Genomic DNA, 110,854 nt, shown 5'->3' on the forward strand with positions numbered 1-110,854 from the left:
TCGCCGAGTCGCCGCGCCCGATGCCGCACACGGTGCGGTTGCCGTACATCTCGTTGAGGGTGGCGAAGGTGGAGGCGGTGACCTCCCAGGCGCGGGTGCCGGGGTTGGTCACCATCGTGCCGACGGTCATCTGGGTGGTGTGGGCGAGGATGCGGCTGTGGAGGACGTACGGCTCCTGCCACAGCACGGGCGAGTCGAAGGTCCAGCCGTAGCGGAAGCCGTTGCGTTCGGCGCGGCGCATGAGGCCGACGGTGGCGGAGCCGGGCGGGTCGGTCTGGAGAACGAGTCCGAAGTCCATGACTAGGCCCTTCAGTTCAGGCTGCGTTAGTTCAAGCCGCGTCAATTCAAAAGCTGGCAGATGCCGCGCGGGACGTACTGACCGTGACCGGCGTGGCCGGTGTATTCGCGCCGGTCGATGACGGTCTCGCCGCGCGAGAAGACGGTCTCGACGCGGCCGGTGAGCCGTTTGCCCTCGTAGGCGGAGTAGTCGACGTTCATGTGGTGGGTGGCGGCGGAGAGGGTCTGTTCGGCGTGGGGGTCGTAGATGACGACGTCGGCGTCGGCCCCGGGCGCCAGCGTGCCCTTCTTCGGGTAGAGGCCGAACATCCGCGCGGGGGTGGCGCAGGCCAGCTCGATCCAGCGGCGGCGGGTGAGGTGGCCGTCGACGACGGCCTGGTGGAGCAGGTCCATACGGTGTTCGACGCCGGGCATCCCGTTGGGGATCTTGGAGAAGTCGCCGACGCCGAGGTCCTTCTGGCCGGTGAAGCAGAAGGGGCAGTGGTCGGTGGAGACGACCTGGAGGTCGTCGGTGCGCAGCGCCCGCCACAGCGCGGCCTGGTGCTCGGCGGGCCGCAGCGGGGTGCTGCACACGTACTTGGCGCCGCCGAAGTCGGGCTCGGCCAGGTTGTCGGTGCTCAGGTACAGGTACTGCGGACAGGTCTCACCGAAGACGGGCAGGTCCATCCCGCGTGCCGTGGCGAGCTGTTCGACCGCTTCGCGCGCGGAGACGTGGACGACGTACAGCGGCGATCCCGCGACGCGGGCGAGCTGGATGGCGCGGTGGGTGGCCTCGGCCTCCAGCAGCGCCTTGCGGACCTCGCCGTGGTGGCGGGGGTCGGTGCGCCCGGCGGCGAGGGCCTGTTCGACCAGGACGTCGATGGCGATGCCGTTCTCGGCGTGCATCATCGTCAGTCCGCCGTTGGCGGCGGTGCGCTGCATGGCGCGCAGGATCTGGCCGTCGTCGCTGTAGAAGACGCCGGGGTAGGCCATGAACATCTTGAAGGAGGTCACGCCCTCCTCGACCAGGCCGTCCATCTCCTTGAGCGTGCTCTCGTTCACGTCGGAGAGGATCATGTGGAAGCCGTAGTCGACACAGCAGCGTCCGTCGGCCTTGGCGTGCCAGGTGTCGAGGCCCTCGCGCAGGGCGTGGCCCTTGGTCTGGACGGCGAAGTCGACGATGGTCGTGGTGCCGCCCCAGGCGGCGGCGCGGGTGCCGGTCTCGAAGTCGTCGCTGGAGAAGGTCCCGCCGAACGGGAAGTCCATGTGGGTGTGTCCGTCGACGCCGCCCGGGATGACGTACTTGCCGGTGGCGTCCAGGGTGCGGTCCGCGCTGAGCGCCTCGGCGGCCGAGGTGTGCTGGGCGGCTACGGCGGCGACGCGTCCGCCCTCGATGAGCAGGTCGGCGTGGACTTCGTCGGCGGCGGTGACGACCAGGCCGCCTTTGATGAGGGTCGATGTCATGGTGTGGCCTTCCCTGACAGCTCGTTCTCGGCGGTGTGCAGGGCCTCTTCGAGGACCGCGGCGCCCGCTTCCGCCTCGGCGGCGGTGAGGCTGAGCGGGGGCGCGATGCGCAGGACGCTGTTGGTGGAGTGCCCGCCGCCCTTTCCGATGAGCAGGCCGCCCTCGCGGGCCGTCTCCTGGACGATGGACGCCGCCTCCGGGGAGGGGGCGCCGGTGCCGGGGAGCACCAGCTCGACGCCGATCATCAGGCCGCGCCCGCGTACCTCGCGGACGACGCCGAGCCCGTCGCTCGCGGCGCGCAGCCGCTCGGTCAGCAGTGCTCCGACCCGGCGGGCGTTGCCCTGGAGGTCGTGCTCCAGCAGGTGGGAGAGGTTGGCGTTGGCGGCTGCCATGGTGACGGGGCTGCCGCCGAAGGTGGAGATGGAGTTGGCGTCAAGGCAGTTCATGACCTCGGCGCGGGCGACGACGCCGCCGATGGACATGCCGTTGCCGATGCCCTTGGCGAAGGTGAGGATGTCGGGCGGGCCTGCCGCGTCGTGGGCCTGCCAGCCCCAGAAGTGGTCGCCGGTCCTGCCCCAGCCGGTCTGCACCTCGTCGCTGATCCACAGGATGCCGTGCTGCTGGAGGACTTCGCGGAAGGCGGCGTAGAGCCCGTCGGGCGGCGCCGTGAAGCCGCCGACGCCCTGGACGGGTTCGGCGATCAGCGCGGCCACGTCGCCCCGGGTCTGGCCGAGCATGTCCTCCAGGTCGGCGACGCAGGCGGTGATGAACTCCGCGTCGTCCAGGTGTGCGTAGGGGCCCCGGGTGCGGACGCCGCCGTGGACGTAGAGGGTCTGGAGGGGGGACAGCGAGGTCGGGGACCAGGAGCGGTTGCCGGTGATGCCGACGGCGGAGAAGGAGCGGCCGTGGTAGCTGTTGCGCATCGCCAGGATCTGGTGGGAGCGGCGGTAGGCGGTGGCCAGCAGCAGGGCCGTGTCGTTGGCTTCGGTGCCGGAGGTGGTGAAGAAGACCCGCGCGTCGGGGATGCCGGACAGGGCCGCGACGCGCTCGGCCAGCTCCACCATGGGGCGGTTGAGGTAGAGGGTGGAGGTGTGCAGGATGCGTTCGGCCTGCTCGGAGACGGCCTTGGTGACCTCGGGCAGCGCGTGCGCGGTCATGGTGGTGAGGATGCCGCCGAAGAAGTCGAGGTAGCGGCGGCCCTCGGCGTCCCAGACGTGCCGTCCCTCGCCGTGGGTGATCTCCAAGGGCTGCTGGTAGTAGAGCGCGAGCCAGTCGGGGAGCACGGCCCGGTGGCGGGTGTGCAGTTCGCGCTGGACGTCGGAGCGGGGATCGGTGTGCGGGCCTTGCGGGAGACTCACGGCTGTACCAGCCCTCCGTAGGCGTCCGGCCGTCGGTCCCGGTAGAAGGCCCACTGCTGCCGGACTTCGTCGATCATGCCCAGGTCGAGGTCCCGGACGACCAGCTCCTCCTCCTTGTCGCTCGCGACCTCCCCTACGAACTGCCCACGCGGGTCGGCGAAATAGCTCGTTCCGTAGAAGTCGTTGTCCCCGTACTCCTCGGTGCCGACGCGGTTGATGGCGGCGACGAAATACGCGTTGGCGACGGCGGCGGCCGGCTGTTCGAGCTGCCACAGGTGGGCGGACAGGCCGCGCGAGGTAGCCGACGGGTTGTAGACGAGCTGGGCGCCGGCCAGGCCGAGGGCGCGCCAGCCCTCGGGGAAGTGCCGGTCGTAGCAGATGTAGACCCCGACCTTGCCGACGGCGGTGTCGAAGACGGGCCAGCCGAGGTTGCCCGGGCGGAAGTAGAACTTCTCCCAGAAGCCCTTGACCTGCGGGATGTGGTGCTTGCGGTAGGTGCCGAGCACGGTGCCGTCGGCGTCGATGACGGCGGCGGTGTTGTAGTAGAAGCCCGAGCCGTCGGTCTCGAAGACCGGGGAGACGATGACCATGCCGGTCTCCCGCGCCAGCTCGCGCATCCGCTGGGTGGTGGGCCCGTCGGGGACGGGTTCGGCCCAGCGGTAGTGCTCGGGGTCCTGTACCTGGCAGAAGTAGGGGGCGTTGAAGACCTCCTGGAAACCGATGATCTTCGCGCCCCGGCGGGCGGCCTCGCGGGCGTGCGCCTCGTGCTTGGCGATCATCGACTCGGTGTCGCCCGTCCAGGTCGCCTGCACCAGCGCGGCACGTACAACGTCGGGCATGAGCGGCTCCTTTGTGAGGGGTGAAGCCTTGTCCTGCGCGGGATAGAACGTCGTTCGACACGCGTAGATATACGCGAGGATGCGACCGTAGGTCGCCTTTGAACCCCCTGACAAGAACCCCGACGCGATGCCGTACCCGGCGGATGAGCCGAACGCCCTGGTACGGGCGGGCGGGCGAGCGCCCGGCCGCTCCCGATTCCCCACCGAAAGAGCTCGCGCACCGAACGAGCCGACGGGGCCGTCCGACGCCGGCGGCTTCCCCGGCACCCCCAACACCTTCCCGGCCCCTCGCACCTTTACCCGTCCGTAACCTACCGACGGGTTACCGCCGGTAGCCCAAGCTGCTTACTCTCCAGTCACTTTGAGTGGTCTTCCGGTCCCGGGCCCTGCCGAACACGGTGGTCCGGACGTCAGCGATGCCGACGGCGCCCGCCGGGCCGCGCGAAGCGACGTCCGGCCCGCGCACGGCCGGGCGCGGCCATGGCCCCGACTTATGGAGCAGCAGATGCGCCACTCCCCCGCCTCCACCGCCGCCGCGCTCCTCGCGGGCGCGCTCACCGCGACCGCTTTGACCTGCGCGCCGGCGGCGAGCGCGCGACCCGTTCCGGCTGACGCCAACGCGGGCGCCACCGGCAACGCCACCGCCACCACGTCCGCCGCCGCGTCCGCGTCCGGGATCGACTTCGTCGACATCGAGGGCGACGGCGGCACCGTCCTCAAGGCGAACGTCGTACTGCCCGAGGGGGCCTCGCGGGACTCGGCGCGCGACTACCCCCTCATCGTGCTGCCCACCAGCTGGGCCACCCCGCAGATCGAGTACCTCGCGCAGGCGAAGAAGCTCGCCGACTCCGGCTATGTCGTGGTCGGTTACAACTCGCGCGGCTTCTGGCAGTCCGGCGGCGAGATCGAGACCGGCGGCCCCGAGGACATCGCCGACGCCTCCCGCGTCATCGACTGGGCGCTCGCGCACACCCCCGCCGACAAGGACCGGATCGGCATGGGCGGCGTCTCCTACGGCGCCGGCATCAGCCTGCTGGCGGCGGCGCACGACAAGCGGATCAAGGCCGTCACGGCGCTCAGCGGCTGGGCGGACCTGATCGCCTCCATCTACAGCGGGCGCACCCAGCACCTCCAGTCCGCGGGCCTGCTCGGCGGCGCGGGCGAGCTGACCGGGCGGCCGAGCCGCGAACTGCGCCAGATCCTCGAGGACTTCCTCGGCTCCAACCTGGACAAGGAGGACGAGATGATCGCGTGGGGCAAGAAGCGCTCCCCCGCGACCTACCTCGACAAGCTCAACGCCAACGGCGCGGCCATCATGCTCGGCAACGCCTGGGGCGACTCGATCTTCCCGCCCAACCAGTACGCCGACTTCTACGAGAAGCTGCGCGGCCCCAAGCGCCTGGAGTTCCGCCCCGGCGACCACGCCACGGCCGAGGGCCTGGGCCTGCTCGGGCTGCCCAACGACACCTGGTCGCACGCCCACCGCTGGTTCGACCGCTACCTCAAGGGCGAGCACAACGGCATCGACACCGAGCAGCCGGTGCGGCTCAAGTCCCGTTCCACCGGGGAGTACGAGGGCTACGCGAGCTGGGACAAGGTCTCCTCCGGGAAGCGCACGCTCCCGCTGTCCGACGAGGAGTCGCTGACCACGGGCCGCGACTCGGGTGCCAACGGCGGCACGGTCCTCCTCTCGGGCATCCTCGACCAGTTCCTCAAGCTGCCGCCCACCGTCTCCGTCCCGCTGCTGCCGCGCTCACGCGCCGCGGTGTGGGAGTCGGGGCGCGACGACGCGACGACGCGGGTGCGCGGCACTACGCGGCTGCACACCACCGTGACCAGCACGAAGGAGAGCGGCACCTTCTACGCGTACCTCTACGACGTGGGGCCGCTGGGCACGGGCAAGCTGGTGTCGCACGCGCCGTACACCTTTCACGACCGCACCCCGGGAAAGCCGTTCGCCGTGGACCTCGACCTGTTCTCCACGGCGTACGACGTCCCCGAGGGCCACCGGCTCGCCCTCGTCATCGACACCGTCGACCCCCTCTACGCCGAACACAACCCGGACGACGCCCGACTGACCTTCTCCTCCCCGGCCGACGACCCCTCGGCGGTGACAGTGCCCACCCGCTGAACGCTCCCCGGGGCTTCGCGGGTTGCTGTTCGAATCACCTGATGGTTGATCGACGCGCGTGGTTGACTGGCACACGCCGGGCGTGCCTCGTGCGGGCTCAGCCTTCAGCGACGCAAGCCAGGGACCTGGGGCGGCGGGAGTGGCCCCGCCCGACGGAGGACCGGAGCCGGGAGCGGACATGGACACGGCCGTGGAGTGGGTGGATGTACGCGAGAGGGTGCCGAGGGACGGCATACCCGTGGCGGCGGCGACCGCGGGCCGCTACCCGCCCGACAGCGAGGCCGAGCCCCCTCATGCAGAGGGAGAGGCCTTCTGGCTGGTGATGCCGATGTACTTCACCACCCATCACATCGATGAGGACGGGGCCCACCACCACAACGTCTTCGTCGACTCCGACCGTGTCATCCGCCCGCCCTACGGCGGCCCGGACGACGAATCCGTCACCCACTGGGCAGAGCTCCCCACCCTGCCGGGCCAGAGCGTGCACCACATGCTGGGGGAGGAAGCGGAGACCGCCGCCAGGGACGCCCTGGGGCTGGACCAACGGCGTTGAGGTGACGGCAGGGAACCCTCGCCGCCGGATCGGCGGTGTCCCTAGGGCCGGACGAAGGTGAGGGCTGTGTCGGAGGTGTCCTGGGGGCTGTTCAGACGGAGCTTGTCACCGGCCAGGAGGGTGACGGCGAGAGTCTTGCCCGCGGGCTCGCACGGACCCGCCGCCTCCCCGCCGGACCCGGCCGGGCCGTAGACGAGCGCTTCACCGTCCGCGGCGCCCAACTGCATCGTCGCCTCGCACCCGGGGTCGTCCTTGCCCGTCATCTTCAAGGTGGCCGTGCCGACCCGGCCCTGGCCGAAGTCGAGAGTGAGGCCGCCGCCCTCCCCGGATTCGGCCTCCCACTTGCCCAGCAAACGGCGGGGGACGGGCCGTGCGGTGTCCGTGACGCGGCGCAGCGTGGCGGACAGGGAGCTGGCGGGGTAGGTCCAGCCGAGGGTGCCGTCGGGCTTCAGCGTGAGCGTCTGCTCGCCGTACGGGGTACAGGGCTTGGACGCGGGGTGGCTCTCGGTGATCTCGCTGGTGATCCTCATCCCCGACCCGAACGAGACGAGGGTGGCCTCGCCCTCGCACATCGCGTCGTCGCGCAGGTTGAAGGTCTTGGCGACGACCTCGCCCTTCTCCCCCTGACGGATCTCGAAGCGGCGGGTGATCGTCGAGCCGTCGGCGTCCTGGACGCTGCCCTGCCAGGCACCCACATAGCCCTGGGGCAGGGCACCGCCCGGCGGCGGGCTGGTGCGGTCGGCGCCGGAGGGCTTGCTGGGCACGGGGCCGCCCGCGTCGGGCGTCTTGTGCGCCTGTGGGCTGCTCCTGTTGCCGCTGTCCTCACCGGAGGAGTCGTACACGCGCAGCGCGACGAAGGTGCCGGCGCCCGAGACCAGCGCCAGCACCACGCCGAGCGCCCCCAGCAGGACCCCGCGCCGGTGCGAACGCTCGGTCTGCGCCTGGGTGTAGGCGGGGTACGGGGTCTGCTCGGGCCAGCCGGGCGGGACGGCGGGGACGGGGGCAGCGGCGGGGGCGTTCGTGGGGGTGGGTACGTACGTGGGCGTGGGTGCGGGCTGTGCGGAGCCGGTGACGGTGGCCAAGCCGTGCAGCCCCGGATCCTCGGCCGATCCCCCGCCCTGGGCGTCGGGGTCGTCGGCGGCGGCGCCGTCTTCGCCTCCGGCGTCCGGTTCGGCTTTCGGCTGCCCCGCCTCTCCGTCACCGGCAGGGGCCTGCGCGGCCGGGCCCGGCGCTTCCGGGGCCGGGGACCCGGGGGTGTGCGCCCCGGGTGGGGCGTCCGGCTGCGGCGGGATCGCGGGGGCCTCGGCGGCGCGGTCGGCCGCCGCCTGCGCGCCGGGGACCTCGGCGTCCAGGAGGCGGGCAGCGTGGCGGCCGAGGTGGGCGACGAGGCTCGCGGGGAGCCAGGGCTCGACGGAGTCGGCCGCCGTGGCCGAGGGGCCGGGGGCGTCCTCGGGGTCGGCCGTACGCTCCACGAGCGCCGCCACCGTGGGACGCTCGTCGGCACCCTTGGCGAGACAGTCGGCGACCAGGGACCGCAGCCCCTCCGGCACCCCCTCCAGGTCGGGCTCCACGTGGGTGATGCGGTACATCAGCGCGTGCCCCGCGCTGCCCGCGCTCCCGAAGGGCGTACGGCCGGTCGCGGCGAAGGCCAGCACCGAGCCGAGGGAGAAGATGTCGCTGGCCGCGCTCAGGTGGTCGCCGCGCACCTGCTCGGGCGACATGAAGCCGGGGGAGCCGATGACGTCGCCGGTGCGCGTCAGATTGCCGTCGGCGACCGTCTCCAGCGCCCGTGCGATACCGAAGTCGATGACGCGGGGTCCGTCGATGGTGACCAGGATGTTCGAGGGCTTCACATCGCGGTGGATCAGCCCGGCCTCGTGGATGGCGCGCAGGGCGAGGCCGAGACGGTTGGCGAGGATGCGCAAGGTGCGCTCCGGGAGCGTGGCGCGGCGTCCGGCGACGGCCTCGTGCAGCGAGATGCCCGCGATGTAGCCGGTGGCCACCCAGGGCTGGGCGGCGTCCGGGTCCGCGTCCAGGACGGGCGCCGTCCACTCGCCGCCGACGCGGCGTGCCGCGCTGATCTCCTGCTCGAAGCGGCGGCGGAACTCCACGTGTTCGGCCAGCTCACGCCGTACGAGCTTGACCGCGACGGTGCGTCCGCGCGGCGACTGGGCGAGGTACACACAGCCCATCCCGCCCTCGCCCAGCCGTCCCAACAAGCGGTACTCACCGATGCGTTCAGGGTCTTCCGCGCGCAGCGACCTCATGCCCACTCCCCCGACTCCTGGGCTTCGACTGAAACAAGGATCGTACGGCCTGTGATCGGGCGGCCACCACGCGCCGAGCGGTCCGTTCTCCCCGAGGTCTCACCGGGGTCGTATATCGACAGGAAGACTTGCAAGTTTCCCTGTCGACGTCCTACGGTGGAGGCATGCCACCTCTGGAGCAGGAGCCGGGGCAGGGCTACGAGCGCATGGCCGCCGAGGTCTCCACCGCCGTCGCCGCGCTGAGCCGACGGCTGCGCGCGGCGTCACCGGCGGGCGCGTTCACGCCCACGCAGCGGTCGGTCCTTGGCCGGATCGACCGCTCGGGCCCGACGACCATCGCGGCGCTCGCCCGCGCCGAGCTGGTGCGCCCGCAGTCGATGCGGGTCACCGTGGGCGCGCTGGAGGAGCAGGGCATCCTGGCCCGCAGCCCGCACCCCACCGACGGCCGGCAGGTGGTCTTCTCGCTGACCGAGCGGGGCGCGCACACCCTGGAGGCCGTCCGCCGCGCCAAGCACGACTGGCTGGCCGACGCCATCGCCACCCGCCTCGACCCCGGCGAACAGCACACGCTCACCGAGGCCGCGGCGCTGCTGAGGCGACTGGTCGCCGAGGACGACGCCCCGCCCGGAGAGCCCGCTCCGGACGAGACCGGGGGGAACGAAGCAGCGCCCGGCGGGGCCGCGCCGGGAGAAGCCGCACTCGGGGAGGCCCCGCCGGGAGACGCCGCCCGATGACCCGCGCGCTCGGGCAGGCCACCGGATCCTCCTCCCCCACCACTCAACTCCCGGCCGATGGGCGGGCGTTCGGCGTCCGACTCATGGCACCGCTGCTGCTCGGCTCGCTGCTCAACCCGGTCAACTCGACGATGATCGCGACCGCGTTGGTGGCGATCGGGCACGGCTTCGGCGTCGGGGCCGCCGACACCGCCTGGCTGATCGCCTCGCTCTATCTCGCCAGCGCCGTGGCCCAGCCCACCATGGGCAAGCTGGCCGATCTGCTCGGGCCCCGCAGGGTGTTCCTGGCGGGGCTCGTGATCGCGCTCGCGGCCGGGGTGGTGGGCGCGGCGGCGCCCGCCTTCGGCTGGCTGATCGCCTCACGGGTACTGCTCGGCATCGGCACGTCCGCCGCGTATCCGTGCGCGATGGCGCTGCTGCGCGCCGAGGCGTCCCGGCTGGGGCGGCCCGTGCCGCGTCCGGTGCTGGCCCGGCTGTCCCTGGCGGCGCTGGGCAGTGCCGCCACCGGCCCGGTACTGGGCGGGCTGCTGGCCGCGACGGTGGGCTGGCGTGCGATCTTCGCCGTCAACGTGCCCATCGCGCTTGCCGGGTTGGCCCTCGCGCTGCTGTGGCTCCCCAAGGACGCGCGCGCCGAGGACGCACGCGGCGAGGACGCACGCGGTGAGTCCACCGTCGGCCCCGCCGATCCGGCCGCGGATGTCACCCACGCCCCCGACCGCCCCCGCCGGACCGGCCGGGGCGCCTCCATCGACGCGCTCGGCATCCTCCTGTTCGCCGCCGCGCTCACCACCGCGATGCTCTTCCTGATGGAGCTCGCCCACCCGCGCTGGGTGCTGCTGGTGCCGTTCGCGGTGCTGGCCGCCGCCTTCGTGTGGTGGCAGCTGCGGCGTCCGGCGCCCTTCCTGGACCTGCGGATGCTTGCCCGGCACCGGCCGCTGGTGCTCACCTACCTGCGGCACGGGCTGACGTACCTGGTCATCTACTGCGTGATGTACGGCTTCGCGCAGTGGCTGGAGGAGTCGCACGGCTTCTCCTCGTTCCAGTCGGGTCTGATCATGCTGCCCATGTCGCTGGCGGCGGCGCTCTGTTCGCTGCTGGGCGCCCGTACGAAGGGCATACGCGGACCCCTCATGCTGACGGCCGTACTGCTGCTCGCGGGTGCCGGGATGCTGGCCATCGCGCACGGCAGCACCCCGCTGGCCGTGCTGCTTGCGGCCTCCGTGCTGTTCGGCCTGCCCCAGGGGCTGGCCGGGACGAGCAACCAGGCGGCCGTCGCCGCGCAGGCGCCCGCCGACGGCGTGGGCGCCGCCGCCGGGCTCCAGCGCACCTCGCAATACCTCGGCGCCATCACCGCGTCCAGCCTCATCGCCCTCTTCTACGGCCACCAGGCCGACGACGCGGGCCTGCACCTCATAGCCGTGACGACGGCCGTGCTCAGCCTCGCGCTGTGCGTCCTGACCGTCACCGACCGCGCCCTGCACGGCCGTTCATGACGCCCTTTTCCCATCCCCTTCCATCCCCTTCCCCCTTCGCAAGGAGCACCCCATGGCCCTCAGCGCCATCGACCCCAAGAGCGCGCTCGTGCTCGTCGACCTCCAGAAGGGCATCACGCGCATCCCCGGCGCGCCCTACACCCCGGCCGAGGTGATCGAGCGCGGAGCCCGGCTGGCCACGGCGTTCCGCCTGCGCGGGCTGCCCGTGGTCCTCGTCAATGTGACGGGCACGCCGCCCGGCCGTATCGAGACCCCGCTGAGCGGCAGGGGCGGCGAGGCCCCGGCCCCCGACTGGGCCGACCTCGTCCCCGAACTCGACATCCAGGACACCGACATCCACGTCACCAAGCAGAGCTGGGGCGCCTTCTACGGCACCTCGCTCGACCTGGAGCTGCGGCGCCGGGGCGTCACGCAGGTCGTGCTCGGCGGGATCGCCACCCGCTTCGGCGTCGAGTCGACGGCCCGCGCCGCGCACGAGCACGGCTACAACGTGACCGTCGCCGTGGACGCCTGCACGGACATGTCGGCCGACGGCCACCGGGCCTCGGTGGAGGGCGTCTTCCCCCGCCTGGGCGAAACCGCCACGACGGCCGAGATCCTGGCCACCCTCACCTGAGAGCCGAGGGCCTGGCCGCCCTCACCTGACCCACGGCCCCCTCCCGGCTCCAGGGGCTTGTGGGTCCGGGCGATGCCGGCCAGGAGGCGGACCGACTCGACGACGGGGCGGACCGCCCCGTCGTCGCCCGGGCCGCGACAGATGGCAACAGGTCGCAACAGGACTGCGCTCCCGACGCGCTGGCACACTGGCAGCCTGCGAAGGGAGTCCTCATGGGCCGGCTCGTCTATACCGCCTTGACCTCGCTCGACGGCTTCATCGCCGACGAGAGCGGCAACTTCGACTGGGCCGTGCCCGACGAGGAGGTGCACGCCTTCATCAACGATCTGGAACGGAACTGCGGGACGCATCTGTACGGGCGCAGGACGTACGAGATGATGACCGGCTGGGAGACGGACCACCCCAAGGACGACGACTCGGACGCGAGCCGCGACTTCGCGGAGATCTGGCAGGCGGCCGACAAGATCGTGTACTCCCGCTCCCTGGAGCGGGTCACCACTGCCCGCACCACGCTTGAGCGGGAATTCGACCCGGAGGCGGTCCAGCGCCTCAAGGAGACCACCGACCACGATCTGCTCATCGGCGGCCCCGGCCTGGCGGCCCACGCCGTGCGCGCGGGCCTGGTGGACGTGTGGCAGCTCTTCGTCGTCCCCGTCCTGGTCGGCGGCGGCAAGCGGCACTTCCCCGAGGGCTTCGCCACGCCCCTCGTCCTCCGCCAGGAGCGCCGCTTCGACAACGGCATGGTCTTCCTCCGCCACCACACGGCTCCCCCCATCGAGCCCGCCGAGCAGTAGTCCCGCCTCGAAGTCGCATATGGGGCAAATGGGTGTAAGCATGGAGCCGGGGCCCGGGTCGCGCACACCGTAAGGGAGCGATCATGAAGGCAGCGGTATACGAAGGCCCGCGGAAGGTCACGGTCAAGGACGTGCCGGACGCGAAGATCGAGCACCCCTGCGACATCGTCGTAGAGGTCACCAGCACCAACATCTGCGGTTCCGACCTGCACATGTACGAAGGACGCACCTCCTTCGAGACCGGCCGGGCGCTGGGGCACGAGAACCTGGGGCGGGTCGTCGAGGTGGGTTCGGGCGTCTCGAAGGTCAGGATCGGGGAGTACGTGGTGCTGCCGTTCAACATCGCGTGCGGTTTCTGCAAGCAGTGCGAGCGCGGGCTGACGAACTACTGCCTGACCATGCAGCCCGAACCGGCGATGGCCGGCGCCGCCTACGGGTTCCCGGACATGGGCCCGTACCAGGGCGGTCAGGCGGAGCTGCTGCGCGTGCCGTACGGCGACTTCAACGCGCTGCGACTGGGCGAGGACGCGGCGGAGCGCCAGGTCGACTACGTGATGCTGGCCGACATCTTCCCCACCGGCTATCACGCCACGGAGATGGCCGGCGTCAAGCCGGGCGACCAGACCCTCGTCTACGGCGCGGGCCCCGTCGGACTGATGGCGGCCTACTCCGCGCTCCTGAAGGGCGCCGGCCGCGTCTGGGTGGCCGACCACCAGCCCGACCGGCTGCGCGTAGCCGAGGAGATGGGGGCGATCCCCGTCAACACCGCCGAGCACAACCCCGCGCAGGTCGTCAAGGAGGCCACCCTCGGCCTGGGCGCCGACAACGGCTGCGAGTGCGTCGGCTACCAGGCCCACGACCCGCAGGGCCGCGAGGACGCGGCGCTGGCCCTCAACGGCCTGATCGACGCCGTCCGCTTCACCGGTGGCATCGGCGTCGTCGGCGTCTTCCTCCCCGAGGACCCGGGCGGCGAGGAGATCCAGGGCACGCTCGAAGCACAGGGCCGCGTGTCCTTCGACTTCGGCCTGATGTGGTTCAAGGGCCAGAAGATGGGCACCGGACAGGCACCCGTCAAGCGGTACAACCGCGCCCTGCGCGACCTGATCGCCGGGGGCAAGGCCGAACCGAGCCGCATCGTCTCCCACGAACTCGACCTCTCAGAGGCGCCCAGCGCCTACGAGCACTTCGACGCCCGCGACGACGGCTGGACGAAGATCGTCCTCCACCCGAACAGCCCCTGAGTACAGCTGCGCGAGAAGTGCCGCGACTGAGCGGCTGAGCGCCGACGTGCCCATGGCGCCCTGCATGGTGATCCCGTTCATCTGCATCAACTGGGCGTGGAAGGACAGCCGCACGTCGAGCGGTACGGCGTTGAAGGTGGGAACGAGGTTGGCCGCTCCGTAGCCGAATGCGCCGGCGAGGGCGCCGGTGGACATCAGGGCGAGGCCCTGAACGAGCCGGACGCGTAGGCGGATCACTCCCCCGTCTCCGGTTCCGCGGTGGGCGTACGGCCGAGTTGGTGAATGCGCCGCACCCGTCCGTCCTCGGCGACCTCGCCGATCAGGAGCCACTCGCTCACTACGCGGCCGAGCTTGCGGTGTTGCGCGGTGAGGCAGCAGCGTGCGGCGAATCGGCGGCCGTCGACGAGGAGATCGTCGATCCTCATGTGGCCGGCGGTGACGTTCTTGCGGGCCGGGGCCGCATGCGCGATCAGCTGGCCGCGGGTGAGCTCCGTGCCGTCGGTGACCCAGACGGCATCGTCGGTCAGGGTGCGATCCACGATGTGTGCCGGGTCCTCGTCGGAGAGGGCCATGTCGCGGGTGTGGTCGATCAGGAGGCGGCGCGCCGCCGGCTCAGTTATGTCTGACATGCCTGTCAGTCTTGAGACGTGCCATATAGTTGTCAATCGTGTCAGAGATAAGGCGTCGCCGTCAGCGGGTAGAGGTCCAACGCAACCGTGCCGCGCTGGTCTCGGCAGCGGTCCGGGTGCTTGCCGAGCGCCCCGAGGCGAGCATGGCGGAGATCGCTTCCATGGCCGGTGTGACACGGCAGACCGCCTACGTGCACTTCGGCACCCGTGAGGCACTCCTCGCTTCGGTGCACGACGAGCTGAGCCGCCGGGCGTTCGCCGTTCTGGAAGCTGCTGATCTTGAGGCCGGCACGGCCCCTGAAGCTCTTGGCCGATTCCTCACCGCGACCGGAACACTGCTGGCCGAGCAGGCGGCGTTCGGTCATTCAGACAGCGCCCCGGAAGCAGACGCGTCGCGTCACGTGCCGATCGAGCAGCGTCTGGAGGACCTGATCCGCCGTGGGCGCGACAGCGGCGAGTTCACGACCGCCCTGGAGACGAGTTGGCTGGTCGCCGCGGTGATCGCACTCGGCCACGCCGCCGACCATCAGATCCGCGTCGGTCGCATGGACGCACAGGGCGCGGCGAAGCAATTCCGCTCGACAGTGATGCACTTGTGCGGCGCCGAGGACCCTGACCGTTTGCTGTGACAGGCGGTCCGCCGTCCAGGTGCCGACGCTGCCGGGTGGGACATGCTCAGCAACGAGCGGCGGCCCGCCCTGCCACGACGGAGGGCCGTTCGGCGCCTTCCTCCGTAGCTCACGATCGAGGACTCCGTCGGATCATCGGGCGGACCAGAAGGCACCCGATGATCCACCACCGCGGTCGCCTCGCCGCAGGCGGTGGCCGTGTTGACCGGCCGGGACGGGGATGACCGCTCGGATGCCGCGCTTGCGCGGCTGCTCTCGGATGGCGCGTCAGGGGTAGGCCTTGTCCGTAAGGACAACGTCCTCCTGGCGAGTGAGCACAGCCGCTCTCTCCCGGGCCAGACCAAGGAGACCGCACCATGTCACTGTTCGTGCCGGACTTCGACGACGCTGTCGTCGTCCGTTCCGTCGAGGCCGAGACCGTCGGCCGGGCCCCGACCACCGTCCGTCTGCTGGCCGACAGCAGCCAGACCGGCGGCGCGCTGTCCACCCAGCGCGTCACCCTCGACACCGGCGCGAACGGCGCGGCCCCGCACCGGCACGACAACTCGGCCGAGATGTTCTATGTGCTGGACGGGGCCGCCCAGTTGCTGTCCGGCGACCAGGTCCTCACCGCCGAGCGCGGCGACCTGGTCGTCGTCCCGCCCAAGCTCGCCCACGCGTTCGCCGCGGCACCCGGTGAGAGGGCGGACCTGCTCATCGTCATCACGCCCGGCGTGGAGCGGTTCGAGTACTTCCGCCACCTGGAGCGCATCGCGTACGGAAAGGTGCCGCCGGAGAGCCTGCGCGACGTGCAGGAGGTCTACGACACGTACTTCCTGAAGAGCGAGGCGTGGGAGGCGGCCCGGCACTGAAGGGCTGCCGCCGTACCGAAGCCGGACCGTCAACCGCCAGTCCCGCGACAGCGGCCCGAAGCCGGCACCCGCGATGCCGTGACGGTGGGGTCAGGGGGCGAGGCGGGGGAAGAGGGCCTCGGCGCTCTCGCGGTTGACGGCCTCGGCCTGGCCGGGGGTGAAGTTCGGGTAGGTCTCAAGGAAGTCGTTGTAGTAGCTGCCGGCCTCCTGCGGGGCGAAGGGCCAGTCGCTGCCGTAGAGGACGTGGCCGGGCTCGGCGAAGGCGAGCAGGGCGGGCAGGGCGCTGGGGCTGGCGGACAGCGCGGTGTCGAAGTAGAACCGCTTCAGGTCGCGCAGGATGTCCTCGGCCTTGCGCTCGCGGTCGACGACGGTGGAGGTCAGGCCGGAGAAGCGGTACGCGGCTCCTGCGGCGTGAACTGCGACAGGGCCGCGTACTGGCGTGCGCGCAGCACCGCCTCGCCGGAATCACCGGCGAGACGGTCCCCGGGGCAGCGGAGTCGGAGGCCAACGAGGGCTGAGGCGGTCCCGCGTATGCAACGAGCCGCGCATACGACAAGACCACCGCCATCCACCCGGCCGCGCATCGCAGGCATCATCAGCCGGTCCGGCCGGTGATCCGGCCGGTGACCTGGAAGAAACGACCCAGCTCCCGCAGGCGCTTGCCGCGACCCCTCATCGGCCCGCAGCCCTCATCCGCTCCGGTCCGGGCGACGTCCAGGCACAACCCCTATGCCGGCTCGGACAGTTGGTCGAGGCGATCGCGGTGGGCCTGGGACAGGTGGAGGTCTTCGGCGGCGACGTTCTCCTCCAGGTGGTCGATCCGGGCGGTACCCGGGATCGGGAGGATGACCGGTGAGCGGCCCAGGAGCCACGCGAGCGCGACCTGCGTGGGGGTGGCGTCAAGTTCGGCCGCCACGGCGGCTACCTCGGCCCTCGCCCCCGACTCTCCCCAGGCGACAGGGCGCCACGGCAGGAAAGCGATCCCTTCCGCTTCGCAGGCCGCGAGCACCGGCTCGTGCTCGCGGTCGAGCAGGTTGTAGCGGTTCTGCACGCTCGCGACATCGACGATCTCCCGTGCCTCCTTGAGCTCGCCGACGCTGACCTCGGACAGTCCGATCCGGCCGATCTTGCCCTCGGCCCGCAGATCCCGCAGCGCGCCGAGCTGGTCGGCCGGCGGCGTATCCGGGTCGATACGGTGCAGCTGAAGCAGCTCGATCCGCTCGACGCGCAGCCGCCGCAGCGCCTGCTCGACCTGATCGCGCAGCACCTCCGGCCGCCCGTCGAGCTTCCACTCGCCCGAAGGGCCCGACCGGGTAAGGCCGATCTTGGTGGTGACGAGCAGCCCATCCGGGTAAGGGTGCAGGGCTTCGGCCAGGAGTTCCTCGTTGGCTCCCCCGCCGTACATGTACGCGGTGTCGATCAGGGTGACGCCCAGCTCGACAGCCCGCCGGGCGACCGCGACGGAGGCCTCACGGCCCGGCCCCGGCTCCGTCGGCAACCGCATGGCACCGAACCCGAGCCGTCCCACTTCCAGATCCCCGCCGATACGGAACCCAGACGATGCCATGTGCCGTCCTCTCCCCTTCGCTCAAGAGGGTGACGTTAACAGCGCAGTTGGGCCGCCGCACCGGTCCCCGCGCCCACCTGCCACGAGGAAACGGGCGAACTGACGTCCAGAGCATGCTTGCCAGCCCTAAAGTGACCGCCATGCACTTGGATCTGAATCTGCTGACCGCGCTGGACGCCCTCCTGGAGGAGGGCAGCGTGGCCGGGGCCGCGCACCGGCTGCACCTCACTCCCCCGGCCATGAGCCGCGCGCTGGCCCGTCTCCGGCGCGTCACCGGGGACCAGGTCCTGGTCCGCACGGGTCACAGCATGACGCCCACTCCGTACGCGCTCGCCGTACGCCAGCAGGTCCACACGCTCGTCCAGCAGGCGCACGCCGTGCTGACGCCCGAGCACGACCTCGAACTGGAGACTCTCGACCGGACCTTCACCCTGCGGCTGAACGACACGGTCACCCACGCGATCGGCCCCGGCCTGCTCGCCGCCGTCCGGCGACGGGCCCCCGGCGTACGGCTGCGGCTGCTGGCCGAGACCGACGCGGAGGCCATGGACCTGCGCTACGGCCGGGTCGACCTGGCGGTCAGCGCGACCTCGTCGACGCCGCCGGACATCCGCCACGAGACCGTGGCCCACGACCCGCTGGTGGTCGTGCTCCGCGCCGCCCATCCCCTGGCCGGGGGCGCGCTCACCCTGGACGCCTACACGGCGGCCGACCACCTCACCATCTCGCGCCGGGGCCGCCTCCGCGATCCCGTCGACGACCTCTTGGAGGAGCGGGGATCGGCCCGGCGCGTCATCGCCGCCGCGCCCACGGGGGCCGCCGCGCTGCGCATCGCCCAGCACAGCGATGTGCTCGTCGTCGTGCCCGAGCTGACGTCCCGTCCCGTCGTGGCCGAACTCGGCCTGCTGACGCTGCCCCTCCCCTTCGACACGGCACCGGCCCCACTCGTACTGGCGTGGCACCAGCGCTACGACGACGACCGGGCCCACACCTGGCTACGGGACCAGGTGCGCACGGCACTCCGGAGCGTCGCGGACGAGCACGGAGACGGGGACGAGCACGGGGACGGGCAGGCGGTCGGGCGCGCGGAACCGGCGGTCGCGCCCTGACCGGCCCTTCGCGTCAAACTGCGCCTCGTCGCGGGCCCCGGACGAGCAGGCCGTCGATCGCCGTCGGGCCGCCCAGCTCGACGGCCGCGTCGACCTGACCGCCTCGAAAGCGATCGCCATTGCCTGGCCACGCCGGGCGTCCGTCCCCTGTGAGCGATCCTGCCGGCCGCCCCTTAATGAACCACCAGTTGAACGATGGCCACGGTGCCGACCGTCACGATGAGGGCGCGCAGGACTGTGGGGCTGAGGCGTCCGCCCACTTTGGCTCCGATCTGGCCGCCCAGGGCGGAGCCAACCGCGATGAGGGCGACGGCCGTCCAGTCGAAGTCCGCGACGAAGAGGAAGAAGAGCGCGGCGACGGCGTTGACCACAGCGACGAGGACGTTCTTGAGGGCGTTGAGACGTTGCAGTGTCTCGTCGAGGAGTATGCCCATCCAGGACACGTAGAGGATTCCCTGGGCGGCTGAGAAGTAGCCGCCGTAGACACTGGCGAGCGTCAGTCCGGCGAACAGCAGCGGGCCGCCGTCAGGGCGCACAGGGCTGTCGGCCGACGCGCGGCGACGCCGCACCTTCTCTTTGATGGCGGGCTGGAGGACGACCAGGACAAGGGCCAGGCCCACCAGAACCGGCACGATGCGCTCGAACGCCGTGGCGGGGAGGACCAGCAGGAGCGTGGCGCCGGTGAGGCCGCCGAGCAGGGCGCCGACGCTCAGTTTCAGGATGCGCCGGGCTTGGCCCTCGAGCTCCTTTCGGTAGCCGATGGCGCCACTGATGGAACCCGGGATCAGGCCGAGCGCGTTGGAGACCGTCGCGGTGACGGGCGGCAGGCCGGTCGCGAGCAGAACGGGAAAGGTGACCAGTGTCCCGGAGCCGACAACGGTGTTGATCGTGCCCGCGCCGATGCCCGCCACGAAGACGGCGAGCATCTCCCACGCCGTCATGCCTGGCCCTCATTCCGAGGACCGGAGACCACGCCCGGCCGGACGGCGCTCCGCGACGGCCTCGGCTCCCCGCGCACCACGGCTGACGCGGCACTGGGTGCCGCCTCGGAAACGGCGGGCAGCCAGAGGGGCCATCCCCCGCGGAAACCCGTGCCCGGGTGACGGTCGTTGCGCGGCGATATCCACATCCAGCAGACACTAGACCAGCAACACTTCGGCACTCGGCGCAATATCCCGGGACCTCGGCCGGGCAACCTCGGCGGCCTTCGGGGTAACCCGTGGCGCTTGGTCGTGACTCCGGCGTGTACGGCGGCCAAGAGCCGCCGCACCGCCGCGAGTTCGGGCTCCGAGAGGTCCTCGACGGCGCCGACGACGTCTTCGATGAGCGGGCCGAAGAACGACCGGCCCAGGGCGACGGCCCGCTCGTCCACGCTGGTGGTCCTCGCGGGGGCGAGCCGCGTCCACGACGCGGAGCGGGTCGCGGCGGCGGCGCGGCGGCGGCTGCCGGACGTGGAGACGGCGGTGCTCCCCGGCGTGACGCACCACGGGATGCCGTACGCCGGCGCCGAGGAGTTGAACAAACTGGTCACCGCCTTCTGCGACCCGCGTTGGCCGGGGCGGCCTTCCACCCGCCCGTGGCCCGGGTCAGACGTCGATGGTCGCCAAGCGGCGGCCGTCGAGAGTGCGGACCTCCAAGCGGGCGAGATCGGAGCGGGAGAACGCCGCGCCGCCGTGGGTGTAGAGCGGCTCGTCCCACTTGGTGCCCTTGATGCCGTAGCCGTGCCGCGGTACGGCCCAGGTGGTGACGGTCTGCTTCTTGCCGTTCTCACCGACAGCGATCAGCTCGCACTCCAGCGGACCTCGTAAATCCCCGAGCTTGAGCGCGACATGGGTGCCCCAGGGCTTCTTCTCCAGCGAGACGGTGGCCCGGATCTTCGTACTCGCGTCGACCGTGCCGATCTTCTCGCCGTGCTCGTACATCTGCCGGGCGGGGCTCGCGAAGTGCTGGGACCGGCTGTCGCCGTCGTCGCCGCTCACCGCGAGGACGGCCAACGGCCCTCCGACGATCAGCGCGAACACGGCCGCGACCAGCCACAGGCGGCGCGTACCGCGTCTGCGTCGCTCGGCGTCGGCTTCGGCCGCCGTACTGGCCAGCAGCCGGTCCAGCAGCTCGGGCGGCGGGCCATCCGGTGTCGGAGGAGGTCCGCCGTGCCACGCGTGCTCGGCGAGGAACGGGGTGAGCGCCGTCACGGATTCCAGTTCGACGGCGCACCGGTCGCATCCGGCGAGATGCTCCTCGAACAGCTCGGCATCGGCCGCGTCGAGGACGCCGAGCGCGTAGGCGGCCACGTCGGTGTGCTGAACGGGCTCGGCCGCGGAACCGGGCGAGTTCTGCGTGGTCATGGTGTCACCCCCCTTTCCTCCAGCGAGAGCTTCAGCGCTCGCAGCGCGTAGTACACACGTGATCGGACCGTCCCTGGAGGTATACGTAAAACCCCCGCCGCCTCGTTCACCGTTCGGCCTTTGAAATACGTCTCGATCAGTGCCTCCCGGTGCGAACTGCTCAAGTCGGTCATGGCGTCGGAGATCGTCATCATGCGTAACGTACGGTCGATCTCGTCGGGCGCGGGCAACTCCTCCAGCGGCGCCGGGTCCACCTCGCGGGGTCTGGACTGCTGCACCCGGTGCCCGTCGATGACGATGCGCCGCGCGACCGTGACCAGCCAGGGGCGCACCGATCCCGTCGCCCGGCCGAGCTGCTCGGAATTGCGCCAGGCACGCAGCAGCGTCTCCTGGACGACGTCCTCGGCCCGGTGTCTGTCGCCTGCCACGAGCCGGAGCACGAAGGCGAGCAGCGGTCCTGCGTGTTCGTCATAGAGCGCCCTCATGAGGGCGTCGTTCGGCGAGGTGCTGTCGGCGGCCACGACGGCATCGTCGCGCAACGGAATACCTCCGGTCGAGGGCTGCTTCGGTCGTTGTTTCCTCGGTCTCCTCGGGACGTTGTCCCAATGTCTTCTCAGGCGCGATACGGACGCGAAGGCCTGTCCGTTCAACAGAACCCGTGTGAGACAGCGCTCATTTCCCGATTGAGTGCTCCGCCGCGGCTGCCCGTAAGACCCGACGAGAGCCGGTGCGGGGGCACCGGCCCATTCGATCAGGGGGAACAGCCATGAAGAACCGCAGCGGCACCACGGCCCTCGCTCTGTCCGTCACCGCTGTCGCCGCGGCTGCCGGGGTGGGCCTGGCCGTTCTGCCGGGCGACGGCGACGACGGCGCGAGCAGCGTCCGCGAGAGCGCCGGCCACGGCAGCGCGCACGGGCACGCGGCACACGGCGCGGATGACGCCGCACCGGCGGGCGGGCTCGGTACGCTCAGCGGCTCGGACGTGAGCAGCGCCGGGGCCACGTTCTTCGCGGGCAGCCTCAACGGCGCCAACGAGGTGCCCGTGGCGGGCGGTCCCGCCGTGGGCGACAAGGACGGCAAGGCGCTCGCGCTGATGCGGATCAAGGGCACCAAGGTGTCCTTCGCCTTCAGCTTCCGGGGCATCGCGACACCCACGGCCGCGCATATCCACCAGGGCGTCAGGGGGAAGAACGGCGACATCAAGATCCCGTTCTTCGCGAAGAAGGCCGAGGGCGGCCGTACGACCGTGACCGGAAAGGTGACGGTCAAGGACAAGCAGCTGCTCAACACGCTGCGTACCGACCCGAACGGCTTCTACTTCAACCTGCACACCGGCGAGTTCCCCGGCGGCGCCGTGCGCGGACAGGTCCACAAGCTGGCCACGAAGGCCAACATGCACCGGATGCTGAGCAGTTCGCGGTACGGCGTGATCAAGGGTTCGCAGGTCTACGCCTGCACCAAGCAGGACGACGGCAAGTTCGCGCTCACACAGAACAACGTGCGGGCACGGCTGGAGGGGCGTATCGCCCACCGCTTCGCCAAGCCCGGCCCGGCGGGCCCGCCCGCGTGGGTGGCCTCCGACGGCTCGGACGTCACCGGCAAGCTCCTCTCCAAGATCCCGAACGGCACGAAGAACATCCCGGAACTGGACCTGGCGGCCAAGCAGGCCGGCAAGCACAGCGGCAAGTTCTCGCGGACGACGGAGATCCTGCGCCTCAACACCGAGCGCGGGGTGGCGCCTTCGGGCACCTGCGACCCGAAGAAGCAGCGGAAGGTGGCCGTGCCGTACCGGGCCGACTACGTCTTCATCAACCGCTGACCCGTTGACGAAGGGCCTGCGGCCCCGGCCCCGGGCACCCCGGCCGGGGCTCAAGTCCCCGCTGCCCGGGTGCACATAGCGACACCCCCGTCCGGGGCGTGACGCCAGTGTGGCGCGCGGGCACCCTCCGTAGCGTCATTGGCATGACGACGCCCACGAGGTACCCCACCGCGACCGACGCCCGATTCGACGCCCGCTCCGCCGGCGGCCCGCACTCGCCCGAGGCCCTGCGCCTGGTCAAGGTCAGCAAGGTATACGGCAGCGCGGATGCCGACGGCGGCAACGCCGTCACCGCGCTGAACGAGGTGACGCTGAGCCTGCCCTCCGGCAGCTTCACCGCCGTGATGGGCCCCTCCGGCTCCGGCAAGTCCACGCTGCTCCAGTGCGCGGCCGGGCTGGAGCGGCCCGACCACGGGCTGGTGATGGTGGACGGCGCCGAGATGACGGGCGGCAGCGAGGCGGAGCTGACGAAGTTCCGGCGCAAGCGGATCGGCTTCATCTTCCAGGAGTACAACCTCCTGCCGACGCTCACCGTCGAGGAGAACACCACACTCCCGCTGAAGCTGGCCGGCCGACGCGTCAACCGAAGGCATGCCCGCGAGGTCCTCGGACAGGTCGGCCTCGGGGACCGCCTCGGCCACCTGCCCGAGCAGCTCTCCGGCGGCCAGCAGCAGCGCGTCGCCATCGCCCGCGCGCTGGTGGCCGAGCCGAACGTGATCTTCGCGGACGAGCCCACCGGCGCGCTGGACATGCGCAGCGCCCGCGAGGTGCTGGGCCTGCTCCAGCAGACGGTGCGCGCGTTCGGGCGGACGGTCGTGATGGTGACCCACGACCCGGTCGCCGCCTCGTACGCGGACGCCGTGCAGTTCCTGGCCGACGGGCGGCTGGCGGGGGTGCTGACCTCGCCGACCGTCGATGCCGTCGCCGAGCGGCTCGCGCACCTGGGCGACGCCCTGGAAGCACCGGCAGCGCAGCGCCCCGCCGACCCCCGTTCGACGTCCACGGCCATCCCGGCCTCCGCGACCTCTCCCACCGCCCCTGCCCAGCCCTTCGGAGCCTGACATGTTCTCCCTGGCCCTGCGCTCCGTGCGCAAGCGTCCGGGCCGGTTCGTCGCCACGCTGCTGGCGGCCTTCCTGGGCGCGACGATCACCATGGCGTTCAACTCGCTGCACGACACGGCCGGCACGGCCGGGATCGACGCCGCCGGCGAGGAGACGCTGACGCTCTCCGCGAGCGTCGTCGGCGGCTACGGCACCCTGCTCGTCTTCTCCGCGCTCGCCTCCACGCTCACCGTCAACGTGCGGCAGCGCGCCTCGGAGATCAGCCTGCTGCGGCGCACCGGCGCCACCCCGGCGCAGATCAAGCGCATGGTGGTCGGCGAGGCCGCGGTCGTCGCACTCGTGGGCTGGGCGCTGGCACTGGTGCCCGCGATGTTCGGCGGGCGGGCGCTGCTGTGGATGTTCCAGGACAGCGGTCAGGTCGCGGACAGCGTCGACCCGGTGTTCGGGCCGGTCGGGGTCTCCGCGGGTCTGTCCATCACCCTGCTGGCCGCCGTGGGTGCCTCCTTCCTCGCCGTACGCCGCGCCACCCGCGCCCTGGCCGGTGCGAAGGCTCCCCGGGGACGGCTGCGCGCCGCCGCGGGAGCCGGGGCCCTGCTCCTGGGCGCCGGCGGCCTCGCGGCGACCTTCGCGATCGACTCGGACGAGCCCGCGCTGATGGCGGCGCCCGGCTATGGCGCGATCATGCTGTCGGTCGGCTTCGCGACGCTGGCACCGGCGCTGATGCGTGGGCTGCTGGCCGTGCTGGGGCGCCCGGTGGCCGCGCTCACCGGCGCCGGTGGCTATCTGGCGGTGCTCAACACCCGCCGCAGGGCTGCCCAGTTGAGCGGGGTGCTGATGCCGCTCATCCTGTTCACCGGGATCGCCACCGCGACGGTGTCCATGCAGCTGATCAACAACGCGGTGATCGACGCGTCCGGGCTCACCCGCACGGTCGAGGACAAGAACCTGGAGACGGTCAACCTCGTCGTCGTCGGGATCATCGGCGTCTTCTGCTGCGTCATGCTGATCAACACCCTGTACGCGTCGACGACGTACCGCGGCGGCGAGTTCGGCCGCCAGCGGCTGGCCGGGGCCACCCCGCGCCAGGTCCTGCGTACGGTCGGAGTCGAAGGCGCCCTGCTCACGGCGGTCGGTGTCTTCTTCGGCACGGTGGCCGGGCTGAGCGGCACGCTGGTCTTCCACGCGGCCCGCACCGACAGCGTGTCCCTGCCCGGCAGCATCCCCGGCGTCTTCGCCGGCACGGCGGCCGTCGCGGCGGCGGCCACCTTGGTCACCGTCGTCGCGACAGCCCGCCGCACCCTGCGCACCCCGGCGGTGAACGCCGTGACGGTGGCCGCGTGAGACCTGCGGCCACCGCCCCGGCGGCAACTCGGGTCAAAGCCCCGGCGGGCGTCTCAGCCGCCCGTCGGGTGGACGACCATCGCCGAGCCGCCGCCACGCCGGTCGGTCTCGGCCGCCGCCCGCCAGCGCCCACCGGGCAGCCGCTGGATGCCGGTGGCCGCGCCGATCTCCGGGTTGCTCTTGAACGAGTGCCCCAGCGCCTCCAGTTGACCGCGCACCTTGCTGTCCATCAGCTTCGGCTCCATCTCGGTCTGCGCGGCGTTGCGCTGACTGGCACGCGGCGCCGCGATGGCGTCGACCAGCGGCATGCCACGGTCCAGATGGTTGAGAAGCGTCTGGAGCACGGTCGTGATGATCGTCGCGCCGCCCGGGGAGCCCAGCGCCAGCACCGGCTTGCCGCCCTTGAGCACCACCGTCGGGGACATCGAGGAGCGGGGCCGCTTGCCGGGGCCCGGCAGGTTCGGGTCGTGCGCGCCGGGCGTGGCGGGCACGGCGGAGAAATCCGTCAGCTCGTTGTTCAGCAGGAAGCCGCGGCCCGGCACGGTGATGCCGCTGCCGCCGGTCTGCTCGATGGTGAGGGTGTAGGCGACGACGTTGCCCCACTTGTCGGACGCCGTCAGATGCGTGGTGTTCTCCCCCTCGTAGGTGGTGGCGGCCCGCTCGTCCTTGTCGCCCTCGTCGCACTGCTGCGGATCGCGCGGATCGCCGGGCGCCAGCGGGCTCTTGAGGGCCTTGCCGTCGTCGATCAGGCAGGCGCGGGAGTCCGCGAAGCGCTGCGAGACCAGTTCCTTGGTGGGCACGTCCTCCTGGGAGGGGTCGCCCACCCAGCGGCCACGGTCGGCGAAGGCGATACGGCTCGCCTCCAGATACCGGTGCAGGTACTGCTTCTCGCTCATGCCGCGCAGATCGCCGCGCTCCAGGATGTTCAGCGCCTCGGCCACGCTGGTGCCGCCCGAGGACGAGGGCGCCATCCCGTACACGTCCAGGCCCCGGTAGTCGGTACGCGTCGGCTTCTGCGAGCGCGTCGCGTACGCCTTGAGGTCCTTCGCCGTCATGTCCCCGGGCCGCACGGTGCGGCTCGCGCCGTCGGCGACCGGGGGCTTGCGTACGGTCCGCACGAGGTCGCGGCCCAGCTCGCCCTTGTAGAGCGCGTCGGTGCCCTTGCGGGACAGCTCCTCGTAGGTGCGGGCCAGATCGGGGTTCTTGAGGGTCGAGCCCGCCTCGGGGAGCTTGCCGCCCGGCAGGAAGAGGTCGGCGGTCGCCGGGAAGTCCCGGAACCGCGCCTCGTTGTCGGCCGTCTGCTTGCGGAAGGTCTCATCCACGGTGAACCCTTGGCGCGCCAGCCGCGTGGCCGGCTTCAGCGCCTGCTCCAGCGACTTGTTGCCGTACTCGCGCAGGGCCGTGTCCCACGTCGCCGGGGTGCCCGGCGTCCCGACGCCGAGGCCGCTGGTGACCGCCTCCTCGAAGGGAATCGCCTTCCCGTCCTCGGTGAGCAGATCCTTGTCCGCGCTGAGCGGGGCCTTCTCGCGGCCGTCGATGGTGTGCACCTTGCGGGTGGCCGCGTCGTAATACACGAAGTACCCGCCCCCGCCGACCCCCGCGGAGTACGGCTCCGTCACCCCGAGCGCAGCCGCCGTCGCCACGGCGGCGTCGGCGGCGGTCCCGCCACGCTTGAGCACCTCGATGCCGGCCGCGGAGGCGTCGGCGTCAACACTTGACACGGCGCCCCCGTAACCGGTGGCGACGGGGGCCTTGACGGGTCCGTCTCCTTGGTTCCCCCCGCTTGCGGCGGGAGCGGCGGGCGCGGCCCCGAGAAGCCCGCCCATGAGAGCGGTAACCCCCAGCCCGGCGGCCCACCGCGCACGTACCCGCCTCGCACCGGTGCCCGACCGCCGGTCACCGCCGCCGGGCGTCCCGCCGTCGCGGCGGGAAGAGGAGGACGTTCCGGCGCGATGGCGCGAAGAGGGGGACGACCCAGCGTCGCGGCGGGAGAAAGGGGCGCCGTCGCCGTCGCGGCGTTGGGCGTCAGGGGGTGTCATCCGGGACCTCCTTGGCGATGATCCGCGTCAGCGTAGCCCGCTTGATGCGGATGCGTCAGTACCACCACGGTCGGGGCGACAGCCATCGGCTCCCACCGGCCCGGAAGGGCCGAGACGTACCGCCACGGACGGCGGCGGCAACCCCGTCGGCCTCCACCGGCCCACCAGGGCCGTGAGGCACAAATGGGGCGGCCACCAATCCCAGCGAGGTCACCCTGCCCGGCAGGGCTTACGCTGCCGCGTCATGGATGACTACCTCCGGGAGATCGTGCTGGGCGTCATAGCCGCGGCGGTCACCGCGACAGCGGGCTGGTTCGCGCGTACGTACCTGTGGCGGCGCAGGCTGCGCCGTAAGCAGCGGTTCTTCGGGATGCCGGAGCACTCCGAGTGTCTGCTCGTGGTCAACAGGGACGCGGGGACCAGCGAATGGGCGGTCGCCCGCAACGACGTGTTCGCGCTCCTGGAGCTGTCCGCGCTCATCAAGGACTGCGGCGCCAACGCCGACGTCGTCGCGCACGACGCGGCGCAGCAGGGCTTCGGCGAGCGTACGGAGTTCTGCCTCGGGGGGCCTGTCTCGAACCGGCGTATGGCCGCGCACCTTCAGTCGCTCCTGCCCGGGGTGCAGGTGAACACCGAGGCGGAGCCGGGCCCGGACCGGGGAGCCTTCGCCATCGGGAGCGAGCGCTACCGGCTGGAGAACGGCACCGCCGAGCACGTGCTGCTCGCCCGGCTGACGGCGGGCCAGAGCGAGAACGTGCGGCCCGTCTTCCTGATCTGCGGGCAGCGCTCGATCACCAATCAGGCGGCGGCCCGCTATCTGGCCCGCAACCATGTGCGGCTCGCCCGTAAGCACGGACAGAACGGCAACTTCTGTCTGCTGCTGAAGGTCGTCAACTCCCAGGCGTACGGCCCCGACGTGGTGGAGCTGCTCGCCGATGTGACCCGCGCGGCCACGACCCCCCGCAGGGGCGGCCACCGCGCGCTGTGAGGCATCCGCCGGGGGGCCGGGCCGGTGGGAGTCAGGCCGGTCCCCGGCCGCCGGGCATCGTGGGGCCCGCCGCGGCGGGGGCGACGGCGACGGCCTCGTTCTTGACGTTGCCCCGCTCGCGCCGGGCCACCCAGGTCGCGAACCAGCTCAGGAGCATGCACAGGCCGATGTAGATCGCCGAGATCACGATGACGACGGGGATGAACGGCATCGTGTAGTCCATGTTGATCGCGATCAGCCGCCCGGCGTGCAGGAACTCCTCGTAGGTGATCAGGTATCCCAGCGAGGTGTCCTTCAGCGCGACGACGAGCTGGCTGATGATCGTCGGCAGCATGGCCCGTACCGCCTGCGGCACCAGGACGAGGGTCATCACCTGGGTCTTGCGCATGCCCAGCGCGTAGGCCGCCTCGCGCTGGCCCCGGTCCACGGAGCGCACCCCGGAGCGGAAGACCTCGGCGAGGACGGAGCCGTTGTAGAGGGTCAGCCCGGCCACGAGCGCGGGCAGCGGCTGGATCTGGAGGGCGACGAAGATGAAGAAGATCATCACCAGCACGGGCATGGCCCGGAAGAACTCCACCAGCAGCGTGCTCACCCACCGCACGGGCGCGTGCTCCGACAGCCGCCCGGCGGCCAGCACCCCGCCGAGCGCCAGCGCGAGCACGGCGGCCATGGCGAATGCCTTGAGCGTGTTTCCCAGGCCCCGCAGCAGCAGTTCCTGGATGCCCTCGTAGCCGAAGGGCCGCCATTTGACGTACGAGAACTGACCCGTATCGACAAGGAGATAGATCACCCACGCCGCCAGCACCGCGAGCGCGAGCGTGGCGAGCAGCCCGTAGCCCAGGTGCCGGGCGCGGGCGCGCGGCCCGGGGATGTCGTAGAGCGCGGAGGAACTGTTCCGCGGCGCCCGCTTCGGGGAGCGTACGGAGGCCGCCGGGGCGCCGGAAGCGCCTGACGGGCCGGGGGATCCGGGGGAGCCCGGTGAGCCGGGCGACGGCGAGGAGGCGGGCGTGGTCATCGGGCGGCTCCCCAGCGCCGTTCCATCGCATGGAAGAGCGCGCTGATGGCGAGGGTCAGGATCAGATAGCCGAGCGCGATCCAGACGAAGCTCCAGATGACGCTGTAGCCGTTCTCGTTGAGCGTCTTGTAGGTGCTCAGCAGCTCGACGACGCTGAAGGAACCCGCGATCGCGGAGTTCTTGGCGAGCGCGATGAGCGTGGAGCCCACCGGGGCGATGACGGTGCGGAGCGCCTGCGGCAGCACCACCGTGCTCAGCGTCTGACCGAAGGTCATGCCCAGGCAGCGGGCCGCCTCGCCCTGGCCGAGCGGCACGGTGTTGATGCCCGAGCGCACCGCCTCGCAGATGAAGGAGGAGGTGTAGCAGCCCAGCGCCAGCACCGCGAACAGCTCGAACGGCAGCTCGACGCCGAAGCGCGGCAGCCCCAGCAGCATCGCGAAGAACAGCAGCGTGAGCGGAGTGTTGCGCAACACCGTCACCCAGACGGTGCCCACCCAGCGCAGCGCCGCCACGGGGGCCACCCGGAAGCCCGCCATGATCACCCCCACGGCGAGGGCCAGCAGCGAGGAGTAGAAGGTGAGTCTCAGGGTGCCGAGAAAGCCCTCGCCGTAGAGGGAGAAATTCTGTGTCAGTACGTCCATGGAGGCGCTCGCTTCCTCTCAGCTCGTCAGCGCGCGATCGATGCGGGGAGGCTTGGGCGCGGGCACACCGGAGAGGCCGAGCGTGACGTCGTAGGCCCGCTTCCAGTCGCCATCGCGCTCCCGCGCGGTGATCGCCTTGTCGAGCGCCCGGGCGAGCGCGCGGTCGGTGCGCGGGACGCCGACGCCGTAGGGCTCCTCGGAGAACGCCTTGCCGACGACCTTGAGGTGCCGGGGGTCCTTGGCCGCGTAGCCGAGCAGGATCGTGTCGTCGGTGGTGACGGCGTCGACCTGGTTGTTGAGCAGGTTGTCGACGCAGATCGCATAGCTGTCGTAAGCGACGGGCACGGCGCGCGGGTAGTCGTCCTGGATGCGCTGGAGCGGGGTGGAGCCCACGGCCGAGCAGATCTTCTTCCCGGACATGTCCCGCGGTCCCCGCAGCCGCTTCTCACCGGCCCGCACCAGCAGCTTCTGGCCGGCGATGTAGTAGGGCCCGGCGAAGCCGACGAGCTTCTTGCGGCCGGGGTTGATGGTGTAGGTGCCCACGTAGTAGTCGATCTGGCCGTTCTGGAGGGCGGTTTCCCGGTTGGCGGAGGCGATGGCCTTGAACTGGATGCCGCTCTTGGGGTCGAAGCCCAGGGAGGCCGCGAGCATCTCGGCGATCTCCACGTCGAAGCCCGAGTAGACGCCGGTGGCCGGGTTCATCTCGCCCATGCCGGGCTGGTCCTCCTTGACGCCGATGGTCAGCTGCCCGCGCTGCTTCGCGCTCTTCCAGGTGGGCGAGGAGGGCAGCGAGAAGCCGGTGTCGACGGCGTAGTGCGGCAGCCTGCCGGCCTGGGGGCCGCGCGCCGGAGGGCTGCCGACGGCGCCGCAGGCGGTGACCGCGAGGACGAGGGAGACGGTCGCGGCGAGGCGGCCGGCCGCGGTGAGGCGGCCGGTCACAGCGACGTGGGCGGTCGCGGCGAGGCGGACTCTCATGGCGAGGCGGCCTGGAGTGTGGATACGCATGACGGCCCCCTCTCAGTGCTTGAGGATCTTGGAGAGGAAGTCCTTGGCGCGGGCGCTCTCGGGCGCCGTGAAGAAGGCCTCGGGGCTGCGGTCCTCGACGATCTGACCGTCCGCCATGAACACCACGCGGTTGGCCGCCGAGCGGGCGAAGCCCATCTCGTGGGTGACCACGACCATCGTCATGCCGTCCCTGGCCAGCTGCTGCATGACCTCCAGGACCTCGCTGATCATCTCCGGGTCCAGCGCCGAGGTCGGCTCGTCGAACAGCAGCGCCTTCGGGTCCATGGCCAGTGCCCGCGCGATGGCGACCCGCTGCTGCTGGCCGCCGGACAGCTGCGCGGGGTACTTCGCGGCGTGCTCGGCCAGGCCGACCCTGCCGAGGAGTTCGCGGGCCCGCGTCGTCGCCTCGTCCTTCTTCTTGCCGCGCACCTTGACCGGCGCGAGCATCACGTTCGCCAGCACCGTCTTGTGCGCGAAGAGGTTGAAGGCCTGGAAGACCATGCCCACTTCGGTGCGCAGCCTGGCCAGTTCCCTTCCCTCGGCGGGGAGTGGTTGCCCTGCCAGGGTGATGGTGCCGGACTCCACCGTCTCCAGACGGTTGATGGTCCGGCACAGTGTTGACTTGCCCGAGCCCGAGGGGCCGATGACGACCACGACCTCCCCCTGGCCCACGGTCAGATTGATGTCCCTGAGCACATGCAGCTCGCCGTAGTGCTTGTTGACGCCGCGCAGCTCGATCAGCGGTTTCATAGAAACCGGAAACTATCGGCCCGAATGGGGTACTTCCGGGATGACACGCAGTAGGGGGATACAACAGGAAATGGGTGCTATCCAGGCCTAGGTACGAAGGAAGACCCTGGGTACCTAGCCTGCTCCCACATCAGAGGCCATGGCCTCAGTCAGGGAAAGTCCGGAGACTTCCGGAGAGAGGGGAGCCCGGAATGGGCAACAAGGACGAGACCAGGCCGGTGTATCAGCGGATCGCCGACGATCTGCGCCGCCAGATCGACGAAGGGACGCTGCCGGTCGGGGCCCGTATCCCCTCCCGCGCCGAGCTGAAGCGCTCCTACGAGGCCAGCGACCAGACCGTGGATCGCGCGGTACGGGTGCTCAAGTCGGCCGGGTACGCGGAAGGCCAGTTCGGGCGCGGGGTGTTCGTCACGGACCGCGCGCCGGTCGGCACCCTGCTGCGCTCCACCGGCGCCGTCGACTCGCCCTTCGCGGCCCGTATCGCCGCCCGCGCGGCGGACCCCGCGGCTGGGCCGGACCCGGCGGGCGCGGCGAACCGTGCGGGTGAACCCCCCGACGAGCGCGTCGGCCCCCACCCGGTACCCGAGCCGGGCACCGAGGCCTCGGCCGTCGTGTGGGAGGCCACCTCCAGCACGGCACGGGCACCCGAACGCATCGCCGAGCGGCTCGGCATCGAGCCCGGTGACCCGGTGATGTGCACACAGTATGAATATCTTGCCGACCGCCGCCCCGTGCAGCTCGCCACCAGCTGGGAGCCGCTCGCCATCACCGAGGGAACCGACGTCATGTGCCCTGAGCGAGGCCCCTACGCCCGCCGCGGCGTCCGCGGCCGGCTGGCCGCCATCGGGATCCGGGTGGTGCGCGCCGTCGAACTCGTCGGCGCACGCCCCGCCACCAGCCCCGAGGCCGAGACCCTGGGCTGCTCCCCCGGGCAGTGCGTCACCGCGGTCGAGCGCACCCACTACGACGAGGACGGGCGCGCCGTGGAAACCTCCGACATCGTCGTACGCGCCGACCGCTGGCGGCTCGAGTACGGCATCACCTTCACGGGCTGAGCCCTGAGACCGGCCGCCGCAGCCCCCGTCGCCACCCCTGGCGGGGCCTCAGCCCTCGCTGGCCTCCGCGTACGCCTGGGACAGCTCCGGCGAGCCCGTCTCCGCCCACGCCGCACCCTCCTCCAGCACGTCCACTTCCCGCCCGGACGGCAGCAGCACCACCGGCTGCCCGTCGGGCCACTGCACCCAGCGGGCGCCGGGCACCGTCCGGACGATCACCGAACCCAGGTACAGCCCCGCGTCGCTGCCCAGCCACGGGGAGACCTCGGGGTCCTCGCGCCAGTGCGGCGGCAGCTGGTCGAGCGCCGCCAAGGACTCGGCGGAGTCGTCGAGTTCGAGGCCGGCCGCTCTCGCCTGCTCGCGCAGCAGCTCGCACTCGGACAGCAGTTGCGCGGCGCTCTCCGGGTCGCTGGACAGGGCGTCGGTCAGCGCGACTCCTTCTGCGTCCCCGCGTCTCTTGCGCCAGTTGTCCAGAAAGGGGAAGTGCATACGGCTCAGCGTGTCACCCGCGCGGGCCCCGGCACCATAGGCGCGCTGTGCGGGGGAGCCGCCCGGTTGCGCGGCCGGACACCTTGACGCCGCTTTCCCGTCTCCCTACTTTCACCCAGCCCCGGTCGAATCCGGGGTGGATACAAGGGTGTTGGAGTCCTACGAGAGGGCAATCACGTGCACAGACGTCTCTGGATCAGCTCCGTCACGCTGCTGGTGGCCGCCGCCACGGCCACCGGACCAGCGCTGACGGCAGCAGCACAGGACCATACGACCAGACCCGTGGCCGCCCCGGCCGCCTCCACGGCGCACCGCCCGCTCCCCCTGGAACGCCTCTACGACAACCGCGCCGTCAGCGACGACGCACGCCCCGGCGCAGCCGACTTCGACGGCGCCGGCCGCTCCCTCTCGGCGCAGGACCTCACGGCGGCAGGGTGGCGGCCCGGCGCCCGCCTCGACCTCGACGGGGCCGCGCTGCGCATGCCCGACCGCTCCCCCGGCGACCCCGACAACGTGCGCGCCGACGGGCAGCACGTGCGGCTGAGCGGGCGCGGGGACGCCATCTCCTTCCTGGTGGCCGCCACTTCGCCCGACGGCGCGGGCGAGTCCGTCACCGGGACCGGCTCCCTGCGCTACAGCGACGGCTCACGCGGCTCCTACACCCTCGGCGCGGCCGACTGGCGGGGCGGGCCGCTCAGTACCAAGGCCGTCGCCCTGCCCCATCTCAACGCCCGCGAGGGCGGACAGCTCGGCGAGAAGGCGCGGCTGTACGCGGTCACCGTGCCGCTGGAGCGGGGCCGCACCCTCAGCTCGGTCCAGCTGCCCAAGGACCCGGGCCCCGGGGCGGATCTGCACGTCTTCGACGCCGCCGTCCGCGATGAGGCCACCGGCTGGAGCGGCACCTGGTCCGCCAGCACCGGCGGTTACACCGGCTCCGGGCTGTGGCAGGACCAGACACTGCGGCTGGTCGTCCACACCTCGGCGGGCGGGCCGCGGGCCCGCATCCGGCTGGAGAACACCTTCGCCGCCGAACCCGTGCGCATCGGGCACGCCTCCATCGCCGTCCAGCGCGACGGCGCCGCCACCAAGGGCAAGCCCGTGCGCCTCACCTTCGACGGCGGACAGGCGGGCACCCGGATTCCGGCGGGGGCCCGAGCGGTCAGCGACCCGGTCGGCTTCGACGTACCGCCCGACACGAACCTGCTGGTCAGCATCCATCTGCCGGACCCGGTCAGCGCCGCGCCCGTGCACAGCGAGGCCATCCAGCGCTCGTACCTGAGCGAGGGGGGCAGCGGGGACCGCACGGGCGAGAGCGGCGGCGAGGCCTACACCCGGTCGCTGAGCATGTGGCCCTTCCTCACCGGCATCGACGTCCAGGGCGGGCCCGGGTCCGTCGTCACCCTCGGCGACTCCATCACGGACGGCGTCCGCTCCACCCAGGGCGCCAACGCGCGCTGGCCCAATGTGCTGGCCCGGCGGCTGCAAGGCCAGGACGAGGTCCCGAAGTACGGCGTCCTGAACCATGGCATCTCCGCCAACCGCATCGTCACCGACCGCTACCCCGGCGACGGCGTCAGCACCGACACGGCGGGCGTCAGCGCCCAGCACCGCCTGGAGCGGGACGTCCTCGCGCAGACCCGCGCCAAGACGGTGATCCTCTTCGAGGGCATCAACGACGTGCGGTGGGGCACCTCGGCGGACGAGGTCATAGACGGCATGAAGGCGATCGCCACGCGGGCCCGGGAGCGCGGCATGCGCGTCCTGGTGGCCACCGTCGCGCCCTGTGAGGGCTACAAGGACTGCACGCCCACCGTGGACGCGCGCCGGGTCGCCGTCAACGCCTTCGTGCGGGCGAACTCGGGGCACTTCGACGGTGTCCTCGACTTCGACGCGGCCGTACGGGACCCCGCGCGGCCCGCGCGGATGCTCCCCGAATATGACTCGGGGGATCATCTGCATCCGGGGGACGCCGGGTTGCGGGCGCTGGCCGAGTCGATCGACCTGCGGGAGCTGAAGGGCTGAGGTCGCTGGGCGCGGACGTCACACGTCGAGGTCGACGACGACCGGGGCGTGGTCGGAGGCGCCCTTGCCCTTTCTGGCCTCTCGGTCGACGTAGGCGTCCCGCACGGCCGAGCCGAACGCCTCGTTGCCGTAGACCAGATCGATGCGCATGCCCCTGTTCTTGGGGAAGCACAGCTGGCGGTAGTCCCAGTACGTGAACGGGACGTCGTACTTCAGGGGGCGCGGGTGGATGTCCTTGACGCCCGCGCCCTCCAGCGCGGCCAGCGCGTCCCGCTCGCGGTCGGTGACGTGGGTGGCGCCCTCGAACTGGGCGAGGTCCCACACGTCCGCGTCGGTCGGCGCGATGTTGAAGTCTCCGAGAACCGCGAAGGGCCGCGGGCCCGCGGCGGACTTCTCCACCGTGGCCCGCAGCGCCGCCAGCCACTCCAGCTTGTACTCGTAGTGCGGGTGCCCCACCTCGCGCCCGTTGGGCACATAGACGGACCACACCCGCACCCCGCCGCAGGTGGCCCCCGCCGCGCGGGCCTCCACCACGCCCTCGTACTCCGGGACCTCCGGGAGGCCGGCGACGGGGTCCTCCACGCCCACGCGGGAGAGGACCGCGGCGCCGTTCCACCGGCCGCCGGCGTTCACCACCGGCTCATAGCCCAGCGCCCGCAGCTCGTCGTCGGGGAACGCCTCCTCGGAGACCTTCAGCTCCTGGAGGCAGAGCACGTCGGGCTGCGCCGTCTCCAGCCACTGCGTCAGACGCGGCAGGCGGGCGGTGATCGAGTTGATGTTCCAGGTGGCGATACGCATACAGGCTCCGTCGGGGGTTACGGGGGTCGTCCCCCGGGAGAGTGAGGCTATCGCGCGAGTCCGACACTCTCGCCCGGCGTCAGATGACCGTGCGCGGCACCGCCCGTGCCGGGGCCGCCCTCGCCCAGCATGCGGCCCAGGACGGCCAGCCCGTTGTCGTTGAGCAGCCCGTCGTGGATGTCGTAGACGTGGGCCGGGCCGACGGCGCGCACATAGTCGAGGACCTCGGAGAACTTGTTCCACGGCGCGTGCATCGGCAGCAGCAGGGTCTTCACGGGACGCTCGGGGACGGTGAGCGCGTCACCGGGGTGGAAGACCAGGCCGTCCACGACGTAGCCGACGTTGGTGATGCGCGGGATGTCCGGGTGGATGACCGCGTGCAGCTCGCCGTGCACCTCGACCTGGAATCCGGCGGCCTCGAAGGTGTCGCCGTGTCCGACCGTGTGCACGCGGCCGGGAAACGCACCGGAGATCTGGTCGGCGACGCTGCGCAGCGTCCAGATCTCGGCAGCGGGGTTGGCCTCCATGGCGGCGCGCAGCCGCAGCTCGTCGAAGTGGTCGGGGTGCTCGTGGGTGACCAGCAGCACGTCGGCACCCAGTGCCGCGTCCCGCTCGCTGAAGCCGCCCGGGTCGATGACCAGCGTCCGGCCGCCCTTTTCCAGGCGCACACAGGAGTGGCCCTTCTTGGTGAGGGCCGGCGAAGTGTCGTTCGCGTCAGTTCCCATGGGGCCCATTGTCCTCTTCGGCCGCCCGCCGGTCCTCCGGAGTGGTCTCCGCGCGGATGACGCGCTGGGCGACGGCGAAGGCGGAGTGCGCCGCGGGCACCCCGCAGTAGACCGCGGTCTGCAACAGCACCTCCTTGATCTCCTCGGGCGTGAGGCCGTTGCGCAGCGCCGCGCGGGTGTGGAAGGCCAGTTCCTCGTAGTGGCCCCGGGCGGTGAGCGCGGTCAGCGTGATCACCGAGCGGGTGCGACGGTCGACGCCGCCGCGGGTCCAGACCTCGCCCCAGGCGTAGCGCGTGACGAAGTTGTCGAAGTCGCCGGTGAAGTCGTCGGCCTCCTCGGTCGCCCGGTCCACATGGGCGTCCCCGAGGACCTCGCGGCGGACCTTCATGCCCGCGTCGAAGGCGTCGGTGCGCTGCGCGGCACGCGCGCCGGACTCCAGCTCCGCCACGGCGGAGGCCTGCTGCGGGACGGGCGCGATGACCGGCGCGGGCGCGGGCGGACCGGCCGCCGACTCCTGCCAGGTGGTGGTGAAGTGCCGGATGAGCAGATCGGTGACCGCGCCCGGCTGCTCGACGGGCGTCAGGTGCGAGGCGCCCGGCACGATCGCCAGCCGCGCGTCCGGGATCCCGGCGACCAGTGCGCGGGCCTCGGCCGGCGGGGTGGCCTCGTCCTCGGCTCCGGCCACCACCAGGGTCGGCACGCCTATGCCGCCCAGCGAGCCCTTGGCGTCGAAGGAGGCCAGGGCCTCGCACGCGGCGATGTAGCAGCCCGGGTCGGTCGTCCGCACCATCTGTACGGCCCACTCGACGATGGCGGGCTGCGCCTGGGCGAAGCCGGTGGTGAACCAGCGCTCCGGGGTGGTGCGGGCGATGGGGTCCAGGCCGTTGGTGCGGATGACGACGCCGCGCTGGCGCCAGCTGTCGGGCGTGCCGTAGCGCGGCGAGGAGGAGACCAGCGCCAGGGAGGTCACCCGCTGCGGCGCGGCCAGCGCGAGCTGGATACCGAGGGCGCCGCCGATGGAGCAGCCCGCGTAGCCGAAGCGCTCGATGCCGAGGCCGTCGAGGGTGGCCAGCAGCCGCTCGGCGAGCGCGGTGGCCGAGTCGGCGGAGTAGGCGGGCGAGCCGCCGTGACCGGGCAGATCGAACCGGAGCACCCGCCAGTGGCGGGTCAGCTCCGGGATCTGCCGGTCCCACATGTGCCAGGTCGTACCGAGGGCCGGGCCCAGGACGAGTACCGGCGCGTCGTCGGATCCGTCGGTCCGGTGTTGCAGCGTTTGGGCGGGGGTCACCGTGCTTCACCTCGGGCAGGCGGTCGAGAACTGGCAGGAAGGGCTGGAAGAAGAGCGGAAAGAGAGCGGAAGGGTAGCTTTCGCTCACGCGTGCACGCTACCGAGCGCCGCGCGGGCCGGGCCGCGCGGGGCCGTACATCCGGGCCGTGTGGGGCCGTACATGGGAAAAGCCCGGAAAATCCGGCCGTGCGGATGCGGCCGGAGACGGAGATCCCGTGACCCGGAGGAAGGCGGCGACCCGGAGGAAGGCCGCTCAGAACTTGGCCGTGGACACGGCGTAGACGTGGGGGCGCTTCTTGTACGTCTTGTCCACGACGATGGCGGTGTCGGGCTTGTTCCCGGACTCGTGGTGGATCAGGCCCCAGTAGCGGTGCCCCGGCTCCTCGAAGCGCCAGCCGACCTCTCTGGCCTGCTTGCCGCTGATGGCGATCTTCCCCTTGTGCAGGGATTTCCCGCTGCTGCCGAGGTCCTTCATGAACTCGGCGAGCCGCTTCTTGGTCGTACGGAACTCCAGCCACATCGTGCTCTTGCTCCACGAGTTCTCCTCGTAGAACGCCACCCGGGTCGCGGCCAGGGGGACTTGCAGGTTGTAGATGCGCTGGCTGGCCTTGGGCGGACGGGCGTAGGTGAGGCTGCTGGCCGCGGCGGCGCGTTCCTTGTCCTTGCCGCTGTCCCGGCTCTGGAAGGCCGACTGCACCAGGTAGCCGCCCGGCAGGGCGATCAGCAACACCACGATCAGCAGCACGGTCCCCCGGTGCCGGGGCCGGTGCGGGGGGCGCTCGTGGGGGTCGGTGGTCTCATCCGTGTGAGGCATGGCGTTGGAGGTCTCGGTGGTGGGGGGCGAGGCCGCTGCGGTCACTGACCCACCGCCCGGCGCAGGTTGTCGGCCGCGCGCTCGTACCGCTCGTAGCGCTCCAGGCGGCGCCGGTTGGCCCGGCGGAAGCGACGGGCCACCAGCCGCGCCAGGTCGGCAGCCCCGACCATACCCGCCTCGGGGCCGAGCTGGGCCTTGACGATGCGGGCCTCGGGGCGGTATCCGCGGCCGGTCAGCTGGCGGCGGAAGGCATCCCTGGCCGGGTCGATCAGCAGTTCGTCGGCCGCGCTGACGCCGCCGCCGATCACGAAGCAGGACGGGTCCAGGGCCGCCGCGAGGTTGGCGATGCCGACGCCCAGCCAGGCGCCGATCTCCTGGAGCAGCTCCGTGCACATCGCGTCACCGGCGCGGGCCAGCTCGGTGATGAGCGGTCCGGTGATGTCGCCCACCTGGCCGCCGACCCGGTCGATGATCCCGTACGCCACCGGAGACTCGGCCGCCGCCAGCTCCCGGGCCTCACGCACCAGCGCGTTGCCCGAGCTGTACTGCTCCCAGCAGCCTCTGTTGCCGCACGGGCAGCGGTGGCCGCCCGGCACGACCTGCATGTGGCCGAATTCCCCCGCGACCCCGTACTTGCCCCGCTTGACGCGCCCGTCCTCCAGGATGGCGCCGCCGATCCCGGTCCCCAGCGTGATCATCACGAGGTGGTCCTCACCCCGGCCGGCGCCGAAGCGCCACTCGCCCCAGGCGGCGGCGTTCGCGTCGTTGTCGACCATCACCGGGACGGCGAGGCGGGCGGTGAGGGCATCCTTGAGGGGCTCGTCGCGCCAGGCGAGGTGGGGGGCGAACAGCACGCGGGATCTGTTCGCGTCGATCCAGCCCGCCGCGCCGATGCCCACGGCGTGCACGTCGTGCCGGTCGGAGAGGTCGAGCACCAGCTCGGCGATGGTGTCCTCGACGACCTTCGGGCTCTTGGACTTCTCGGGCGTCTCCGCCCTGACCTTCTCCAGGATCGTCCCGTCCGCGTCCACGACACCGGCCATGACCTTGGTGCCGCCGATGTCGATGCCGACGGTGGGAACGCGGGGGGCCGACAGGTGCGAGCGGCGCTCGCGCGTGCTGACCGTCCGCAGGACGCTGGCGCTGGGCCTGGTCCTGCGCGGATAGACCCTTTCACCTCGCTGGAAGCTGTCCATGCTCAACTGTGGTCGTCCCTTTTGGTGTGGTCACCGGCCCCGCCGATTCTGCCAGGGAACAACCGTACGTCGTCGCCTGCGGCGTCGCCTGCGGCTGTGGCCCTCCCACCGGAGAATCGCGCTGGGGGCACCTCCCGGCCGGAGGCTGGGGGAGGAGCCCCCAAAAAAACAGGAAGGGGAGGGGCAGGGGCAAGGTCAGCGTTCCAGCTCATGGCTCAGCTCTTCCAATTCGCTGCCGCCCGCCATCTGCCGCACCAGCTCATCCAGCTCCAGGTCGTCCTTCTCGTACGCGCCGGCCATCGCCCCCCGCTTCAGGAGGACGAAGCGGTCTCCGACCAGGTACGCGTGGTGCGGGTTGTGCGTGATGAGGACCACGCCGAGCCCGGCGTCCCGCGCGGCGGCGACGTACTTCAGGACGACGCCGCTCTGCTTGACGCCGAGCGCCGCCGTCGGCTCGTCCAGGACGAGCACCTTCGCTCCGAAGTGCACGGCGCGGGCGATGGCGACGGACTGCCGCTCGCCGCCGGAGAGCGTCCCGATCGGCTGGTCGACGTCGCGCAGGTCGATGCCCATGCGCAGCAGCTCGCTGTGGGTGGTGCGGCGCATGTACGGCACGTCGAGGCGGCGGAAGGGGCCCCGCCCCGTGCTGGGCTCGGAGCCGAGGAAGAAGTTGCGCCACACAGGCATGAGGGGGACCACGGCGAGGTCCTGGTAGACCGTGGCGATGCCCCGGTCCAGTGCCTCGCGGGGGGAGCCGAGGCCGGCGGGGGCGCCCTGGATGCGGAAGGTGCCGCCGTCGTGCCGGTGCAGCCCGGAGATGATCTTGATGAGGGTGGACTTGCCCGCGCCGTTGTCGCCGAGGACGCAGGTGATCTCCCCGGCGTGCACCCGCAAGGAGACGTCCTCCAGCGCGCGGATGTTGCCGTAGAACTTGCTGACCTCGCTCAGCTCCACCAGCGGCTCGGCGCCGGCGTCCGCCGGGGCGGTCTCGGGGGTCGTGTCGGTCATCGGGTCGCCTCCGCCCGCTTACGGATCCACGCGTTCAGGAGCGTCGCGAGCAGCAGCATCGCGCCCAGGAAGAACTTGAACCAGTCCGGGTTCCACTGCGCGTAGATGATGCCCTTGTTGCTCATGCCGAAGATGAGGGCGCCGACGGCGGCCCCCACGGCCGAGCCGTAGCCGCCGGTCAGCAGGCAGCCGCCGATGACGGCCGCTGCGATGTAGATCAGCTCGTTGCCGACGCCCTCGCCGGACTGGACCGTGTCGTAGTTGAACAGCAGATGCTGGCCCGAGATCCAGGCGGCGAACGCGACACCCAGGTAGAGCCCGATCTTGGTGCGGGCCACGGGGACGCCGACCGCGCGGGCCGCGTCCACTCCCCCGCCGACGGCGAAGATCCAGTTGCCCGCTCTGGTGCGCAGGAGGATCCACGTCGCCACGGCCACCAGCACCACCCACCACAGCACGGTGATCTGGAGGTCGACGCTGCCCAGCGTCACCTGCGAGGCGAAGACCTGCCGCGCGGAGTCGAAGCCCTCCATGTCGCCGATGGTCTTGGTGGTGACGGTGCGGCTGATCAGCTTGGTGAGGCCGAGGTTGAGGCCCGTCAGCATCAGGAAGGTGGCGAGCGTGATGATGAAGCTCGGCAGCTTGGTGCGGGTCAGCATGAAGCCGTTGAAGAAGCCGATGGCCAAGGTGACCAGCAGCGAGACCCCCACGCCGACCCACACGTTCGCCGTCATCTGGTAGCTGAACATCGAGGAGACCAGCGCCGAGGAGGTCACCATGACGCCGGTCGACAGGTCGAACTCGCCGCCGATCATCAGCAGCGCCACGGGGACGGCCATGATCCCGATCGTGGAGGAGAAGTAGAGCACCGTGGAGAGGCTGGAGGGCCGCAGGAAGCTGTCGGCGACCAGCCCGAAGAAGACGAACAGCGCGATGGCGCCCACCACCGCGCCCAGCTCGGGCCTGCGCATCAGCCGGGCGGGCAGCGAGCGCTGCACCAGCCGCTCGTCGACCTTCTCCGGCTGGGGCGCCGGCTTGCCCGGCTCCCCCGGCTCTCCCGGTGTGCCTGTTTTCTCCGTGACCGTCATCGGGTCCCCCGCTTCGTCAGCTCTTCCAGCTTGCCCGCGTCCTTCTTGGTGAGGATCTGCGGGCCGGTGAGCACGGGCTTGCCGCCGCCGAGCATGTCGGCGTTGAAGCGGTGGAGCCAGAGCAGGTCCACGGCCTCGTAGCCCTGGAGGTAGGGCTGCTGGTCGACGGCGAAGCCGATGGAGCCGTCCTTGAGGCCGGCGGCGACCTTGTCGTTGAGGTCGAAGGTGTCGATCTCCGCCTTGCTGCCCGCGTCGTCCTTGGCAGCGGCGGCGGTGGCCGCGAAGGGCGCGCCGAGGGTGACGACGGTGTCGATCTTCTTGTCGGACTGGAGCTTGGCCTCCACGGACGACTGGACGCCGGGCATGTTGGTGCCGTCCACGTACAGGTCCTTGACCTTGCCGTCGAAGGTCTTCTCGATGCCGTCGCAGCGCTGCTCGTGACCGACGTTGCCCTGCTCGTGCATGAGGCAGATCGCCTTCTTGCGGCCCCGGTCGTTCAGCTCGCGGCCCACGGCCTCGCCGGCCAGCACCTCGTCCTGGCCGATGTGGGTCAGGGCACCGAAGGAGCGCGACTCCTCCTGGCCCGAGTTGACCGTGATGACCGGAATGCCTGCCTTGATCGCCTTCTTGACGACACCCTTCATCGCGTCCGGCTTGGCCAGCGTGACGATCAGCCCGTCGACCCTCTTGTCGATCGCGGTCTGGACGAGCTGCGCCTGGCGGCCCGCCTCCTTGTCGTGCGAGTAGAGGAACTCGATGTTGTCCTTGGCCGCCGCCTGCTTGGCGCCGCTCTGGACGATGTCCCAGTAGGTGTCGCCGTCGCCCGAGTGCGTCACCATGGCGACCTTCCAGCGCGGGGTGGTGACGTTGGCCTTGCCGGAGGCGGCCTGGTTACGGGCGTCCTCCGCCCTCTTGCCGCCGGTGCTGCTGCACCCGGCGAGCCCGGCCACCGCCGCGACGACCGCGGCCATCACGGCCCCCGTCGCACGCACGGACGCACGGGACCTCTGCACGCTGGCCACGGTGTTCTGCCCTCTCGATACGGATACGGCTGCGGTCGTACAACCGGAAGATCGCCCAGGATCTTCGCACAAGTATCCGCCACCGTGACCGGAAAGGACGCAACGGGTCCCATCCGCCGTCCCCTACCGCGTTCCGCGCGCGGTGTACTTCTCCAGCCTCGGCACCTGGTCCCGCGTGACGATCTCGGGCCCGGTCAGCACCGGTTTTCCGCCGCCCAGGGCGTTGGCGTTGTAGCGGTGGAGCCAGAGCAGGTCCACCGCCTCGTAACCCTGGAGGTAGGGCTGCTGGTCGACGGCGAAGCCGATGCGCTTGGCCTTCAGCTCCTTGACGACCTGCGCGTTCAGGTCGAACGTGTCGACCTCGGCGTCGCTGCCCGCCTTCTCCTTGGCCTTGGCCGAGGTGGCGGCGAAGGGGGCACCCAGCGTGATGACGGAGTCGATGTCCTTGTCCGACTGGAGCTTGGCCTCCACGGACGACTGGACGCCGGGCATGCTGGTGCCGTCCACGTTCACCGTGTCCAGGTCGCCGTCGAAGGTCTTCTTCGCCCCCTCGCAGCGCTCCTCCAGCGAGACATTGCCCTGCTCATGGATGACGCACAGCGCCTTCTTCTTCTTGCGCTTGTTGAGCTGCTCGCCCACCGCCTCGCCCGCGACGGCCTCGTCCTGGCCGATGTGGGTGAGAGCGCCGACCTCGGTGGAGTACTGCGCACCGGAGTTGATCGTGATGACCGGAATGCCGGCCTTGACCGCCTTGCGGATCACGGACTTGAGGGCGTCCGGCTTCGCGAGAGTGACGATGAGCCCGTCCACCTTCTTGTCAATGGCCGACTGCACCAGCTGGGCCTGCTGGCCCGCCTCCTTGTTGTTGGAGTAGTCGAAGCGGACGTTGTCCTTGCGGGCCGCCTGCTTGGCCCCGCTTTGGACGATGTCCCAGAAGGTGTCGCCCTCGCCCGAGTGCGTCACCATGGCGATCGTCAGCCGCGGGGTGTCCACGCCCTTGCCGCCGCGTCCGCCTCCGCCGTCGTCGTCCTCGCTCTTCTTGCCGCCCGAGCCGCTGCACGCGCTCGCGCTCGCCATGACGACCACCGCTGCTGTGAGGGCTGCCGCCCTGAGTGCCGTACGTCTGTGCGTCATGGGCGAGTTGTAGCGGGGCGCCTGGTGGCCGTCAATGCACTTGACCCCGGCCTTGCCCTTTCACCGATTCTTTCGGGGGGCTCCTCCCCCAGCCTCCGGCCGGGGGGACCCCCACCCAAGCCCCCCCCCGGGTCCTCAAGCGCCGGACGGGCTGGACTCTCAGGGCCGCACCAAAAGCTGGAATTCGAAGGAGTAGCGGGAGGCGCGGTACAGGTGTGAGCCGTATTCCACCGGGCGGCCCGTGTCGTCGTACGTCGTGCGCTGCATCGTCAGCACCGGAGCGCCCTCCGGCTCGCCCAGCAGCTCGCCCTCCCGGGCGTCGGCGACCCGCGCGCCGACGGTCTGCCGCGCCGAGTGCAGCGTCACCCCCGCGCCCCGCATCAGCCGGTAGAGCCCCGTGGTCTCCAGCTCGTCCTGTTCCAGGGACAGCAGGTCCACCGGCAGGTGGTTGCACAGGTATGCCATCGGCTCGCCGTGCGTCAGCCGCAGCCGCTCCACCCTTCGTACTTCTGTGCCCTCCGGGACGGCCAGCGCGACGGCGACCTCCGCCGTGGCCTCCTCCGTACCCTGCCGCAGCACCCGGGTGGCGGGGCGCTGTCCGGCCGCCTCCAGGTCGTCATAAAGGCTGCTCAGCTCCATGGGGCGCTTGACCTGGCTGTGCACGACCTGCGTGCCGATGCCCCGGCGCCGCACCAGCAGCCCCTTGTCGACCAGCGACTGGATGGCCTGACGGACCGTGGGGCGGGAGAGGCCGAGGCGTCCGGCCAGCTCGATCTCGTTGCCCAGGAGGCTGCCAGGGGCGAGCTGTCCGCGCTCGACGGCGGACTCCAGCTGCTGGGAGAGCTGGAAGTAGAGCGGGACGGGGCTCGCACGGTCCACACTGAGCTGGAGGTCCACCGGATCATTCTTGGCCACGTGGGGAGCGTAGTGGTCTTCCGTGCCGCCGGAAACCGTACGTTCGATTGTCAGGACGAAACGACAACACGTTGACAGGGCCGCACAGCCACGCCAGCGTATTGCCATGCGCATCGGACTCATCGGAACCGGCCGGATCGGCACCTTGCACGCCCGCACGCTCAGCGCGCACCCGGAAGTGACCGAGCTGGTGGTCGCCGACGCGGATCCCATGCGGGCCGTCGAGGTCGCCGCAGCGCTGGACGCGACGCCGGTGCCGACCGTCGCCGAGCTGTTCTCGCTGGACATCCACGCCGTGGTGATCGCCTCCGCCACCGCCTCGCACGCCGAGCTGATCCGCACCGCGGCCGAGCGTGGCCTGCCGGTCTTCTGCGAGAAGCCCGTCGCCCTCGACCTGGCCGGCACCCGCGAGGCCCTGCACGCCGTGGAAGAGGCGGGCACCCTGTTGCAGATCGGCTTCATGCGGCGCTTCGACGCGGGCTACACGGCCGCGCGCGAGGCCGTACGCGCCGGGCGCCTGGGCAGGCTGCACACGGTGCGCGCCCTCACCTCCGACCCGGCGCCGCCGCCCGCCGCCTACCTCCCGCTCTCCGGAGGGCTCTACCGCGACTGCCTGGTGCACGACTTCGACGCGATCCGGTGGGTGACCGGCCGCGAGATCGTCTCGGTGTACGCGGCCGGCTCGCAGGCGGGCCCCGCCATGTTCGCCGAGGCCGGTGACGTGGACACGGCCGCCGCGCTGCTGACGCTGGACGACGGCACGCTGTGCACGGCGACGGCCACCCGCGTCAACGGGGCCGGGTACGACGTACGGATGGAGCTGGCCGGTGAGCGCGACCAGTTCGCGGTGGGGCTGGACGCGCGCACCCCGCTCACCTCGCTGGAGCCCACCGCGGCGCCCGCCCCCGGCAAGCCCTGGCCCGGCTTCCTCGACCGCTTCGGGCCGGCCTACGAGGCGGAGATCACCGCGTTCGTCAGGGCCCTGCGCGGGGAGATCCCCAACCCCTGCGACGGCCAGGAGGCGCTGGCGGCGCTGCTGGCGGCCGAAGCCTGCGAGCTGTCCCGCGCCACCAGCACCCCGGTGGAGGTCGCCACGCTGGCGACCCCGGCCCCGCTGGCCCCCCGCGAGGACGGCGACCGGCGCGGGGAGCGGCCCACCCCGCCCGTCACAAAGGCTTGACCATGAACACCCGGGCGTCGGCCACCCGGTGCGTGACACCGGCGCCGTCCTCGTAGAACCAGCAGTCGAGGTACGGCACGGAAGCGAGATAGCCCAGGCGCCGGTAGAGCGCGCTGGCGCGGGGATGGTTCTTCTCGACGCCCAGGCCGATGTCCGGGCAGCCGCGCCCGGTCGCGAGGCGCTCCGCCTCCCGGAGCAGCTTCGTGCCGATGCCCTGGGAGCGCAGGGTCTCGGGCCACGCCCCGAGGCCGTTCACCTCGGGACACACGGGGTGCGCAGCGCGCACCTCGGGCGCCGCGCACCCCTCCCAGCGGATCTCGCAGCTGCCGACGGGCCGCCCTTCGTCCCAGGCGACGAGGAAGGCGCCGCGCCCCTCCCGCTGCCGTGCGTAGCGGAGCCCGTGGTCGGCAGCCGCTCCGCGGAACGGTATGTGCTGGTCGAGGAGTTCGACGTCTTCTTCCCGGCACTGGCTGATCCTCATATGGGTACCCTAAGAGCTCCCCCCGGAGCGCTTACCGGGCCTCCACGAAGTCATCGCCGCAAGGCCCGCAGGTCCCCACCAAGGCCCCTCAGCCGAAGCGCACCGGCAGGCTCTTCACCCGGCGCGGCAGCAGCCCCTCACGCCACTCCGGCGCCGCCGCACTTGCGTCCAGCTTGCGCAGCCGGGTGTGGTCGGGCGGGTCGGCCGTGAGCATGTGGACGGCTCGGGGAGACGGCGTTGGCGACGGCATCCGGCGAGGCGCGGGTCCAGCCTTGGACCACCGGTCGTCCGTGCGCACCGCCCGCGCCGCCTCGTGTCCGACGATCGCATCCGGTCAGGGAGTTGGGCCGCGCGCTCAGGGCCGGAGGCCGGTGCGCTCCCCTGCGGGGACGGCGTCCTCCAGGCGCTGGAGGAGCTCGGTGACACGCTTGGCGACGGTCTCGCGGTCCCCCTCGGTGAGCGCGCCGCCCATGCCGCAGGCCGCGGCGCCCGCCGCGATCCACTCGGGGGCCGCCTCGACGGTGATGCCGCCGGTCGGCAGCACGGGGGCCTGCGGCAGCGCGGCGCGTACCTGGCGCAGCCAGCCGGGGCCGTGCGCGGAGGCGGGGAAGAGCTTGAGCGCGTCGGCGCCCAGCTCCAGCGCGTTGACCATCTCGGTGGGGCTGGCGACGCCGGGGAAGACGGGTACGCCGTAGCGGTGGCCGGTGCGTATGACCTCGGCGTCCAGGCTCGGCGAGACCAGGAACCTGGCACCCGCGTCGACGGCGAGCCGGGCGGAGGCGCCGTCGAGCACCGTGCCCGCGCCGATCACCGAGTCGTCGCCGGTCTCGCGGCGCAGGGTGCTGATCGCCTCCAGCGCGTACGGCGTGGTCAGCGAGATCTCCAGGCTGGTGATTCCGGCGGCGAGGAGGGTGTCGGCCAGCGCCGTCGCCTTCTCGTAGTTCTGCGCGCGAACGATGGCGAAGACGCGCTGTGCCAGCGCGGCCCTGGTGATCTCCCAGCGATACACGGCAAGTTCGCCGCCTCTCTTGTTCAGTTGGGTTGTCAGCGGTGCACCGGATCGGTGCCCCGGACAAAGGCGTTGAGCGCCCGGTCGCGGGCCGCGGCGGTGGGCAGTCCGTCGGTGTCACCCGGTGCCTGGATGACCAACGCTGCCACACACGCCGCCTCCGCGAGGGCGCTCGACTGGTCGAGTCCGCGCAGCCGTGCGGACAGCCAGCCGGCGGCGAACGCGTCGCCCGCGCCCACGGGGTCGGTCACGGGCACATCGAAGGGCTCCTGCACCCACTGCCCTTCGGTGCTGTGCGCGACGACGCTGTGGTCGCGCCGCTTGACCACGACCGTGCTGGCCCGGCCGAGGGTCAGCAGTGCCTTGGCTCCTTCGTCCGGCCCGGCGCCCAGCAGCAGCTCCAGCTCGTCCTCCCCCGCGAGGACGAGATCGGCTTCGCGCAGCAGGGGCCCGACGCGGCGTATCCACTCGTGCTCGCTGCCCAGCTTGCGGCGCACGTTGGGGTCGAACGAGACGGCGGCGCCCGCCTGTCTGGCGCGCTCGACGAGGGTGTGCGTGGCCTGTTCGGCGGACTCGGAGAGCATGGGGGTGATGCCGGTCACGTGCACCAGCCGCACCCCGGCCAGGGCTTCGGGGGTGATCTGCGCGGGGCTGAGCAGTGAGGCGGCGGAGCCCGTGCGGTAGTACTGCACGTCGATGGAGCGCTGGGGGTGGCTGTCGCGCAGCAGCAATCCGGTGGGTGACTCGGGGTCCATCTCGGCGCAGGAGACGTCGACTCCGTCGGCGCGCAGCTCGCGCAGCACGGCCTCGCCCGCCGGGTCGTCCCCGACGCGGCCGATCCACCGCGCCCAGTGCCCCAGCCGCGCGAGGCCGGAGGCGACGTTGGATTCGGCGCCGGCCACGGAACGGCGGAAGTGCGTGGCGCGTTCGAGAGGAAGGCCGGGTTCGGCGAGCATCAGCAGCATTGCCTCACCGCATGTAACTGCCTCCGGGCCGTTTCTCACCGGTAACTCCCCATATCTACCGCCGATGCATCACTCTCTGTGGGGAACGTTACCCGCTCAGAGCCACAAAGCCACCCCCGGGGGCCGCTCCCCTTCGGGAAACTCCCGGAAACCCCGGGGAGGTTTCCCGAAGGGGGGCGGGCCCGCGGGAAAACGGGGAGGGAGACGCTACACGCAAAACGGCCGCCGCTCCCTCTCGGAGCGGCGGCCGGCTGCCCGTTGTGCGCGGGCGCGGGTCAGCAGGAGTAGTCGACCAGATCGAACGACGCGTAGTGGTCGGCGGTGTAGTAGTCCTCCTGCTCCTTGTCGCCCGTGACGATGCGGCGGGCGCCCCGGTCGTCCGAGCCGGGGGTCTTGACGGTGTACTCGTGGTAGTAGCCCTGGCTCTGGTCCGGCAGGATGCCCTCGCGGTTCTGGAAGACGGTGCCGTCCTGCGGGTAGGGGTAGGGGCCGCCCTTCTCGATCAGGTCGAGGGTGTCGTGCGCCTCGGCCGGCAGCTTGGACTGGCAGATGTCGCCGACGTCCTGGACGGAGACCGTCGCCGCCGCCGTGGGGGGCGGTGCGGCGGTGGCCGTGGTGAGGGCGGGGGCGCCGAGGAGAAGGGTGGCGGTGAGAGCGCCCAGTGCTCCGGCGCGTGCGATGCGTGGGGGGAATCTCATGCCATCTATCGTGACGCGCGTAGATGACATGTCAACGCCAAGTACCGTTGTTTTTCCGTTTGTTCACGCCGGCGTTCCCGGTGGAGCCCGCGCCGCGGGGAGGACGCGCGTCAGCCCCGCGGCGCGGAGCGGGACCTCAGCCCAGCTCGGCGTAGCGGGCCGTCAGACGCCTGACGCCCTCGGAGGTGAGCGAGCCGTGCAGGCGCAGCCGGGCCACGCCGCCGTCGGGAAAGATGTCCAGGCGTACATGGGTGACCGCCGGAGCGTCCGTGAGCAGGAAGCGGTGGACGGTGTCGGGCTGGAGGCGGGTACGGGGCAGCAGTTCGACCCACTCGCCGCTCTCCGCGCTCTCCCCGCTCTCCGCGTTCTTGCCGACGAGGCTCGCCCAGCCCGCCGAATTGCCCTTGTAGCAGGCGGTGTCGATCTCCACGGCGCGCACGAGGCCCTGCCCGGCGAGGGCGTAGCTCAGCCAGTCGTGGCCGTCGTCGCGGCGGCGGCGGGTCTCCCAGCCCTCGTCCATCTTCTGCGAGCGGCCGGGCAGCACGGTGTGTACCGGCGGCGAGAAGAAGCGGTCGGAGGCGTCCTCGGCCCGGCCGCCGTTCTCCAGCGCCAGCAGGTCGAAGGTGCCGAGCGCGGTCAGCCACGCCGGGTCGGGCACGACCTCGCCGTACACCCGCAGGCGCGCGATGCCGCCGTCGGGATACTGCCGCACCCGCAGGTGGGTGAAGCGGCGCTCCTCGGTGACGGCGAAGCCGTTGGCCGCGTGGCCGCCGACCGCCGTCCTGGGCACGAGCGTCGTCCACTTCACGTCGTCCGCGAGCAGCTCCTCGGGCGAGGGCGTGCCGGGCACGGAGGTGGCCTCGACCGAGACCGCCTGGGGGTAGTTGCCGCGAAAGTGCGCGGTGTCCACGAGCAGGCCCCGGACGACGCCGGGGGCGCCTAGCCGTACGAGCGCCCAGTCGTGGTCGTCGGCGGCGGGGTGGGGCCGCTCGGCGGAGAGGCCGCGCCTGCGGCGGGTCTCCCAGCCGTCCATGACCTTGCCCTTGTGCGCGAACGCCGTCGGGTCGAACTCGGGCCTGCCGGGCTTGAGGAGGTTCTCGCGCTCGGCGAAGAACTCGTCGTTGGCGGCGATGACAGTGGCGCCCAGCCTGCGGTCGGCCAGGTCGGGAAGGTGGGCGAAGGGAAGCCCGGCTTCCGGGGCGCGGTAGTCGGCGTAGGTGTCGCCCCCGTCGTAGGGCTCCGCGTCTCCGGTGTAGCTGGGAACACCCGCGGTCGTCGCCGCTGTCATCAGGCCGTCCTCTCGATCAGTTGTCCGGTCTTGCTGGTGGGAGTCCCGTGGTCGGCGACGCGCTCGCCGCGCAGCCATGCGGAGCGCACCACGCCGTGCAGGGTCTTGCCGGCGTAGGCGGTGACCTGGTTGCGGTGGTGCAGGTGTACCGGGTCCACGGTGAAGGTCTCTTCGGGCGCCAGGACGGCGAAGTCCGCGTCGCGCCCCGGGGCGATGGCCCCCTTGTGCGCCAGGCCCGCGAGCCGCGCCGGGGCCCCGGACATCCAGCGCGCGACATCGGCGAGGCCGTGGCCTCTGCGGCGCGCCTCGGTCCAGATGGCGGGCAGGCCGAGCTGGAGGGAGGAGATGCCACCCCAGGCCGTGCCGAAGTCGGGCGTCTTGAGGTCGGTGGTGCAGGGCGAGTGGTCGGAGACGACGCAGTCGAGCGTGCCGTCGGCCAGGCCCTGCCAGAGCGCGTCCTGGTTGGCCTGCTCGCGGATGGGCGGGCAGCACTTGAACTCGGTGGCCCCGTCGGGGACTTCCTCGGCGGTGAGCGTGAGGAAGTGCGGGCAGGTCTCGGCGGTCAGCCGGATGCCCTCGGCACGGGCCTTGGCCACCAGGGGCAGCGCGTCGCTGGAGGACAGGTGCAGCACGTGGACGCGGGTGCCGTGCTCGCGGGCGAGGGCGACGAGCAGCGCGATGGCGTCGTTCTCGGCCTCGCGGGGGCGGGAGGCCAGGAAGTCCGCGTAGGCCGGCCCGCCCTTCTGCGGTGCGGAGGCCAGTTGCCCGGGGTCCTCGGCGTGCACGATGAGCAGGCCGTCGAAGGAGGCGATCTCGGCCATGACGACGGCCAGTTGCCCGGGGTCCAGCTCGGGGAACTCCTCGACGCCGGAGGGCGACAAGAAGCACTTGAAGCCGAAGACGCCGGCCTCGTGCAGGGCGCGCAGCTCGTGTGCGTTGCCTGGTACCGCACCGCCCCAGAAGCCGACGTCCACATGGGCCTTGGGCCCGGCGACCGCGCGCTTCTCGGCCAGATTGGCGGCCGTGGTGGTCGGCGGGAGGGAGTTGAGCGGCATGTCCACGAGGGTGGTGATGCCGCCCGCCGCGGCGGCGCGGGTGGCCGCGTAGAAGCCCTCCCACGCGGTGCGCCCGGGGTCGTTCACATGGACATGGGTGTCGACCAGGCCCGGCAGCAGCGCGTCCTCGCCGAGGTCCTCCACGGTGGCGCCGGGCGGCGCCTCGGCCTCGTACGGCAGGACGGCCGCGATCTTGCCGTCCGCGCCGACCGTGACAGAGGCGGGCCGCTCTCCTTCGGGGGCGAGTACGCGCCGCGAGCGCAGGACGAACCGCACGTCGGACAAACCGACCTCCTTCAACGTTCTGTTGAACGCATCCTCATCCGGCGCGATCCACCGGTCAAGGGTTCCCCCTGGAGAACTCCACAAAATGAAACTACTATTTCACCATGCAGAAGAAAGGGGGGATGTGATGCGGGAGGAGAGACCCGGCTCGCCGAGGGTCGCGTACGGGTATGCCGATCTCGGAGGAGAGCACCCCGCAGCCCCGGATACCATGCGCCTGTCCGCAGGCCAGGAAAGGAACGCGACGTGCCGCCGTCCGCAGAGCGCAACCCCGCGACCCAGGGGGCCCAGGCAGGCCAGGCCGGCACGGCTCCGGCCGTATCCGGTGGGGTCCAGTCCCTTGAGAGGGCCTTCGACCTGCTGGAGCGGATGGCCGACGCGGGGGGCGAGGTCGGGCTCAGCGAACTGTCGTCCGCCAGCGGCCTGCCGCTGCCCACCATCCACCGGCTGATGCGCACCCTCGTCTCGTGCGGCTACGTCCGCCAGCAGCCCAACCGGCGCTACGCGCTGGGCCCGCGCCTCATCCGGCTCGGCGAGAGCGCCGCCCGGCTGCTGGGCACCTGGGCCCGCCCCTACCTGGCCCGGCTGGTCGAGGAGACCGGCGAGACGTCCAACATGGCGCTGCTGGACGGCGACGAGGTGGTCTACGTCGCCCAGGTGCCCTCCCGGCACTCGATGCGGATGTTCACCGAGGTCGGCCGGCGCGTGCTGCCGCACTCCACGGGCGTCGGCAAGGCGCTGCTCTCGCACACCCCCGACGAGCAGGTCCGCGCGCTGCTGGCGCGCACGGGGATGCCGGCGGCCACCGAGAAGACCATCACCACTCCCGAGGGCTTCCTCGACGCGCTGGCACAGGTACGCGAGAGCGGCTACGCGACCGACGACAACGAGCAGGAGATCGGCGTGCGCTGCATCGCCGTGTCCGTGCCCGACTCCCCCACCGCGGCAGCCATCTCCATCTCGGGCCCGGCCGGGCGGGTCACCGACACGGCCACCGACAAGTTCGTCCCGCTGCTGCACGAGGTCGCCGCCGACCTCTCGGCGGCGCTGGCCAGTTCGGCAGCCGCCGGCCAGTGAGCCCTACTGGTCCTTCGCCTTTATGGCGTTGCGCCACACCGTGACGTCCAGCTTGACGTAGTCGCTCGGGTCCGACTTCGGGGCGTGTCCCCGGTAGGTGACGAGGGCGAGGTGCCCGGAGCTCGTCCGGACACAGAGCCGGGAGCCGGGCGACAGCCGGTTCAGCCCGACGTCGCTGGTGAACCGCGTCTCGGCACGGCACGCCTTGAGCGAGCCCTTCTGGGAGTTGTTCAGCAGGGCCAGCTTGCCGCTGGGCTTGTCGATGCCGAGATTCGCGCCGTCAACCGTGGTGTTGAGATACGTCAGCTCCGAGCTCACCCCGCCGTCGTCAAGGTCCCGGGGCTTGAGGGGTTTGTCGGCCATGGCCAGGAAGTAGCCGGTCGGCAGGTTGATGCCCTTGTACGTCGCGGGCTTGGGGTTCGCCTTCGGGCCCTTGCCGCCCGGCTGGGAGCCGCCGGAGGACCCGCCCGAGCCGGAGTCCGAGCCCTCGGATCCGATCAGGAAGGTGCCGCCCCAGAAGAACACCAACACGCCCACGACGACCGCCGCGATCGTCTTCCCCCGGTCCCACCTGCGACGCCGCGGCAGCGGGTGGGGGTAGCCCGGTCCGTACGGGCCGCCGGGCGGCGGGGGCTGGTGGTGGGGTCCCACCGGCCGCGCCGCCATCGTGGGGGCAGCCGCGAGCGGCGGCGCCGGGGGCGGCGGGGCCTGCGGCCCGGCGGGCTGGGCCGGGGGCGTCGTGTGGACCGTCAGCGGGGCCGTCCCGGCGGGACCGTCACCGGAGGCCGGGGACGGGGCCTGGGTCGGGGGCCGGCCCTGCGTGGGTGCGGTCTGCGTGGGAGGCGGGCCCTGCGGCGCCGCGGTCTGTGTGGGAGGCGGGGTCTGCGGCGGTGCGGGCGCCGCCGCGCGGTGGGCGATGTCCGCCGCCACGGCGGGCGGCAGCCAGTGCCCGGACCGCCTCAGCTGGGTGTCGCCGGACGCCGTCTGGCACATCCGAAGGATGTCGGCGAGCCCCGGCCGGTCCTCCGGCTCCTTGGCCAGACAGCGGGTGACCAGCTCCCGCAGCTCCTCCGGTACACCGTCAAGTGCGGGCTCGGTGTGGACGATCCGGTAGAGCACGCCGTGCGAGCTGCCCTCGCCGAAGGCCGGTATGCCCAGCGCCGCGTACGCCGCGATCTGGCCCAGCGCGAAGATGTCGGTGGCCCCGGAGACCCGCGCGCCCTCGGCCTGTTCGGGCGCCATGAACGAGGGGGTGCCGATGGTGACCCCGCTGCTGGTGAGCGAGGTGGCGTCGGCGGCGTGGGCGATGCCGAAGTCGATGACGCGCGGCCCGTCGTCCGCGAGCAGCACGTTGGAGGGCTTCAGGTCCCGGTGGACGATGCCCGCCTTGTGGATGACCTGGAGGGCCTCCGCGATTCCGGCCACCAGGAACAGCACTGTCTCCACCGGCAGCCGTCCGTACCCGGCGACGGCCTCGGCGACCGAGGGACCGGGCACATAAGCGGTGGCCAGCCAGGGCTGGGGACCCTGGGTGTCGCTGTCGATCACCGGCGCCGTGAAGAGGCCCTGCACCCGCTCGGCGGCCCGCACCTCCTGCTGGAAGCGCCGCCGGAACTCCGGATCCGCACCGACGTCGGGGCGGATCACCTTGATGGCGATGGGGCGCCCGCCGGGGGTGTAGGAGAGGTAGACCTTGCCCATCCCTCCCGAGCCGAGCTGCGCCGCCAGCCGGTATCCGGCAACCGAGGTCGGATCGTCCGCGTCGAGTGGGGTGAAGACCTCTGCCGGCGCTCCGTCAGTCATGAACCGCTGCCCCTGGTGATGTCGCTGTCGGTCAAAAAGGCGGACCCAGACAGTACCGGGAAGGCGGTCAACGCACCGTGCGCGGGCTCCTGCCGAAGAGTTCGACGGCCTCGCGGACCGCGCCGAGCGGGAGCGCGAGGGCGCTCACCGAGCCGACGGCCGCCGCGAGCAGCAGGAGGGAATGCGTCAGCTCCTCCGCGACCGGGGCGCCCGCGCGGGCCACCGCGGCGAGCGCGTCCAACTCCCGCTCGGCCTCTCGACGATCAGGCAGGTCGGCCGGGTGCGCGTCGAGCGCGGACCTCATCCGGCGCACAGTACGGGCCAGCGTCTCGACACGCGGGTCGGTGCCGGTATCGTGCCCGGCCACCACCGCGTCCCATCGCCCCACAGTCTCACTTCGCACGTTCTCCCCCACTGAGATGTCCCGCGCCACGGAGCACGGAGTACCGCTTTCCTCCAAGGAGTTGGCCGCTCCTGTCGGAGATTTCGACATTAAACGCCACTCTACGCGTGTGGCGCCACACGGAACGCGATATTTCAGGGTGTCTCTTCCGATGATCGTCCCCAAGGAGGAGAGATGACCTCCCCCTTATGTGCGATATCCATGGACGTATGGCACGGAGGGAACAGACATCGGACAGCCGCGCGGGCGGTACGGCGCCCCGCGTCGCGGGGCTGCTGCTGGCCGCCGGCGGCGGGCGGCGGCTGGGCGGGCGGCCCAAGGCGCTGCTGCCGTACGGGGGAAAGCCGCTGGTGGAGCACGCGGCGCGGGCGCTGCGCGAGGGCGGCTGCGGCCCGGTCCATGTCGTACTGGGCGCCGCCCGCGACGAGGTGCGCGAGCGGGCGGAGCTGGCGGGGTGCCTGCTGGTCGACAACCCGGACTGGGCCGAGGGCATGGGCACTTCGCTGCGGGCCGGGCTGGAGCGCGTCGGCGCGGACCCGGACGGCGCCTCGGCGGTGCTCGTCTGCCTGGTGGACCAGCCCGGTATCGGCGCCGCCGCCGTCGCCCGGGTGCGCCGCGCGTACCGCTCCCCCGACACCTTGGCCGCCGCTTCCTACGGGGGGCGGCGCGGGCACCCCGTACTGTTCGGCGCCCGGCACTGGGCGGCCGTGGCGCGGAGCGCGTACGGGGACGTGGGGGCGCGCGCGTACCTGCGGGAGCGGGAGGGCCGGATCGCCCTGGTGGAGTGCGGGGACGTGGCCGACCCGGCGGACATCGACACCCCGGAGGACCTCGGGCGGCTGGGCTAGACCGGGCCGGTGACCGGGGGCCGACGCCACAAGGCCGGTCTGCCGGTCCACGGGACGGCGTGGCGGGCGGCCGGGGTGGCACCCGGGGCCAGTGAAGCGGCATCTCCCGGCGTGAGAGATATCTCGACATCAACAGACTCTTGAAATTCCACCATGAGGAAACTAATATCCACTGATCAGAAGCACCTTCCCGTCCCGAAGGTGCCGACGACCGCGTTCCGCGCGCTCGGCGCGGACCACGGCACCCCGTGCCGCCCTGTCCCGCACGGCCCGGCGGCCACAGGTTCACCGCTCGCCGAAGGAGTGACCCCACATGTCCGCACCAGCGTCCTCTCCGCTGGCCATCGTCGGCGTCGAAGCCGGGCAGCGGCCCGAGCGGCAGGATGAGGTCCTGACCGGCGCCGCGCTCGAATTCCTCGCCGCGCTGCACCGCAGGTTCACCCCGCGCCGGAACGAACTGCTCGCACGCAGGGCCGAGAAGCGCGCCGAGATCGCCCGTACGAACTCGCTGGACTTCCTGCCCGAGACCGCCCAGGTGCGTGAGGGCGACTGGCGGGTGGCCGACTGCCCGCCGGCGCTCCTGGACCGCAGGGTCGAGATCACCGGGCCCACCGACCGCAAGATGACGGTCAACGCGCTCAACTCCGGCGCGAAGGTGTGGCTCGCGGACTTCGAGGACGCCTCGGCGCCGACCTGGGAGAACGTGATCGGCGGCCAGCTCAACCTCACCGACGCCTACGAGCAGCGCATCGACTTCACCGACGAGCGCTCGGGCAAGTCCTACGCGCTGCGGCCCTCCGGCGAACTGGCCACCGCCGTTGTCCGCCCGCGCGGCTGGCACCTGGACGAGCGCCACCTGGAGTGCGACGGGAAGCCGGTGCCGGGCGCGCTCGTCGACTTCGGCCTCTACTTCTTCCACAACGCGCAGCGCCTCATCGACGCCGGCAAGGGCCCGTACTTCTACCTGCCCAAGACCGAGTCGTACCTGGAAGCGCGGCTGTGGAACGAGGTGTTCGTCTTCGCGCAGGACTACTGCGGCATCCCGCAGGGCACCGTCCGCGCCACCGTGCTGATCGAGACGATCACCGCGGCCTACGAGATGGAGGAGATCCTCTACGAGCTGCGCGACCACGCCTCCGGGCTCAACGCGGGCCGCTGGGACTACCTCTTCTCCATCGTCAAGAACTTCCGCGACGCCGGCTCCCGCTTCGTGCTGCCGGACCGCAACGCGGTCACGATGACCGCGCCGTTCATGCGCGCCTACACCGAACTGCTGGTGCGCACCTGCCACAAGCGCGGCGCCCACGCGATCGGCGGGATGGCCGCGTTCATCCCCAACCGGCGCGACCCCGAGGCGAACGAGATGGCGCTGGCGAAGGTCAAGAACGACAAGGACCGCGAGGCCGCCGACGGCTTCGATGGCTCCTGGGTGGCCCACCCCGACCTGGTGCCGGTCGCCAGGACGTCCTTCGACGCGGTCCTGGGCGAGCGCCCGAACCAGAAGGAGCGGCTGCGCGAGGACGTCCACGTCAAGGCGGCCGATCTGATCGCCGTCGACTCGCTGGACGCCCGCCCGACCTTCGCGGGGCTGCGCAACGCGGTGCAGGTGGGCATCCGCTACATCGAGGCGTGGCTGCGCGGGCTGGGCGCCGTGGCCATCTTCAACCTGATGGAGGACGCGGCGACCGCCGAGATCTCCCGCTCCCAGATCTGGCAGTGGATCAACGCGGGCGTCGTCCTGGACGACGGCCAGAAGGTCACCGCCGACCTCGCCCGTCAGGTCGCGGCCGACGAACTGGCCGCGATCCGCGCGGAGACCGGCGAGGAAGCCTTCGCCGCGGGCAACTGGCAGCAGGCCCACGACCTGCTGCTGCGGGTGGCCCTGGACGAGACGTACGAGGAATTCCTCACGCTCCCGGCCTACGAGATCCTGCGCGGCTGAGTGAGAACACACAGGCCGCGCGGCTGAGGCCGCGCGCCCACGGCGTACGTACGCGCACGAGACGCACACGCGCGGGGCGTACGTATGCGCGGGCGTACTCCTCCCGGCGTGAAACGGCGCGGACCCTCTCCGAGCGGAATGAGAGGGTCCGCGCCGTCGTCCGGGTGGTGGCGAGGACCGTCGGCCGGTTCAGGTGGTGGTGGTGCTGACGACCGTCGCCGTGGTCGTCACCACCGAGATCGCGGCGATGACCGCCTGCATCTCCGTGATCGCCTTGCGGACGTCGTCGCCGACCCACTGGCCCTCGGCGATGGCCTCCATCCGGGGCTGGACGCGCTTGCGGGGCACCTCGGGGAAGGCCTGCGCGTACAGGCGGGTGGCGTGCAGCAGGGCGATGAGGCCCGTGGTGCGCTCGTCCGGCTCCGCGCCGTGCAGCACCACGTCCTCCAGGCGGTGGCGCAGCGCGCGCTCCACCGAGCCGTCGGCTTCCGGATAGCGGCGGGTGGGGAAGATGCCCAGCGCGCGCCGGCGTATCTCCACGACGATGCCCCGCGCGCACAGGCTCTCGATGGCGGCCTCGACGGCCTTGGCCTGGTCCTTGGCCAGCCAGTCACCGGGCTTCGCCTTGCTGTCGCGCCGCGCCCACTCCTCGATCCGCGCCAGCCGCCCGTCCAGCAGCGCGTCCCCGGTCGGCGTCGGGTCGGTCACCACGAGCCGCCCGTCCTCCACCGCCACCCGGCCGGCCAGAGCCAGTTCCAGCAGCGTGCCTCCGGCCACCGCCCAGCCGGCCGACGCACGGTCCCTGGCCGCGCCGGAATCGTCATCCAGCACCAGCAGCATGGCTTCTTCGCCCAAGGTGACGCCGTCCACACCCGTTCCCCCGACGCTGTTCACACTTGTTCCCCCTTCGCGTTCCTTTCCGGATGCCGCTGCCCCCGAAGTTTCCGCCCAAACATCACGCTCCGCTACGTCGGCCACCGCGCCGAGTGCCACGAAGACGGCGATCAGGAGGGCGGGAGCGGCGTGACCGGAGCAAGTACGGCCACCACCTCGTGGGTGTCCCTTACGGGTCCCTCCAGGCATCCGGGGACGGAGGGGGAAGGCGACGGAGGCGATGGAGGGGACGGCCGCGAGCCGTTGGGGACGGCGGCCCTCCCCGTGGTGACCTGTGAGTGGTACCAGGGTGCGCCGGGGAAGGCACCGGGTCGTGCCCAGGTCGTACTCGCCCGGCAGGCGCCTCGTACTCGGGTCGCACCTGGGGCGTAGACGAGGCGCACCGACCTGACGCCCCATCAGGGCAAAGGCGGAATACCGGGCGTAAACGGCTAGGGGCCGGTGTCGGGGACAGCTCATCCTGCGAGCTGATCCCGGCCCCGCGACGGACGGTCAGGATGACCGTCATGACCCCAAGCTCCACGGCACGCCGCCGCACCCCGCTCGCCGCCACCGCCCTGGCCGCCCTCACCTCGACCGTGGTAGCGGGCTGCTCGCTGGGCGGCCCCGACGTCCGGGGCGGATCCGAGTCGTACCAGATCAAGGGCGCCGGGAGCCGGGTCAGGACGCTCGACCTCACGTCGCACGACGGCGATGTCACCGTCACAGCGGCCGACCCGAAGCGCACCACGGTCGGGGTCATCGAAGACTTCGCCTACGAGAAGACCAAGCCCCGCACCGAACACTCCGTGAACGGCGGGACGCTGCACCTCACCGCCGACACGTGCGGCGGCAACGACGGCATGTGCGTGGTGAACTACACCGTCTCCGTGCCCGCCGCCATGTCCGTACGCCTCAAGACCGGCAGCGGCGACATCGTCGTACGCGCCACCTCGGGATCCGTGCGCGCGGAGGCCGGGGGCGGCGACGTCCGCATGATCGCGTCGCGTGCCCGCCAGGTCCGGGTGAAGACCGGCGCCGGCAGCCTGTTCGGGGCCTTCGCGGCCCCGCCCTCGAAGCTGAGCTACAAGAGCGGCGGCGGCAACGTCACCCTGCGCCTGCCCAAGGGCGAGTACGCCGTCGACGCGACCACCGGAGGCGGCGACCGCAAGGTCGCCGTCCCCACCGCCCCCTCCTCGCCCCACGAGATCCGCGCCCGCAGCGGCGGCGGCGACGTGTCGGTGCTCAGAGCGGGCAGCAAGAGCTAGCGCCGTGACCGGCACTAGGACCCCCGGGCGCGTCGCCCGGCGGCCCCACGCGGGTTCGCTCTGCCAACCTTCGGTTGACAGTCTTCCGAGTGTCAACTTACGGTTGACGCATGGAAAATCCCCTCAGCACATCCGGCACCATCCGGCTGGACGACCTGATCGACGCCATCAAGAAGGCACACTCCGATGCCCTGGAGCAGCTCACCGACGCGGTGATCGCGGCGGATCATCTCGGCGAGGTGGCCGACCATCTGATCGGGCACTTCGTGGACCAGGCGCGGCGTTCGGGCGCTTCGTGGACCCAAATCGGGACGAGCATGGGGGTCACGCGGCAGGCGGCGCAGAAGCGGTTCGTGACCAAGGCCGCCGGCGAAACGCCGGACCTGGACCCGGGCCAGGGGTTCAGCCGGTTCACGGAGCGGGCGCGGAACGTCGTGATGGCGTCGCAGAACGAGGCACGCGCGGCGGGCAACGACCAGATCCGCCCCGAACACCTCGTGCTGGGGCTCTTGTCCGAGCCGGAGGCGATCGCCGCGCGGGCGGTCACCGCGCAGGGCGTGGCCCTGGAGGACGTGCGCCGCACGGCCACCGAGGCGCTTCCGGCGAAGGCCGGACAGGTGCCGGATCTGGTGCCCTACGACGCCGCCTCCAGGAAGGTCATGGAGCTCACCTTCCGCGAGGCCCTGCGGCTGGGCCACAACTACGTCGGGACCGAGCACATCCTGCTCGCGCTGCTGGAGTTCGAGGACGGCACGGGCCCGCTCAGCACCCTCGGGGTCGACAAGCCGGCCGCCGAGGCCCATGTCGCCGAAGCGGTGGCCGCCGTCGTCGCGGCGGCGAAGGAGGAGAAGGAGCCGAAGGGGAACACGCCCTGACCGCCGGCGTGGTGCCTACGCGGTGGATGGCTCGCACATGACGCGTGGGCAGGCTCAGAGCCGGCGCTGTACCGCCCCGACGCTGTCACCACCATTGGCGTTGAACGCGATCGCGGCCTGCGGCGCGGGGCGGCGGTAGCGCTGGCGGGAGCCGCCTTCGGGGCCGGGGGGCTCGGGGTCGGCAGGGGTGAAGCCCAGCCGTTCGTAGAAGGTGCGGGCGCCGCTCTCGTGCGCGCCCGGGTGGTCGGCGCCGAAGGTGATGACCTCCAGGCTGCCGGGCGCGTGGACGTAGCGGCGCACCGCGTCGTCCACCAGCGCGCGGCCCACCCGCGCACCGCGGGCACGTTCGGCGACGACCAGCCAGTGGATGTCGTACACGGGCGGCTCCGCGCCGAAGAGCAGGCCGCCGACGGGAACGGGGCCGTCGGCGGGAGCGGGAACGGGGCCTCGGGCGGGGGCGGCAGGGGTGGCGGGGGTGCCGGGGATTTCCGCGAGGAGGGCCATACCCGCCGCGATGTGGGCGCGGACCGCGTCGTGGAAGCCGGGCTCCTCGACCATCGGGCCGAACCAGTGCTCGACCTCGGCGGCCAGCGCGAGAAAGGCGGGGAGGTCGTCCTCGGCGGCGAGCCGGACGACGACCCACGGTGGCCGCGCCGGCAGCGGGGTCGAGGCGTTCACCGGGCGAGCCCCAGCGCCGCGGCTGCCGGGGTCAGCTCCCGGCGGACGTACCACTCGGTGGTCAGCAGGCGTCGGCGCAGGTCCTCCGGGAGGGAGGTCAGCAGCGTGACGCCGCCGCCGCGCTCGACCTCCGTCGTGTGCGCGCACAGCGCCTCCCACTTGCGCTCGCCCCAGGCCGCGATGTCCACGGCGTCCGTGATCCACTCGTCGGGCACGCCGGGCAACGGGTCGCCGTCTGAGCCCTCTTCGGGCGGCTCGGCGCCGAAGATCTGTTGCCACACCTCGCGTACGAAGGAACGGGGCAGCGTCGCGTAATACAGCGCGTCCGGGCGCCATGGGACGCCCGCCTCGCGGTAGAGCTGGTCGTGGCCCGCGGCCTCGGCCGCGAGCGTCGCGACCCGGTGGGCGAGCACGTGGTCGAGGTGCCCGTAGCCGCCGTACGCGTCGTACGTCAGCACGGCCTCGGGCCGGAACTCGCGGATGTGCGCGACGACTTCGGCCACCGCCTCGTCCAGCGGCACGTCCTGGAAGCGGGGGCGGCCCGGCGCGGACTCCGGCGGCCGGTCCGCGTAGCCGAGCAGCCGGGGCCCGCCCGGGACTCCCAGGATCTCCAGCGAGCGCGCCAACTCCCCCGCGCGGTCCGTGCCTTCGGCCCAGGTGCAGGTGACGACGGCGGTACGCGCCCCGGCCGCCGCGTACTTGGCCAGAACGCCGCCGGTCCACAGCGCCTCGTCGTCGGGGTGCGCGTGCACGCACAGCACGCTTCCCGGTGCTCTTCGGCTCATGTTGCCTCCCGCGCACCATCATCCACGCCTGTCGCGGTGGGGCGGGGCGGGGCTGGGGCGGGGCGCAAGGGGGCGGGCGCGGGCTGACGTCTCGCTGGCCTCAGTGCGCGACGGACGCGGCGACCTCCGCCGCGAGGCGCACCGCGAGGGCTCGCGCCAGCAGGACCGGGCGGCCCGCCGCCGCTGCCGCCGCGCGGCGCATCGACTCCGTGTAGCCGATGCAGTCCAGCACCAGCCAGCGGCAGCCGCCCTCCGCGAGGCGGCGCGCCGCCTCGCCGGTCCGGGTGTGCGCGTCCGGCGCGTACGGATCGGCGGGCTCGGCGGTGACCTGGCCCGGCAGCAGTTGCGACCAGCGGCGCGCCACGTCGGCCCGCTGCGCGGGCAGGGGGCACACGACGCCCACCGGATCGTTCCCGACGATGGCGCGCACGCCCTGCTGGACGAGGGGTTCGGCGTACAGGAGGGGGCGCCGGGCCAGTACGGGCGGGAAGTTGCCCGTACACAGCAGGAGCGTCGCCGCCGCGCCGTCCGCTTCGCAGCGGGCCACGGCGGTTGCCATGCGGGGGGCCAGCGCGTCGTGGCCCAGCACGACGGAGGTGCCGTCGCGCAGGCGGGAGATCAGTGGGGCCTCGCCCTCCGCGGGCGCCAGGACGCTGCGCGTCCTGGCGGCCTCTTCGCCCTCGAACACGTCGTCGTCGAGCGCGCCGTGCTCGTGCGGCTCCGCGCCGCCCAGCAGGGGTTCGATGTCCCCCGCCAGATCCGCCCTGGGCGCCTGCCCGATGGTGACCAGTCCCAGCCTCACATGTCCCATAGGCTCCTAATCCTTCCGGTACCGGTGCTCAATGCGACCCCGTGTCCTTCCCACCGCGACGGACCGGCCTCGCGGCCGAGGCAGTCCGCCACCGCCGGGCCGCGCCGTTCCGCGTCCCCGCCGTCGCGGCGGAACAGGGTTTGGCGGGGGGCGAAGCCGGGGGCGCTACAAAGCCTTGTAGATCTGGCTGACGTCGTTCAGGGAGCTGCCGGCCACCAGGCCGGCTCCTACCAGGGCGAGGTCGTTGTCGGCGTCGGCCTGGGTTTCTTCGGGGGTGTACTCCGCCAGGTCACGGCGACGGGCCTTCCAGCGGGAGTACGCGACGCGGACGGCCAGCGCTGCCAGGACCAGCCAGCCCGCCTGGGGAGTGGCGACCAGGAGGCCCGTGGCCAGGAGGACGCCCATCTGGCGCGAAGATCCGCCGAGGAGCTGGATGAGGGCGCCGGGGATGGCCCACAGGGCCATCATCGTCAGGGCGTGCGTATCGGTGAGGCCCGCCTTGATCGTGTCGACGTACACCTGGGCGACCGGCGGCACCCGCCCGTCGGAGAAGAACGGCTTCCAGGCGATCATCACCACGATGATGGCGACGGCGAACCCGACGAGCTGGGCGATGTACTGCTGGCGGCGCCCGGCCGTCTCGTACGGGTGCCACGGCACGGCGTCCTTCCGCAGCAGCCAGCCGGCCTTGAAGTCGAAGCCGACATCCGCGAACGCGGGCCCCGTGGAGGCGGCGTAGCCGACGAGCAGGGCGAGCGGCACCATCGGGATGCCCAGGACGAGCCCGAGGATCAGGAAGATCAGGGTGACGGCGAAGGCGGGGAACCATCCCGAGTGCATCGCGGCCAGCCCCACGATGAGCTGGTGGATCAGCGCGGCGACCCCGGCGAGCAGTACCCAGCCGACGAGGCCGAGACCGCTCATGTCGGAAGTGATGCCGCCCATCAGGGCGATGAGCATGGCGCCGACGAGGAAGAGCACCAGCCCTTCCAGCAGTCCGCGCCGCAGCCGCCGGGCGTCGACCGTGCGGGTCTCGGGGGCGAAGCGGTCGGCCGTGGGGGCCTCGGCGCTCGCCGCCGTCTTCGCGCGGCGATCCCGCATCAGCAAGGCCGCCTGGACCAGGGCGACGAGCCCGGCTCCGATCATCACGCCGTGCGGCACGTAGTTCGCCGCCAGGTCGACATCGAGCAGCGTCGGCGCGTACTGCGCCACCAGCAGGCCGATGCCGAACATCAGCAGCGCCCAGATGTTGCCCAGGAAGGCGACGCCCGCCGCGCTCATGGGCAGCTTGAAGAGGGAGCCGACGAAGCCGACGACCGCGCTGAGCCCGAGCAGCTTGGCCTTGCGGCCTCCCTCGTCGCCCGCCTTGATCGTCTCGGCCGCCGCGATGCCCGCGGGCCACGCTGCGGAGGCGGGCAGCAGCCGGGAGTCGAAGACGCGGTAGAGGACCCAGCTGTCGACGGCCAGGCCGATCACCGCGCCGCCGAGCATCGGCCACACCAGGCCGGGCCGTCCCAGCAGGAACGGCACGGCGATCGGCGTGACCAGGGAGTTCGCGGCGGCGAAGGTGGAGCCGGAGATCGCGGACTGGACGAGGTTCTGGCGCTGCGGGTCGCGCATCTTGGCCAGGGCCGCGAAGGAGATCCGCCCGATCAGCATGGCGATCAGCGCGCCGATCACCGAGGTGTTGGGCGCGATGCCCAGCGTGGTGATCAGGACGAGGCCGATGACCGCGCCGAGCACGCTGAGCAGGATCGTCACGACGAGCGTGACGGGCTCCAGCGCTCTGGGGTGGGTCCGTGCCTGGGGTGCGGCTTCTGCCGCCGGTGGGGATGGGTTGCTCATGTGCGGTTCAGTCCTCTGTGGCTCCGGCGGTGGACTGGAGGCGGGTCATCGGGCCGTAGAGGTCCACCAGGCGGGCGAACTCCTCCGGGTCGTGGAAGCGGATGACACCCCGTCCGTATTCCTTCGCGGTCTCGATCGCGAAGCGACCCGCCGCGGCGATGTCCGCCTCGTGGCTGGCACCCGTGGCACAGCCGGCGACGGCGGACTGCGCGGTCAGCGCGAGCCCGACGACGGGCGCCGGGGTGGCCACGCACGGCTGCATGATCGAGTTGATGTGGTGGACGCCGTTGCCGTAGGGCGTGATGTCCTGCGTGGTGATCGGCAGGACGTGCGCGGCCTCGCCGGTCACCGTCTCCAGGACGCCGAGCAGGCCGTCGCTCACGCGCAGGATCCAGCCCTCCTTGACCGTGGGGGACAAGGCGATGCCCCGGTGGTTGAGGAGCCGGTTGCCCTTGGTGGTGTCGATGGAGACGACGGCGTCCATGGCCTCGTCGATCTCCTCGCGGTTGCAGTCGAGGACGGAGACCGGGGAGTCCATGAACGGCACCGGGTCGTGCGGCCGGGTCGGCGCGTCGGGGCACACATGGGTGCTGAGGATGACGTCGCCCTCCAGGACGTCGCCGCGCCCGTACATGTCGAGCAGCTTGGCGGCGGCCGAGAGAGCGGCGACGGCGCCGTCCGCGTCGGAGACGATGCCGGTGCGCTCGGGGCGGGCCCCGACGCCGCCGAGGCGGCCGAGGACGCCGAGGGTGGGGGCGCTGCCGCCGGAGCGCGCGCCGGCGCTGCCGGGGACGACGACCTTGACGAAGTCGGTGCCGCCCTTGGCCCCCTCGACGCGGGTCACGGAGATCTCGACCTGTTCGAGCACGGAGGCCGGGGCCGGGTGGCCCGCCTCCCGCGCGGCCCGGTCGAGGACGTCCCGCAGGTGCGCTGCGAGCGTGTGCCCGGCCGCCTGCGGGCGGTCGAGAAGTTCGATGACGTCGAGTACGTGCTTGAGCACTGCGGCTCCCTGGTGCGCGGTGGTGCTGTGTGCTGTGGTGCTGATGCCGCCGTTCGGTGCGGTTGGCCAAAAGGTTCCCTCCGAGTTTCTGAGAGAGCAACCTTTTCCCTATATGAGAGATAAGGAATCGACTACCGGTAGAGTGCCCGTGTGACTACCGATCGAGGAGCACCGCTCCAGACCGCTGACCGCGCGCTTCAGGTCCTGCTCGCCTTCTCCCACGACCGGGAGGAATGGGGGGTGACCGATCTCGCCGCGGAGTTCGGCTGGGACAAGTCGGTCGCCCAGCGGCTGCTGGCCTCTCTCGCCCACCGCGGCTTCCTGGTGTCCGACGCCGTCACCCGGCGCTACCGCCTGGGCCCCGCCGTCTGGCACATGGCCACCGCGTGGGAGCGGCACGGCGGCATGGCCGGGCTCGTACGCCCCGGCCTGCGGGAACTGGCGGCGGCCGGCGGAGTGACCGCGCTGTTCGCCGTGCCCGACGGGACGCATCTGCGCTGTGTGGACTCGGCGGACGGCTCGTCAGGACCGCTGCGCACCTACCGGCTCGCGGACGAGCTGTATCCCGGGCACGCGGGCGCCACCTCGCGCGCCTACTTCGGGATGCTCAGCCCCGGCGCCCGCGCCGCCATGCTCTACAGCCGTCCCATGGCCCGCTTCAGCGAGCTGACCATCACCGACGCGGCCGAACTGGAGGAGCTGATGTCCCGGGTGCCGGTGGACGGTTACGCGTACTCGGAGGGCGAGTACGACCCGGCGACGGCCGGCCTCGCCGTGCCCGTGATGGTGCGCACACAGCCGGTCGGCTCGCTCACCCTCGTCGGGCCGCACGAGCAACTCAACGGCAGACAGGACGAGTTGCTGGTGCCGCTCCGCTCCATCGCGGAGGGCCTGGGCGAACTGCTCACCCCGCGCCGGGTGCGCACCCAGCGCGCCTGAGCACTGAGCGCTGAGCGCTGAGCGCTCCGCTGGAAGCCCGGTACACCCCTGCGGGTGCTCCCCCAAGCTCTTCAAGTAGGGAGGTACCCCCAGGCCGGTCGTGCCCACGCGGCGGAGCCGCATATGTGACACAGCACCGCGCCCCTTCGGGGCAACCCCCGTACGCGGATCCCCCGCACGCACATCCCCCGTGCCTCCCACAGAAAGGCTCAACGTCCCCATGAAGCTCCTGCTGCTGTCCAACTCCGCCGCGCCGGGCCGCGGTTACCTCGACCACGCGCGGGAGGTCATCGCCGGGCACCTGGCGGGCGTGGACGAGCTGCTGTTCGTGCCGTACGCGCTGGCCGACCACGACGGCTACACCGCCAAGGTCGCCGCCTTCATGGAGGGCATCGGCGTGCGCGTACGCGGCGCGCACACGGCGGACGACCCACGCGAGCTGGTCGCCGGGGCACAGGCCGTCTTCATCGGCGGCGGGAACAGCTTCCGGCTGCTCAAGTCCCTCCAGGAGCGGGGCCTGGTGGACGCCGTCGCGGACCGCGTCCGCTGCGGCGTCCCGTACATGGGCTCCAGCGCCGGCACCAACATGGCCTGCCCGACGCTGCGTACGACCAACGACATGCCCATCGTCGAGCCCGCCTCCTTCGCCTCGCTCGGCCTGGTCCCCTTCCAGATCAACCCGCACTACCTGGACCCGGACCCGGCCGGCACCCACATGGGCGAGACCCGCGAGGAGCGGCTGACGCAGTTCCTGGAGGAGAACGCCGTCCCCGTGCTCGGCCTGCGCGAGGGCACCTGGCTGCGGCGCGACGGCGAGGCGCTGGGGCTGGGCGGAGTCGCGGCGGGCGCCCGGCTGTTCACGGCGGGCGCCGCGCCGGTGGAGTACGCGCCGGGCGCCGACCTGAGCGCACTGCTCGCGACGCGGGCACGCTTCGACAGCCGGGCGGACTGACGCCCCGTACCGGCGCGGGGGCCGGGGCGGGGGGCTGGGGCGCGGGGGCCGGGCTGCGGCGGGCGGCCCTCGGCTCAGCGGGCGGGGGCCGCGGGCCTCTCCCCGAGAGCCTCGAAGGACTCCGAGGTCACAGAGGTCTCGGAGATCTCCGAAGTCTCGGAAGTCTCGGAGTCCTCCCCCGCTGCCGGGCCGTGCGCCGTTCGGCCGCCGAGCAGATGCTCCCGGCCCCAGGCACCGAGCGGGGCCAGCGCCTCGTTGAGGGAGCCGCCCAGCGGGGTCAGCGCGTAGGCGACCCGGCGCACCGCGCCCTCCATGCTCTCCTCGCGGACGACGATGCCGTCGGACTCCAGCTCGCGCAGATGCGAGGTGAGCACCTTCTCGGTGACCCCGGGCAGCTCGCGCCGCAGCTCACCGAAGCGGCGCGGTGCCTCGTTCAGCGCCCACAGGATGAGCACCTTCCACTTGCCGCCGACCACGTCGATCGCCGCGTCGATGCCGCACACGTACGTGTCCCGCCTGGTCATGCACTCACTTTAAGGTAACCACCCACAAAACAGTGCGTACTTGATCACCTTCTGGGCGCGAACGAGCCTTGTGCGCATGGATACGCACACCTCTTCCGCCAACCCCGTCACCCTGCTCGGCCTCGGCGACATGGGCACCGCGCTCGCCCGCGCCTGGCTCGCCGCCGGGCACCCTCTGACCGTCTGGAACCGCACCCCGGCGAAGACCGCGCCGCTGGCCGCCGAGGGCGCCCGGGTGGCGGCCACCCCCGCCGAGGCGGTGGCCGCCGCCACCGGACCCGTCGTCCTGTGCCTGCTGGACGACGCCTCCGTGGGCGAGACCCTGGACGGCGCCGACCTCAGCGGCAAGGACCTCGTCAACCTGACCACCAGCACCCCCGCCCAGGCCAGGGCACGCGCCCGCTGGGCCGAGGAGCGCGGGGCCCGTTTCCTGGACGGCGGGATCATGGCCGTCCCGCCGATGATCGGCCACCCGGAAAGCGGCGGCTACGTCTTCTACAGCGGCGATCGCCCTCTGCACGAGCGCCATCGCGCGACGCTTGAGGTCCCCGCCGGTGCCCGGTACGTCGGCGAGGACGCGGGGCACGCGGCCCTGTACGACATCGCCCTGCTCAGCGCGATGACCGGGATGTTCGGCGGCGTCACCCACGCGTTCGCGCTGGTGCGCCCCGAAAAGGACCTGGACCAGGCCGCGTTCGCCACCTCGCTCGCGGAGTGGCTCGGCGCCATGGCGGGCATCGCGCACGGCATCGCGGCCCAGTTGGAGAGCGGCGACCTCACCAAGGGCGTCACCTCCAACCTCGCCATGATGACGACCGGCAACCGCACCCTGCTGGCCACCGCGCGGGACCAGTCCGTCGACTCCCGCCTCCTGGACCCCTTCATGGAACTGATGCGCCACCGGGTGGAGCAGGGCCATGGCGACGAGGGCCTGGCGGGCCTGACCGGCCTGCTGCGGACGGACGGCGCGGGGTGACCGTGGTCCGTCCTGGGGGCATCGGGACCTACGCGGGGGCGGGGCCCACCATAGGGAGCGCGAAGGCGAGGCGGGGCTCGGCGCCGGCGGCTGCCGCCCCGATGGCGAACGCTGCCGTCGCCTCCAGATAGGCCGCGCGGGACAGACCGCCCAGGCGCAGCGGGGTGCAGCCCAGCGAGGTGATCAGCCCGGCGGTCCGTGCGACAGCTCCGGAGTCGTCCCCGCACAGCGGAACACCCAGCGGCCTGCCGTCGGACTCGGGCGCTGCCGAGCTCCAGACGCTCTCGTGGCAAAGGTTGAACGCCTTGACGACGTGGGCGTCCGGCGCGGCGTCCGCGATGCGCCGGGCCACCGGGGGCGCTCCCTCGTCGGCGAACACCGGCCCGTCCGCGCCGAACGTGAGGTCGTTGGTGCAGTCGATCAGGGTGCGCCCTGCGAGCGCCCCCGCCAGGAGCTCCGCCACCGCGGGCGCCGCACCCGCCGGCAGGGCGGCCAGCACGGCGTCCCCGTGGGCCGCGGCCCCGTCGAGGGTGCCGTGTCCCGCGGCCCCCGCGGTGGCCGCCGCCTCCTTGGCCGACCCCGGGTTCCTGGCGCCGATGAAGACCTCGTGCCCGGCGCGCACCATGGCACCTCCCAGCCCCGTGGCGATGCCGGCCGCTCCCAGAATGCCGATACGCATGAGTGCTCCCCTCTCAGGCCCCGGAAGGGCCCCGGCGCCACTGGTGGATGACGCTAGACGGACCGACGCACACCAAACGGTGTGCGTCGAGGGGGCAGGATGGAGCCATGGAGAACACGGAGTCCGCGGAGACCACGGGCATGGCCCGCTCCGCCCTGCCCGATGTGTCCTACACCGCCGACTGCGAGGCGCGAATCGCCTTCGAGGTACTGGCCAACCGGTGGGACAGCGTCGTGGTCCTCACCCTCGCCTCGTCCGGACCCATGCGGCCCGCCGCGCTGGTCGCACGCATCGGCGGCATCAGCCCGAAGGTCCTCAACGAGGCGCTGCGGCGGCTGGAGTCGAACGGGCTCGTCGGGCGCCGCGCCTACGCGGAGGCGCCGCCGCGCGTCGACTACGCACTGACCGAGGCGGGCACGGCGCTGCTCGTCCCGATGCGGGCGATGGGCGTGTGGGCGAAGCGCTACGCCGACGACGTCATGGCGGCACAGGAACGGTTCACCGCCCGGACACGCTCGCGCGCCTGACGGACGGCCCCTGGGAGCGCCCGTTTCCGGCGGTCCCTGGAAGCTGACGTCCTCTCACCCGGACGGCGCGGCCGAGGAGTCCGCCGATCGCGGGATCTCGGGGAACACTGTGGCCGGGACCGGCTCCCGGGCCACGGCGGTGGGGAGCTCGGCGGTCAGCGGCACCTACGCCGGGAGCAGCGGGATGAGCGGTGAGGACACAGGCGGCCCGGGTGCCGGGGAGCAGGCCGCCGCAGAGAGAGCCGTCGCGGAGCGGACCGGGGCGCTGCGGCGGGCGATGCGCGGGCGCGATCCGGGCGAGGAGCACCGCGCGGCGACCCCGCTGGAGCTGCTGTTCGACCTGACGTTCGTGGTAGCCGTCGCCCAGGCGGCGGCCCAGCTGCATCACGCGCTCGCCGAGGGACACATCGCCTCCGGTCTGGCCGGGTACGCGGCGGTGTTCTTCGCGATCTGGTGGGCTTGGATGAACTTCACCTGGTTCGCCTCCGCCTACGACACCGACGATGTGCCCTACCGGCTGCTGACGCTGTTGCAGATGACGGGGGTGCTGGTGCTGGCGGCCGGGGTGCGCGCCGCGTTCGAGGAGTACGACTTCGCCCTCGTCGTGATCGGCTATGTGATCATGCGGGTCGCGCTGATCACGCAGTGGCTGCGGGCCGCGGCCGAGCATCCCGAGGGACGCGGCGCCGCGCTGCGGTACGCCGCCGGTATCGCCGTCGTACAGGTGGGGTGGATCGTCCGGCTGTGGGCGGCGCCCGGCGCGTGGGCGTGGGCCACCTACGCCGTGCTGGTGGTGGCGGAGCTGGCGGTGCCGGTCTGGGCCGAGTACGGGGGCAGGGTCACCACCTGGCATCCCGGGCACATCGCCGAGCGCTACGGGCTGTTCACGATCATCGTCCTGGGCGAGGTGATCCTGGGCGCGCTCGCCGCCGTCGAGTCGGCGGTGACCGCGCACGGGCTGACCGCGTCCGTGGTGCTGATCGCCGCCGGCGGCCTGCTGCTGGTCTTCGCCCTGTGGTGGATCTACTTCACCGGCGGCGGCACCGTACTCACCACCTTGCGCACGGCCCTGGTCTGGGGATACGGCCACTACTTCGTCTTCGCCGCGCTGGCCGCGACCGGCGCGGGCCTGGAGGCGGCCCTGGCCGCCTCCGAACACCACGGGCACCTCACCCTCCAGGGCGCCGGACTGGTGGTGGCCGTACCCGTGGCGCTCGTACTCCTCCTTCTGGGCGCCCTGCACCACGTGGCCGGAACCGGCGCCGTGGGGCGCCGGACGGTGGTCGTGCTGGGCTCCCTCGTGGTACTGGGCCTGGGTTTCGGTCCGCCCCTGTTCGGACTGGGCGGCGCCGTGCTGGGCATGGGCCTGGCGGTGAGCGCCACCCTGGCCGCCAGCCTCGTCGCCTTCCGCCGCCACCACCTCGGGGGATGCTGAGGTCAGGGCCGGACCCGAAGCGCGCTACGCGGGGGTGTGCTGGTGGGGGATGCCGTCGCCCGGTTCCATCGGGTGGGTGACGATCTCGTCGTCGCGGTGGCGGCCCAGGTGGTTGAAGAGCAGGTTGAGGACGACCGCGGTGACGCAGCCGGTGGAGATGCCGGAGTCAAGGATGATCTTCGCGCTCTCCGGGAACGCGTGGTAGAAGTCGGGCGCGGCGATCGGTATGAGCCCGACGGCCAGCGCCGTTCCGACGATCAGCACGTTGTTGTCCTTGCTGAGGTCGGCCTTGATCAGTGTCTGGATACCGCTGGCCGCGACCGAGCCGAACAGCACGACGCCCGCGCCGCCGAGCACGGGCTGCGGTACGGAGGCGATGAGGCTCGCCGCCGGCGGACACAGCCCCATCAGGATCAGGATGCCGCCGCCGGTGGCAACGACGAAGCGGCTGCGTATGCGGGTCATGGCGACCAGCCCGATGTTCTGGGCGAAGGCGCTGCACAGGAACCCGTTGAAGAAGGGGCTGACGAACGAGCCGAGGGTGTCGGCGCGCAGCCCCGCCGCGATGGTCCGCTCGTCCGAGGGGCGCTCCACGACCTCGCCGAGCGCGAGCATGTCGGCCGTCGACTCGGTCATCGAGACGAGCATCACCACACACATGGACACGATGGCGGCGGCGGCGAACTGCGGGGTCCCGAAGTGGAAGGGAGTGGGGAAGCCGACGAGGTCGGCTTCCTTGACCGCGGTGAAGTCCGTGATGCCGACGGGTATCGCGATCAGCGTGCCGACGACGAGGCCGATCAGCACCGCTATCTGTTTGAGGAAGCCGGTGGTGAAGCGGCGCAGCAGCAGCACGATCAGCAGGGTGAGCCCGGCCATGCCGATGTTGCTGAAGCCGCCGTAGTGCGGGTCCTTGTCGTTGCCGCCTTGCGCCCAGTTGAAGGCGACGGGCATCAGCGAGACCCCGATGAGGGTGATGACGCTGCCGGTGACGACGGGCGGGAAGAAACGGACGAGCTTGCTGAAGAAGGGGGCGAGGAGGAAGCCGAGCGCTGCGGCGACGATCGTCGCGCCGAAGATGACGGGCAGCGCGTCCTCGGGACCCTCGGACTTGTTGATCGCCAGCATGGGCGCGACGGTCGCGAAGGTGACGCCGTTGACGAACGGGAGCTTGGCGCCGATCTTCCAGACGCCGAGGGTCTGGAGGAGGGTGGCGATACCGGCCATGAACAAGCTGGCCCCGGTGAGGAACGTGAGTTCGCCCGGAGAGAGCCCCACGGCGGCGCCGATGACGAGCGGGGGCGCGACCACCCCCGCGTACATGGCGGCCACATGCTGGAGGCCGGTGGTGAACAGCTTCAGAGGGGGCATTCCCTGGTCGACCGGGTGCTTTTCCTGAGCGGGGCCCTGCCGGTCCGGATCCGGCGTGTCCCCACCGCCTTCCGCCGTCTTGCCTTGCGCGGTGAACCTGGGCGTCTTGGCCACTGGGTCCTCCTGTCGATGTCAGTGCCCGGACGGCACGCGCTTTCAGGGAGGTGATGCGGTGTGCAAGGTGGTGCTGGGGTGTGCGGTGGTGCGTCTGTGGTGGTGCGCCCATGGGTGCTGTCCGGTGTCCGGAGCATGACATGCCCGGGAGACAGGAGTGGAGAAGTGGAACCGGCCGGGAGCCGTCCCTCCCGGCCGGTGTCTGTGGACCGGCCGACTCGTCAGCCGGCGTCCGCCGCGATCCGGGCGAGGCGCCCGGCCTCGTCCCGCGCGCCGCGCGCGATCTCGTCCTCGTCGGCACCGAGCAGACGGCCGTCCTCCACGACGGACTTGCCATCGACGAGGGACAGGGTGACCGGAGCCGCGGCGCCCAGGACGAGCGCGGCGACCGGGTCGGCGATGGAGGAGTGCCCGATACCGTCGACCTTCCACAAGACGGCGTCCGCGAGCTTGCCCGCCTCCAGCGAGCCGGTCTCCTGTGCGCGGCCGAGGACCTGGGCCCCGCCGTAGGTGCCCAGCCGCAGGGCCCCGCGCACGGTCAGCGCGCTCTCCTTGTGCGGGCCGAGACGGTTGACCAGCAGCGCGTTGCGCAGCTCGGTGTGCAGCTCGCCCGACTCGTTGGAGGCCGTACCATCCACGCCCAGGCCGACCGGCACCCCGGCCGCGAGCATGTCGGGCACCCGCGCGATGCCCGCGCCCAGCCGGGCGTTGGAGGAGGGGCAGTGCGCTGCGCCGGTCTTCGTACGGCCGAACGCTTCGATGTCCGAGTCGGTCATGTGGACGCAGTGCGCCATCCACACGTCCTCGCCCAGCCAGCCCGTCGACTCGAAGTAGTCGGTGGGGCCCATGCCGAACAGCTCGTGGCAGAACTTCTCCTCCTCCGCCGTCTCCGAGCCGTGCGTGTGCAGCCGCACACCCTTGCGGCGGGCCAATTCCGCGCCCTGGCGCATCAGTTCGGTGGAGACGGAGAAGGGCGAGCAGGGCGCGACGGCGATGTGCAGCATCGAGCCGAACGAGGCGTCGTGGTACCTGTCGATCGCCCGCTCGGTCTCGGCGAGCGCGCCCTCCAGGCTCTCGACGGCGAAGTCCGGCGGCAGGCCTCCGTCCGACTCGCCCCGGTCCATCGAGCCGCGGGCGGCGGTGAAGCGCAGACCCAGCTCGGCGGCGGCGCGGATCTCGGCCCCGAGCAGGTCACCGCTGTCACGCGGGAAGACGTAGTGGTGGTCCATGGCGGTGGTGACACCGCCGCGCGCCATCATCCCGAGGGAGCCACGGGCGGCGGCGTAGACCATCTCCTCGTCGATCCGTGCCCAGGTGGGATAGAGGGCCACGAGCCAGTTGAAAAGATTGGCGTCCGTGGCGAGGCCGCGGGTGATCCACTGGTAGAAGTGGTGGTGGGTGTTGATGAGTCCGGGGGTCAGGAGATGCCCGGTGCCGTCGATGCGGCGCGCGACGTTCTCCAGGCCCTCGGGGGCCCGGCCCGGACCGATGGACTCGATCCGGTTGCCGTTGACGACCATGTGACCCGACGCGTATTCGGTGTCGTTCGCGTCGACGGTCGCGATGGCGCAGTTCTCGATGATGATGCGTTCGGATATTCGGGGATCCGCCATGGTGTTCCTCGCTGCGGGGGAAGAATCAGAGGTTGGTCATGTCCAGGGGTATGCGAGGCGCCACGCCGTCCCGGAGTACCGTCGCCTCGATCAGGCCGTACGGCCTGTCCGCTGCGTAGTAAACGGCCCCGTCCGCCGCCTCGTTCTTCATCCCGAACGGCGAGAGGTCCACCTTGAAGTGGTGCTTGTTCGGCATGGAGAACCGGATCTCGTCTATCTCGGGCCGGCTGTTGATGACGCGTGAACCCATCTGGTAGAGCGTTTGCTGGAGCGAGAGCGAATAGGTCTCCGCGAAGGCGTGCAGCATGTGCTTCTTCGTCTGGGCGTAGGACTTCTCCCAGTTGGGCGTCCGCTCCCCCGCCGCGCCTGTCCAGTTGTGCCGCCACACGGAGGTCACGTCGGTGGCGAGGATACGGTCGTAGTCCTCCTGGAGCGTCGTGTACTGGTCCTTGATGTAGCCCCAGAACTCCGAGTGGGTGGAGTTCAGGACCGTCAGGCCCTTCAGGCCCGAGAGGACCTCGACACCTTCACCGTCGTAGGTGATCTGCGCCGTGCGCGTCTCCTGGCCCTGGCGGACGAAGGAGTGTTTGACCTCGTCGGCGCCGATGAACCGGGAGTTGGCGTCGGAGGTCTCGATGCGCTCCCAGGAGTACTCCTCGACGCGGATGCGCGCCGTGGTGATGGGGTCGCAGCTGTCGACGAAGTGGCGGGCCAGCAGGATGCCGAATGCCTCGGCCGACTCGATGCCATGCTTCTTCGCGAAGGCGAACACGGTGTTCTTGGTGGTGTCGGTCGGCAGGACATGGGCGTTGGAGCCCGAGTAGTGGACCTCCTCCAGGTCGCCGCTCAGCGCGACGGAGACGTTGAGGTCCTTGATGTGATGGGTGTCGCCGTCCCGCGTGATCTTGACGACGCGGTTCTCCGCCTTGCCGTACTGGTTCTGGCCGAGAATCGTGGGCATGGTGTCAGCTCCCTCGGTACACGGAGTAGCCGAACGGGTTGAGCAGCAGCGGCACGTGGTAGTGCTCGCCCGGGTTCACCGCGAAGGTGATGGTGACCTCGGGAAAGAAGCTGCCGGGTGCGCTGTCCCTTACGCGGGGGGCGTCCTGCTGTGCCGCGGCTTCGCGCTGGCTGCGCGGATTCGGACTGTTCTGATTCAGGCTGTGCTGATTCAAGCTGTGCTGATTCAAGCTGTGCTGTTCCCCGAAGTACGGCTCCGTCTCGAACAGGAGCCGTGCATGGGTGGTGCCTTCCGGCAGGGCCGGAAAGTCCTTGCAGCGCCCGTCGGCGTCGGTGTGCGACGCGCCGTGCGCGGCCCATGCGGCCCCCTCGTCACCCTGGCGTACGGACAGCCGGACGCCGACCCCCGCGGCCGGGCGGCCGAGGCTGGTGTCCAGGATGTGCGTGGACACCGAGGTGCTCTGCTCGCTGCTCATGCCGAGGGGGCTCCTTCCTCCGTGAGGCGGGTGAGCCGGATCTGGTTGATCTTCACCAGCTCCTGCCGCAGGATCTCCCGCTCCTGTTCCGGGGAGTTGTCGATCCGGTGACGAACGGCGTCCCGCAGCTGCTCGGCGCTCAGGCCGGTGGCGCAGATGAGGAAGACGTGCCCGAACTTGTCCTGGTAGGCCAGGTTGAGTTCGAGCATCTCGGCCTTCAGCTCCTCGGAGGCCCCCGCCATGCCCCGCTGCTCGCGGGCCGAAGCGGGATCGCCGGGCTTCGGGCGGCCGATGGGCGGGTGTCCCGCCATGGCCTCGGCCAGGTCAGCGGCGGTGAGTGCGGCTGTCGCCGCATCGCTCGCGCGGAGGAATTCCCCGGGACTGCCGTAGGGGCGCCGGGCGAGCAGTGCGCTCCCCCATGCCTGTGCGGCGCACAGTTCGTGGAGCGCGGCGCGGGCGTCGGCTTCCCCGGCGGAGTTGAACCAGGCGAGGCCTGGCGTCGAACGCGAAGTCACGAGGACCTCCGTGGCCGTGGTGCTGTTCGGGCTGGGAACAGCTAAGTCCTCCGGCAACATCGCGTCAACACTTTGTTGAATCTCTTTCGGCATCCCGGAAGACAAAGCCCACCATCCGGAAACCTCAAAACCCGCTCCCGGGCCTCGGGCCCTCGGGCCCCGGGCTCAGCCCGAGGAGCCGTTGGCGCGGTTCAGGTAGTTGTAAACGGTGAAGCGGCTGACGCCCAGCGCTCCGGCGACCGTCTCCACCCCGTGACGTACGGAGAAGGCACCCCGGGTCTCCAGAATGCGGACCACCGACTGCTTGGTCTTGCGGTCCAGCTCGGCGAGCGGCACCCCGTGCCGCCGCTCCAGCTCGGCGAGGAGATGGTCCAGCGAGTCGGACAGATGCGGCAGCCGTACGGCGACCACGTCCTCGCCCTCCCAGGCCAGCACGACATCGTCGCCGCTCGCCTGCTCCGGCGGGACCATCTCGCCGCCCATCGCGTCCACCAGCGGCTTGACCGCCACGACGAACGGATGCCCTGGCTCGCGCGCGCCGTCCCCCATCAGCCCTCGCCCTCCCCGATCACGTTGACCTGCAAGGATACCCGGGTGGCCCCCGCCTCCAGCGATCTGCGCAGCAGCGCGGAGACCGCGGCGAGCACCTCGTCGGCCGAGCCCTCGGCGGTGTTGCCGAACGGGCCGACGTCGACGGCCTCCAGCGCCCCCGCCTGGACGACCTCCCGGGCCACGACCGCGTGCGCCGGCGCCTCGTCCAGGTCGAACGGCTCGGTCGTGAACTCCACTCGCAGTCGCGTCATGGGCCAAGGTTATCGACAGCTTTCGACGACACCGGGTGTCGGTCTCTCCCGCCCACCCCACCCCACCCGGCCCCAGCCCTCAGCCCGGCCCCAGCCCGCCCCCGCCCGGGTGCGGCGCCGGACTCACCGCAGCTCGTCCACCAGCTCCCGGATGAACTCCGCGCTCTCGGCCGGCTGGAACGCCTCGGCGCACAGCCGGTCCATGATCAGGGTGTACTGGTCGACCTCTGCCTGCTTGTCGAGGTAGACGGCGCTGGTCAGATGCTCCAGATAGACCTTGTCCGGCAGGTCGGGGTCGCCGAAGCGCAAGATCGTGACCGGCGAGCCCGCCGCGGCGGCGGTCACCTCGAACGGCGCGACCTGGAGCGTCACATGCGGCAGCTCGATCATCTTGAGCAGATATTCAAGCTGTGCGCGCATCACCTCGGGCCCGCCGAAGGGGCGCCGGACGACGGCCTCGTCCACCACGGCCCACAGGTGCGGCGGGTCCTCCCTGTTCAGCACGCGCTGCCGGGCCAGGCGCAGCGCCACCAGGCGGGAGATCTTGCGCGTCTCGGTGTTGGGGTATCCCAGCCGGCTGACGGCGTAGGCGTAATCCTCGGTCTGGAGCAGGCCCGGCAGGAACTGGACCTCGTACGTCCTGATCATCGACGCCGCGTCCTCCAGGCCGAGGTGCAGCTCGAACCAGTCCTCCAGCACGTCCGAGTACTGGTGCCACCAGCCGGGGGAGTTGGCCTCCCGGGCCAGCGTGAAGAACTCGGCGCGGGCGTCCGTGGCGTGAATGCCGTAGAGCGTCAGCAGATCGGCGAGGTCGCGCTCCTTGGCGCCGACCTGTCCGCGTTCCAGCCGGGTGATCTTCGCGTGGGAGCCGCGGATGGTGCGGCCGGCCTCCTCGCGGGTGATCCCGAGATCCTGGCGCAGCCTGCGCAGCTTGACGCCCAGGATGATCCGCAGCGCCGTGGGCCCTGCCTGCTGCTCCCGTGCGGCCGGGCGTGAGGGAACACCTGACGGCTGCATCATGGCGGGCATTACGACTCCCGAGGGTGACTGGGCGGTCACATCAGTGTGGCACCGGCGTACCGGTCCGGTACAGGTACCCGGAGAATATGCTCGGGCGCGAGCCCGCCGACGGCGAGGAACAGCTCTTGCCCATCCGGTGCAAACAGCGCAACCAGCCTTCCGGACACGGCAGTTACCGGCGCAGTATGTAGGGGCCCCGCACACGGAGAGCAACTACGATTCCGCGCACCAGCGGGTGACCACCTGACGAAGGGGCGCACAAATGGACCGGAAAGAGCGGCAGCAAAGGCGCGCGGTCAACCCGCCCGAGAGCGAGCGTGACCTGGGCCTGGACCGGCATCACTCCGCCCGGATCTACGATTATTTCCTCGGCGGCAGGACCAATTTCCCACCGGACCGGGAGGTCGCCGAGAAGCTGCTGGCCGCCTTCCCGGGCTTCCGTATCGCCGCGCGCACCAACCGCGCCTTCATGCATCGCGCCGCCCGGTATCTGGCCGACCGGGGCGTGCACCAGTTCCTGGACATCGGCACCGGCATCCCCACCAGCCCGAATCTGCACGAGGTGGTCCAGGCGCTGGTGCCGAGCGCGCGGGTCGTCTACGCGGACAACGATCCGATCGTCCTCGCCCATGCCCGCGCCCTGCTGACGGGTTCGCCCGAAGGACGAACGGCCTACGTCGACGCGGACATCACCGAGCCCGCGAGCATTCTCGGCTCGCAGCAGGTCAAGGACACCCTGGACATGTCGCGCCCGATCGCGCTGTGCGTGGTGGGGCTGCTGCACTACATCACCGACGAGCACGACGCGCACGGCATCATGCGCCGCCTCGTGAGCGCCATGCCGTCCGGCTCGTACGTCGTCGTCTCTCATTGCACACCGGACTTCGCGCCGGAGCAGTGGGAGGAGGCCATCAACGTCTACCGCGCCGACGGCGGCGACGCGCAGGTGCGCTCGCGTGACGAGTTCGCCCGCTTCTTCGAGGGCCTGGAGCTGGTGGAGCCCGGCATCGAGGTGCCCCATCGCTGGCACCCGGATCTGGGCACCACCGACGTCAGGACCATCGCGGACACCAGAGAGGCCGGGGAGCACGGGGAGTCCGGAGACACGACCGACGCCCTCGTGAGCGTATGGGCGGGTGTCGCACTGAAGCCATAGGGGCGCGCGGCGCCCCCAGGGGCGCGTGCTCACCCCTGCACCTCCCCGCGCCCTCCCCCTCCCGGCCCCGGCCCCAGGTTCCGTCGGATTCGACGGAACCCGGGGCCTTTCGTGTGCGCGGTCGCACGGAGGCCCTTGACAGCCTCCCCGCACCGATAGCACTCTTCCATTGAGCAGAATCTCAATTCCACAATACGAAATTACTTTCGCTCCTCGCTCTTGCCCTTGTCCCTTGCCTCTTGCCCCTTGTCCCTTGCCCCCGGATCCCCACGGAAGGGAGTGCGGTCGTCGTGGCCTCCCCGCACCGGTTCACCGTCAACGCCTCGATCCTCTTCACCGAGCTGCCCCTGCTGGAACGCCCCGCCGCCGTGGCCGCGGCCGGCTTCGACAAGATCGAGCTGTGGTGGCCCTGGATCGAGTCACCCGTGCCCGAGCACTCCGAACTCGACGCGCTGCGCGACGCCTTGGAGGACGCGGGGGTCCAGCTCACCGGCCTCAACTTCTACGCGGGCCGGCTGCCCGGCCCGGACCGTGGCGCGCTGTCGGTCCCCGGCCGGGAGTCGGAGAAGTTCCGCGCGAACGTGAACGTCGCCGCCGACTTCGCCCGCTCCGTGGGCTGCCGCGCGCTCAACGCCCTGTACGGCAATCGCGTGGAGGGCGTCTCCCCGCAGGAGCAGGACGCGCTCGCGCTGGAGAACCTCGAACTGGCGGCCCACGCCGCCGAGCGTGCCGGGGCCGTGCTGCTCATCGAGGCACTCAACGCGCAGGAGTCCCCGAAGTGCCCGATCGTGAGCGCGCCGCGCGCGATCGAGGTGGTCGACGCGGTGAACGCGGCGACCGGGCTCGACAACGCACGCTTCCTCATGGACCTGTACCACCTGTCCATGAACGGCGAGGACCTGCCGTCCGTCATCGACACCCACGTCTCGAAGACGGCGCACGTACAGATCGCCGACAACCCCGGGCGCGGGGCACCGGGCACGGGCGGCCTCGACTTCGACGACCTCTTCAGCCGTCTGGACAAGGCAGGCTACGAGGGCGTGATCGGGCTGGAGTACAAGCCCGGCGACCAGGGCAGCGCAGCCTCCTTCGGCTGGCTCGACAAGTAGCCGGCCCCGGCGCCCCTTCCCCTGCGTCCCGCGCCACGCGACATCCCAGCATGGAAGGCAGTCATGGCACACACCCCCGACAACACCCGCATCGCCTTCATCGGACTCGGCATCATGGGCGCGCCCATGGCACGCAATCTGCTGAAGGCGGGCTACGACGTCACCGCGTACACCCGGGACACCGGCAAGACCGAGGCGTTCGTGAAGGACGGCGGCAAGGGCGCCTCTTCCGTCGCCGAGGCGGTCAGGGGCGCGAACGTCGTCATCACGATGGTTCCGGCCTCCCCGCAGGTGGAGGAGGTCGTCCTCGGCGAGGGCGGCGTCCTGGACAACCTCGCCGAGGGCGGCACCGTCATCGACATGTCCTCGATCACCCCGCAGACCTCGACCGAGGTCGCCGAGGCCGCGAAGGCCAAGGAGATCAAGGCACTTGACGCCCCGGTGTCCGGTGGCGAGGCCGGTGCGATCGAGGCGGCGCTGTCCATCATGGTCGGCGGTGACCAGGAGACCTTCGACGCGGCGAAGCCCGTCTTCGAGGCGCTCGGCAAGACGGTCGTGCTGTGCGGCCCGGCCGGCTCCGGCCAGACCGTGAAGGCCGCCAACCAGCTCATCGTCGCCGTCAACATCCAGGCCGTGGCCGAGGCCGTGGTCTTCCTGGAGAAGTCCGGCGTGGACCTGACGGCCGCGCTGGACGTGCTCAACGGCGGTCTGGCGGGCTCGACCGTGCTCACCCGCAAGAAGGAGAGCATCCTCGCGGGCAACTACAAGCCCGGCTTCAAGATCGACCTGCACCACAAGGACATGGGCATCGTCACCGACGCGGCCCGCTCGGTCGGCGCTGCCGTACCCGCCGGTGCGCTGGTCGCCCAGCTCGTCGCCGCGCTGCGCCAGCAGGGCGACGGCCGCCTCGACCACTCCGCGCTGGTGCGCGGCGTCAAGCGGCTGTCGGGCGAGAGCCCCGACGGCACCTGAGAGCCAGGCCCACGAGGCCCCGCAGCCTCACCACAGACTCCGGACGGCGGCGCCGACACTGTCCTGTCGCGCCCAGGCGCCGCCGTCCGGACACCACCTGCACCGAACCAGGAGAGTGCGATGGCACGTATGACCGCTGCCCGTGCGGCAGTTGAGATCCTCAAGCGCGAGGGTGTGGACACCGCGTTCGGCGTGCCCGGCGCGGCGATCAACCCCTTCTACGCGGCACTGCGCGCGGCGGGCGGCGTCGAGCACACGCTCGCCCGGCACGTCGAGGGCGCCTCGCACATGGCCGAGGGCTACACGCGCACGGCACCCGGCAACATCGGCGTGTGCATCGGCACCTCGGGCCCCGCGGGCACCGACATGATCACCGGGCTGTACTCGGCCATCGGCGACTCGATACCGATCCTGTGCATCACGGGCCAGGCGCCGACCGCCGTGATCCACAAAGAGGACTTCCAGGCCGTCGACATCGCCTCGATCGCGGCGCCGGTCACCAAGAAGGCCACCACCGTCCTGGAGGCGGCCCAGGTCCCGGGCGTCTTCCAGGAGGCCTTCCACCTGATGCGCTCGGGCCGCCCAGGACCGGTGCTGATCGACCTGCCGCTCGACGTCCAGCAGACGGAGATCGAGTTCGACCCCGACACCTACGAGCCACTGGTCCCGCACAAGCCGGCCGCCACCCGCCGCCAGGTGGGCAAGGCGCTGGACATGCTGGCTGCCGCCGAGCGCCCGCTGCTCGTCGCGGGCGGCGGTATCATCAACGCCGACGCGTCCGCGCTGCTGGTGGAGTTCGCGGAGCTGACCGGCATCCCCGTCGTGCCGACGCTGATGGGCTGGGGCGCGATCGGCGACGACCATCCGCTGCACGCGGGCATGGTCGGCCTCCAGACCTCGCACCGCTACGGCAACGCCACGTTCCTGGAGTCCGACTTCGTCCTCGGCATCGGCAACCGCTGGGCCAACCGGCACACCGGCGCCCTCCAGAAGTACACCGAGGGCCGCACGTTCGTGCACGTGGACATCGACCCGACCCAGATCGGAAAGATCTTCGCCCCCGACTACAGCATCGTCTCGGACGCGCTCGCCGCGCTGACGCTGTTCGTCGAGGCCGCCCGCGAGCGCGCCACCACGGGCCAACTCCCCGACCGCTCGGCCTGGGCCGCCGCCGCCCGGGAGCGCAAGGCGACGCTCCAACGCCGCACACACTTCGACGACGTGCCACTCAAGCCGCAGCGCGTGTACGAGGAGATGAACCGGGCCTTCGGCCCCGAGACCCGCTACATCTCCACCATCGGCCTCTCCCAGATCGCGGGCGCGCAGTTCCTGCACGTCTACCGCCCGCGCCACTGGATCAACTGCGGCCAGGCCGGCCCACTCGGCTGGACCGTGCCCGCCGCGCTCGGGGTCGCCAAGGCGGACCCCTCCGCGAGCGTGGTCGCGCTGTCCGGCGACTACGACTTCCAGTTCATGATCGAGGAACTGGCCGTCGGCGCGCAGCACCGCATCCCCTATGTGCACGTGCTGGTCAACAACTCCTACCTCGGCCTGATCCGACAGGCGCAGCGCAACTTCGATATGGACTTCCAGGTCAACCTGGAGTTCGAGAACATCAACGCGCCCGAGCTGGGGGCCTACGGCGTGGACCACGTGAAGGTCGTCGAAGGCCTGGGCTGCAAGGCACTGCGCGTCACCCGGCCCGGGGACCTGCTCCCCGCCTTCGAGGAGGCGAAGAAGCTGGCCGCCGAGCACCGGGTGCCCGTGGTGGTCGAGGCAATCCTCGAACGCGTCACCAACATCTCGATGAGCGGAAGCGACATCGCCTCCGTGAACGAGTTCGAAGACCTCGCAACCACAGCCTCCGACGCCCCCACCGCCGCAATCCCCCTCGCCTGAGAGGCTCCCCACCCCCGCCCTTTCGCCGTTTCCAGCAAGGGAGGGCGCCCCGCATACCCCCATTGCCGTCCTCAATCGCCGGACGGGCTGGGATGGGGCGAGGTGGGCCCCGGCCGCAGGCACAGACGTCGCTCGCGCTCGTCCTCAATCGCCGGACGGGCTCAATCGAGCCCTCAATAGCCGAACAGACTTGTTGCCCGGGGGGTCCTAGGGGGCGGAGCCCTCTAGCGGGGGGCTGTTGGGTGGGGGTCCCCCCGGACGGAGTCTGGGGGAGGAGCCGCCCCAACGCCCGGCCGGCGAGGCCAAGGGGAAAGGGGCGAAGCCCCAGAAGGCCTTCAACAAACTGTTGACACCCCCACAAGCCCCTCCCTAAGCCCCGCAATGCGGAAACAATATTCCGCAAGCCACACAGGCCCGCAGGAAGGTCCACCAATGCCGGAGCCCACGCTGACCATCGAGCCGGGCGCCCCCAAGACCGCGCGCGGGGCGATTGGGAGGTCACCCGCCGCGCGCCCCCGTGCGGACCGGTCCAAGATGAGGGGTGGCCGGCCCGCACGGGGGCTTTGATTCACGGGCGTCGCGACTACAGAAGTTCTCCCTCCAACCGCAGGACACCTGCTGATCGCTTCATGGAATCGGCGACGTCCGCAAGCCTTTGGAGCGCCACGTCCACCCAGCCGACACCAGACCCCGGAACCTTTTCCCCTCCTGCGTACAGGACCTTCACGGCGCGCACTATCTCCAGGATCCACCATTCATCGCGAATCCTGTCACGATACTCCGGCCTGGAAACAGAATCGGCAATGGACTCTACGTCGTCGACCAGTCCACCCAGCGACAACGCCCCTCCCCTATATGAATTCAGGGATTTCAGGAGAACATCTGCGTATTCTTCATCCTGCATGAGGTCCCTCACTGCTACTGCTTGATTGTTTCGAAGCCAACATTCGGCGCCCCCTGCCCGACGCCACCGTGCTGCCGCTCGCGGGGGAAGCGGCAGCACGGTGGCACCGGACAGGGGCCGGGAGATCAGCCCGTGGTGGCATCTTCATGGACCTCCGGGGGTCACCCAAACCTCCAGTCCACTGCATGCCGACATGTTTAGCAACGAGTTTCGCGGCGCATCTTAAAGACGCCTTAATTGATCCCTAAACAAGGTTCATGGGACTACCACTCGGGATTTCCAAGACCTGGGACAGTGTCCTACATGGGCTTTCACGAGGATTCAACCCCCGGCGCGTGATCAAGGTCACATGCAACCTATTTCGGCGCCCGTTTTCCCTTTCTGGTGACCGCTATTGGGGATTTGACGTCGACGAGGAGTCGACTGGAAGACGGCGCTCCGCAGGCACGACATGAGGCTGACCTGCCGAGACTCGCGCCTTTCGATACGCAGAATGGGAAGGCTGATTTCGATGCGCCATGACCGTTTCGCACGCTTGCCTGCCTGGTATTGACCGGACCTCGCGGTATCACCACTCCGTAGCGCAGTCGTGCGGTTACTGGAAGCGCGACGAAAAGAGGGAGCGCACGCGGGATCGCGGATGGCGCGTCACAGCGCATGGCGGTGAGGGCCGCATCGCCCGCCGAAGTCTTCCGCAGCCGAGCTGCGCCGCTGATCTCCCGGCAGCCCCAGTACCTCCAGTACCTCCAACGCGCGTACAGCGCCTCGGTCTTGCCGTCCCTGTCCCCGTCCCCGTCCAGCGGGTTCACCAGGGGCGAGACCTGTTCCTCCGGCCGGTGGGAGAGGAGTTCGTCATGGATGAGGGGGCGGTCGGTCCGTGTCCGCTGGATCGACACAGCGTGCGCCTCTTCGTAAAAGACGACTCATCGGGGACGATTGGGGGATCGTGACCGTCCGTTGAACCGTGCCAGGAGCCGAAGCGATGGCTGAGAGTGTGCTTGTGCGCTGTCCCGTCTGCCGTCGTGAACACCGATACACAGCGCCCGTTTACCCCTGTGGGTGCGGGGCGCCGGTCGCGCTGCCGGTGGTGGGCTCCAGTACGCCGGTGCAGGTGCGGCACCGGACGTGGGCCGGTTCGTGGGTGTCGGCGCGGTGTCCTGCCTGCGGCAAGGTGGAGGAGTGGCCGCAGCCCGAACTGGGGTGTGACTGCGGGACGGTGCTGCGGGTGCCTGTCCAACGGACGCGCCCGGGGAGTGTCAACGGGCCGGCGTCGGGCTCGGGCCCCAACTCCGTTTCCGGCCCGGACTCCGGCTCCGGCTCCGGCCCCGGTCAGCCGCCCGCGTCCGCTGTCCGCCCGGCCGCCACTCCCGTGCCCCGCCCCGCGTTCCGGCCCGTCACGATCCGTACCGCGCAGGACGCGAAAACGGCTGCCGCGCAGTACCTGCGGTGGCTCGGCTTCGCGGACATCCGTGTCGCCGAGCGGACGCCCGCTTCCGGGATCGACCTGCGCGGGCCGGGGATCGTCGCCCACGTCGACCCGACGACCTCGCCCGCCTCGCTGCGGGACATCGAGACGCTGTGGCTGAACGGGCTCAACGACTCGGCCGTCGCCGTCTCCTTCTCCCTCGCGGGTTACGCCCGCGACGCCCGGTACCGCGCGGACGAACTGACCCTGCCCCTGTTCGTGCTGGACCTGACGGGCACCCCCAAGGCCGTGAACGACCCCGCAGACGTGCTGATCCGTACGACGAGGTAGGAGCCGCCCCCGCTCGGGCATCCGCATCCCGGCATCGGCGGCGAATGCTGCCGCCTTACACGGTGATCGCCGATCGCCGCCTGTGCACACAGGCGGCACGAACGCTCGCGGTCCCCCCAGCCTCCCCAGCCTCCCCGGCTCCCCGGCTCCCCGGGACAGGAGGACCCCCGCCGTGCCGCCGGCCGCTGGCAGGCCGGCTGAAGACGGGCTCTGGCGCTACGGGAATCAGGCACTCACAGGGGCGAAAGGAGCATGAGGACCTCGTCACGACGGTCTTCCGGAGCGAACCGCAGAGCGCCCGGCCAGCGACCGATTTCCTGCCACCCGAGCCGGCCGTAGAACTCTTCGAGTCCGACACCACCGCGCACGGCGAGGTGCAGTTGCTCCAAGCCCATCTCCTCGCGGGCGATCTCACGGGCGCGGCGCATCAACGCCGCCCCCATACCCTGACCACGGACGCCCAGCCGGGTCTGCACGTGATGAAGCGTGCCCCAGTGGGAGACCAGCGGGCCCAGGTCACGGCGGATACTCAGCCAGCCCGCGACGGCGCCGTCCACCGCGACGACCAGGAGACGGCTGGACTGCGGGCCAAGTCCGGCGATGATGCCGTCGAGCACAGCGGCGACCTCCGAGACATCCACCGGAGGGAAAGGAAATCCGGCTGCTCCGCCCGCGTTGCTCACCTCGACCCAGCACGCGAGAAGGCTCTCCCTGAGCGCGTCGGTGCTCTCGTGCGGGTTGAGGAGCTGGATGAAGCTCGGAGTCTCACTGCTGGCCATGGCAGGGAGTGTCGCAAACGCATCCTCACCGAGGCACTTGGAGCGAGCTCGATCGCGACAGGTACTGGCCGCGCGCTGCGCTTCATCCACCGTGGTCGCGTCGTCCACACCTGACCACTCGGAGCCGGCGGCAGCGCGCCCGACCCCTGGGCGAGGAGGTGGAATCAGAGGGCCTTGAACAGCGCCAGGAGGTCTTGGGCACGTTGGCTGTCAGCGTTGAAGCCGACGAGGTCACGTTGCTTGTGAGGGGCGGGCTGAAGGATGAGTGCGTTGTGGCATTGGAAACAGAACGCGAGCTCGAAGAGGAGCTGACCCGCGTCGTGGGCCCGGATGCCGTATCCGGGCATGAAGCAGCGCATGACGTTGCCCGTCGGCAGATCGGCCACGAGGTCGAGGACCTCCAGGGCCTCCTTGTCGAGCCACGTTCCGATGGTCGTTCCAGGAACACCCGTCCACTGGAGGGACCCCAGGGGGTCCTCGATGCGGACGCACTCAAGTCGCCGGGCCTGTACGGAGGTGGGAGGCAGGAGCATCCGGCAAGGATGCCACCCCGACTGATCTCCCTGTCGCTCGGTGGATGGCGGTGGCCAGAGTGCGGCAGTTCTGCCGCCGATGGAATGCCGTACTGGTCGCCGGCGTGCGGGCATGACCGATGAGCGGATAAGGACCGAACAGGCCCTCGGTACCTACGCCGTGGGCAGCGAGCACGGGCCGGGGGTCCGGCCGTCGTTCGCTGCCTGTCTGACAGAGGTCGCGGACGCGCTGTGCGGGCGCCGGGGTATCGACGGTGACCGGCAGGTGCCCGGCAGGTGCCCGGCATTCGGCGGCGAAGCCCGCACTGGAGCGCTCCGCCTCGCGTCGGCCTGGAGAAGACACCGCCAGGCCATCGCCGCGGGCCACACCGGGAGGCGGCAGCGGGGCGAGCAGGGCGAGCGGGTCAGGGCCACCGCCCACAATACGCGGTGGCTGCTGGGTAGGGTGCGATGCGAACAACGCACCTCATCAGCCTCATCCGGACCGCTCCCACCCTCCACCCCAACACCGCACGTCGAGGTCGAAGAGGCTGACTGACGGCCTCCGGTCCCGACGAAGGAGAATCTTGTCCATCCACCCCTTCTACGGCGTGCGCGTGCTCGACCTGGCACCCGACCGGCGGCGTGTGAGGCTTCGGCTCTTCGTTGTCCACTACGACGTCGGCGTCCGGCAGTACGCCGAACTACCCGCGGACCCCGGCTTCTTCCTACAGCTGCTGTGGGAGAGCGCGGACGGCGGCGACGGTCCGCTGGGTGATGTGTTCACCTGGCGGGAGCTCGACGACGACGGCTGGCTCGCCGTGAACACCCGATGGTTCGTCGAAGGCGTCGAACGCGTCGTCGTCCGCAACGATGCGCTGTCCGATGAGGACTGGAAGCACATCGATGCCCTCCAGGAGGGGATCCACGACCGGGACGACGGCTGGCCGGATGAGGACCGTCTCGTGCAGGCCGATTACGAGGTGCAGGTCACCGACCCACGCTGGCTGGAGCATCTGTGGCCCGGCCGGAGCTGGGAGACCGGGTGGTACCCGAACCCGACCCACCGGTTGCGCGCCGAGGATGCCACGCACGTACCGGATCTCACGGAACCGGAGGCCGTCCTCACTCCGTTCACCGATGACGGCATGGCGATGCTGGCCTTCTCCGACGACGGCCGATTTCTCGCCGTCACCAGCGAGGACGGCGAACTGGTCGTCTACGACCCGGGAGAGCGGTCCGAGCGTCTTCGCGTGATGACCCCCGCCTCGGCCGGCCGGGACATCATGTGGGTGCCCGGGCGGCATGTGATCACGCTCAAGGAAGACGAGCTCGACGAGGTTCACCCGTGGGCCTACGACCTCGACGCCGATACCGAGATCGACATTCCGGTGGAACCGGGCCGCGTACGCTCGCGCGACGGCCGCTTCCGGGTCGAGTACGGCGACGGCGACCGAGTCGACTTCGTCTCCGGGCGGTCCACACCCGATCGCACGGTGCGGCTCGGTGACGAATCCGCCTGGGTCAGTGACGTGACCTTCAGCGCGGACGGGACCCGGATGTTCGTCGCCCACCGGTCGAAGGAGGTCGGCCACAGCTCAACGGTGCACGTGATCGACCCCGTCACCGGCCGGATCCTGGACAGCATCACCGTGCCGGGCGACTGGCTGAACTCGCTGGCGGCGAGCCCGGACGGCGCGTACCTGGCCGTGGCGACGGCGGACTGGAACGATGAGCGGAAGTGCACACCGGACATCTGGCGGGTCGCCGACCGTGAGCTCATCATGCGACGCCCGACGAAGGACCCCTCGCAGGCCGGGATCAGTGCCGAGGCCCTCGCCTGGTCGCCCGACGGCGCCCGGCTGGCGGCCACCGTCGAGAACAAGGAAATCCATCTCTTCCGCGTCGGCCTGCCGACCGAGCCACCAGCGGATCTCAGGCTCTCGGCGCCGGGCCGCACATGCCCGGAAGCCCGCGCCTGAACCAGTGGTGAGGTGGTCCTGACCGACAGCACCCTGGTCCGCACCCGCGGGATCGCTGCCCGCTTCGGCTGAGCCACTTCCCGGCCGGGAGGAACGCCTAGCCGTCCTCCCGGCCGGGAAGTGGCTCCCCCTGGAGAAACGCCCGGTACGCGTCTGCGGCGTCATCCTCCACGGTCGGCCCTTCCGGCCCGTACCGTGTATCGCTCCGGTCGCGTTTCGGTCCGGAGATCCAGAAACCTTCATCGGTATCGACGTCGTGGAAGTTGGCGTCGGACAAGCCGAGACCCGTGGCACGCCGCAGGGTCCGCCCTTGGAAGTAGGCCGTTTTCCAGGTCTTGGAGAAGTCCACCCACCCGATCCACGAGGGTCCGCGGTCGGTGTCGTAGCCCGTTTTCAGCTGCACGAACATGATTCTGCGAGGCATGCTCCCAGCTTGGCCGATCGTGCCGATCCAGCAAACCGCGTTCCTGGATCGATCCGTTGATACACGAAACCGCCTAGCTCTCGCCCTCGCCCTCACCCCGGCCCTGGCCCCGGTCTCGGTACTCCACCCCGGGGGTGCCCGTCTCCCCCGCCGCGTGGGCGCGCAGCTCGACGCGGCGGATCTTGCCCGAGATCGTCTTGGGCAGTCCGGCGAACTCCACGACGCGCACCCGCTTGTACGGCGTCAGGCGTTCGCGGGAGTGGGCGAAGAGGGCCTGGGCCGTCTCCTCGCCCTCCGGCCAGCCCTCCGCCAGGACGACGTATGCCTTGGGGACGGCGAGGCGTACCGGATCGGGTGACGGGACGATCGCGGCCTCGGCCACCGCCTCGTGCTCCAGCAGCACGCTCTCCAGCTCGAAGGGAGAGATCTTGTAGTCGCTCGCCTTGAAGACGTCGTCGGAGCGCCCCACATAGGTGAGGTAGCCCTCCGCGTCCCGTGCGCCGATGTCTCCCGTGCGGTAGTAGCCGTCGGCCATGGCCGACGTGGTGCGGGCCTCGTCGCCCCGGTATCCGGTCATGAGGCCGACCGGGTGGCGGGAGAGGTCGAGGCTGATCTCGCCCTCCGGCGCGCCGGGCTCGCCCGTGACGGGGTCGAGGAGGACCACGTCGTAGCCGGGGGTCGGACGGCCCATGGAGCCGGGCTTGAGGGGCTGGCCGGGGGTGTTGGCGACCTGGACGGCGGTCTCGGTCTGGCCGAAGCCGTCCCGGATGGTGATGCCCCACACCCGGCTCACATGCTCGATGACTTCGGGGTTCAGCGGCTCGCCCGCGGCGACGACCTCGCGGGGCACCGTCTCGAGGCGGCTCAGGTCGGCCTGGATGAGCATGCGCCACACGGTGGGCGGCGCGCAGAAGCTGGTGACCCCCGCGCGGTCCATCTCGGCCATCAGCCGGGTCGCGTCGAAGCGGGTGTAGTTGTGGATGAAGATCGTCGCCTCGGCGTTCCAGGGGGCGAAGAAGTTGGACCAGGCGTGCTTGGCCCAGCCGGGCGAGGAGATGTTCAAGTGCACATCGCCGGGCTTGAGTCCGATCCAGTACATCGTCGCCAGGTGCCCGACCGGGTACGAGACATGGGTGTGCTCGACCAGCTTGGGCAGGGCCGTCGTACCGGAGGTGAAGTAGAGCAGCAGCGTGTCGTCGGCGCGGGTCACGCCCTGGGGGTCGAACGCCTCCGCCGCCTCGTACGCGTCCTCGTAGGCGAGCCAGCCCGCCGCGGGTGTGCCGCCGCTGCCGACGGCGACGCGGGTGTAGTCGCCCTTCACGTCCGCGAACTTGGCGGTGTCCTCCGCGCGGACGACGACATGCCGGGCCTCGCCCCGCTCCACCCGGTCGGTCAGGTCGCGCGGGCCCAGCTGCGGGGTGGCGGGGATGACGACGGCGCGCAGCTTCATCAGGGCGAGCAGGGTCTCCCACAGCTCGGCCTGGTTGCCCAGCATCAGGATGACGCGGTCGCCGGGGGCGACGCCGCGCCCGCGCAGCCAGTTGGCGACCCGGTTGGAGCGGGCCCGCATCTGCTCGAAGGTCAGGCGCCGTTCGGTGCCGTTCTCCTCCACGATGTGCAGCGCCAGCCGGTCGTTGCCCTCGGCGATCCGGTCGAACCAGTCCAGTGCCCAGTTGAAGTGCTCCGGCCGTGGCCAGTCGAAGGCGGCGCGCGCGGCCTCGTAGTCCGTACGGTTCCGCAGCAGGGTGTCGCGCGCGGTACGGAACTCTTCGGTGGGCGTGGACGGGCTCATGTCTCCTCCTGGGCGGATCGTGCTGGGAGCCATCGTGTATCCCCCGACGCCCCGCGCACCAGCCCCGGCCCCGCCCCGGCGCCCAGCGCACCGGCCCGCACCGGCCCGCACCGGCGGCCCCGGTCCGGGTTCGGGTCCGGGTTCGTCCAGACGCCCCACGGTTCACTCACACGCCACGTTTCACCCACGCCCCGCAATTCTCCCTTGTGCCCCTTACGCCACCGCGACCACGGTTGGGGCATCATCGGGGAGGTGTATACGGGGGCGAGCACACGACGGGACAGGGACGAGGCGGCGGACGACGCGTGGGACGACGGCGGGCGCCGCCGCCCCCGCGGACCACGCCATCCCCTGATCGCCGCGCTGAGCGCCCTCACACTGGCCGTCCTCACGGTGCCTCTCGCCGTGCGCGGGGCCGACGCCGACGGGCCGACACCGGTGCCCCAGCTGCTGGCCTTCCTCCCCTGGTTCCTGGCGCCCGCCTGGCTGGCGCTGCTGGGCGCCGCGCTGGCGCGGCGCCCGCTGCTGCTCGTGTGGGGGCTGGCGGTGCTGGCGGCCACCGGCTGGTACCTCCAGCCGTACGGGGCCCCGGCGCCCTCCGGCGCGGAGGGGCGTCCGGCGAAGGCGCAGTTCCGGGTGCTGACGGCCAATCTGAAGTACGGCAGAGCCACCCCCGGGCTGCTGGAGACGGTGCGCAGGGAGCGGCCCCAGATCCTCTCCGTCCAGGAGTGTGCCGCGCAGTGTGCCAAGGCGCTGCGCACGCCCGAGCTGCGCGACGCCTACCCGCACCGGATCATCTCCGGCGGCCGGGGCGCGCGGGGCTCGGCGCTGCTGAGCGTCTATCCGCTGCGGGACCGTTCGAAAGTGCCCGCGCGCTTGGACATGCCCAGCGCCGTCGCGGACGTCGGGAGCGAGCGGGTGCGCCTCCAGGTGGCGCACCCGATGCCGCCCAATCCGGGTGAGACGGCCTCCTGGCGGGTGGAGCTGGATCGGCTGCGCTCCTGGTCGCAGGCGCGTGGCGCGCTGCCCACGGTGATCGCGGGCGACTTCAACGCCTCGCAGGACCACGCCGCCTTCCGCGCCGTCCTGAAGACGGGTCTGCACGACGCGGCCCGGATGCTGGGCAACTCCCGCACGCCCACCTGGCCGGCGCGCACCGCTCCCCCGCTGGGCGCGCAGATCGACCACGTCCTGCTGAGCAGGCCGCTGGTGCCGGTCGACGGCCAGTTCCTGGATCTGAAGGGCACGGACCACCGGGCCTTCCTGGTGAACGTCAAGCTGTTCTGACACCGTCCCCGCTCTCTCCCCCGGCCCCCCGGCCTCTCTCCCCCCTCCCCCTCCCCCCGGTCTCCGGGGACCGGCCGGATCACCCGCCCGTACGACGGTGTTCGACCAGCACGGGCTCCTCACCGATCCGCAGCCGGCGGCCGGAGGGCGCGGGGGACTCGGTGCCGTCCATGTGGCGCAGCACTCGCGCGTCCGCGTCCAGCCGGACCTGGGCCTTCCCCCGCTCGGCCCAGTAGACGCGAAGTGGCCTGCCGTCTCGCTCGAAGCGGCAGGTGTAGGCGTGCGGTGGGAGGCCCATCTCGGTGCCGCTGCCGCACGAGGTGATGCGGGCGCCCTCCAGCCACCGCTGCAACCGCTCGATGCGCCGCCCCGCCTCCGTGGGCGGGCCGCCCGCCAGTTCGACCACGAGGGGCACCTCCGAGCTGCCCCAGCTGTAGAAGTACGTCCGGCTCAGACTCTGGTCCTTCAGGTAGAGGCCCACGAGGTAGAAGCGCACCGCGTGGTCCCGGGCCCGGCGCGCGTCCAGGTGCTCCCTGAGAGCGACATCGCTGTCCGGGCCGGTGTCCCACAGCGGGGTGCGGCCCAGACCCTCGCTGTAGAGGAGCCGCTGCACCCGTTTGACGAGGGTCACTCTCTCCTCCGGCGGGCCGTCGGCACGGCGCGGCGGGAGCTTGAGCGCGGCGGCGTCGCAGTACTGGAACGTGCCGGTGCGTGCGAACTTCCGCAGCAGGTCGCGCCCACGCTTCTCCCACAGGGACCCGAAGGAGGGGCAGACGGCCTTGGCCTCGGGGTCGGCCTCGCGGATGATCCGTGAGGCGCGCTGGACCATGTCGGCGAGAGTGGCCGTCGAGCCGGTCCAGACTCCCTGGTGACTCGGGTAGTCCCACAGCTCGTACGCCTCGATCCGGCCGCGGTAGCGGGCCGCGAGTGCGCCGATGAACCGGTCCCAGTCCGCCATCTTGTCCGGGGGCGAGGCGCGCGCGTCGGCGAACACGGACCGGCGGCCGTCCGGGGCCGCCCACGGCGGGGTGCCGCCGAGGGTGAGCAGCACGGGCAGCCCCTTGCGTTCGGCGGCGTCGACCAGGCGATCCAGCGTCTGCCACCGGTACTTCCCGCGCCGTGGCTCCAGTTGGGACCACCGGGTGCCGGAGTGCCACAGCCGGACGGAGCCGACGCGGAAACCGGGCATCTCACCGGTGTCGGAGCCGAGGTTCATGCCGTAGAAGGCATCGGGCACCCGCTGCGGGGCGACGGTCCAGTCCGGGCCCTTGACGTCCTGCCGGTCCGCGCCGCCGGACCGCGCCGGAGAGCCGACGCGTCTGCCGCCGCTCTCCGCCTCGGGGTAGGAGGCGGAGACGGCGCCGGAAGGGATCGCGAGGACGAGGACGAGGGCGGCGACGCGCAGCCAGAAGTACGCCCTCAGCCTGGCCGCGGACCCGCCGGCCCCCAGGCTCCGGTGGTGGTGCTGTAAGCCCCTGAGCGGCATTGCGGCCCCGGACGGAGCCCGGGAAGCAGGGGAAGCAGGGGGGCTCGCGGGTACGGACGGGGCCTCCGCGCCGTCCACTGCGTCGTCCGCGCCGTTCGCTGCGTCGATCGCTGCGCCGTCCTCCGCGTCGTTCGCTGCGTCGTCCTCCGCGCCGTCCTCCGCGTCGATCGCCTGGCACCACGCGCGGTAGAGCCGGTCCAGTTCGGCACGGTCGGCTCCGCAGACGCGGGCCACCTTCTCGACCACGCCGAAGGTGCGGGGGACGGTCGTGCCGAGGCAGTAGCGGTGCACCGTCGAGCGGCCGAGGCCGGTGCGGTGTGCCAGCGCGGCATAGCTGCGTCCGCTGCGCTGTTTCAGCTCCTCCAGCAACTCCGCCAGTTCAGAACCGCCCCTGCCCGCCGTCATGGCCACCCCCTCCACCGTCCCGGAGCGCCGGACGCGTACCAGGACCGTCCCACCATGCCGGAAAGACGCAGGTGACGGCAGCCGTTACATCCCGCTGTCCCACCTCTCCACAACTTCTTGCCACGGGGATCGGGACATATCAAAGTCCCAGCAGACACACATCACGCACATCGGGGGATACATGCTGCGCTTGCACTTTGCGGCAGGAGACCTGGCTCGCACGCACATCGCGGACGGGCCCGATCCACTCTGGGAGTCGGTGCTGAGCCTGCACCGGCTGAGGGAAACACGACCGGAATCCGTCCTGCCGGGATGGCGGGAGCGGGTGCTGTGCCGCAGCTCGGAGCCGCTGCACCGGCTGCTGCAACTGGTGCCCGCGCGGGGGTACTTCCCGGACTTCCTCACCCCGGCCGCGAGCGCGGCCGGCTTCGAGGAGGGGCTGGAGGCGGTGCTGTCCACCTCGCGGGGCCAACTGCGCGCGCAGGTCGGCACGCTGGCGCAGTCGGCGCCGCTCACGCCGTGGGCGCACACCCTCGGGGAGGGGCGCGCGGGGGCGCTGCGGGAGCTGGGCTCGGCGCTGCGGGCCCATCGGCGGATCGCACTGGAGTCCTGCTGGTCACGGATCGCGGCCCGGGTGGAGGCCGACCGCATGTGGCGGTCCAGGGTGCAGTGGCTGCGCGGCACGGCGGAGATGCTCCGTACCTTCGAGCCGGCGATCCGGTGGCGGTCTCCGGTGCTGGAGGCCGACTATCCCGTCGATAAGGACGTGTGGCTGGAGGGGCGCGGACTGCTGCTCGTCCCCTCCTACTTCTGCCACCGCACGCCGGTCGCCCTGGCCGATTCCGCCTTGCCGCCGGTTCTGGTGTACCCGGCGAGGATTCCCGATTGCCGGACCGTCGGGAAGCCGGCGCACGGGCCCGCCGGGCAGCGCGCCGGACGCGAGGAGCTGGCGCGGCTGATGGGCCACACCAGGGCGGCCGTGCTCCAGTCGCTCCGGGACGAGTGCACCACCAGTGAACTGGCGTGCCGCGCCGGGGTTTCCCTCTCCTCCGCGAGCGAGCACGCCTCCGTGCTGCGCGCTGCGGGCCTCGTCTCCAGCAGCCGACGCCGCAACACCGTCGAGCACGCGCTCACTTCCGTCGGGCTGGCGCTGCTGGACGACGGTGTCGCCGGGGGCCGCGGGCCGGTCCGCTGGGAGGGCGCCGGTGAACGGGCCGTGAGCTGACCGCACAACGGGTCAGCCCGCCGCCCTCTCTCCTTCGGAGCTGAGGGCGGCGGCCGGGCCCGGGTCGTGGTGGATCGGGGTGTGGGCCCCGTTGAGCGGGACGCCGGTGCCGCCGTGGCGGGAGGCGACGATCTCCGAGGCGATGGACAGCGCCGTCTCCTCCGGGGTGCGCGCGCCGAGGTCGAGCCCGATCGGGGAGCGCAGCGCGGCCAGCTCCAGCGGGGCGACGCCGGCCTCGCGCAGCCGGGCGAGGCGGTCGAGGTGGGTGCGCCGGGAGCCCATGGCGCCGACGTAGGCCACCGGGAGCCGCAGCGCGCGCTCCAGCAGCGGCACGTCGAACTTCGCGTCGTGGGTCAGCACGCAGATGACCGTACGGGCGTCCACATCTTGGGAGTCGAGGTAGCGGTGCGGCCAGTCGACGACGACCTCGTCGGCCTCCGGGAAGCGCTGGGCCGTGGCGAAGACCGGCCGCGCGTCGCACACGGTGACGTGGTAGCCGAGGAACTTGCCCACCCGTACCAGCGCGGCGGCGAAGTCGATGGCGCCGAAGACCAGCATCCGTGGCGGCGGCACGGAGGACTCCACCAGCACGGTGACGGGCTGCCCGCACCTGCTGCCGTCGGCGCCGATCGTGACGGTACCGGTGCGTCCGGCCTCCAGCAGGGCGCGGCCCTCGGCGGCGGCCGTGGCGTCCAGTTCGGGTGCCCCGCCGAGTCCGCCGTGCGGGTGCCCGTCGGCGTCCAGCCACAGGGCGCCGCCCAGCAGCGCGTCGGGGCCCTCGACGACACGTACGAGCGCCGCCGCGCGCCCCGCCCGGGCCTCGGCGACGGCGGCGGCGAACACGGGCCGCACCGGAGCGCAGGCCCGGACGGGGGTCACCAGGATGTCGATGATGCCGCCGCAGGTGAGGCCCACGGCGAAGGCGTCCTCGTCGCTGTAGCCGAAGGTCTGGCGGACGCTGACGCCCGACTCCAGTGCCTCCTGGCACAGCTCGTAGACGGCGCCCTCGACGCAGCCGCCGCTGACGCTGCCGACGGCCTCGCCGTGCGTGTCGACGGCCAGCGCGGCGCCCGGCTGCCGTGGGGCGCTGCCGCCGACGTCGACCACGGTGGCGACGGCGAACTCCCGCCCCTCCTCGCACCAGCGGTGCAGTTGTGCGGCGATGTCCAGCATGTGCGTTTCTCCTCGGCGGTGATACGGCCGGGTCTGCTCGGCGGTGGGACAGCCGGGCGGGGGCGCGGGCGGGCCTCTCTCCCGCCCGCGCTCCCTCCCGGCCCTTGGGACCAGTGGCCACGTGGCTACGTGCCTACTTGGCTACTTGGCCCCCAGCCACTGTTCGATCGGGTTGAGGGCGAAGTACGCCAGGAAGACGGCTGCCAGCACCCACATCAGCCATCCGGGCTCGCGGAACTTTCCCTGGACGGCCTTGATCAGAACATAAGCGATCACACCTGCGGCGATACCGGCCGTAATGGAGTAGGTGAACGGCATCAGTACGGTCGTCAGGAAGACAGGAATCGACGTCGCCGGGTCGGTCCAGTCGATGTGCATGGCGTTGGTCATCATCATCGAGCCGATGACGACCAGCGCCGCCGCTGCCACCTGCGGCGGGATCACCTGTGCGAGTGGCGTGAAGAACAGACAGAGCGCGAAGCCGAGCCCCGTGACAACGCTGGCCAGCCCCGTACGCGCCCCGTCGCCGACGCCCGCCGTGGACTCCACGAACACGGTCTGGCCCGAGGCGCCCGCGACACCGCCGGCGACGCCCCCCGCGCCGTCGATGGCCAGGGCCTTGTTCAGGCCCGGCATGCGGCCCTTCTCGTCGGCGAGCCCGGCCTGCTGGCCGATGCCGATGATGGTGCCGATCGCGTCGAAGAACCCGGCGAGCACGAGGGTGAAGACGATGACGCCGACGCTGATCGCGCCCACGTCACCGAGCCCCTTGAACGAGACCGAGCCGAACAGCCCGAAGTCGGGCGAGCTGACCAGCGAGCCGGATACCTCCGGCGCGTTCCGGCCGCCCCAGTCCTTCTTGTCCAGGCCGGCGAACTGGTGGACGAGGGCGGCCAGGACGGTGCCGCCGACAATGCCGATGAGGATCGCTCCCGGCACCTTGCGCACCTGGAGCGCGAAGATCAGCAGCACGGTGAAGGCGAAGCACAGCACCGGCCAGCCGGTGAGCATGTCGGAGGTACCGAGCTGAACGGGTTTCTCACCCGGCACCCCGCCCGGCCCGCCCATCGAGGTGACGAAGCCGGCCTGGACGAGGCCGATGAGGCAGACGAACAGTCCGATGCCCATGGTGATGGCGTGCTTCAGCGCCAGGGGGATCGCGTTCATGATGAGTGCGCGGAGCCCGGTGACGACCAGCAGGATGATCACGCAGCCGTAGATGAGACACATCGCCCAGGCGTTGCCCCAGGTCATCTCGGGCACGACCTGGAAGGACAGCACCGCCGAAACGCTCAGCCCGGCAGCCAGCGCGAGCGGGACGTTGCCGATGAAGCCCATGACGAGCGTGGTCGCCGCCGCGGCCAGCGCCGTCGCCGTGGTGACCTGCCCGCCGTCCAGCTTGTGCCCGGTGACATCGGGCACCGAAAGGATGACGGGGTTGAGAAGGACGATGTAGGCCATGGCCATGAAGGTGGTGACACCGCCACGGATCTCACGGCCGTAGGTCGAGCCTCTGTCGGAGATGTGGAAGTAGCGGTCGAGCCACGAGCGTCCGGCGGGGATGCGCGAGCCGGAGCCCGCGTCCTCCGCCGACGTCGTCGGCCCTACTGTGGACTGGGGCATTTGCGCCGTCTCCCAAGGTTCATAGGGACACCTCGGCGAACACCGAGGTTTTGGGAAGCACGACCGGGGGACGGCCCGAGTCTTGCGTCTTTTCTTTTCCGCCCTGCCTGTTGCCGTTTCCCGAGGGGCCCGGGGGCGAAGCCCTCAACGGAAACGGCAAGGCGGCAGGGGGCGAGCGTCACACCTCGACGATGTGCTCCGGCCGGACAGGCACCCGCGGCAACGCGCGCCCCGTCGCGGCCCGGATCGCCGCCAGTACAGCGGGAGTCGACGAAAGCGTCGGCGCCTCCCCCGCCCCCCGCAGCCCATAAGGCGCATGCTCATCCGCGAGCTCCAGCACATCGACCGGAATGGTCGGGGTATCGAGAATGGTCGGGATCAGATAGTCCGTGAAGGACGGGTTACGGACCTTCGCCTGGGCGTCGACCACGATCTCCTCCATCACGGCGAGCCCGAGCCCCTGCGCGGTACCGCCCTGGATCTGGCCCACCACGGCCTGCGGGTTCATCGCCTTGCCGACGTCCTGGGCGCAGGCCAGTTCGACGACCTTGACCAGCCCCAGTTCGGTGTCGACCTCGACCACGGCGCGGTGTGCCGCGAAGGAGTACTGGACGTGGCCGAAGCCCTGACCTGTCGTCAGGTCGAAGGCCTCGGTCGGCCGGTGCCGCCACTCGTCCTCCACCTCGACGGGCTCGTCACCGAGCACGTCGGCCAAGGAGGCGAGCACCTCGCCGCCGTCGGTGACGACCTTGCCGCCCTCCAGCAGGAGTTCGGCGGTCGCCCACGCCGGATGGTAGGTGCCCAGCCGGGCGCGCCCGCGCTCCAGCACCCGCTCGCGCACCAGCTCGCACACGTGCTTGACCGCGCCGCCGGTGACGTAGGTCTGCCGGGAGGCGGAGGTCGAGCCCGCCGAGCCGACCCGGGTGTCGGCGGGATGGATGGCGACCTGGGTGACGCCCAGCTCCGTGCGGGCGATCTGCGCGTGGACGGTGATGCCGCCCTGTCCGACCTCGGCGGCGGCCGTGTGCACCATGGCGACCGGCTCGCCGCCGACTACCTCCAGCCGCACCCGCGCGGTGGAGTAGTCGTCGAAGCCCTCGGAGAAGCCGACGTTCTTGATGCCGACGGCGTAACCGACGCCCCGCACCACGCCTTCACCGTGCGTGGTGTTGGACAGTCCGCCGGGCAGCGCGCGTAGGTCCGTCTGGTTACCGCCGCCCTCGCCGACCGTCTCCCACTGCCGGTCCATCGGCAGCGGCATCGCCTTGACCCTGCGCAGGATCTCCGCGACCGGCGCCGGGGAGTCCACGGCCTGTCCTGTGGGCAGCACCGTGCCCTGGGACATGGCGTTGCGCTGCCGGAACTCGACCGGATCCAGGCCCAGTTCGGCGGCGAGTTTGTCCATCTGCGCCTCGTAGGCGAAGCACGCCTGGACCGCGCCGAAGCCGCGCATGGCGCCGCAGGGCGGGTTGTTGGTGTAGAGCGCGACGGCCTCGATGTCGACGTCGTCGATGACGTAGGGGCCCGCGCTGAGCGAGGCGGCGTTGCCGACGACGGCCGGCGAGGCGGAGGCGTAGGCGCCGCCGTCCAGGACGATGCGGCAGCGCATGTGGGTCAGCTTGCCGTCGCGGGTCGCCCCGTGCTCGTACCAGAGCTTGGCCGGGTGACGGTGCACATGGCCGAAGAACGACTCGAAGCGGTTGTAGACGATCTTCACCGGCTTGCCGGTCCGCAGGGCCAGCAAGCAGGCGTGGATCTGCATCGACAGGTCCTCGCGCCCGCCGAAGGCGCCGCCGACCCCGGCCAGGGTCATCCGGATCTTGTCCTCGGGCAGACCGAGGACGGGGGCGATCTGCCGCAGGTCCGAGTGGAGCCACTGGGTGGCGATGTAGAGGTCCACGCCGCCGTCCTCGGCGGGCACGGCCATGCCCGACTCGGGGCCGAGGAACGCCTGGTCCTGCATGCCGACCTCGTACTCGCCGCTGACGATCACATCGGCGCGGGCCGCCGCCGCGTCCGCGTCGCCGCGCACGATCGGCTGGCGGTGCACGATGTTGGGGTGCGGGACGTGTCCGGAGTGGTGATCGTCGCGCCCGGGGTGCAGCAGCGGCGCGTCCTCGGCGAGCGCGCTCTCCTCGTCGTGCACGACGGGCAGTTCGCGGTACTCGACGCGGATCTTGGCCGCGGCGCGGCGCGCGGTCTCCGGATGGTCGGCGGCCACCAGCGCGACGGGCTCGCCGTGGTGGCGGACCCGGCCGTGGGCGAGTACGGGCGTGTCCTGGATCTCCAGTCCGTAGTTCTTCACCCCGGTCGGGAGGTCGTCGTAGGTCAGCACGGTGTGCACGCCGGCCTGCTTGAGGGCCTCGCCGATGTCGATGGAGACGATCTCGGCGTGCGCGTGGGGGCTGCGCAGGGTGCAGCCCCACAGCATGTCCTCGTGCCACATGTCCGAGGAGTAGGCGAAGTCCCCGGTCACCTTGAGGGTGCCGTCGGGGCGCAGCGGGGAGTCCCCGACGCCGCCCTGGGTCTCGGCGCCCTGCGCGAGCTGGGTGGGGGTGCGGGTGGGTCCCGTGGCGGAGGCCATCTCAGACCACCTCCGGCGCGCTGTCGGTGCGGGCGGCTGCCAGTCGTACGGCGTCGAGGATCTTCTCGTAGCCGGTGCAGCGGCACAGGTTGCCGGAGAGCGCCTCGCGGATGTCGGCGTCCGAGGGCTGCGGGTTGCGCTCGATCAGCTCGTCGGCGGCCACCAGCAGGCCCGGGGTGCAAAAGCCGCACTGCACGGCGCCGGCGTCGATGAACGCCTGCTGCACGGGCGCGAGCCGCGGATCGCCCTCGGACGAGCCGCTCTCCTTGCCGCCGTCCCGCTCCCGTACGTACTCGGGCAGCCCTTCGACGGTGACGACCTCGCGGCCCTCCACCTGCCCCGCCGCGACGAGACAGGCACAGACCGGGTCGCCGTCGAGGCGGACCGTACAGGAGCCGCACTCGCCCTGTTCACAGGCGTTCTTGGAGCCCGGCAGCCCCATGCGCTCGCGCAGCACGTACAGCAGGGACTCGCCCTCCCACACGTCGTCCGCCTCATGCCGCCGTCCGTTGACGGTGAATGTCACGCGCACTGTGCGCCTCCTTCGGTGGTACGGCCGATTCCGGTGGCGCGGTAGCTCTCCCAGATCCAGCCCAGGGTGCGGCGGGCCATGACGCCCACGGCGCGGCGGCGGTACGCGGCGCTGCCGCGCACGTCGTCGATCGGGTTGCAGGCGCCGGCGCACAGCTCGGCGAACTCGCGGGCCAGGGAGGGGGTCAGCGTCTTGCCGCTGTCCCAGAACCCGCCGTCCGCCAGCGCCGCCGTGAGGAAGTCCTCGGCGATGCGGGCGCGCAGCGGGGTCGGGGCCGCCGAGCCGATGGCGGCCCGGACGGTGCGGGTCGCGGGGTGCAGCGCGATGCCGAAGGCGCACACGGCGATGACCATCGCGTTGCGGGTGCCGACCTTCGAGAACTGCTGGGGCCCGTCGGCCTTCTTGATGTGGACGCGTTTGATCAGCTCGTCCTCGGCGAGCGCGTTGCGCTTCACGCCCGTGTAGAAGTCCTCCACGGGAATGAGCCGGGTACCGCGCACCGACTCCGCCTCGACCTCGGCGCCCGCCGCGAGCAGCGCGGGGTGCGAGTCCCCCGCCGGGGAGGCGGCGCCCAGGTTGCCGCCGACGCTGCCCCGGTTGCGGATCTGCGGGGAGCCGACGGTGTGCGAGGCCAGCGCGAGGCCGGGCAGCTCTTGGGCGAGCCGGTCGATGATCTTCGCGTAGGGCACGGAGGCACCGAGCCGAACGCTCTCCTCGCCGACCTCCCACTCGTGCAGCTCGCGGATCCGGTTCAGGTCCATGAGGTGGCCGGGGCGGCGGTGGTCGAAGTTGATCTCGACCATGACGTCGGTGCCACCCGCGATGGGCACGGCGGAGGGGAACTCGGCCTTGGCGGCGAGTGCCTCCTCCCAACTGGCCGGGCGCAGGAACTCCATGGTGTCTCTTCTCGGTGTGCCGGTCTTCGGGGGTGCCGGTCTTCAGGGGTAGCGGTCTTCGGAGGTGCTGGCGGGAGGTGTGGTCAGTACACAGACACGTACCCGCCCCGGTGCAGTCACTGAAAACATGAAGCGTTTGGCTGGTCGGCGTTCGGGTCTTGTAGATTCAGACGAAAGCCGGAAACCAGCAACCTCACGGCTTCCTCCCGGCAACTCGAAAGGCCGTGCCTCACATCGACCGGGCCCGGCTCCCCGTCCCCTCCCTCACGACAGACAGCCCCCACGACAGACAGACCCACGGCAGCAGACCTCCGCGACAGACAGACCCGGCGACAGACAGAACGGCAGGCGAGGACACGATGCGGCTGCGCGCACTCCTGGAGAACGACTCTCTGGGCCTCAGGCTCCTCGGCGGCGAGGACGAGCTGGACCGGACGGTGCGCGGGGTCATGACCACCGACCTGCGCGACCCCAGCCGCTATCTGGCCGGCGGCGAGCTGGTGCTGACGGGCCTGGCCTGGCATCACGCCCCCGAGGACTCGGAACCCTTCGTGCAGATCCTCGCCACGGCCGGAGTCGCGGGCCTGGCCGCGGGCGAGGCGGAGCTGGGGATGGTGCCCGAGGACCTGGTGATCGCCTGCGCCCGGCACCGGCTGCCGCTGTTCTCGGTCACCGAGGACGTCGCGTTCGCCACGATCACCGAACACGTGGTCCGCCAGGTCTCCACCGAGCGGGCCGGTGACCTGGCCGCCGTGGTGGAACGGCACCGGCGGCTGATGTCCTCGGGCCCGGCAGGCGGCGGGCCCGACGCGGTGCTCGACCTGCTCGGCTCCGACCTGGACCTGCCCGCCTGGGTGCTCTCCCCCACCGGCCGGCAGATCGCCGGGCCCAGCGAGGGCCCCACGCTGCCGCACGGCACAGCGGCCCGGCTGGCGGGCGCCCATATGGCGGCCGTACGCAGCGGACGGCGCGGCCCGCACCGGACGGTGGCGGACAAGGTCGCCTACTCCCTCTTCCCCGTGCGCGAGGGGGTGCGGGACGCGCGCGAGACGGTGCTGTCCGACTGGCTGCTCGCCGTCGCCGCCGACACCGGCGACTGGCCCGCCGAGCGCCTCGACCTGCTGAACGGCGTCACCCAGCTCATCGCCGTCGAACGCGACCGGCGCGACGCGTCCCGCACCGTGCGCCGCCGGCTGGCCCAGGAAGTGCTGGAGCTGGTGCAGACCGGCGCTCCCCCCGGAGAGATCGCCGCCAGGCTGCGGGTCGCCGCGCCGGTGCTGCTGCCGGGGCTGGGGGCCGCGCCGCACTGGCAGGTGGTCGTGGCCCGCGTCGAGTGGGAGACGTCGGACCCGGCGGCCGGCCTGGACGGCGGGGCCATCGCACAGTCGCTCCTCGAAGAGCTGCTCGTGGACCCGAGGACGACGGGCCCCGACGGCTCGGACCGCGTCGCCGTCGCCAAGGCGGACGGGGAGGCCATCGCACTGGTGCCGCTCCCGGCGGGCGGCGAGCGCGAGAGCGACGAGGCAGGTATCGCCGGACAATCGGACGCGGCCCCGGACGCTGTCACCGGTCCCGGCCCCGTCGACGGGAGCGCGGCGAGCGGGGCGAGCGCACGGAACAGGCCGGACAGCTTGCGGCCTGACAGCTCCCAGCCGGACAGCCCGCGGAGCGCGTACGGTGCCGCCGGGCCGGCCGGACTCGGCCGGGGCGAGGGCATGCACGCCGACGCGCTGCTCGCCGCCGTCACGGAGCCGCTGGCCCGGGGCCTGGCGGACGACGGGCGGCTGACGCTCGGGGTGAGCGCCGCCGTGCACTCGCCCGAGGGGCTGCGCGGCGCGCTGGAGGAGGCCCGGCACGCCCGCCGCGTCGCCGCGGCGCGCCCCGGCGCCGTACGCGCCGCCGGCCACGAGGAGCTGGCCTCGCACGTCCTGCTGCTGCCGTTCGTACCGGACGATGTGCGCCGCGCCTTCACCGCGCGGCTGCTGGACCCGCTGCGCGAGTACGACCGCAAGCACCGTGCCGAACTGGTGCCCACGCTGGACGCCTTCCTCTCCTCGGACGGCTCCTGGACGCGCTGCGCGGCCCGCCTCCACCTCCACGTCAACACCCTGCGCTACCGCGTGAGCCGCATCGAACAGCTGACGGGCCGCGACCTGTCCCGGCTGGAGGACAAGCTGGACTTCTTCCTCGCCCTGCGGATGAGCTGAGGCGGGCTCTGACGGGGCCGAGGCCCACCGACGGGGCGCCGTGCGCCAACAGTTGGGCACCGGGCCCCGGTTGGCAGAAACACCCCGTAGGTAAAACTTTGTGAACTGATTCACACCACCCCCTTGGCCGGGCGGGCCCCGCCGTGCTGAGATGCGGTCACATCCGGCTCAATGGCGCGCTTGGGGAGGGCACTGTGGCGGACACCGCCATGTCACGTTCAGGAGGGCTGCATTCCGCAGCCAGGGAGCGGGACACCGGTCCGGGCGGTGGAGGAGCGGGGGCCGGAGGAGTGGGCGAGGGAGACGGCCGGCCACCTGCCATGGGCCCCGACAGCCCGCTGGGCCGGGCGGTGTGGCGGCTGCGCTCGCGCGCCTGCTGGGACGACGCGGCGGCGCTCCTGACCCCCTACGCGCCCAGCCACCCGCAGGCGGCGGTGGGCCGCGCCGCGCTGCTCGTGGAGCGCTGCATGTTCACGGCCGACGGCTGGCCGGAGGCCGAGGACGCGCTGCGCGTCGCCGAGGCGGTGGCCCAGGTGGACGACGACCGGGGCGCCGCCGCCTGCGAGCGCGGCCAACTCGCCTACGCGGCAACGGTGCTGGGCGTCCGCGACAGGACCGACGAGGCACGCGCCGCACTCGGCCGCGCCGCCGCGCTGCTGGCGCCGAGCGCGCCCGGCCGCGCGCTGCTGGACTTCCGCCGCGGCCTGCTCGCGGAGAACCTGAGCGACACTCCCGAGTCGGCCCGCGCCGCGTACCGCAGGGCGCACGCGGGGGCCACCTCGCGCGGCGACCTGCTGCTGTGCTCGTTCACCTGGCGCCATCTGGCGGGCCTCGCGGCCCGCGAGGGCGAACTGGCCGAAGCGCGGCACGGGTTCACCGAGTCGCTGCGGCTGCGCGAGGAGCTGGGCTTCCTGGTGGGGATGGCGCCCGCGCTGGCCTCGCTCGCCGACGTGGAGCCCGAGCCGGAGGCGACCAGGCTGCGCGAGGAGGCCGGCCGCCTCTTCCGCCTGCTGGGCGGGGTACCCACCTGGCTCGCGGCCCGGCTGCCGGGCGGCGGGGGCAGCTGACCGGGGCGGTCCTGCCACGGGACGCAACGGCCCCGCATCGGTACGCGACGGCCTGCGCCGGGACGCGACCGCGCTCAGCAGTGGCCGCGACTCAGAAGTGGCCGCGTACCAGGCGTTCTACGGCGGGCAGATCCTGCTCGGCCAGCGCGTCCAGCAGCGCCAGGTGGTCGGCGGCGTCGGCGAGCAGGTCGGTGGCGCGCGGCGCGGGCGCGGCCCGTACGAACGACAGGTGCGCGCGGCGCTGCACGTCCTCCGCGACGGCGACGAGCTGCCGGTTGCCGGTCAGCTCCAGCAGGGAGCGGTGGAAGACGCGGTCGCTCTCGGCGTAGGCGGTGCGGTCGCCGCGCGTCGCCGCCTCCAGGGTGTCCTCGGCCAGGGGACGCAGCCCGTCCCACTGCTCGGGAGCGACGGTCGTGGCGAGCGTCAGCACGGCCGGGACCTCCAACAGGGCCCGGATCTCGGCGAGTTCGGCCAGGTCGCGGGGGCTGTGCTCGGCGACGCGGAAGCCCCGGTTGGGCACGGTCTCCACGGCGCCCTCGACGGCCAGGCGCTGCATGGCCTCGCGTACAGGGGTGGGCGACACGCCGAAGCGCTCGGCGAGCGCGGGCGCGGAGTAGACCTCACCCGGGGCGAGTTCACCGCACAGCAGTGCGTCGCGGAGGGCTTCGAGGATCTGGGCGCGCACCGAGTGCCGCTGGGGGACGACCTTGGGCGGCGGGGGCTCGCTGTGCACATGTTCGCCCCGCGCGACAGGCTCCGCCACGGGCTCCCGACGTACCGCCCCGCTCTGCGGGCCGACCCGGCCCGCCACCCGGCTCGCCGTCCGGGCCTGCGTCGGGGGGCGTTCGCCGCGCCCGGCCCGTGCCTGGTGGGCGGGCACCTGGACGGGGAGCGCGGGCACTGACGCGGACGGCGGCACCGCCACGGCGGCCACCGGCGGGGCGTCCGCCGTGGGCTGTATGAGTGGCTCCGCTCGGGTCTGCTCCATCTGCCCCCCTCCAGGGTGTTGTGGAGCACCATAGGCGGACGAGACGCGAGATCAAACCTCGGCGACAGTCGGGTAAGGTAAGGCTTACCTGCTAACGATCGCCGATCCGGGGGTTCCCATGGCCGTGCCCACCCTCGCCTCCGTGGCCCCTGACGTCTCCCCTTTCCGCGCGGCCTACGCGCGGCTGACCGAGGTCCTCCCCTCGCTCGATGTGACCGAGACCACGGCTCGTGAATCCCTTCCCGAGGGCGACGGCTGGGTACGGGCGACCGAACTGGCGGACGGCGGCCCGGCGCTGGACGCGTTCCTCGCCCGGGACGAGGAGCAGATCCTGCGGGACTACGGACAGCCCGGGCGGCCCGACGTCATCGCCAGCTTCGGGCTGCACCGCTACGCCTGGCCCGCCTGCCTGCTCGTCACCATCCCCTGGTTCCTCCAGCGTCGGGTGCCGAGGGTGCCCGTGGAGGCCGTCTCCTACCAGCGCTCACTGGGACGGCTCGCCGTGCACATCGAGGAGTTCGCCTGCCTGCCGGACGACCCCGCCTCGGCGGCACCCGGAGCCCGCGTCGTACCGGACGAGGAGGCCCTGCGCACCGAGGTCCGGGCGGCCGTCGCCGAGCATCTGACGCCCGTGCTGGAAGGGTTCAGGCCCCGGATGCGGCGCGGGTCCCGCGCGCTGTGGGGCATGGCGACGGACGAGATCACCGAGGGCCTGTGGTACCTGGGTCATCTGCTGGGCGAGGAGCCGCGCGCGATGGCGGAGGCGCAACGGCTGCTTCCCGGCGCGCTGGCGCCGTTCGCACGGGGTGCCTCCTTCCGCGAGCTGAGTGGCCCGGACGGTGAGCGGCTCACCACGCGCGACCGCGCGAGCTGCTGCCTCTTCTACACCCTCCGCCCTGCCGACACCTGTGTGACCTGTCCCCGTACGTGCGACTCGGAGCGCGTCGAGCGGATGACGGCGGCCACCCGCGGCTGACGCCCGTTCGAGCGAACGCCCCTCACCCGTAAGGGAGTTCGACCGAGAACGCCCTGATCCATGGTCATCGCCCCCTATTAGCGGTCTCTTGCGCCGAAACCCCGCAGCGGGGGGCCGCGACTCCGTAAAGATGCTCGGCGACAGCGAAGCAAGCCAGAGCGCGAGCGCGGCGCTGTGCGTGCGTACGCGGTGTCCGCGCCGCGCGCGCCCAGGCGCCGTGCGGCAAGGGGCACCCCGCATGAGACTGACCGACATATCGCTGAACTGGGTGCTGCCGGGCGCCGTGCTGCTCGTCGGCGCCCTGACCGCGGTGCTGGTGATGGCGCGCTCCCGCCGCCACGGCAAGGCCGACGACGGCGCCGCCACCGGCTCGCACGGACAGCACGGGGCAGGACAGGCCGACTCCTGGGAGCGCATGGAGGAGCGGCGCCGCCGCAAGGAGACCCTCTACGCGACGGCCGCCTACCTGCTCCTCTTCTGCTGCGCGGCCGTCGCCGCGGCGCTCTCCTTCCACGGCCTCGTCGGCTTCGGCCGGCAGAACCTCGGCCTGGGCGGCGGCTGGGAGTACCTCGTCCCCTTCGGGCTGGACGGCGCCGCGATGTTCTCCGCCGTGATCGCCGTACGCGAGGCCAGCCACGGAGACGCCTCCCTCGGGTCCCGGCTGCTGGTGTGGATCTTCGCGGGGGCCGCCGCGTGGTTCAACTGGGTGCACGCGCCGCGCGGCATGGGCCACGACGGCGCACCGCAGTTCTTCGCCGGGATGTCGCTCTCGGCGGCGATCCTCTTCGACCGCGCGCTCAAGCAGACGCGCCGCGCGGCACTGCGCGAGCAGGGGCTGGTGCCCCGGCCGCTGCCGCAGATCCGCGTCGTCAGGTGGCTGCGGGCACCGCGGGAGACGTTCGGCGCCTGGTCGCTGATGCTGCTGGAGGGCGTGCGCACGCTGGACGAGGCCGTCGACGAGGTACGCGACGACCGGCGCCGCAGCGAGCAGGAACGTCTGCGCAGGAGGGAGCAGGAGCGGCTGGACCGGGCCCGGGTCAAGGCGCTCAACAGGCAGCACAGGCTGTGGAACCGGGGGCGCGGCGAGCCGGGGCACCACGTGGAGAGGGAGATTTCGGCGGGGCCCGCCGCCGTCTCCGCTGCCCCTGCCGTATCTGCGGGCTCTGCCGCCGCGCAGCCCGCTGTCGCGTCCGAACCGGCGGACATATCCACGGCGAGCCGGCCTCCGGTCACCGAGGTCGTCGGCACCCCGGCCGTGCGCGGCAGGCCCGCGCTCCAGGCTGTCTCCGACGAGGCGGAGGAGAAGGGCCGGGACGACAGGAGCCGTGACGAGAGGGGTGCGGCCAGCCCTCGGCTGGACTCCCTGGAGGAGAAACTGGCCGAGATCGAGCGGCAGTTCGGCTGAGCGTTTTCGCTTCGCGATGGTGCCGAGCCCCGCTTGTGGCCTGTCCGGGGATCTTTCTGTTGCCCTCTTTCCTGGGGCTGAGCAGGGGGTGCCCCCAGCTGTGCTTTGCAGGGTGCGGGTGTGTTGGGGCCAAGCGCGCAGTTCCCCGCGCCCCTTTGGGGCCGGCCTGGGGAGTGTCTTCAAAGTAGCGTCGTCCGCCCGCCGGGCAGACGGGACTTCGACGACACGACCTAGGCGTCGCCCGCTTTCTCCGTGCGCCGGTGCGGTAGCAGAGCACTCCGGTCCGGAGCGCTCCGTTCCGCACCGGCGTTGCCGTGTCCGGCCGCCTCCCAGACGGTGACCGCCGTGCGGTCGAGGTCGTGGCCCTTGAGCGGCGTCCGGATGTCGGCGAGATAGGCCGCGAGACCGGGCGGGTGGGAGCGGGCCATCCAGCGCGCGGCCAGGCTCCCGGCGAAGGAGCGCTCCTCGCGCAGCGGTACGGCGAACCCCGGACTGCACACCATCAGCGCGTCGCCGGGCCGCGCCACGGAGG

General features: G+C 71.6%; 105 protein-coding genes (2 of these 105 cut by a window edge). 39 read left to right on the top strand and 66 right to left on the bottom strand.

Features of this window, described 5'->3' with window-relative positions; translation table 11 throughout:
• The 4 genes in view from OHB04_RS08925 to OHB04_RS08940 are tightly spaced (at most 41 nt apart) and all read right to left on the bottom strand, a layout consistent with a single transcriptional unit that may run on beyond the window.
• A protein-coding gene (locus OHB04_RS08925; protein ID WP_326687126.1) for a TIGR03842 family LLM class F420-dependent oxidoreductase crosses the window boundary here: on the bottom strand, positions 1-298 show its 5' portion. 722 nt of this gene lie to the left of the window's left edge; 298 of the gene's 1,020 nt are visible here — the first part of the coding sequence; the start codon lies at positions 296-298; its stop codon lies off the left edge, out of view.
• A 41-nt stretch (positions 299-339) separates the two neighbouring features.
• Positions 340-1,740, bottom strand: a complete 1,401-nt coding sequence (hydA, locus tag OHB04_RS08930; RefSeq protein ID WP_326687127.1) for a dihydropyrimidinase — start codon at positions 1,738-1,740, stop codon at positions 340-342.
• On the bottom strand, positions 1,737-3,098 hold the full coding sequence (locus tag OHB04_RS08935; protein WP_326687128.1) for an aspartate aminotransferase family protein: 1,362 nt from the start codon (positions 3,096-3,098) through the stop codon (positions 1,737-1,739). Before OHB04_RS08935 ends, hydA begins: the two co-directional genes overlap by 4 nt.
• Positions 3,095-3,937, bottom strand: a complete 843-nt coding sequence (locus OHB04_RS08940) for a nitrilase-related carbon-nitrogen hydrolase (RefSeq protein ID WP_326687129.1) — start codon at positions 3,935-3,937, stop codon at positions 3,095-3,097. The genes OHB04_RS08935 and OHB04_RS08940 overlap by 4 nt, the downstream gene beginning before the upstream one ends.
• A gap of 505 nt (positions 3,938-4,442) precedes the next feature.
• On the opposite strand from OHB04_RS08940, the gene OHB04_RS08945 reads away from it, so the two are divergent.
• Both OHB04_RS08945 and OHB04_RS08950 read left to right on the top strand, forming a co-directional pair.
• Positions 4,443-6,068: a CocE/NonD family hydrolase gene (locus OHB04_RS08945; protein ID WP_326807241.1), complete on the top strand. Its 1,626-nt coding sequence runs from the start codon at positions 4,443-4,445 to the stop codon at positions 6,066-6,068.
• A gap of 178 nt (positions 6,069-6,246) precedes the next feature.
• Positions 6,247-6,621: an AQJ64_40280 family protein gene (locus OHB04_RS08950; protein WP_326687131.1), complete on the top strand. Its 375-nt coding sequence runs from the start codon at positions 6,247-6,249 to the stop codon at positions 6,619-6,621.
• A 41-nt stretch (positions 6,622-6,662) separates the two neighbouring features.
• On the opposite strand, the gene OHB04_RS08955 is transcribed toward OHB04_RS08950, so the two are convergent.
• Positions 6,663-8,888 (bottom strand): serine/threonine-protein kinase, encoded by a 2,226-nt coding sequence (locus tag OHB04_RS08955; protein ID WP_326807242.1) that lies wholly within the window; start codon positions 8,886-8,888, stop codon positions 6,663-6,665.
• 164 nt (positions 8,889-9,052) lie between these two features.
• On the opposite strand from OHB04_RS08955, the gene OHB04_RS08960 reads away from it, so the two are divergent.
• From OHB04_RS08960 to OHB04_RS08980, 5 genes are all read left to right on the top strand, one after another.
• Positions 9,053-9,622: a MarR family winged helix-turn-helix transcriptional regulator gene (locus OHB04_RS08960; RefSeq protein ID WP_405806135.1), complete on the top strand. Its 570-nt coding sequence runs from the start codon at positions 9,053-9,055 to the stop codon at positions 9,620-9,622.
• Positions 9,619-11,115: an MFS transporter gene (locus OHB04_RS08965; protein WP_326687133.1), complete on the top strand. Its 1,497-nt coding sequence runs from the start codon at positions 9,619-9,621 to the stop codon at positions 11,113-11,115. Before OHB04_RS08960 ends, OHB04_RS08965 begins: the two co-directional genes overlap by 4 nt.
• Before the next feature lie 52 nt (positions 11,116-11,167).
• Positions 11,168-11,731 carry an isochorismatase family protein gene (locus tag OHB04_RS08970; protein ID WP_326687134.1) on the top strand — a complete coding sequence of 188 codons (564 nt, stop codon included), beginning with the start codon at positions 11,168-11,170 and terminating at the stop codon, positions 11,729-11,731.
• Between the two features lie 212 nt (positions 11,732-11,943).
• Positions 11,944-12,525, top strand: a complete 582-nt coding sequence (locus tag OHB04_RS08975) for a dihydrofolate reductase family protein (protein WP_326687135.1) — start codon at positions 11,944-11,946, stop codon at positions 12,523-12,525.
• 83 nt (positions 12,526-12,608) lie between these two features.
• On the top strand, positions 12,609-13,766 hold the full coding sequence (locus OHB04_RS08980) for a glutathione-independent formaldehyde dehydrogenase (protein WP_326687136.1): 1,158 nt from the start codon (positions 12,609-12,611) through the stop codon (positions 13,764-13,766).
• Here OHB04_RS08980 and OHB04_RS08985 read toward each other — a convergent pair.
• Both OHB04_RS08985 and OHB04_RS08990 read right to left on the bottom strand, forming a co-directional pair.
• Complete coding sequence (locus OHB04_RS08985; RefSeq protein ID WP_326687137.1) at positions 13,683-14,003, bottom strand: hypothetical protein; 321 nt, start codon at positions 14,001-14,003, stop codon at positions 13,683-13,685. The genes OHB04_RS08980 and OHB04_RS08985 overlap by 84 nt on opposite strands.
• A complete protein-coding gene (locus OHB04_RS08990; protein WP_326687138.1) occupies positions 14,000-14,395 on the bottom strand; it encodes a nuclear transport factor 2 family protein in 396 nt (131 codons plus the stop codon). Before OHB04_RS08990 ends, OHB04_RS08985 begins: the two co-directional genes overlap by 4 nt.
• 38 nt (positions 14,396-14,433) lie before the next feature.
• Here OHB04_RS08990 and OHB04_RS08995 point away from each other — a divergent pair, with 38 nt between their 5' ends.
• Both OHB04_RS08995 and OHB04_RS09005 read left to right on the top strand, forming a co-directional pair.
• Positions 14,434-15,024, top strand: a complete 591-nt coding sequence (locus OHB04_RS08995; RefSeq protein ID WP_326807243.1) for a TetR/AcrR family transcriptional regulator — start codon at positions 14,434-14,436, stop codon at positions 15,022-15,024.
• Between the two features lie 356 nt (positions 15,025-15,380).
• Complete coding sequence (locus tag OHB04_RS09005; protein WP_326687139.1) at positions 15,381-15,875, top strand: cupin domain-containing protein; 495 nt, start codon at positions 15,381-15,383, stop codon at positions 15,873-15,875.
• A 90-nt stretch (positions 15,876-15,965) separates the two neighbouring features.
• Here OHB04_RS09005 and OHB04_RS09010 read toward each other — a convergent pair whose 3' ends face one another.
• A complete protein-coding gene (locus tag OHB04_RS09010; protein WP_442815083.1) occupies positions 15,966-16,256 on the bottom strand; it encodes an amidohydrolase family protein in 291 nt (96 codons plus the stop codon).
• A gap of 346 nt (positions 16,257-16,602) precedes the next feature.
• Positions 16,603-17,442 (bottom strand): aldo/keto reductase, encoded by an 840-nt coding sequence (locus OHB04_RS09015; protein WP_326807244.1) that lies wholly within the window; start codon positions 17,440-17,442, stop codon positions 16,603-16,605.
• A 140-nt stretch (positions 17,443-17,582) separates the two neighbouring features.
• On the opposite strand from OHB04_RS09015, the gene OHB04_RS09020 reads away from it, so the two are divergent.
• Complete coding sequence (locus OHB04_RS09020; RefSeq protein WP_326687141.1) at positions 17,583-18,551, top strand: LysR family transcriptional regulator; 969 nt, start codon at positions 17,583-17,585, stop codon at positions 18,549-18,551.
• A gap of 173 nt (positions 18,552-18,724) precedes the next feature.
• Here the strand turns inward: OHB04_RS09020 and OHB04_RS09025 are convergent, their stop codons facing one another.
• From OHB04_RS09025 to OHB04_RS09035, 3 genes are all read right to left on the bottom strand, one after another.
• The gene (locus OHB04_RS09025) at positions 18,725-19,492 is read right to left on the bottom strand and encodes a sulfite exporter TauE/SafE family protein (protein ID WP_326687142.1); all 768 of its coding nucleotides are present in this window, start codon (positions 19,490-19,492) and stop codon (positions 18,725-18,727) included.
• Between the two features lie 645 nt (positions 19,493-20,137).
• Positions 20,138-20,896, bottom strand: coding sequence for a zf-HC2 domain-containing protein (locus OHB04_RS09030; RefSeq protein ID WP_326687144.1), 759 nt, complete (start codon positions 20,894-20,896; stop codon positions 20,138-20,140).
• A complete protein-coding gene (locus tag OHB04_RS09035) occupies positions 20,893-21,381 on the bottom strand; it encodes a sigma-70 family RNA polymerase sigma factor (protein ID WP_442815084.1) in 489 nt (162 codons plus the stop codon). The genes OHB04_RS09030 and OHB04_RS09035 overlap by 4 nt, the downstream gene beginning before the upstream one ends.
• Positions 21,382-21,662: 281 nt before the next feature.
• On the opposite strand from OHB04_RS09035, the gene OHB04_RS09040 reads away from it, so the two are divergent.
• The 3 genes from OHB04_RS09040 to OHB04_RS09050 all read left to right on the top strand — a co-directional run bounded on the left by OHB04_RS09040 (position 21,663) and on the right by OHB04_RS09050 (position 25,118).
• The gene (locus OHB04_RS09040) at positions 21,663-22,715 is read left to right on the top strand and encodes a CHRD domain-containing protein (RefSeq protein ID WP_326807246.1); all 1,053 of its coding nucleotides are present in this window, start codon (positions 21,663-21,665) and stop codon (positions 22,713-22,715) included.
• A 143-nt stretch (positions 22,716-22,858) separates the two neighbouring features.
• Positions 22,859-23,776, top strand: coding sequence for an ABC transporter ATP-binding protein (locus OHB04_RS09045; protein WP_326807247.1), 918 nt, complete (start codon positions 22,859-22,861; stop codon positions 23,774-23,776).
• A 1-nt stretch (position 23,777) separates the two neighbouring features.
• Positions 23,778-25,118 carry an ABC transporter permease gene (locus OHB04_RS09050; RefSeq protein ID WP_326807248.1) on the top strand — a complete coding sequence of 447 codons (1,341 nt, stop codon included), beginning with the start codon at positions 23,778-23,780 and terminating at the stop codon, positions 25,116-25,118.
• Between the two features lie 53 nt (positions 25,119-25,171).
• On the opposite strand, the gene ggt is transcribed toward OHB04_RS09050, so the two are convergent.
• Entirely contained in the window at positions 25,172-26,944 is a 1,773-nt protein-coding gene (ggt, locus tag OHB04_RS09055; RefSeq protein WP_326807249.1) for a gamma-glutamyltransferase, read from the bottom strand.
• 457 nt (positions 26,945-27,401) lie between these two features.
• On the opposite strand from ggt, the gene OHB04_RS09060 reads away from it, so the two are divergent.
• Positions 27,402-28,145, top strand: a complete 744-nt coding sequence (locus tag OHB04_RS09060) for a hypothetical protein (protein ID WP_326687150.1) — start codon at positions 27,402-27,404, stop codon at positions 28,143-28,145.
• 31 nt (positions 28,146-28,176) lie between these two features.
• Here the strand turns inward: OHB04_RS09060 and OHB04_RS09065 are convergent, their stop codons facing one another.
• Genes OHB04_RS09065 through OHB04_RS09080 form a run of 4 tightly spaced genes read right to left on the bottom strand, consistent with a single transcriptional unit; the run spans position 28,177 to position 31,556 of the window.
• The gene (locus OHB04_RS09065) at positions 28,177-29,160 is read right to left on the bottom strand and encodes an amino acid ABC transporter permease (protein WP_326687151.1); all 984 of its coding nucleotides are present in this window, start codon (positions 29,158-29,160) and stop codon (positions 28,177-28,179) included.
• On the bottom strand, positions 29,157-29,801 hold the full coding sequence (locus tag OHB04_RS09070) for an amino acid ABC transporter permease (RefSeq protein ID WP_326687152.1): 645 nt from the start codon (positions 29,799-29,801) through the stop codon (positions 29,157-29,159). The genes OHB04_RS09065 and OHB04_RS09070 overlap by 4 nt, the downstream gene beginning before the upstream one ends.
• 18 nt (positions 29,802-29,819) lie before the next feature.
• A complete protein-coding gene (locus OHB04_RS09075) occupies positions 29,820-30,806 on the bottom strand; it encodes a glutamate ABC transporter substrate-binding protein (protein ID WP_326687153.1) in 987 nt (328 codons plus the stop codon).
• Between the two features lie 12 nt (positions 30,807-30,818).
• Positions 30,819-31,556: an amino acid ABC transporter ATP-binding protein gene (locus tag OHB04_RS09080; RefSeq protein WP_326687154.1), complete on the bottom strand. Its 738-nt coding sequence runs from the start codon at positions 31,554-31,556 to the stop codon at positions 30,819-30,821.
• Between the two features lie 191 nt (positions 31,557-31,747).
• Here OHB04_RS09080 and OHB04_RS09085 point away from each other — a divergent pair, with 191 nt between their 5' ends.
• Positions 31,748-32,611 (top strand): GntR family transcriptional regulator, encoded by an 864-nt coding sequence (locus OHB04_RS09085; RefSeq protein WP_326807250.1) that lies wholly within the window; start codon positions 31,748-31,750, stop codon positions 32,609-32,611.
• A 48-nt stretch (positions 32,612-32,659) separates the two neighbouring features.
• Here OHB04_RS09085 and OHB04_RS09090 read toward each other — a convergent pair whose 3' ends face one another.
• Positions 32,660-33,100, bottom strand: coding sequence for a DUF6278 family protein (locus OHB04_RS09090; RefSeq protein ID WP_326687156.1), 441 nt, complete (start codon positions 33,098-33,100; stop codon positions 32,660-32,662).
• A 177-nt stretch (positions 33,101-33,277) separates the two neighbouring features.
• Between OHB04_RS09090 and OHB04_RS09095 the strand changes: the two genes are divergently transcribed.
• Positions 33,278-35,122, top strand: a complete 1,845-nt coding sequence (locus OHB04_RS09095; protein ID WP_326807251.1) for an SGNH/GDSL hydrolase family protein — start codon at positions 33,278-33,280, stop codon at positions 35,120-35,122.
• An 18-nt stretch (positions 35,123-35,140) separates the two neighbouring features.
• On the opposite strand, the gene OHB04_RS09100 is transcribed toward OHB04_RS09095, so the two are convergent.
• From OHB04_RS09100 to OHB04_RS09145, 10 genes are all read right to left on the bottom strand, one after another.
• On the bottom strand, positions 35,141-35,920 hold the full coding sequence (locus OHB04_RS09100; protein ID WP_326687158.1) for an exodeoxyribonuclease III: 780 nt from the start codon (positions 35,918-35,920) through the stop codon (positions 35,141-35,143).
• A gap of 47 nt (positions 35,921-35,967) precedes the next feature.
• Positions 35,968-36,645 (bottom strand): MBL fold metallo-hydrolase, encoded by a 678-nt coding sequence (locus OHB04_RS09105; protein WP_326807252.1) that lies wholly within the window; start codon positions 36,643-36,645, stop codon positions 35,968-35,970.
• On the bottom strand, positions 36,635-37,933 hold the full coding sequence (gene pcaDC / locus OHB04_RS09110) for a bifunctional 3-oxoadipate enol-lactonase/4-carboxymuconolactone decarboxylase PcaDC (protein WP_326807253.1): 1,299 nt from the start codon (positions 37,931-37,933) through the stop codon (positions 36,635-36,637). The genes OHB04_RS09105 and pcaDC overlap by 11 nt, the downstream gene beginning before the upstream one ends.
• A 253-nt stretch (positions 37,934-38,186) precedes the next feature.
• The gene (locus OHB04_RS09115) at positions 38,187-38,792 is read right to left on the bottom strand and encodes a hypothetical protein (protein WP_326807254.1); all 606 of its coding nucleotides are present in this window, start codon (positions 38,790-38,792) and stop codon (positions 38,187-38,189) included.
• Positions 38,789-39,943: an ROK family glucokinase gene (locus tag OHB04_RS09120; protein ID WP_326687162.1), complete on the bottom strand. Its 1,155-nt coding sequence runs from the start codon at positions 39,941-39,943 to the stop codon at positions 38,789-38,791. The genes OHB04_RS09115 and OHB04_RS09120 overlap by 4 nt, the downstream gene beginning before the upstream one ends.
• A gap of 195 nt (positions 39,944-40,138) precedes the next feature.
• Positions 40,139-40,951 carry an ATP-binding cassette domain-containing protein gene (locus OHB04_RS09125; protein ID WP_326687163.1) on the bottom strand — a complete coding sequence of 271 codons (813 nt, stop codon included), beginning with the start codon at positions 40,949-40,951 and terminating at the stop codon, positions 40,139-40,141.
• On the bottom strand, positions 40,948-42,039 hold the full coding sequence (locus OHB04_RS09130; protein ID WP_405806113.1) for an ABC transporter permease: 1,092 nt from the start codon (positions 42,037-42,039) through the stop codon (positions 40,948-40,950). Before OHB04_RS09130 ends, OHB04_RS09125 begins: the two co-directional genes overlap by 4 nt.
• Positions 42,036-43,010 (bottom strand): sugar ABC transporter substrate-binding protein, encoded by a 975-nt coding sequence (locus OHB04_RS09135; RefSeq protein WP_326692643.1) that lies wholly within the window; start codon positions 43,008-43,010, stop codon positions 42,036-42,038. Before OHB04_RS09135 ends, OHB04_RS09130 begins: the two co-directional genes overlap by 4 nt.
• 174 nt (positions 43,011-43,184) lie before the next feature.
• The gene (locus OHB04_RS09140) at positions 43,185-44,195 is read right to left on the bottom strand and encodes a sugar ABC transporter substrate-binding protein (RefSeq protein ID WP_326807255.1); all 1,011 of its coding nucleotides are present in this window, start codon (positions 44,193-44,195) and stop codon (positions 43,185-43,187) included.
• Between the two features lie 159 nt (positions 44,196-44,354).
• The gene (locus OHB04_RS09145) at positions 44,355-45,092 is read right to left on the bottom strand and encodes a GntR family transcriptional regulator (protein ID WP_326692644.1); all 738 of its coding nucleotides are present in this window, start codon (positions 45,090-45,092) and stop codon (positions 44,355-44,357) included.
• A gap of 124 nt (positions 45,093-45,216) precedes the next feature.
• On the opposite strand from OHB04_RS09145, the gene OHB04_RS09150 reads away from it, so the two are divergent.
• A complete protein-coding gene (locus OHB04_RS09150) occupies positions 45,217-46,290 on the top strand; it encodes a Gfo/Idh/MocA family protein (protein ID WP_326687165.1) in 1,074 nt (357 codons plus the stop codon).
• On the opposite strand, the gene OHB04_RS09155 is transcribed toward OHB04_RS09150, so the two are convergent.
• The 7 genes from OHB04_RS09155 to allB form a co-directional block, all read right to left on the bottom strand.
• Positions 46,277-46,771, bottom strand: a complete 495-nt coding sequence (locus tag OHB04_RS09155) for a GNAT family N-acetyltransferase (RefSeq protein ID WP_326687166.1) — start codon at positions 46,769-46,771, stop codon at positions 46,277-46,279. The two genes, OHB04_RS09150 and OHB04_RS09155, sit on opposite strands and share 14 nt — an antisense overlap.
• A gap of 88 nt (positions 46,772-46,859) precedes the next feature.
• On the bottom strand, positions 46,860-46,985 hold the full coding sequence (locus OHB04_RS09160; RefSeq protein WP_326687167.1) for a hypothetical protein: 126 nt from the start codon (positions 46,983-46,985) through the stop codon (positions 46,860-46,862).
• Between the two features lie 141 nt (positions 46,986-47,126).
• Positions 47,127-47,780, bottom strand: coding sequence for a bifunctional 4-hydroxy-2-oxoglutarate aldolase/2-dehydro-3-deoxy-phosphogluconate aldolase (locus OHB04_RS09165; protein WP_326687168.1), 654 nt, complete (start codon positions 47,778-47,780; stop codon positions 47,127-47,129).
• A 35-nt stretch (positions 47,781-47,815) separates the two neighbouring features.
• Positions 47,816-48,745, bottom strand: coding sequence for a sugar kinase (locus OHB04_RS09170; RefSeq protein ID WP_326807256.1), 930 nt, complete (start codon positions 48,743-48,745; stop codon positions 47,816-47,818).
• A 275-nt stretch (positions 48,746-49,020) separates the two neighbouring features.
• Positions 49,021-49,443, bottom strand: coding sequence for a ribonuclease (locus OHB04_RS09175; protein ID WP_326687170.1), 423 nt, complete (start codon positions 49,441-49,443; stop codon positions 49,021-49,023).
• A gap of 136 nt (positions 49,444-49,579) precedes the next feature.
• Positions 49,580-50,731, bottom strand: coding sequence for an allantoicase (alc, locus tag OHB04_RS09180; RefSeq protein WP_326687171.1), 1,152 nt, complete (start codon positions 50,729-50,731; stop codon positions 49,580-49,582).
• The gene (gene allB / locus OHB04_RS09185; RefSeq protein WP_326807257.1) at positions 50,731-52,071 is read right to left on the bottom strand and encodes an allantoinase AllB; all 1,341 of its coding nucleotides are present in this window, start codon (positions 52,069-52,071) and stop codon (positions 50,731-50,733) included. The genes alc and allB overlap by 1 nt, the downstream gene beginning before the upstream one ends.
• A gap of 246 nt (positions 52,072-52,317) precedes the next feature.
• Here allB and OHB04_RS09190 point away from each other — a divergent pair, with 246 nt between their 5' ends.
• Positions 52,318-53,148 (top strand): IclR family transcriptional regulator, encoded by an 831-nt coding sequence (locus tag OHB04_RS09190; protein ID WP_326687173.1) that lies wholly within the window; start codon positions 52,318-52,320, stop codon positions 53,146-53,148.
• Positions 53,149-53,151: 3 nt separating this feature from the next.
• Here the strand turns inward: OHB04_RS09190 and OHB04_RS09195 are convergent, their stop codons facing one another.
• Both OHB04_RS09195 and OHB04_RS09200 read right to left on the bottom strand, forming a co-directional pair.
• Positions 53,152-54,951: a serine/threonine-protein kinase gene (locus tag OHB04_RS09195; RefSeq protein WP_326807258.1), complete on the bottom strand. Its 1,800-nt coding sequence runs from the start codon at positions 54,949-54,951 to the stop codon at positions 53,152-53,154.
• A gap of 67 nt (positions 54,952-55,018) precedes the next feature.
• A complete protein-coding gene (locus OHB04_RS09200; RefSeq protein ID WP_326687175.1) occupies positions 55,019-55,354 on the bottom strand; it encodes a DUF5955 family protein in 336 nt (111 codons plus the stop codon).
• Positions 55,355-55,563: 209 nt separating this feature from the next.
• Here OHB04_RS09200 and OHB04_RS09205 point away from each other — a divergent pair, with 209 nt between their 5' ends.
• Together OHB04_RS09205 and aceB are read left to right on the top strand one after the other, a co-directional pair.
• On the top strand, positions 55,564-56,202 hold the full coding sequence (locus OHB04_RS09205; protein ID WP_326807259.1) for a nucleotidyltransferase family protein: 639 nt from the start codon (positions 55,564-55,566) through the stop codon (positions 56,200-56,202).
• A 313-nt stretch (positions 56,203-56,515) separates the two neighbouring features.
• A complete protein-coding gene (aceB, locus tag OHB04_RS09210) occupies positions 56,516-58,144 on the top strand; it encodes a malate synthase A (RefSeq protein ID WP_326687177.1) in 1,629 nt (542 codons plus the stop codon).
• Between the two features lie 189 nt (positions 58,145-58,333).
• Here aceB and OHB04_RS09215 read toward each other — a convergent pair whose 3' ends face one another.
• Positions 58,334-59,038: a GOLPH3/VPS74 family protein gene (locus tag OHB04_RS09215; protein WP_326687178.1), complete on the bottom strand. Its 705-nt coding sequence runs from the start codon at positions 59,036-59,038 to the stop codon at positions 58,334-58,336.
• 506 nt (positions 59,039-59,544) lie between these two features.
• Here OHB04_RS09215 and OHB04_RS09220 point away from each other — a divergent pair.
• Together OHB04_RS09220 and OHB04_RS09225 are read left to right on the top strand one after the other, a co-directional pair.
• Positions 59,545-60,285: a DUF4097 family beta strand repeat-containing protein gene (locus OHB04_RS09220; protein ID WP_326687179.1), complete on the top strand. Its 741-nt coding sequence runs from the start codon at positions 59,545-59,547 to the stop codon at positions 60,283-60,285.
• Positions 60,286-60,395: 110 nt separating this feature from the next.
• A complete protein-coding gene (locus OHB04_RS09225; protein WP_326807260.1) occupies positions 60,396-61,160 on the top strand; it encodes a Clp protease N-terminal domain-containing protein in 765 nt (254 codons plus the stop codon).
• Between the two features lie 54 nt (positions 61,161-61,214).
• On the opposite strand, the gene OHB04_RS09230 is transcribed toward OHB04_RS09225, so the two are convergent.
• From OHB04_RS09230 to OHB04_RS09250, 5 genes are all read right to left on the bottom strand, one after another.
• Positions 61,215-61,838 carry a GNAT family N-acetyltransferase gene (locus tag OHB04_RS09230; protein WP_326687181.1) on the bottom strand — a complete coding sequence of 208 codons (624 nt, stop codon included), beginning with the start codon at positions 61,836-61,838 and terminating at the stop codon, positions 61,215-61,217.
• On the bottom strand, positions 61,835-62,623 hold the full coding sequence (locus OHB04_RS09235) for a PIG-L family deacetylase (RefSeq protein WP_326807261.1): 789 nt from the start codon (positions 62,621-62,623) through the stop codon (positions 61,835-61,837). Before OHB04_RS09235 ends, OHB04_RS09230 begins: the two co-directional genes overlap by 4 nt.
• Positions 62,624-62,723: 100 nt before the next feature.
• Positions 62,724-63,434, bottom strand: coding sequence for an AroM family protein (locus tag OHB04_RS09240; protein ID WP_326807262.1), 711 nt, complete (start codon positions 63,432-63,434; stop codon positions 62,724-62,726).
• Positions 63,435-63,599: 165 nt separating this feature from the next.
• Positions 63,600-65,279: an OPT/YSL family transporter gene (locus tag OHB04_RS09245; protein WP_326687184.1), complete on the bottom strand. Its 1,680-nt coding sequence runs from the start codon at positions 65,277-65,279 to the stop codon at positions 63,600-63,602.
• Positions 65,280-65,286: 7 nt separating this feature from the next.
• The gene (locus OHB04_RS09250) at positions 65,287-66,279 is read right to left on the bottom strand and encodes a DUF1177 domain-containing protein (protein WP_326807263.1); all 993 of its coding nucleotides are present in this window, start codon (positions 66,277-66,279) and stop codon (positions 65,287-65,289) included.
• A gap of 150 nt (positions 66,280-66,429) precedes the next feature.
• On the opposite strand from OHB04_RS09250, the gene OHB04_RS09255 reads away from it, so the two are divergent.
• On the top strand, positions 66,430-67,218 hold the full coding sequence (locus tag OHB04_RS09255; RefSeq protein ID WP_326687186.1) for an IclR family transcriptional regulator: 789 nt from the start codon (positions 66,430-66,432) through the stop codon (positions 67,216-67,218).
• Positions 67,219-67,438: 220 nt separating this feature from the next.
• On the top strand, positions 67,439-68,170 hold the full coding sequence (gene pepE / locus OHB04_RS09260) for a dipeptidase PepE (RefSeq protein ID WP_326692645.1): 732 nt from the start codon (positions 67,439-67,441) through the stop codon (positions 68,168-68,170).
• A gap of 74 nt (positions 68,171-68,244) precedes the next feature.
• Here pepE and OHB04_RS09265 read toward each other — a convergent pair whose 3' ends face one another.
• Positions 68,245-68,694, bottom strand: a complete 450-nt coding sequence (locus OHB04_RS09265) for a winged helix-turn-helix transcriptional regulator (RefSeq protein WP_326687187.1) — start codon at positions 68,692-68,694, stop codon at positions 68,245-68,247.
• A 76-nt stretch (positions 68,695-68,770) separates the two neighbouring features.
• On the opposite strand from OHB04_RS09265, the gene OHB04_RS09270 reads away from it, so the two are divergent.
• Positions 68,771-69,670: an NAD(P)-dependent oxidoreductase gene (locus tag OHB04_RS09270; RefSeq protein ID WP_326687188.1), complete on the top strand. Its 900-nt coding sequence runs from the start codon at positions 68,771-68,773 to the stop codon at positions 69,668-69,670.
• Between the two features lie 28 nt (positions 69,671-69,698).
• On the opposite strand, the gene OHB04_RS09275 is transcribed toward OHB04_RS09270, so the two are convergent.
• Positions 69,699-70,349: an NADPH-dependent F420 reductase gene (locus OHB04_RS09275; RefSeq protein ID WP_326687189.1), complete on the bottom strand. Its 651-nt coding sequence runs from the start codon at positions 70,347-70,349 to the stop codon at positions 69,699-69,701.
• A 107-nt stretch (positions 70,350-70,456) separates the two neighbouring features.
• Between OHB04_RS09275 and OHB04_RS09280 the strand changes: the two genes are divergently transcribed.
• Both OHB04_RS09280 and OHB04_RS09285 read left to right on the top strand, forming a co-directional pair.
• Positions 70,457-70,876: a winged helix-turn-helix transcriptional regulator gene (locus OHB04_RS09280; protein ID WP_326807264.1), complete on the top strand. Its 420-nt coding sequence runs from the start codon at positions 70,457-70,459 to the stop codon at positions 70,874-70,876.
• A 277-nt stretch (positions 70,877-71,153) separates the two neighbouring features.
• Complete coding sequence (locus OHB04_RS09285) at positions 71,154-72,311, top strand: low temperature requirement protein A (RefSeq protein ID WP_326809421.1); 1,158 nt, start codon at positions 71,154-71,156, stop codon at positions 72,309-72,311.
• A gap of 24 nt (positions 72,312-72,335) precedes the next feature.
• Here the strand turns inward: OHB04_RS09285 and OHB04_RS09290 are convergent, their stop codons facing one another.
• The 8 genes from OHB04_RS09290 to OHB04_RS09325 form a co-directional block, all read right to left on the bottom strand.
• Positions 72,336-73,796 carry a nucleobase:cation symporter-2 family protein gene (locus tag OHB04_RS09290; protein WP_405806091.1) on the bottom strand — a complete coding sequence of 487 codons (1,461 nt, stop codon included), beginning with the start codon at positions 73,794-73,796 and terminating at the stop codon, positions 72,336-72,338.
• 221 nt (positions 73,797-74,017) lie between these two features.
• Positions 74,018-75,409: an 8-oxoguanine deaminase gene (locus tag OHB04_RS09295; protein ID WP_326807265.1), complete on the bottom strand. Its 1,392-nt coding sequence runs from the start codon at positions 75,407-75,409 to the stop codon at positions 74,018-74,020.
• A 25-nt stretch (positions 75,410-75,434) separates the two neighbouring features.
• A complete protein-coding gene (gene pucL, locus OHB04_RS09300) occupies positions 75,435-76,370 on the bottom strand; it encodes a factor-independent urate hydroxylase (RefSeq protein WP_326807266.1) in 936 nt (311 codons plus the stop codon).
• Positions 76,371-76,374: 4 nt separating this feature from the next.
• On the bottom strand, positions 76,375-76,845 hold the full coding sequence (locus OHB04_RS09305) for a hydroxyisourate hydrolase (RefSeq protein WP_326807267.1): 471 nt from the start codon (positions 76,843-76,845) through the stop codon (positions 76,375-76,377).
• Entirely contained in the window at positions 76,842-77,360 is a 519-nt protein-coding gene (gene uraD / locus OHB04_RS09310; protein ID WP_326687194.1) for a 2-oxo-4-hydroxy-4-carboxy-5-ureidoimidazoline decarboxylase, read from the bottom strand. Before uraD ends, OHB04_RS09305 begins: the two co-directional genes overlap by 4 nt.
• Positions 77,361-77,525: 165 nt before the next feature.
• Positions 77,526-77,909: a helix-turn-helix domain-containing protein gene (locus OHB04_RS09315; protein WP_326687195.1), complete on the bottom strand. Its 384-nt coding sequence runs from the start codon at positions 77,907-77,909 to the stop codon at positions 77,526-77,528.
• On the bottom strand, positions 77,909-78,163 hold the full coding sequence (locus tag OHB04_RS09320) for a thiamine-binding protein (RefSeq protein WP_326807268.1): 255 nt from the start codon (positions 78,161-78,163) through the stop codon (positions 77,909-77,911). The genes OHB04_RS09315 and OHB04_RS09320 overlap by 1 nt, the downstream gene beginning before the upstream one ends.
• Before the next feature lie 123 nt (positions 78,164-78,286).
• Positions 78,287-79,192, bottom strand: coding sequence for a helix-turn-helix domain-containing protein (locus tag OHB04_RS09325; protein WP_326807269.1), 906 nt, complete (start codon positions 79,190-79,192; stop codon positions 78,287-78,289).
• A gap of 253 nt (positions 79,193-79,445) precedes the next feature.
• Here OHB04_RS09325 and OHB04_RS09330 point away from each other — a divergent pair, with 253 nt between their 5' ends.
• The 4 genes from OHB04_RS09330 (at position 79,446) to gcl (ending at position 84,319) form a co-directional block, all read left to right on the top strand.
• Positions 79,446-80,339, top strand: a complete 894-nt coding sequence (locus OHB04_RS09330) for an SAM-dependent methyltransferase (RefSeq protein ID WP_326687198.1) — start codon at positions 79,446-79,448, stop codon at positions 80,337-80,339.
• A gap of 290 nt (positions 80,340-80,629) precedes the next feature.
• Positions 80,630-81,448 carry a TIM barrel protein gene (locus tag OHB04_RS09335; RefSeq protein ID WP_326687199.1) on the top strand — a complete coding sequence of 273 codons (819 nt, stop codon included), beginning with the start codon at positions 80,630-80,632 and terminating at the stop codon, positions 81,446-81,448.
• 63 nt (positions 81,449-81,511) lie between these two features.
• Positions 81,512-82,420: a 2-hydroxy-3-oxopropionate reductase gene (locus tag OHB04_RS09340; RefSeq protein ID WP_326807270.1), complete on the top strand. Its 909-nt coding sequence runs from the start codon at positions 81,512-81,514 to the stop codon at positions 82,418-82,420.
• Between the two features lie 120 nt (positions 82,421-82,540).
• Positions 82,541-84,319: a glyoxylate carboligase gene (gene gcl, locus OHB04_RS09345; RefSeq protein WP_326807271.1), complete on the top strand. Its 1,779-nt coding sequence runs from the start codon at positions 82,541-82,543 to the stop codon at positions 84,317-84,319.
• Positions 84,320-84,902: 583 nt separating this feature from the next.
• Here the strand turns inward: gcl and OHB04_RS09350 are convergent.
• Positions 84,903-85,235, bottom strand: a complete 333-nt coding sequence (locus OHB04_RS09350) for a hypothetical protein (protein WP_326687202.1) — start codon at positions 85,233-85,235, stop codon at positions 84,903-84,905.
• A gap of 970 nt (positions 85,236-86,205) precedes the next feature.
• Here OHB04_RS09350 and OHB04_RS09355 point away from each other — a divergent pair.
• A complete protein-coding gene (locus tag OHB04_RS09355) occupies positions 86,206-86,979 on the top strand; it encodes a hypothetical protein (protein ID WP_326807272.1) in 774 nt (257 codons plus the stop codon).
• A 233-nt stretch (positions 86,980-87,212) separates the two neighbouring features.
• Here OHB04_RS09355 and OHB04_RS09360 read toward each other — a convergent pair whose 3' ends face one another.
• Together OHB04_RS09360 and OHB04_RS09365 are read right to left on the bottom strand one after the other, a co-directional pair.
• Complete coding sequence (locus OHB04_RS09360) at positions 87,213-87,758, bottom strand: GNAT family N-acetyltransferase (protein WP_326687204.1); 546 nt, start codon at positions 87,756-87,758, stop codon at positions 87,213-87,215.
• 164 nt (positions 87,759-87,922) lie between these two features.
• Complete coding sequence (locus tag OHB04_RS09365) at positions 87,923-88,291, bottom strand: hypothetical protein (protein WP_326687205.1); 369 nt, start codon at positions 88,289-88,291, stop codon at positions 87,923-87,925.
• A 566-nt stretch (positions 88,292-88,857) separates the two neighbouring features.
• Here OHB04_RS09365 and OHB04_RS09370 point away from each other — a divergent pair.
• Positions 88,858-90,252 (top strand): WD40 repeat domain-containing protein, encoded by a 1,395-nt coding sequence (locus OHB04_RS09370; protein WP_326807273.1) that lies wholly within the window; start codon positions 88,858-88,860, stop codon positions 90,250-90,252.
• A 97-nt stretch (positions 90,253-90,349) separates the two neighbouring features.
• Here OHB04_RS09370 and OHB04_RS09375 read toward each other — a convergent pair whose 3' ends face one another.
• Entirely contained in the window at positions 90,350-90,676 is a 327-nt protein-coding gene (locus OHB04_RS09375) for a hypothetical protein (RefSeq protein WP_326807274.1), read from the bottom strand.
• Positions 90,677-90,749: 73 nt separating this feature from the next.
• Entirely contained in the window at positions 90,750-92,468 is a 1,719-nt protein-coding gene (locus OHB04_RS09380; RefSeq protein ID WP_326807275.1) for an AMP-binding protein, read from the bottom strand.
• Between the two features lie 252 nt (positions 92,469-92,720).
• Between OHB04_RS09380 and OHB04_RS09385 the strand changes: the two genes are divergently transcribed.
• Positions 92,721-93,755 carry an endonuclease/exonuclease/phosphatase family protein gene (locus OHB04_RS09385; RefSeq protein WP_326687208.1) on the top strand — a complete coding sequence of 345 codons (1,035 nt, stop codon included), beginning with the start codon at positions 92,721-92,723 and terminating at the stop codon, positions 93,753-93,755.
• Positions 93,756-93,834: 79 nt separating this feature from the next.
• On the opposite strand, the gene OHB04_RS09390 is transcribed toward OHB04_RS09385, so the two are convergent.
• Positions 93,835-95,646, bottom strand: a complete 1,812-nt coding sequence (locus tag OHB04_RS09390) for a helix-turn-helix domain-containing protein (protein ID WP_326807276.1) — start codon at positions 95,644-95,646, stop codon at positions 93,835-93,837.
• Positions 95,647-95,827: 181 nt separating this feature from the next.
• On the opposite strand from OHB04_RS09390, the gene OHB04_RS09395 reads away from it, so the two are divergent.
• Positions 95,828-96,871: an ArsR/SmtB family transcription factor gene (locus OHB04_RS09395; RefSeq protein ID WP_326807277.1), complete on the top strand. Its 1,044-nt coding sequence runs from the start codon at positions 95,828-95,830 to the stop codon at positions 96,869-96,871.
• 12 nt (positions 96,872-96,883) lie between these two features.
• Here the strand turns inward: OHB04_RS09395 and OHB04_RS09400 are convergent, their stop codons facing one another.
• The 5 genes from OHB04_RS09400 to OHB04_RS09420 all read right to left on the bottom strand — a co-directional run bounded on the left by OHB04_RS09400 (position 96,884) and on the right by OHB04_RS09420 (position 103,679).
• Entirely contained in the window at positions 96,884-98,044 is a 1,161-nt protein-coding gene (locus tag OHB04_RS09400; protein WP_326687211.1) for an XdhC family protein, read from the bottom strand.
• Positions 98,045-98,185: 141 nt separating this feature from the next.
• Positions 98,186-99,667 carry an NCS2 family permease gene (locus OHB04_RS09405; protein WP_326807278.1) on the bottom strand — a complete coding sequence of 494 codons (1,482 nt, stop codon included), beginning with the start codon at positions 99,665-99,667 and terminating at the stop codon, positions 98,186-98,188.
• Positions 99,668-99,845: 178 nt separating this feature from the next.
• Positions 99,846-102,251 carry a xanthine dehydrogenase subunit D gene (gene pucD / locus OHB04_RS09410; RefSeq protein ID WP_326687213.1) on the bottom strand — a complete coding sequence of 802 codons (2,406 nt, stop codon included), beginning with the start codon at positions 102,249-102,251 and terminating at the stop codon, positions 99,846-99,848.
• A gap of 1 nt (position 102,252) precedes the next feature.
• Positions 102,253-102,783: a (2Fe-2S)-binding protein gene (locus tag OHB04_RS09415; protein WP_326687214.1), complete on the bottom strand. Its 531-nt coding sequence runs from the start codon at positions 102,781-102,783 to the stop codon at positions 102,253-102,255.
• Positions 102,774-103,679, bottom strand: a complete 906-nt coding sequence (locus OHB04_RS09420; RefSeq protein ID WP_326687215.1) for an FAD binding domain-containing protein — start codon at positions 103,677-103,679, stop codon at positions 102,774-102,776. Before OHB04_RS09420 ends, OHB04_RS09415 begins: the two co-directional genes overlap by 10 nt.
• A gap of 359 nt (positions 103,680-104,038) precedes the next feature.
• On the opposite strand from OHB04_RS09420, the gene OHB04_RS09425 reads away from it, so the two are divergent.
• Positions 104,039-105,886, top strand: coding sequence for a PucR family transcriptional regulator (locus OHB04_RS09425; protein WP_326807279.1), 1,848 nt, complete (start codon positions 104,039-104,041; stop codon positions 105,884-105,886).
• Positions 105,887-106,206: 320 nt separating this feature from the next.
• Positions 106,207-106,953: a hypothetical protein gene (locus OHB04_RS09430; protein ID WP_326809422.1), complete on the top strand. Its 747-nt coding sequence runs from the start codon at positions 106,207-106,209 to the stop codon at positions 106,951-106,953.
• 91 nt (positions 106,954-107,044) lie between these two features.
• On the opposite strand, the gene OHB04_RS09435 is transcribed toward OHB04_RS09430, so the two are convergent.
• Positions 107,045-107,941: a GntR family transcriptional regulator gene (locus tag OHB04_RS09435; protein ID WP_326807280.1), complete on the bottom strand. Its 897-nt coding sequence runs from the start codon at positions 107,939-107,941 to the stop codon at positions 107,045-107,047.
• Between the two features lie 118 nt (positions 107,942-108,059).
• Between OHB04_RS09435 and OHB04_RS09440 the strand changes: the two genes are divergently transcribed.
• The gene (locus tag OHB04_RS09440) at positions 108,060-108,917 is read left to right on the top strand and encodes a (2Fe-2S)-binding protein (RefSeq protein WP_326687218.1); all 858 of its coding nucleotides are present in this window, start codon (positions 108,060-108,062) and stop codon (positions 108,915-108,917) included.
• Positions 108,918-109,155: 238 nt separating this feature from the next.
• Positions 109,156-110,322 (top strand): DUF2637 domain-containing protein, encoded by a 1,167-nt coding sequence (locus OHB04_RS09445; protein WP_326807281.1) that lies wholly within the window; start codon positions 109,156-109,158, stop codon positions 110,320-110,322.
• A 230-nt stretch (positions 110,323-110,552) separates the two neighbouring features.
• Here the strand turns inward: OHB04_RS09445 and OHB04_RS09450 are convergent, their stop codons facing one another.
• Positions 110,553-110,854: the final stretch of a protein phosphatase 2C domain-containing protein gene (locus OHB04_RS09450; RefSeq protein ID WP_326807282.1), read on the bottom strand. Its footprint extends 1,111 nt past the window's final position; 302 of the gene's 1,413 nt are visible here — the last part of the coding sequence; its start codon lies beyond the right edge, outside the window; its stop codon occupies positions 110,553-110,555.

The organism is Streptomyces sp. NBC_01775, assembly GCF_035917675.1.
Lineage (GTDB): Bacteria > Actinomycetota > Actinomycetes > Streptomycetales > Streptomycetaceae > Streptomyces.

What these genes read in the sequence shown, in the direction of transcription:
- OHB04_RS09170 (WP_326807256.1), bottom strand. Translation starts at nt 48,745, where the DNA reads ATGCTGCTGATGCTCGCCGAACCCGGCCTTCCTCTCGAACGCGCCACG.
- OHB04_RS09075 (WP_326687153.1), bottom strand. Translation starts at nt 30,806, where the DNA reads ATGCGTATCCACACTCCAGGCCGCCTCGCCATGAGAGTCCGCCTCGCC.
- OHB04_RS09175 (WP_326687170.1), bottom strand. Translation starts at nt 49,443, where the DNA reads ATGAGATTCCCCCCACGCATCGCACGCGCCGGAGCACTGGGCGCTCTC.
- OHB04_RS09060 (WP_326687150.1), top strand. Translation starts at nt 27,402, where the DNA reads ATGGATGACTACCTCCGGGAGATCGTGCTGGGCGTCATAGCCGCGGCG.
- OHB04_RS09445 (WP_326807281.1), top strand. Translation starts at nt 109,156, where the DNA reads ATGAGACTGACCGACATATCGCTGAACTGGGTGCTGCCGGGCGCCGTG.
- OHB04_RS09365 (WP_326687205.1), bottom strand. Translation starts at nt 88,291, where the DNA reads ATGCTCCTGCCTCCCACCTCCGTACAGGCCCGGCGACTTGAGTGCGTC.
- OHB04_RS09090 (WP_326687156.1), bottom strand. Translation starts at nt 33,100, where the DNA reads ATGCACTTCCCCTTTCTGGACAACTGGCGCAAGAGACGCGGGGACGCA.
- OHB04_RS08950 (WP_326687131.1), top strand. Translation starts at nt 6,247, where the DNA reads ATGGACACGGCCGTGGAGTGGGTGGATGTACGCGAGAGGGTGCCGAGG.
- OHB04_RS09390 (WP_326807276.1), bottom strand. Translation starts at nt 95,646, where the DNA reads ATGACGGCGGGCAGGGGCGGTTCTGAACTGGCGGAGTTGCTGGAGGAG.
- OHB04_RS09285 (WP_326809421.1), top strand. Translation starts at nt 71,154, where the DNA reads ATGCGCGGGCGCGATCCGGGCGAGGAGCACCGCGCGGCGACCCCGCTG.
- OHB04_RS09245 (WP_326687184.1), bottom strand. Translation starts at nt 65,279, where the DNA reads ATGAGCAACCCATCCCCACCGGCGGCAGAAGCCGCACCCCAGGCACGG.
- OHB04_RS09405 (WP_326807278.1), bottom strand. Translation starts at nt 99,667, where the DNA reads ATGCCCCAGTCCACAGTAGGGCCGACGACGTCGGCGGAGGACGCGGGC.
- OHB04_RS09435 (WP_326807280.1), bottom strand. Translation starts at nt 107,941, where the DNA reads ATGGAGCAGACCCGAGCGGAGCCACTCATACAGCCCACGGCGGACGCC.
- OHB04_RS09080 (WP_326687154.1), bottom strand. Translation starts at nt 31,556, where the DNA reads ATGAAACCGCTGATCGAGCTGCGCGGCGTCAACAAGCACTACGGCGAG.
- pucL (WP_326807266.1), bottom strand. Translation starts at nt 76,370, where the DNA reads ATGCCCACGATTCTCGGCCAGAACCAGTACGGCAAGGCGGAGAACCGC.
- OHB04_RS09305 (WP_326807267.1), bottom strand. Translation starts at nt 76,845, where the DNA reads ATGAGCAGCGAGCAGAGCACCTCGGTGTCCACGCACATCCTGGACACC.
- OHB04_RS09395 (WP_326807277.1), top strand. Translation starts at nt 95,828, where the DNA reads ATGCTGCGCTTGCACTTTGCGGCAGGAGACCTGGCTCGCACGCACATC.
- OHB04_RS09430 (WP_326809422.1), top strand. Translation starts at nt 106,207, where the DNA reads ATGGGCCCCGACAGCCCGCTGGGCCGGGCGGTGTGGCGGCTGCGCTCG.
- OHB04_RS09205 (WP_326807259.1), top strand. Translation starts at nt 55,564, where the DNA reads ATGGCACGGAGGGAACAGACATCGGACAGCCGCGCGGGCGGTACGGCG.
- OHB04_RS08955 (WP_326807242.1), bottom strand. Translation starts at nt 8,888, where the DNA reads ATGAGGTCGCTGCGCGCGGAAGACCCTGAACGCATCGGTGAGTACCGC.
- OHB04_RS09160 (WP_326687167.1), bottom strand. Translation starts at nt 46,985, where the DNA reads ATGCTCACGGCCGACCCGCCCGACCACACCCGGCTGCGCAAGCTGGAC.
- alc (WP_326687171.1), bottom strand. Translation starts at nt 50,731, where the DNA reads ATGACAGCGGCGACGACCGCGGGTGTTCCCAGCTACACCGGAGACGCG.
- OHB04_RS09220 (WP_326687179.1), top strand. Translation starts at nt 59,545, where the DNA reads ATGACCCCAAGCTCCACGGCACGCCGCCGCACCCCGCTCGCCGCCACC.
- OHB04_RS09025 (WP_326687142.1), bottom strand. Translation starts at nt 19,492, where the DNA reads ATGACGGCGTGGGAGATGCTCGCCGTCTTCGTGGCGGGCATCGGCGCG.
- OHB04_RS09240 (WP_326807262.1), bottom strand. Translation starts at nt 63,434, where the DNA reads ATGGGACATGTGAGGCTGGGACTGGTCACCATCGGGCAGGCGCCCAGG.
- OHB04_RS09100 (WP_326687158.1), bottom strand. Translation starts at nt 35,920, where the DNA reads ATGCGTATCGCCACCTGGAACATCAACTCGATCACCGCCCGCCTGCCG.
- OHB04_RS09330 (WP_326687198.1), top strand. Translation starts at nt 79,446, where the DNA reads ATGGACCGGAAAGAGCGGCAGCAAAGGCGCGCGGTCAACCCGCCCGAG.
- OHB04_RS08965 (WP_326687133.1), top strand. Translation starts at nt 9,619, where the DNA reads ATGACCCGCGCGCTCGGGCAGGCCACCGGATCCTCCTCCCCCACCACT.
- OHB04_RS09355 (WP_326807272.1), top strand. Translation starts at nt 86,206, where the DNA reads ATGGCTGAGAGTGTGCTTGTGCGCTGTCCCGTCTGCCGTCGTGAACAC.
- gcl (WP_326807271.1), top strand. Translation starts at nt 82,541, where the DNA reads ATGGCACGTATGACCGCTGCCCGTGCGGCAGTTGAGATCCTCAAGCGC.
- OHB04_RS08975 (WP_326687135.1), top strand. Translation starts at nt 11,944, where the DNA reads ATGGGCCGGCTCGTCTATACCGCCTTGACCTCGCTCGACGGCTTCATC.
- pepE (WP_326692645.1), top strand. Translation starts at nt 67,439, where the DNA reads ATGAAGCTCCTGCTGCTGTCCAACTCCGCCGCGCCGGGCCGCGGTTAC.
- OHB04_RS09275 (WP_326687189.1), bottom strand. Translation starts at nt 70,349, where the DNA reads ATGCGTATCGGCATTCTGGGAGCGGCCGGCATCGCCACGGGGCTGGGA.
- pucD (WP_326687213.1), bottom strand. Translation starts at nt 102,251, where the DNA reads ATGGCCTCCGCCACGGGACCCACCCGCACCCCCACCCAGCTCGCGCAG.
- OHB04_RS09150 (WP_326687165.1), top strand. Translation starts at nt 45,217, where the DNA reads ATGCGCATCGGACTCATCGGAACCGGCCGGATCGGCACCTTGCACGCC.
- hydA (WP_326687127.1), bottom strand. Translation starts at nt 1,740, where the DNA reads ATGACATCGACCCTCATCAAAGGCGGCCTGGTCGTCACCGCCGCCGAC.
- OHB04_RS08980 (WP_326687136.1), top strand. Translation starts at nt 12,609, where the DNA reads ATGAAGGCAGCGGTATACGAAGGCCCGCGGAAGGTCACGGTCAAGGAC.
- OHB04_RS09065 (WP_326687151.1), bottom strand. Translation starts at nt 29,160, where the DNA reads ATGACCACGCCCGCCTCCTCGCCGTCGCCCGGCTCACCGGGCTCCCCC.
- OHB04_RS09085 (WP_326807250.1), top strand. Translation starts at nt 31,748, where the DNA reads ATGGGCAACAAGGACGAGACCAGGCCGGTGTATCAGCGGATCGCCGAC.
- OHB04_RS09105 (WP_326807252.1), bottom strand. Translation starts at nt 36,645, where the DNA reads ATGGGAACTGACGCGAACGACACTTCGCCGGCCCTCACCAAGAAGGGC.
- OHB04_RS09375 (WP_326807274.1), bottom strand. Translation starts at nt 90,676, where the DNA reads ATGCCTCGCAGAATCATGTTCGTGCAGCTGAAAACGGGCTACGACACC.
- OHB04_RS08945 (WP_326807241.1), top strand. Translation starts at nt 4,443, where the DNA reads ATGCGCCACTCCCCCGCCTCCACCGCCGCCGCGCTCCTCGCGGGCGCG.
- OHB04_RS09135 (WP_326692643.1), bottom strand. Translation starts at nt 43,010, where the DNA reads ATGGCCGCGGTCGTCGCGGCGGTGGCCGGGCTCGCCGGGTGCAGCAGC.
- aceB (WP_326687177.1), top strand. Translation starts at nt 56,516, where the DNA reads ATGTCCGCACCAGCGTCCTCTCCGCTGGCCATCGTCGGCGTCGAAGCC.
- OHB04_RS08970 (WP_326687134.1), top strand. Translation starts at nt 11,168, where the DNA reads ATGGCCCTCAGCGCCATCGACCCCAAGAGCGCGCTCGTGCTCGTCGAC.
- OHB04_RS09130 (WP_405806113.1), bottom strand. Translation starts at nt 42,039, where the DNA reads ATGACGGTCACGGAGAAAACAGGCACACCGGGAGAGCCGGGGGAGCCG.
- OHB04_RS09195 (WP_326807258.1), bottom strand. Translation starts at nt 54,951, where the DNA reads ATGACTGACGGAGCGCCGGCAGAGGTCTTCACCCCACTCGACGCGGAC.
- OHB04_RS08960 (WP_405806135.1), top strand. Translation starts at nt 9,053, where the DNA reads ATGCCACCTCTGGAGCAGGAGCCGGGGCAGGGCTACGAGCGCATGGCC.
- OHB04_RS09420 (WP_326687215.1), bottom strand. Translation starts at nt 103,679, where the DNA reads ATGGAGTTCCTGCGCCCGGCCAGTTGGGAGGAGGCACTCGCCGCCAAG.
- OHB04_RS09440 (WP_326687218.1), top strand. Translation starts at nt 108,060, where the DNA reads ATGGCCGTGCCCACCCTCGCCTCCGTGGCCCCTGACGTCTCCCCTTTC.
- OHB04_RS09050 (WP_326807248.1), top strand. Translation starts at nt 23,778, where the DNA reads ATGTTCTCCCTGGCCCTGCGCTCCGTGCGCAAGCGTCCGGGCCGGTTC.
- OHB04_RS09400 (WP_326687211.1), bottom strand. Translation starts at nt 98,044, where the DNA reads ATGCTGGACATCGCCGCACAACTGCACCGCTGGTGCGAGGAGGGGCGG.
- OHB04_RS09265 (WP_326687187.1), bottom strand. Translation starts at nt 68,694, where the DNA reads ATGACCAGGCGGGACACGTACGTGTGCGGCATCGACGCGGCGATCGAC.
- OHB04_RS09340 (WP_326807270.1), top strand. Translation starts at nt 81,512, where the DNA reads ATGGCACACACCCCCGACAACACCCGCATCGCCTTCATCGGACTCGGC.
- OHB04_RS08940 (WP_326687129.1), bottom strand. Translation starts at nt 3,937, where the DNA reads ATGCCCGACGTTGTACGTGCCGCGCTGGTGCAGGCGACCTGGACGGGC.
- OHB04_RS09425 (WP_326807279.1), top strand. Translation starts at nt 104,039, where the DNA reads ATGCGGCTGCGCGCACTCCTGGAGAACGACTCTCTGGGCCTCAGGCTC.
- OHB04_RS09155 (WP_326687166.1), bottom strand. Translation starts at nt 46,771, where the DNA reads ATGAGGATCAGCCAGTGCCGGGAAGAAGACGTCGAACTCCTCGACCAG.
- OHB04_RS09140 (WP_326807255.1), bottom strand. Translation starts at nt 44,195, where the DNA reads ATGACGCACAGACGTACGGCACTCAGGGCGGCAGCCCTCACAGCAGCG.
- OHB04_RS09015 (WP_326807244.1), bottom strand. Translation starts at nt 17,442, where the DNA reads ATGGCATCGTCTGGGTTCCGTATCGGCGGGGATCTGGAAGTGGGACGG.
- OHB04_RS09225 (WP_326807260.1), top strand. Translation starts at nt 60,396, where the DNA reads ATGGAAAATCCCCTCAGCACATCCGGCACCATCCGGCTGGACGACCTG.
- OHB04_RS09035 (WP_442815084.1), bottom strand. Translation starts at nt 21,381, where the DNA reads ATGAGGGCGCTCTATGACGAACACGCAGGACCGCTGCTCGCCTTCGTG.
- OHB04_RS09295 (WP_326807265.1), bottom strand. Translation starts at nt 75,409, where the DNA reads ATGGCGGATCCCCGAATATCCGAACGCATCATCATCGAGAACTGCGCC.
- OHB04_RS09120 (WP_326687162.1), bottom strand. Translation starts at nt 39,943, where the DNA reads ATGGACAGCTTCCAGCGAGGTGAAAGGGTCTATCCGCGCAGGACCAGG.
- OHB04_RS09030 (WP_326687144.1), bottom strand. Translation starts at nt 20,896, where the DNA reads ATGACCACGCAGAACTCGCCCGGTTCCGCGGCCGAGCCCGTTCAGCAC.
- OHB04_RS09380 (WP_326807275.1), bottom strand. Translation starts at nt 92,468, where the DNA reads ATGAGCCCGTCCACGCCCACCGAAGAGTTCCGTACCGCGCGCGACACC.
- ggt (WP_326807249.1), bottom strand. Translation starts at nt 26,944, where the DNA reads ATGGGCGGGCTTCTCGGGGCCGCGCCCGCCGCTCCCGCCGCAAGCGGG.
- OHB04_RS09040 (WP_326807246.1), top strand. Translation starts at nt 21,663, where the DNA reads ATGAAGAACCGCAGCGGCACCACGGCCCTCGCTCTGTCCGTCACCGCT.
- OHB04_RS09280 (WP_326807264.1), top strand. Translation starts at nt 70,457, where the DNA reads ATGGAGAACACGGAGTCCGCGGAGACCACGGGCATGGCCCGCTCCGCC.
- OHB04_RS09070 (WP_326687152.1), bottom strand. Translation starts at nt 29,801, where the DNA reads ATGGACGTACTGACACAGAATTTCTCCCTCTACGGCGAGGGCTTTCTC.
- OHB04_RS09020 (WP_326687141.1), top strand. Translation starts at nt 17,583, where the DNA reads ATGCACTTGGATCTGAATCTGCTGACCGCGCTGGACGCCCTCCTGGAG.
- OHB04_RS09045 (WP_326807247.1), top strand. Translation starts at nt 22,859, where the DNA reads ATGACGACGCCCACGAGGTACCCCACCGCGACCGACGCCCGATTCGAC.
- OHB04_RS09235 (WP_326807261.1), bottom strand. Translation starts at nt 62,623, where the DNA reads ATGAGCCGAAGAGCACCGGGAAGCGTGCTGTGCGTGCACGCGCACCCC.
- OHB04_RS09325 (WP_326807269.1), bottom strand. Translation starts at nt 79,192, where the DNA reads ATGCCCGCCATGATGCAGCCGTCAGGTGTTCCCTCACGCCCGGCCGCA.
- OHB04_RS08990 (WP_326687138.1), bottom strand. Translation starts at nt 14,395, where the DNA reads ATGTCAGACATAACTGAGCCGGCGGCGCGCCGCCTCCTGATCGACCAC.
- OHB04_RS09125 (WP_326687163.1), bottom strand. Translation starts at nt 40,951, where the DNA reads ATGACCGACACGACCCCCGAGACCGCCCCGGCGGACGCCGGCGCCGAG.
- OHB04_RS09320 (WP_326807268.1), bottom strand. Translation starts at nt 78,163, where the DNA reads ATGACGCGACTGCGAGTGGAGTTCACGACCGAGCCGTTCGACCTGGAC.
- OHB04_RS09270 (WP_326687188.1), top strand. Translation starts at nt 68,771, where the DNA reads ATGGATACGCACACCTCTTCCGCCAACCCCGTCACCCTGCTCGGCCTC.
- OHB04_RS09360 (WP_326687204.1), bottom strand. Translation starts at nt 87,758, where the DNA reads ATGGCCAGCAGTGAGACTCCGAGCTTCATCCAGCTCCTCAACCCGCAC.
- OHB04_RS09005 (WP_326687139.1), top strand. Translation starts at nt 15,381, where the DNA reads ATGTCACTGTTCGTGCCGGACTTCGACGACGCTGTCGTCGTCCGTTCC.
- OHB04_RS09315 (WP_326687195.1), bottom strand. Translation starts at nt 77,909, where the DNA reads ATGGGGGACGGCGCGCGCGAGCCAGGGCATCCGTTCGTCGTGGCGGTC.